Below are 110,914 nucleotides of genomic sequence, written 5' to 3' on the forward strand. Positions count from 1 at the left end.
CATGGTCGCCGTCTATGTCGCCAATACCAGGCGGGATCTGGTCGAGGCCGCCTATACGCTCGGCGCCTCGCATCGCGGTATCGTTCGGCGCGTGCTGCTGCCGGCCTCGGCGCCGGATATCGCCGAAACGCTGCGTCTCGTGCTTGGCTGGGCCTGGACCTATGTCATCGTTGCAGAGCTTATCGGCGCGTCGTCCGGCATCGGCTACATGATCATCAATTCGCAGGCGCTGATGGCCACCGGCCAGATCATCTTCGGCATCATCGTCATCGGCGTCATCGGCCTGATCTCGGACTTCGCCTTCAAGATGGCCAACCGCGTCCTGTTTGCCTGGAGGTTCGCATGAGCGCGCCGGAACTTGAGATCAAGGGCGTTTCGCGCGTCTTTCCCGGCCGCAAGGGCGGCGCGCCGATCGAGGCGCTTTCGCCCACGGACCTGACGCTGGAAAAGAACGATTTCGTCACCATTCTGGGCCCGTCCGGCTGCGGCAAGTCCACGCTCCTGCGCATCGTGGCCGGCCTCGACAGGCCGACCACCGGCGAGGTGCTGCTGGAGGGCAAGGCGATCAAGGGACCGGGCGCCGATCGCGGCATGGTCTTCCAGTCCTACACCCTGTTTCCCTGGCTGACGATCCGCGAGAATGTCGGTTTCGGCCTGCGCGAAAAGGGCGTTCGCGACAAGGAACTGCGCGAGACCGTTGACCACTATCTCGACCGGGTGGGCCTAACCGGCTTTGCCGATCACTGGCCCAAACAGCTTTCCGGCGGCATGCAGCAGCGCACGGCCATTGCCCGGGCGCTCGCCAATGACCCGAAGATCCTGCTTCTGGACGAGCCCTTCGGCGCGCTCGATAACCAGACGCGCGGGTTGATGCAGGAACTGCTGCTCGGCATCTGGGAGCGGGAAAAGAAGACGGTGATCTTCGTTACCCATGACATTGAGGAATCCGTGTTCATGGCCTCGCGCGTCGTCACCATGTCGGCCCGTCCCGGACGCATCTCGTCGATCACGCCGGTCGATTTCCCGCATCCGCGCGACTATCATCTGAAGGCCGATCCCGAGTTCGCCAAGCTTCGCATGAAGTTGACGGAGGAAATCCGCGCCGAGGTGGTTGCCGCCGTCAGCCGGGGTTGAAAAGGACGCCGATGGCTGACGAACGCGCGCGCGAAAGCGTTTCCCGGAAGATCGAGAAAAAGCCGCTGGCGCTGCACGCCCGCATCCAGCGCGATGTCGAGGACCGGATCGTTTCCGGTGAATGGCCGCCGGGCACGCGCATTCCCTTCGAGCACGAGCTGACCGCCGAATATGGCTGTTCGCGCATGACGGTGAACAAGGCGCTGTCGGAACTCGTCAAGAAGGGCCTGATCGAGCGCCGCCGCAAGTCCGGCTCCTATGTGCGCCAGCCGGAAGTGCTGTCTGCCGTTCTGGAAATCCACCAGCTTGAGCGAGAGGTGCGGGCGCTCGGGCTTGCCTATGCTTTCCGCATCCTGCAGTCGTGCCGACGCCTGGCGAGCGATGAAGACCGGCAGCGGCTGCGGCTCGACGGTCCGGCACATGTCCGGCATGTCAAAACCCTGCATATCGCCGGATCGCGCCCATTTTGTCTGGAAGACAGGCTCATCAATCTGGAAGAGGTGCCGCAGGCCGAAACGGCCGATTTTTCCGATGCGCCACCCGGCTCGTGGCTGCTTGAGCAGGTGCCGTGGAGCGCCGCCGAACACCGCATCAATGCATGCGCGGCCGCCCGCGCGGAGGCGGAGTTGCTCGACCTGAAGGAAGGCACGCCCTGCCTCGTCATCGCGCGGCGAACCTGGAATGCGGCCGGTTCGGTCACCCATGTCACACTGACCTATCCCGGAGACATGCACACACTGGTCGCCCAATTCGGCCCGTCCGCCCGCCTTTCATGAATGCCGGGGCAGGCAGATCAGGAAACAGGCGCCTGTTACCGTTGATCCGGCGGGCGAAAGCGCGATTGTGCCGCCATGCGCGGCGATGATATTGCGGGCGATGGCAAGTCCCATGCCGGTGCCCCCCTCGCTGCGGCGGGTAGTGAAGAAGGGGTCGAAAACCCTGTCCTGGTTACCCGGTGAGATACCGCTTCCATCGTCGGCAATCGTCACCTCGACAGTCTTGCCGCTTTCCTGAGCGGCAAGTGTCACGCAAGTTGCGCCATGATCTTCGGCATTGCGTAATAACTGGCTCAGGATGATCCTCATTCCGGAGGCCGCGAGCGGGATCGCCACATCGCCGCCTTCAATGGCGATGGCAAGGCCGGGGCGTTCGCGGATGAGTTCCGGTTCCAGCGCCCGCAGTCGAGTCAGACCCCGGTGTGAAGACGTCCGCGCCCTCGTCGCCTTTTGCAAGGCTTCCAGTTGTGTGCGTATCTGTTCGGCGGCGCCTTCGATTTGTGCGACCAGATGGCGGTCGCTGTCGCAAAGCCGGTCACTGTCCGCCAGCATTTCCGTGGCGGCGAAAATCGCGGTGACTGGAGACTTTACTTCGTGGGTCACATGATCGGCGTGACTGCGAATGGCGCTTTCATGTTCGCGCAGGGCCTCGGCCATCTCGACAATGCTGAGTGCCGTATCCTTCAATTCGTTGGTGCCGAAGCGGGATGGCAAAGCCGGGTGTTCTGCGCCAGGGTTGCGGGCGGCCGCAGCATAGCTTCTGAGCGCCAGAATGGGCCGCATCAGCAAACGCACCAATAGCCAGCCGAGAAAACCTGTCGCCAGCGCAATCAGGCTGCCGAGTAAGATCGCCGCCTCGCGAAAGCCGATAGCCGGCCCGAGATAGCGGAAGACAACAAGGCCGCAAAAGGACAGAAACAATGTGCCGGATAATGCGCCGCCGAGGACGAAGGCGAGCGAGGGTCGCCAGTGCGAACTCATTTCTCCGCCTTTCCCATTTTCAGACCGATACCATGAACGGTCTCAATGGCGTCGGGAAGACCGGCATCGGCCAGCTTGCGGCGCAGATTGCGCAAATGGCTGTCAAGCGTGCGGTCGGAAACCTGGCTGCCCGGCCCCCAGATTTCGTCCAACAGGCGGTTCTTTGCAAAAACCTGCGTCGGATTTTTGCAAAGGCTTGCGAGAATGGAAAATTCCATCGCGGTCAGCGCCAGCTCCGTGCCGCCTGCGCTGCAAAGACAGGCTGCCGGGTCGAGTGTGATTGCGCCATGAGAAAGCCGCCGCGTTGCGGTCCCTCCGCCGGTGCGTTTGAGAATCGCACGTGTCCGGGCCACCAGTTCGCGCGGACTGAAGGGTTTGGTGACATAGTCATCCGCACCAAGCTCCAGTCCGACAATCCTGTCGATTTCATCATCCCGCGCCGTCAGGAACAGGATGGGCACGTCGGATGCGGCGCGAATGCGGCGGCAGACCTCGAAACCGTCCATCTCCGGCAGCCCGATATCGAGTACGATGAGATCCGGTCTTTCGCGTGCCGCATGAACAAGCGCAATGCGGCCATCGGCGGCGGTAACGACCTCATAATCCGCACGTTCCAGCGCCAGTCTCACCAGGTCGCGCAGTCGCGGGTCGTCATCAACCAGCAGGATTTTCACGTTTTTCTCTTTCGTCTCTGGCTTCGACATAGCGGTCGGTGCGCCATTCACGCAGATTGAAGCTGCGCCAGTCAAGGGGCTGAGGGCAATGGTCGGCCTCATCATTGCCTGCCCGGTGCATGCAAAGCAGATGGTGGTTGATCAACTGGCGTTCGTCCATTCCGGGATGCGCTTGCAATGCACCGGCATAGCCCGGCAAGGCTGTGTAGGGAAGGGATCCGAGATAGCGTCCATCAAGAACAGTTACCTCCGGCCCCTCGGCTATTGCCAGATTGGCAGTCACGATGATCGCGCTGAAATTGACAAAGCAGCATGCATAAAGCGTGGCCGCTGCCAGAATGGTGCTGCGCTTGATAAGCCAGTGATTGGATCTGCCCTTGAAAATCTGCCAGAGCGCCAGCAGAAATCCGGCAATCACCAGCAGCATCCATATCCCTGCCGCCAGACGCAAGTGGGTCAGGCCACGCGCATGAACGTAAAGGTCGAGGCGCAGCAGGGCGGCACAGGCAATCAGGATGTTCTGGACGACCCAAAGCGTCAGCAATGGCCGGACCAAACGACTGGTTTGCAGAAAGGGCCGGGCGATGAGAATGAAACCGCTCGCCAGGACAGCGATAGCCAGGAGCGGGTAGGCTCCCTGATGGGCATAAGCTGAATAGGTCATGCCATAGGGCAGGGAAGCGCCACCGGAAAGAATGGCGAAATCGATGATTGTCTGGATGGCGACCAGTGCGTTGAGAACAAAAAGCGCGCGAACGACGGCCTCTTCATTGTAACCCGGTATCTTCAGGTGTCTGCGCCCGGTCTTTGCTTCGCAGGCGGTGGCAAGTGCCGGCCAGACAAGGCATGCGACCACAAGTCCCCAGAGCGTTCTGACGATCAGGGCCGTTTTGTCGATTTCGAGATGCCACAGCCTGTTGGCGAAGTTGAACAAAAGCGGGTTGGCAGCAAACAACAACAGCCCGAAAGCGAGCAAGCCGGCAGCCGACAGGGCCCATTTGCGAAAAAAAACGCTTATCGCACGGTCATCCGGCCCACCGGCTCCCCTGATGTCAAGTGCCCGGTTCCAGGTGAAAACGGCCTTTGTCAGATTTGCGATAGCGGAAAAGGGGAGGCGTTTCAGAAGGCTCAGTGTTGCCCGGGCGATGCTTTCGGATGTTGCCGGATGACCCAGGCGAAGCCAGGCAATGGATGAAAGCAGGCCGAAGAAAAGAAAGAGACGTGAGAGGAACTGGTCATATTCGATCAGCGGAAGGGCGGAAGCGGCAAGCAGAAGCGCCGGCGCAAACGGTTTTCGCGCCGGCTTGCGATAAAGACAGGCACAGGCGTAAATCGCGGCGGCCATCAGCAAGAGGGGAATGCTGCCGGCCCTGACACCGATAACAAGGAACTGCGCCAGCGCCACGATGGCCAGGAGCAAGACGCCCCTGCCGGACTGTTGTCTCCTGTGATGCGGCCCTTCGGTGGCCGGGGAGGCGTTGTCGGCCTGTCCAGACCCATTCTTCGCGGGTGGTGGGTTCGCCGCGGGCAATTGTGCAGCTTCGCTCAGCCACCAGCCGTCCTGCAAAATCGACTGCGGTACGCCATGGAATACGATCCTGGAAGGCATCTCTTGCTCCTTTCATTGCCGGAGCAAGGTGTGGCATGTGGCCTGCGTTCAGTGTGCATGATCCGTGCAGAAATCGTGCAGGCGGCAAGAAAAAAGACCGTCCGCTGAAGGCCGGCCTCATTCAACGGGTTGAGCCGAAGGGGATGCCCGGAGCGCCGCCGCCTTATTCCTTGTCCATCGTCGGCAGCACCGTCGCGACGATCGAGGCGTCGAGTTTTTCGTAGGCCGCAAGGTCGATCGTCTCATAGAGTTCGGCGCGGGTCTGCATGTCTTCCAGCATGGCCTTGGTCGAGCCGGTTTCCTTCAATGTCGAAAACAGCCGCTCCTGCGCCTTGTTGGCCACCCGCAGCGAGGACACCGGGAAGATCACCATCCGGTAGCCCATTTCCTCGAATTCGGACGCCGTCATATAGGGCGTGCGGCCGAACTCGGTCATGTTGGCGAGAAGCGGCACGCCCTCCATGCGGGCGGCGAATTCGCGGAACATGTCGACATTGGTCAGCGCTTCCGGGAAGATCGCGTCGGCGCCGGCTTCCATGAAGAGCTTGGCCCGCGCCACCGCGCCGTCGATCCCTTCGCTCGCCGCCGCATCGGTGCGGGCAATGATGTAGAGATTGCGGCGGGCCTTGGCGGCGGCGGCGATCTTGGCGGCCATGTCGTGCGGGTCGGCAAGCTTCTTGTCGTTCAGGTGGCCGCATTTCTTCGGCAGAAGCTGGTCCTCGATATGGACGCCCGCCGCCCCCGCATCCTCGAAGGTGCGGACCATGTGCATCACGTTCAGCGCCTCGCCATAGCCGGTGTCGCCGTCGACAAGCAGCGGCAGGCCGCTGGCCCGGGTGATCTGGCGGATGAAGAAGGCGACCTCGTCGACCGTGATCATCCCAAGGTCCGGAATGCCCATCGACGCCGTCATCGCCGCGCCCGAAAGATAAAGCGCGTCAAAGCCGGCCTTCTTCGCCTGGAGCGCTGCCATGCCGTTGTGAACGCCGGGCATGGTGACGATGCCGCCCGCCTCCACCTGGCGGCGGAGGCGCAGGCCTGCGGGTTCTTGCGGAAGGTCGGCGGAAATCAGATAGGGCATGGCGCTAATCCTGTCAGGCTCGCTCATTCATGGGCACAAAGGGCCGGTTGTCCGGGCCGGTGTAATTGGCGGCGGGTCGGATGATTTTGCCGTCCTCGCGCTGCTCGATGATATGGGCCGCCCAGCCGGCCATGCGGGCAATCACGAAGAGCGGCGTGAACATCGCCGTCGGCACGCCCATCATGTGATAGGAAACGGCCGAGAACCAGTCGAGATTGGGGAACATGCTGCGCGCATCCGCCATGGTGGCCTCGATCCGTTCGGCGATGTCGAACATCTTCATCGACCCGGCTTCCTCGGAGAGCGCGCGGGCGACCTCCTTGATCACCTTGTTGCGCGGATCGGAAACGGTATAAACCGGGTGCCCGAAGCCGATGATCACCTGTTTCTGCGCCACCCGTTCGCGGATATCGGCATCGGCCTCCTCCGGCGTGTCGTAACGCTTCTGGATCTCGAAGGCGAACTCGTTCGCGCCGCCGTGTTTCGGCCCGCGCAAGGCCCCGATCGCGCCGCAGACGGCGGAATAGAAGTCCGTGCCGGTGCCGGTGATCGAGCGGGCGGTGAAGGTCGAGGCGTTGAACTCGTGCTCGGCATAGAGAATGAGCGAGGTGTGCATCGCCCGCACATGGCTCTCGCTCGGCGCCTTGCCGTGGAGAAGATGCAGAAAGTGCCCGCCGATCGAGGCGTCATCGGTCTCGACATCGATCCGCCGGCCATTATGGGAGAAGTGATACCAGTAGAGCAGCATCGAGCCGAGCGAGGCCATCAGCCGGTCGGCGATGTCGCGCGCCCCCGCCTTGTTGTGGTCCGCAGCCTCCGGCAGCACGCAGCCGAGCACGGAAGCGCCGGTGCGCATCACGTCCATCGGGTGGGTGGCGGCCGGCAAAAGCTCCAGCGCGCCGCGCACGGCGGACGGCAGGCCGCGAAGGGCGGAAAGCTTGGCCTTGTAGGCGGCAAGCGTGGCGGCGCTCGGCAATGCGCCATAGATCAGAAGATAGGCGATTTCCTCAAACTCGCAGGTGTCGGCGATATCGAGAATGTCATAGCCGCGGTAGTGCAGGTCGTTGCCGCTCTGGCCGACGGAACAAAGCGCCGTATTGCCGGCGACGACGCCGGAAAGCGCCACGGATTTCTTCGGTTTCCTTGCTTCAGTCATGATCTCTCCTCCCGATCATGCGCCGCGCGGCGCCGGCCCTCCTCAAGGCCGGCCCTGCGGCTCTGTTCTCATCTCCAGTCGAAAATGCCCGTCCTTGCCGGCGCGCCGAGCTTGTCGGGCGACACGACGAAATTCAGCCCGGAAAGCTCCTCCGGGGCAAGCGAGGTCAGCCGTTCGACGGTGGCGAGGAAACGGTCCTGTTCGCCGGCCGACACCACGCCATGGGCCAGCATGCGGAATTTCTTCACATAATCGGGCCGCGAAAACGGTCGGCTTCCGAGCGGGTTGGCATCGGCGATGGCCAACTGGTCCTCGATGATCCGTCCGCCTTCCATGGTGACGATCACATGGCCGCCGAAGGCTTTTTCCGCAGGATCATGGCTGTGATAGCGTCGCGTCCATTCCGGGTTCTCGGCCGTGGTGATCTTGTGCCACAGCGCAACGGTTTCCGGGCGTTTGGCTCGTTCCGGCGCATAGGAGCGCTCGTGGTGCCAGCCGCCATCCTCAAGCGCCACGGCGAAGATGTACATGATCGAATGGTCGAGCGTCTCGCGGCTTGCATTCGGGTCCATCTTCTGCGGGTCGTTGGCGCCGGTGCCGATCACATAGTGGGTGTGGTGGCTGGTTTCGATCAGGATCGACTTGACCTTGGAAAGATCGCCGATCGCGGGGCCCATGCGGCGGGCAAGGTCGATCAGCGCCTGGCTCTGGTATTCGGCCGAATGCTCCTTGGTATAGGTATCCATGATGGCGCGTTTTGCTTCGCCCTTTTCCGGCAGCGGCACGGTGTATTCGGCGCCGGGGCCGGAGAGAAGATAGGCGATGAAGCCGTCCTCGCCCTCCCAGGCCGGAGAGGGCGCGCCTTCGCCGCGCATCACCCGGTCAACGGCCTCGACCGCCATCTTGCCGGCAAAGGCCGGCGCATAGGCTTTCCAGCTCGAGATCTCGCCCTTGCGCGACTGGCGCGTCGTGGTCGTGACATGCAGCGCCTGCTGCACGGCCTGGTAGATGGTCTCGGTATCGAGCCCGAGCGCGGTGCCGATGCCGGCAGCCGCCGCCGGGCCGAGATGGGCGATATGGTCGATCTTGTGCTCATGCAGGCAGATGCCGCGGACGAGATCGACCTGGATTTCATAGCCGGTGGCAATACCGCGCGCGAGCGCCTCGCCGGAAAGTCCGCAATGCTGGGCGACGGCCAGGATCGGCGGAATATTGTCGCCGGGGTGCGAATAGTCCGCCGCAAGGAAGGTGTCGTGATAGTCAAGCTCGCGCACGGCGACGCCATTGGCCCAGGCGGCCCATTCCGGGGAAAAGCGCTTGTCGGCGGCAAGGCCGAAGATCGTCGCGCCGGGGGTAAACGGATGGGCGGTTGCCTGCGCGCGGGCGCTGACGGCTGGCCTGCGGGCAATGGAGGCGGCGGCCACGGCGGCATTGTCGATGATCCGGTTGCCGATCATCTCCACCACGTCATCGTCAAGCGCCACCGGGTCTGCCGCGACTTCGGCGATCTTCCAGGCAAGCTGGTCTTCGCGTTTGAGGTTTTCAGATGATGTGTGGGTGCGCACAGTGTGGTTGTGCATGACGTCTCCTCCCGCTTCAATGCCAACGCCGTTTTCGACTGTTTGGCGCCGATTGTCCATCGGCGGCAATGCAGCCATTAGTCTTAGGCAATTTGGCGGCTGAAGGCAAAACGGCCCGCGCGCGGCGGGCCGTCGATCATCAGGCGATGCGGGCCGATCAGTCCGCGGCGACGGTGCGCTGCTCGATCTCCTCGAGCGTGACGCCCTTGGTCTCCGGCGCGACCGCGATGGCGTAGAAAATGCCGATCACGCAGAAACCCGTGAAGATCGCGAAGGTCCCGACAATGCCGATGCCCGCCAGAAGCTCGGGGAAGAGCAGGGCGACGATGAAGTTGAAGAACCAGTTGGCGATCGATGCGAGCGCCATGCCGCGCGGGCGCAGTCTGAGCGGGAACAGTTCCGACATGTAGAGCCAGGGCAACGGACCGAGGCTGACGGCGAAAAAGGCGATGAAGGCGAAAATCCCGATCATGGCCAGATAGGGCGTCGCGGCGATATCCATCATGGTCGCGACGGTTACCAGCGCCATCGAGGCGGCAGTGCCGAAAAAGCCCATGATCAGCAGTTTGCGCCGGCCCATGGATTCCACCAGATACATGGCAACGACCGTCAGCGCCACATTGACGACGCCGATGCCGACGGTCGCCAGAAGATCGGTCGTGGTGCCGGAAAAGCCCGCATTCTTGAAGATTTCAGGAGCGTAATAGATGATCGCGTTGATGCCGGAAAGCTGCTGCAGCACGAACACGATCATGGCAAAGCTCGTGACCGGCAGGATGCCTTTCTTCAGGAAGGTGCTCCAGGCGGGCGCTGCTTCCTCGTCCTTCGCGCTTTCCTTGATCTCGGCGATGATCTGGTCGACCTCGGCATCGGAACTCTCCGGCTGCAGCTTGACGATGATGTCGCGCGCCTTGTCGGCGTTCGAATTCAGCGTCAGCCAGCGCGGCGTTTCCGGCGACAGAAGGATGCCGACAAGGGCGATGATCGACGGGAATACGCCGACGCCGATCATCCAGCGCCAGTCGCCCGAACCGCCGAAGGCCGCGTCCGACATATAGGAAATCATGATGCCGATGGTGATCATCAGCTGGAAGGCCGAGACGATCGTGCCGCGGATGCGCGCCGGCGCCACTTCCGCCAGAAACATCGGCGCGGTCATGGCCGAGGCGCCGATGCCGACGCCGATCAGAAGGCGGGCGAGCGTCAGCACATACTGGTTGAAGGCGAAAGCCGAAATCAGCGAGCCGACGAGAAAGATCACCGCGCCGAGGATCAGCATCGGCTTTCGTCCGTAGCGGTCGGTGGTGACCATGGCGAGCAGGGTGCCCGCCACCGCGCCGAGCGGCACGGCCGAGGTGATCACGCCCTCCATGAAGGCCGTGACGGTGAAATCCTGTTTGATGAACGGCAAAGCGCCGGAGATCACGCCCTGGTCGAAACCGAAGAGCATGCCGAAAAGCGCCGCCACGATGACGATGGCGATAAGCATAGGTTTCCTCCGCATTATAAGGCGAAGCCGGCTTGCCGGCACGCCGGTCAGTTTTTTCTGGTTCCTGACCCTTAGTCTTTTTTTGTGAATGCCAGCTGAAAATTTCGCCTGCAGCCAAGCATACAGACAACTTGAAGATGAGAATCAACCGTCTTGTCAACTCAATTCGCTTCTTTGGCGGGCCGCTCCGGTGTCTTCGGCTGCGTTCGGGCCTTGACCGTGCCGCCCGACGCGGGCATAGATATGCCCATCCGAGGGGTGCGATCTTCGTCAGAAGATGCTGAGATGGCTTTCGCCGAACCCTTGAACCTGATCCGGGTCATACCGGCGTAGGAACGGAGTTTGGTGTTGAGCGATACGCCCATAAAATCAGCCTGTTTTATTACGTCCGCTGCCCGGCCGCGCCGGGGAGAGGAATGTTGAGGCAGAGCCTTTCCGCATTTTTCAAATTCATTCTGGTCGTTTTCGCGCTCGTCGTGCTCTGGCAGGCGGTCGTCAGCGTCTTCCATCTGCCGCGCTACATCCTGCCGGCCCCGCTTTCCGTGGCCACAAGGCTGTGGACCGGTCATGCCTATCTTCTGTCAGAGGCGCTGGTCACGCTGCGCGAGATCATTGCGGGCTTTGCCGCCGGCGCGCTGTTCGGCGCGGGCTCGGCCTTCCTGCTCGCCGGCTTTCCGCGCTTCGGGCGTCTCGTCTGGCCCGCCCTCATCGTGCTGCAATCCTTTCCCGTTTTCGTCATCGCGCCCATGCTGGTGCTCTGGTTCGGTTTCGGCATCACCTCGAAGATCGTGATGACGATGATCATCGTGTTCTTTCCGGTCGCCTCCAATTTCGCCGACGGGCTGTCGCGCACCGACGGCGCCATCGTCAAGGCGGCGCATCTCGATGGCGCCGGACACTGGCAGCTTCTCGTTCTGATCCGGCTGCCGCTTGCCATGCCCCAGCTTTTCTCGGGCCTGAGGATCGCAGCACCCCTTGCCCCCCTCGGCGCCGTCGTCGGCGAATGGGTGGGGGCTGCCGGCGGTCTCGGCTTCGTCATGGTGCAGGCCAATGCCCGCATGCAGAGCGACACGGTGTTTGCCGCCATGTTCATCCTGGCGCTGGAGGCCGTTCTTTTTCGCAAGGCGGTGGATCTTGCCGCCCCCTTCTTCACCCGCTGGTCGCCGCATCAATGAGTGACCGGACTGATCTCCCAAGGAGGATAAAATGCTCAGAAAACTCGCCCTCATCGCCGCCCTGGCGCTTCTGCCCGGTCTTGCCGCCGCCAATGACAAGCTCAGCGTCATCCTCGAATGGTATGTGAACCCGGATCATGCGCCGATGGTGATTGCCGAGGCGAACGGTTATTTCGCCGACGAAGGGTTGGACGTGGACCTCGTGCCGCCTGCTGATCCGTCCATGGTGCCGCGCATGGTGGCGTCCGGCCGGTCCGATATCGGCGTGCACTATCAGCCGAACCTCTATCTCGACCACGCCGCCGGCATCGACATCAAGCGCTTCGGCACGCTGGTCTCCACGCCGCTCAATACGCTGACGGTGATGGCCGATGGTCCGGTGCAGTCGCTTGGCGATCTCAAGGGCCGGAAGATCGGCTTTTCGGTCGCCGGCATCGAGGAGGCGGTCGTCTCCGCCATGCTTTCGAGCACCGGGCTCACGCGCGACGACATCACGCTGGTCAATGTCAATTTCGCGCTCACCCAGTCGCTGCTGTCGGGCCAGGTCGACGCCACGATCGGCGCGTTCCGCAATTTCGAGCTGACCCAGATGGCCATCGAGGGCGAGGAAGGCCGCGCCTTCTATCCCGAAGAAAACGGCGTTCCGGTCTATGACGAACTGATCTACGTGACCCGCAGCGAACTTCTCGGCGATGACCGCCTGCCGCGCTTTCTCGATGCGGTCGAGCGGGCGACGATCTTCATCACCAACCATCCGCAAGAGGCCTGGGCCTTATTTGCCAAAGCCTATCCCGATCTCGACGACGAACTGAACCGCAAGGCCTTCGCCGATACCATCGCCCGCTTTGCCAAGAGCCCGGCCGCTTTCGATGCCGGTCGCTACCGGCGTTTCGGCGCCTTCATGGCCGAAAACGGGCTGATCGATGCGGCGCCCGACGTTTCGGAAATCTCGGTTTCGCTTCAGGGCGAATAGGGCCCGTCGGCCTCAAATCGCCACAAAAGCATATTAGAAGGTTTCAAACACCGGAAGGCGGCCCGATGGCCGTCTTTCGCGTTTCGGTCTTTTGTCGCGTTTGAACCACGGGCGGCCTTTTTGCGCCCCCGAGGAAGACCGATCTCGATCATGCGCTTGTCAGCCTTAAGGAGATCGGACCATGAAACTAGCCGGCCTGGTGCTGGTGGTGATCGGCCTTGCCACCCTGACCATCCGTTTCAGCCTCTACCATTATCGCGATGTCGCGGGCGATATCGAGGGCAGTCTCCTGACCCCGCTCGCCCATCTCGCCCTTCTGGTCGGCGCCCTGCTTCTGGCGCTGCACCTGGTGCTGCGCTTCGTCCGGCATGTGATCTGGCACGATTGAGAGCGATGTCGGCAGAGGGCGGTGGCCCTCAGCGCATCGGCCCGAAAATTGGAATCGGTTTTCGGAAAGCACGATGCGCAGATTCAATAAGCTAGAGCGTCCTTTGTGCATCCGAATGGATGCACGGCGCTCTAGCCGGCAATCTTTGAGAAATCGGCGACGGTCCCGGTCGCCTCGCGGATCATTGCCAGCAGCGCCAGGCGGTTTGCCCGCACAGCCTCGTCCTCGGCATTGACCAGCACATCCTCGAAGAAGGCGTCGACCGGCGCGCGCAGCGCCGAAAGCGCCTCCATGGCGGCAAAATAGTCTTCCCGCTTCGAGGCCTCGCGCGCCTTCTTCGCGGCGGAGAGGATGGCGTCGTGGAGCGCCTTTTCGGCGTCGGTTTCAAACAGCGCCGGATCGACCTTGTCGGCAACCAGCGTCTTCTTCTTCTCTTCCGCCGCCAGCAGCTGTCCGGCGCGCTTTTCGCCCGAAAGAAGGTTCTTGCCGTCCTCGGAATCGAGGAACTTCGTCAGCGCCTCCACCCGGCGGGCAACGACTTCCAGATCATCCGAATCCGCCGACAGCACCGCGTCGATCAGATCGTGGCGCGCGCCCATGTCGCGCAGATAGACCTTGAAGCGGTCGTGGAAGAAGGAGAGCAGGTCGCGATCATCGAAGACCGACAGCAGCGGCAGGCGCACGCCGCGCTCCAGAATGATGCGGATCACGCCAAGGGCGGCGCGGCGGAGCGCATAGGGGTCGCCCGAGCCGGTCGGCTTCTCGTCGATCGACCAGAAGCCCGTCAGCGTATCGAGCTTGTCGGCAAGCGCCACCGTCAGCGAGACCTTGTTGCGCGGCACGACATCGGAGGGGCCGAGCGGCTTGTAGTGCTCCTCGATCGCCGCCGCCACGTCTTCGCTCTCGCCCTGCAGAAGCGCATATTTGCGGCCCATGGCACCCTGAAGCTCGGGGAATTCGCCGACGGCCTCGGTGCGAAGATCCGCCTTTGCAAGCACTACGGCGCGGTCGACCTCGGCCGCATCGGCGCCAACGATCGGGGCCAGATCTCCTGCCAGTTTGCGGATGCGGTCGACGCGGGCGCCCTGGCTGCCGAGCTTGGCATGAAACGTCACGTTCAGCGCATCGAGCTTGGCCATGCGCTGGTCGAGCGGCTTTTTCAGGTCGAGGCAGAACTGCGCCGCCGATTTCTCGAGCGTCGCAAGGTCCGGCAGGTCGCGCTGGTCCATATGCCAGAAATGCAGCGCGTCGGAGAGGCGTGCGCGCACGACCTTGCCATTGCCGTAGCAGATTTCCTTGCCGCCATCGCTTGCCGCGATATTGGCGATCAGGATGAACTTGTTGGTGAGGCTTTCCTCGCCGTGCTTCCTCACCACGAAGCATTTCTGGTTGGTCTTGATCGTCAGGCGGATGATCTCGTCGGGAATTTCGAGGAAGGCTTCCTCGAATTCGCCGAGCAGGACCTGCGGATATTCGACAAGACCGGCCACTTCGTCCAGAAGCCCCTCGTCCTCGACCACGTCGAGCCCGTTGGCAAAGGCGAGATTGGCGGCGTCATCGCGGATGATGTCCTTGCGCCGGTCGGCATCGAGAATGACGCAGGCCTTTTCCAGGCCTGCCGCATAATCGGCGAAACGCCTGACCTCGAAGGGGTCCGGCGCGTGGAAACGGTGACCATAGGTGACATTCGATGCGACAATGCCATCGATCTCGAAATCGATGACCCTGGTTTCCTCGATTTCCGTGCCGAAGGTGCAGACGATCGACTGCAGTGGCCTGACCCAGCGCAGTGCGCCCGGCTCGGAAGAGGCCGCGCCCCAGCGCATCGATTTCGGCCATGCGAAGTTGCGGATGATGCCGGGCATCACGTCGCGGATGATCTCTTCGGCATCGCGGCCGGGCTTTTCGATGACGGCGACGTAGAAATCGCCCTTCTTCGGGTCCGACTGGATCTTCGCCTGGGAAATATCGTCAAGGCCCGCGCCGCGCAGGAAGCCCGCGACCGACTTTTCCGGCGAACCGACGCGCGGGCCCTTGCGCTCCTCGCGCACATCGGCCGAGCGCGCCGTCAGCCCGTGAATGTCGAGCGCCAGCCGGCGCGGCGTGAAATACTCGCGCGCGCCCTCATAGGTCAGACCCGCATCCACCAGCGCATCGGTGACGCGCTTCTTCAGTTCGCCTGCCGCCTGGCGCTGCATGCGGGCGGGGATTTCCTCGGAACGGAGTTCAAGCAAAAGGTCGGGCATGGGACAGCTTCTATCGTGGTCTGAATGTCGGTGACGGCGTGTTAGCAAGCCCGGCGGCAAAAGTCATCCGGGAATAGAGGTTTTGGAAGGCCCGACGGCATGGAAGCGTCGCCGCGCCACGCAATTGTCTGATTTTCGGCTTCATCATGCGGCATGAACAGGAAAATCGCAGTTCCATTGTCCGCGCTCGCCCTTATGGCGCTTGCCGCCGCGCCCGCCCAGGCGGAAACGTTGCTGCCGCAGGGGCACTACAAGACGGCCTGCCTGCCGATCGGCAAGAATGACCGCCATGGCCTCATTGCCGAAGTCACGATAGAGGGGTCGGTTCTGTCAGCCACCGCGCAATCCTATGCGCATGCTGACTGCGACATCCCGACCGTGAAGGCCGAGTATCGCGGCGTTATCGAGGAGGCCCGCCGCCAGGAGAACCATATCGACTTTGTCCAGCGCACCGGTCCCTTCCTTTACACATTGCTGCTGCCGGAAGTGACGACCTACTACAACGCCAATATCGGCTCCGCCGGCTGCGATCTCGGCGACTGGGAAACCGGCGTGTCGCGTGATGTTTCCGGGAAAACCTGCGCGCCCTACACCTTTCCGGAGGTCGGTTCCAGATTGAAGGACCGGCTCTGGATCAAGGGCGACCGGATATCCTTCGGTCATCTTCCGCTCAGCTGGCAGAACGATGCCGATGGCGGCTTTCCCGAGACGTCGTCTCCGATCAGCTTCGTCAGGGTCGAGGACTGAGCCGCCTACCAGCCGCCGCCGCCGCCGCCACCGCCACCGCCGCCCGAGAAACCGCCGCCGCCGGAGAAACCGGAGGACGAGGTGTTCTGTGTCGGCATGGAGGACGACATGGTTGACGCCATGGAGGAGGAGAAGCTGCCGATCTGGTCGGACAGGTTCTGGTGGCGGAAATCGCCGTAATACCAGTAGGGCGAATAATAGCTTGCCGTGCCTGCCGCGATTGCCGCCGTCAGCCATGTGTCAAAAGTCTTCGACCATGGCTTTTCAACGCCGAGCGCCACCGCATAGGGCAGCAGCGTCTCGAAGTGCTGCGGCGACATTTCCGGCGCGCCCTTGATATTCATGCGGCCCGCCTCGGCAAGGGTCAGATATTGTTTCAACCCGGCGATCTCGTCCATCTTCTCTCGTCCCGAAGGCGTCGGCGCGCCCATCAGGAAGAAGAACAGGAGGTTCATCAGCACGATGCCGCCGACGGAGGCGATCACCGCCCAGTCCTCGGCGTAAAGATGCGAGCTTGCGAGCGTCATCAGCATGCCGCCGAGCGCGTGGACGGCGAAGAAGCCGAATATGCCGATGCCGATCAGGAGGCCGACGGCCGAGCCGAAACTGCGGCCGCGACGGCGAAAACTGCGGGCAAAGGAGGCCGCGAAGATGCCGATGACGACCGACATGAATACCGAAACGAACAGCACCGGCACGACATCGTTGGAGATGTAGCCGAAGGCGAGAAGGGCGATGACGGACAGGATCGAAAGCGCTATGCCGCCGATCGTGTAGCCGATATTGGTGACGAAATAATCGCCGCGATGCTCACGGGTGATGGCGGAGGTAAAGGCGCTTGCCATGGAAGCGACTGACTTGCCATGAGCCTTGTCGACAATGAAGACGCCGCCGGCATCATCGACGGCCTTCAGCAGCGCCTTCTGGCCGGGCGGCAAAGCGGCATCGAAAGGCTTGTCGGTGCGCTTCAGCGTCATGCCCTTCTTCGGCTCGTCGATGATCAGGAAGCCCTTGACCGCGAGGTCGATCGCCGTCGCCGCGATCGCGTCAAACCGGCTGGAGCCGAAGCCCTGGTTTTCGACATAGGAAACGAGCGCGGGCGACAGGCCTTCCGGCGGGTCCCAGCGCGGCACGACGATGCCGGCCGGCGGATCGCGCCCGACCGCCCTCCACGACAGAAGGTAATAGGCAAAAACAAGCAAAAGACCGGCAAAGCCGATGAAATAATTGCGGTAATCGCTCAGGAACCAGGAGGCGCTCTCGGTCCCGCTCGGCGCGTCGATCGCCCCCTTGGGCACGGCGACGACGACGGAAAGGCCTTCCTGCGGACCAAGCGGTTCCGTTGTTTCGAAGGTGATAACATTGCCATCGGTCGAGACGGTGGCGTTCTTGTCGCGCGAGCCGTAGGCGCCGGTGTAAAACGTCGTGTCCGTCGGGGTCACGCCGTCGGGCAGCGTGATCACGGCCGTCGCCTTCTCGATCGGGAAGGCCCAGAAATTGCCGGTGGCGTTCCAGTAGATCTCGTCATGATCATCGAAATAGCGCACCTGCCGGTCGGTCTCATAGGTGAGCTGATAGGTGTGATTGCCGGGCGAAACCGTGGCATCGGCCGACCCCAGATAGATGCGGATGCCGCCCGATATGCTCTTCGTATGGTGGTCTACCGGCTTGCCGTCGAGGGTCGCGGATTTCAGGTCAAAGGTCACCTCGCCGGAACGGCCATCGTCATTGCGGAAGGTCAGCGGAAAATCGCGATAAATGCCGCGCCGGATCTGATCGCCCTCCGCATGGACGGCGATCGTCTCGGTGACGTCATAGAGGCCGGATTTTTCCACCGTGACGTCGGAGGTGAAGCTGTTGATGACTTCGGCTGCCTGGACGGGGGTGACGGCAAGAAGGAGCATTGCGAGAAGAACGGCGGTGCCACGCGCCCGCCGATCTCCCCCCTTGAGGGGGAGATGTCGCGAACGCGACAGAGGGGGGTGAACCCTCTCAATCGGACTCAGAGTGCGCGGCTTTCGCTGCACCCCTCTCTGCCCCTGTCGGGGCATCTCCCCCTCAAGGGGGGAGATTGAAGGGCGTACCGCTGCGAAGTTCGCGCGAGCCCACGAGACCCACCGCATGGTCAGCGTCCGCAAATCTGACATCGTCGGTTTTGCTGTCACCATGACGGCCTCCTCAGTCTTCGTATTCGACGCCAAGCGAAGCAAGCGCGTCCCAGTATCCCGGATAGGTCTTGCCGACGCAAAGGGGATCGAGAATGGTGATGCCGGAGACCTTCAGACCCGCAAGCGCAAAGCACATGGCGATGCGATGATCGGCAAAGGTGTCGATCTCGGCGGGCAGATGCTGACCGGCAAGGGCGGGATCGGCATGGACGATGAGGTCATCGCCATCTTCCTCCGCCAGTCCCTCGCGGATCGCGTTCAGTCCCAGCGACAGCGCCCGGGTGCGGTCGCACTCCTTGACGCGCAGGTTTTCGATGCCGGTAAAGCGTACGGGCGAATTGTTGAAGGCGGCGAGCACGGCAAGCGTCGGCACGGCGTCCTGCATCTGGCTGCCGTCGATCTCCGCCGGCATGTGCGGGAAGGAGGCGATCACGCCATAGGCCTTGGCATCGGGCTGGGTGAAACTTTCCGCCGGCGTGCCGATGTCGATCGCTCCGCCGGTGAGCTTTTCCGCCGCCCAGAGATAGGTTGCGGCCGATGCGTCCGGCTCAACGTGGAAATCCGCCGCGCGGTAGCCGGTCGGCAGAACCTTCCAGGTCGCCTCGTCCACCTGTTCGACCTTGGCGCCGAAGGCGACCATGGCATCCAGCGTCAGGCCGATATAGCCGCGCGCGCCGATCTCCTTTCCAGTCAGCGCGATCGTCACCGGCTCTGTCGTGCCCTCGGGCGCAAGCGGAGCCGCCATCAAGAGGGCTGAGACATACTGGCTGGAGAGGCCGGCGTCGATCTCGACCCGGCCCGTGCCGAAATGGCCCTGCCCCTCGATCGTCACCGGCGGGCAGCCGGTCGGCGCTTCCGCCTTGATGCCGAGGCTCTGGAGCGCGATCACCAGGGGGGCGATCGGGCGCTTGTGCATGTGTTCGTCGCCGTCGACGATCACGATGCCCTCGACGGCTGCGGCCGCTGCCGTCAGAAACCGCGTCGCCGTGCCGGCATTGCCGAGAAAGAGCGGACCGGAGGGCGCTTCCAGCCGTCCCGTTCCGGTCACGACGAAGCTCGTCTCGTCGGGCTCGTCCACGGCAACGCCCATGGCGCGCAGCGCATTGGCCATGTAGCGCGTGTCGTCGCTCTTCAGCGCGCCCGTCAGCCGGCTGGTGCCGCGGGCAAGGCCTGCGAGCAGCAGCGCGCGGTTGGTGATCGACTTGGATCCGGGCGGGCTGACCTTGCCGGAAAGGGCATGGCCGGGCGGAATGACAGTGAGCCTGTCCTTGTTCATGCGTAAGACTTTCATTCGGAGCGCGTCCAGGAAAAGTGGATGCCGGTTTTCCGTCCGGACGTGCGTAAAACAAACCAGAGCGCGTCCAGGAAAAGTGGATGCCGGTTTTTTGTCCGGACGCGCGAAAAAATTCAGAACGAGACGTTGGGAACCGCCCGGTCGGCGGGCTCGTCGATCTCGAAATAGTCGCGCTTTTCAAAGCCGAACTGGCCGGCGACGATATTGCTCGGGAAGCTCTCGACCTTGACGTTCAGCTCGCGCGTCGCGCCGTTATAATAGCGCCGCGCCATCTGGATTTCGCTTTCGGTCTTTTCGAGTGAGGCCTGCAGATCGGCGAAGTTCTGGTTGGCCTTCAGATCCGGATAGGCTTCCGAGAGCGCGAAGAGGCGACCGAGCGCCTGCGTCAGCTCGCCCTCGGCCTGGGCGCGGCCGGTAACATCATTGGCGGCGATCGACTGCGCCTTGTTGCGCTTCTCGACAACCTCTTCCAGCGTGCCACGCTCGTGGCTCGCATAGCCCTTCACGGTTTCGACCAGGTTCGGGATGAGATCGGCGCGGCGTTTGAGCTGCACGTCGATGCCGGACCAGGCCTCTTCGGCCGTCTGGCGCGCGCGCACCAGCGCGTTGTAGAGCGAAATCACGAAGCCCGCGATCGCTCCGATGATCACGATCAGGACGATAAGGGTTGTCAGCATGCGCGCCTCCCAAGCTCAGCGACGGGGCGCGGTCAAGAACGCCCCTCGATCAGATCAGGCCGCTTCCGGCTGGAACCCGCCTGCTTCCGTCAGAAGATAGGCTTCTCCGCAGGCTTTGGCCAGAGTGCGAACCCTCAGGATATAGCTCTGGCGCTCGGTGACCGAGATCACGCCGCGCGCATCGAGAAGATTGAAGAGATGCGAGGCCTTGATGCACTGGTCATAGGCCGGGAAGACGCATTTGTGCAGGCTTGCCGCTTCGCCGGGCGCGCCGGCTGCAAGCAGCGCACGGCATTCTGCCTCGGCGTCGAGAAAGTGGCGGTGCAGCATCTCGGTATTGGCATATTCGAAATTGTGGCGCGAATATTCCTGCTCGGTCTGCAGGAAGACATCGCCATAGGTGACCTTCTCGTCGCCCTCGCGGCCGTTGAAGTTGAGGTCGTAGACGTTGTCGACGCCCTGCACATACATGGCAAGCCGCTCAAGGCCATAGGTCAGTTCGCCGGCAACCGGCGCGCATTCGATGCCGCAGACCTGCTGAAAATACGTGAACTGCGAGACCTCCATGCCGTCGCACCAGCATTCCCAGCCAAGGCCCCAGGAGCCCGTCGTCGGGTTTTCCCAATCGTCCTCGACAAAGCGGATATCGTGCAGCAGCGGATCAAGGCCGATCGCCTTCAGCGAGCCGAGATAAAGCTCCTGCAGGTCCGGCGGCGAGGGCTTCAGAAGCACCTGATACTGGTAATAATGCTGCAGACGGTTCGGGTTTTCGCCGTAGCGACCGTCGGCGGGCCGGCGTGAAGGCTGCACATAGGCCACGTTCCAGCGCTTCGGTCCGAGCGCCCTGAGCGTCGTCGAGGGATGCAGCGTACCGGCGCCCACTTCCATGTCATAGGGCTGGAGAATGGCGCAGCCCTTGTCGGCCCAATAGGCCTGCAGCGTCAGGATCAGGCCCTGGAAGGAACGCTTCGGGTGCATATGCGGCTTTATTTCGGACATCTCGGACATGGCATTCGGTCTCTCTGGAAGAATGACCGGTGAAGTGCCACTAAAGCGGCGAGGGGTCAAGTGGCGGAAGGCCGGGCGGCCGAGCCGAGAAGGAAAGGAAGGGGCGGCGGCATGATGTCGCCGCCCCTTTTCAGCTTCGCCTATTCCGCAGCAGGCGAAAGCGGGCGGAACTCGTCCTTGGTCGGCGTCATCAGGCTCACCACCCAGATGGCGATGAAGGCGACGATGAAGCCCGGGATGATCTCGTAGACGCCGGGTCCGCCGAGGAAGCTCGAGCCCCAGCCGAGCGAAATCCAGATGATGACCGTCAGCGCGCCGGCGACGAGGCCGGCAACCGCGCCTGCGCCCGACATGCCGCGCCATGTCAGCGACAGGATGATCAGCGGGCCGAAGGCCGCGCCGAAACCGGCCCAGGCATTGGAGACGAGGCCGAGAACCTTCGAATCCGGATCCCAGCCGATGATTGCGGCGACGATGGCGACGACCAGCACGAAGAAGCGGCCGATATTGACCATTTCCCGCTCGCTGGCATGGCGGCGCAGGAACAGGCGGTAGAAGTCTTCCGTCAGCGAGGACGATGCGACGAGAAGCTGGCTCGAGATCGTGCTCATGATCGCCGCCAGAAGCGCCGCCAGCAGGAAGCCGGTGACCAGCGGAATGAAGAGCTGGTTGGCCAGGACGATGAAGATGGTCTCGGGGTCGGCGATGTCGATATTGTTGCCGACCACATAGGAGCGGCCGAAGATGCCGAGCCCGACGGCGCCGGCCAGCGAGATGATCATCCAGGCCATGCCGATATTGCGGGCCTTCGGCACGTCTTCCACCGAGCGCACGGCCATGAAGCGGACGATGATGTGCGGCTGACCGAAATAGCCGAGCCCCCAGGCAACGGCGGACAGGAAGCCGACCACCGTCAGCCCGTGGAACATCGACAGGAAGTTCGGATCGACGCTCAGCATCCGCGCTTCCGATACGCCGACGCCGCCGGCCTTGTAGACGACGACGAGCGGCATGATCACGAGCGCCAGCATCATGATGCAGCCCTGGACGAAGTCGGTCAGGCTGACGGCGAGAAAGCCGCCGATCAGCGTGTAGACCAGTACAATGCCCATCGTCAGGATGATGCCGGTCTGGTAGGCGGAGAGGCTGCCGATGTGAATGAGGTCAGGGAAAGCAGTGTCGAACAGCTTGCCGCCGGCGACAAGGCCCGAACCGGTATAGACTGCGAAGAACACAACGATGACGATCGCCGACACGCTTCGAAGCGCCATCGCCTTGCTCGGAAAGCGTTTCGACAGGAATTCCGGAATGGTCAGGCTGTTGTCATAGCGCTCGGTTTGTTCGCGCAGGCGCGGAGCGACGATGATCCAGTTGAGGAAGGCGCCGATGACAAGGCCGATGCCGATCCAGCTCTGCGTCAGGCCGGATACGAAGAGCGCGCCGGGAAGCCCCATCAGGAGCCAGCCGCTCATGTCGGATGCGCCGGCGGAAAGTGCGGCGACAGCCGGCGAAAGCTGTCGTCCGCCGAGCATGTATTCTTCGGAATTGGACGTGGATTTGCGCCAGGCATAAATGCCGATGGCGATCATCAGAACGAAATAGAGTGTCAGGCTGACAGTGACGCCGAAGCTCATGGCAGGTTCCCTTTCTGGAGGACTGAACCGATCCGGTTCCTCGAGAGGAAATCGCGAGAGCCTTCGGCTGCCGCGCCTTCCGTTTTTCCGGGGAGTCGCCTGTCCGGAGAGCCCACGCGCCAAGGATATGGCAAGGAAGGTTTACCCCGGCAGAATCGGCGCATTGCGCAACTCCGCGTGAACGGTTCGCAGCTTGTCGGCGATTGGATTTTGCCGTTCACGAGCAAAGTGTAACACTTTGATGAAAGTGGCGGCAAGTCGGTTGAAAAATGTCAATTTTGCGGCGGAGGGCGGCGGTGATCCTCCGATGCCTGCGAGGCGTTGAGGACTGACAGCGCCCGCTTCAGGGCGCCTCGGTCTTCTTCACGTAGTATTCGCCGGTCACCGGATCCTTCACCAGCGTGCCTGTGGCGCCGTTCTTCTGCTCGGCACGCTTCTGCTCGCCGCGCGCCGTGACGGCTTCCGCGTCGTTGATGAACTTGCGGTAGAGCATGTAGCCGCCGCCCGCAATGGCGGCGAGAACCATAAACCGTCCCATGGCGGCCTCCTCACAAACCGTAGCGCGCCCATAATGCGCGTTCTTCGGCCGTTTCGGCAAGTCCCGAAGCAAGGCCTGCGCCGATTTCCGGGGCGGAAAGGCCGATGCCGGCAACTCCCGGCTTGGCGCGGCCGAGAAGATTGGTCGGCGTCGAGACGAGCTTCATCTCCGCCTTGTCGCCGTAACGCGCCTTCAGCGTCGCACGCATCTCGCCGATGCCGTCGACGAGGCCGAGTTCGGCGCCCCTGATGCCGCTCCAGAACAGGCCGGAGAAGAGGTCCGGATCATCGGCGAGTTTGTTGCCGCGCCGTTCCTTCACCATCTGGATGAAGACCTGGTGGATTTCGCCCTGCAGGTCCTTGAGAAAGGCGATGTCCTTTCCTTTTTCAGGCTGGAAGGGGTCGAGCATCACCTTGTTCTCGCCGGCGGTATAGACGCGCCGCTCCACACCGATCTTCTCGATCAGGCCGGTAAAGCCGAAGCCGCCGGAGACGACGCCGATGGAGCCGACGATCGAGGTCGGGTCGACGAAGATCTCGTCGCCGGCAAGCGCGATCATGTAGCCGCCGGAAGCGGCGACATCCTCGACGAAGATCAGCACCTTCTTGTTCTTTTCCTCCGCTAGCGCGCGGATGCGGCTGAAAATCAGGCGCGACTGCACGGGAGAGCCGCCGGGCGAATTGAGCGAGATGGCGACGCAGGGGCTTGCCTTCAACGAAAACGCCTTGTCGAGCGCGGCCGAGACGGAGGCGAGGTTGAGGCTGCGCCGGCCGGGGGAGCCGCCGGCCATGATCGCGCCGGAAAGCCGCACCACCGGAATGATCGTCTTGTCCTTGCGGAACCGCTTGGGGATCAACCCGGAAACCAGCTTCTTCATCCTGTCCTCGCCTCGCAAAAATCGTTTCAACGCATGTATGCGCAGCCGCGACAAAGACAAGGGCGAGGCCTAAAGATTCGCGCGTCGCGTCACGCTGTTGCGCGGATAGGATGCGCGGCCGTTGTTGAGGTCATCGACGAGCGGCAGGAAGGCGTGGCTGTCGCTTGCGTGCATGACGAGGGCAGGGCGCAGCGAGAGCCTGGCGCGCGATCCCTTGACGGCGGAGACGAGAATGCGGAACGCTTCCTCGTCCTTCCGCGCATGAACCGGCGTGATCTCGATCCCGCCGAAGCGCTTGCCGCATGCCGCGATGATCTCGGCGATCGACTGCGGCCTTGCAATCAGCGAGAGCACGCCGCCGGGCTTCAAAATGGCGCCGGCGGTGCGGATCCAGTGTTCGAAAAGACCGTCCGTCATGGCATGGGCGACGCCCTTCAGCGCATCGGGCGTGCGTCGATCCGCCGTCCAGTTGAACGGAGGGTTCATGATCACATGGTCGAACGTGTCATCGGTGAGGCCGGCGGCGTTGCGGGCCGCCCCCTTCAGCGTCACATCGGCTTCATGCACAAAAACGCGACCCGAGAACGCGGCATTTTCGGCAAGCGCAAGCGTTTCCCGGGCATATTCCGTCATCTCGGGGGAGAACTCGAAAAGACCGATCTCGGCCTCGGGCAGGCGCGCCGCCACGGCAAGGCCCGCCGCGCCGGCGCCGGCGCCGAGATCCGCCACCTTTACAGGGCCCGAGGCGTCCACCATGGATGCCAGAAGCATGGCATCCATGCCGGCCCGGTGGCCTCGGCCTTTCGGCTGGACGAGGTGAAAGCGGCCGCGGTGAAAGGCGTCGACCGTCTTTTCCGGCGTCGCGCTCATTGAGGCTTCAGCTCCTTGCCGAGCCCCGCCTCGGTCAGAATCGCGCGGGCTTCGGCCAGTTGGTCCTCCTCCACCATCAGCCGGCGCGGCAGCAGGCCGAGCGAGCCTTCCATGACGCTCATCGACCGGTCGGCCACGAAAAAGTGAATGCCGGCGTCCTTCAGAAGGCTCTCGGCGAGGCCCAGAACCACGGCATCATTGGTCCGCATCAGATTGGTCAGGCCCATGTCATACTCCCGAATTTCATTGAAAAGGAACAATTTGCCCCTTGTCGCTCCCGTCACCGCTCCCTATTGTCGGCTAACAGAATTCAACAGGAGCGTGCTGCTTTGGGCGCCGTTACATCGCTGGCAAAAGAGAACAAACCAACAGGCTCGGTCAAGCCCATCGTGGACCTGACCGCGGCGGACATGGAGCGTGTCAACAAGCTTATCCTGTCAAAGGCCGGCTCCGATGTCGAGATGATACCGGAAGTTGCCAATCATCTGATCTCCTCGGGCGGCAAGCGTCTGCGTCCCATGCTGACGCTGGCAACGGCGTCGATGTTCGGCTATCGCGGCGACTATCACGTCTATCTCGCCACCAGCGTCGAGTTCATGCACACCGCGACGCTGCTGCATGACGATGTCGTCGATGAAAGCGACATGCGGCGCGGCAAGTCTTCGGCGCGGATGATCTGGGGGAACCAGGCGAGCGTGCTCGTCGGCGACTTCCTGCTCGGCCAGGCCTTCCGCATGATGGTTGAGACCGGCTCGATGGAGGCGCTGAAAGTGCTTTCCAATGCCGCCGCCGTGATCGCCGAGGGCGAGGTGCTGCAGCTTTCCGTCGCCAAGAAGATGGAAACCACGGAAGCCGACTATATCGCCGTCATCAGCGGCAAGACGGCCGAACTCTTCGCTGCGGCAGCGGAAGTCGGCCCGATCATCGCCGGCGCGCCGGAGGCTGAGCGCAAGGCGCTGCGCGATTACGGCATGGCGCTTGGTCTTGCCTTTCAGCTTGTCGATGATGTGCTCGACTATGGCGGCTCCAGCGCTGATCTCGGCAAGAATGTCGGCGATGATTTCCGCGAGGGCAAGGTGACGATGCCGATCATTCTCGCCCATCAGCGCGGCAATGAGGATGAAAAGGCGTTCTGGCGCAAGGCGATCGAGGATGGCGAAAATGACGATGCCGCTCTCGAGAAGGCGCGCAGGCTGATCGCCAGGCACAACGCGCTTTCCGATTCGATCTCCCGGGCGCTTTCCTATGGCGAGGCCGCGCGCGCGGCGCTTGCGCCCCTGCCCATGTCCGCCGGCCGGCATGCGCTTGAAGAAGTGATCGACTACTGCATCGCCCGTATCAGTTGACGCCGGTTTCGGGCGCGCCCGTCTTTTCGACCGTATCGCCGATGAAAGGTACCGGATGACAAAAACGATCCCGATGAAACGGCTCTTGAGGACGGCAGCCTTCGCGACCGCGCTGATGCTGCCGCTTTCGGTTTCGGCCGAGACCGGTGGCAAGAGCGAGGCCGCGCTGGACGCGGCCATGGAAGCGGTGAGTGCTGAAAGCTTTGCCGGGGCGCTGCTTGCCGGCCAGACGGCTGCCTTCGACAACGACCTCGACCGGGCGATCGCCTATTTCCGCCGGGCGCTGCAATACCGGCCGGACGACGCGGGAACCAACAACCAGCTTTTTATCGCGCTGATCTTCAATGGCGATCTGCAAAGCGCCGAGGCCCAGGCCGCAAAAACGACCGACGAACCGCAGCTCGTGCCTCTTCGCGAGCTTTCGCTTGCGCTTTCCTCACTTTCCGAAGAGCGCTACGACGATGCCGTCACCCAGCTTGACGCCTTCGGCGGAAGCGCGCTCGACGAGCTCGTCTCGCAACTCCTGAAGGCGTGGGCGCTGACGGGCAAGGGCGATGCCGACGCGGCTCTTGCCGGGCTGGATGCGCTTTCCGGCCCGCCCTGGTACGACCTTTTCGTCAACTACAATGCCGGTGCGATCGCCGCCCTTTCCGGCGAGACGGCCAGGGCGAGGACCTATCTCAACGAGGCGCTCACGGACCGCGAAGGCGGCATGACCGCGCCCGACACCATGCTCGCGACGGTGATCGGACTGGCCTCGATCGAGCAGCAGGCCGGCAATACACGCAAGGCGCTGGACACTGTTTCCGTCGCGGAGACCTACGGCCTCAATGCCGCCGTGCTGGAACCGATCCGCGAGCGGATCGAGGCGGGGGCGCCGGTGATGGGCTTGCCGGAGACGGCCAGGGCTGGCGCGGCTGGCGTACTGTTCGAGGTTGCCGCCGCGCTCAATCAGGGAACGGCCGACGATATCGTCTCGCTTTATCTCGCGCTCGCCGAGGCGCTCAATCCCGGCTCGCCGGACGTGCTTTACCTGCGCGGCGTCGTTGAAGCGGCGAATGACCGGCCGGAACGCGCGCTCTCCTATTTTTCCCGCATTCCGGAAGATGCGACGCAGTATCGCCTTGCCGAGCTGCAGCAGGGGATTGCGCTGGCCGAACTCGACCGCAAGGACGAGGCGATCGAGATGCTCTACGCCATGGTCGAGGATGCGCCCGACGACCGGCGTGGCTATCTGGCGCTCGCCGGCGTCCTGTCCAGCGAAAAGCGGTTTGCGGAGATGGCCGAAGTGCTTGACCGTGCGGCAAACCGGATCGGCGCGGTCGCCGCGCCCGAGGACTGGAGCATCTTCTATCGTCGCGGCATCGCCTATGAACGGCTGAAGGAATGGGACAAGGCGGAGCCGAATTTCCTGCGCGCGCTTGAGCTTTATCCGGACCAGCCGCAAGTGCTGAACTACCTCGGCTATTCCTGGATCGACCAGGGCATGAACCTCGAGGAGGGTCTCGACCTGATCAATCAGGCCGTCGATCAGCGTCCCGATGACGGTTATATCGTTGATTCGCTCGGTTGGGCCTATTACAGGCTGGGCCGCTACGAGGACGCGCTGCGCGAACTGGAACGGGCGGTCGCGCTTGATACAGCCGATCCCACGATCAACGATCATCTGGGCGATGCGTACTGGCAGGTCGGCCGCAAGCTCGAGGCGATCTACCAGTGGAACAAGGCGCTTGCGGCGGAGCCGGAAGAGGAATTCATTCCCGAGATCAAGGCGAAGATCGCCCGCGGCCTGGCGGTGGACGCACAAGACGACGCCAACCCGCTGGCGCAATCGCCGGAGGGCGGCGGAGACAGCGTCCAGTGATGGACGCGCCGGATGGCGGCCCGGTCGTTGTCGAGCGCGCCGCCGCGAAAATCAACCTCGCGCTTCATGTAACCGGCCGGCGCGGAGATGGCTATCACCTGCTTGATTCGCTGGTGACCTTTGCCGATTTCGGCGACCGTCTGTCCTTCGCGCCGAGCCGGCGCGATGCGTTCACGCTTTCCGGCCGTTTTGCCGGTGACCTGCCGCATCATGACGATCCCGAGACCGGCAATCTTGTGCTCAAGGCGCGCAACCTGCTGCGGGACGCGGCCGGGCAGGCAGGCGGTGAGGTCGGCCCGGTCCATATTCACCTTGAAAAGAACCTGCCGCCGGCCTCCGGCATTGGCGGCGGCTCGGCCGATGCTGCTGCCGTGCTGAGGGGGCTTTCCCATCTCTTTGACACGAAGCTCGGGTGGCATACCCTTGCGCAGCTTGGTCTGTCGCTGGGCGCCGATGTGCCCATGTGCCTCGCCTCTCGCCCACTGATCGCCCGCGGCATTGGCGAGGTCATCCTGCCGGCGACCGGGTTTCCGCGCCTGTTTCTGGTTCTTGCAAACCCGCTTTTGCCGGTTGCCACGCCCGCCGTCTTCGCCGCGCTTGAAAACCGCCATAATGCGCCGCTTGCAATCGATGAGACCCTCCCGGTCCATCCACCGGACTGGCTCTTGCTTGTGCAGAAAAGCCGCAATGACCTGCAATTGCCCGCAAGCCGGATCGCGCCGGAAATCCATGGCGTGCTCGATGCCTTGACCTCTGCAGGCGCCTCGCTGTCGCGCATGTCGGGTTCGGGCGCGACGTGTTTCGGGCTGTTTGTCGATCTCGAAAGCGCGATTGCTGCGGCCGACCGGCTTTCGCATGCAAGGCCGGACTGGTTCGTGGCGGCAACCGCAACCCTTGCAGAAGGAGAAGACGATCATGTCTGAACGCCCCTTCATTCCCGTCCGCTTCGCTGTGCTGACCGTTTCCGATACCCGCACGCGCGAGGATGACCGCTCGGGCGACACGCTTGCCGAGCGGATCGCCAAGGCCGGCCATACGCTCGCCGATCGCCGCATCGTCGGCGCCGATCGCGCGGCGATCACCGCGATCGTCAAGGACTGGTGCTGGAACCATGCGGTCGACGTGGTGCTGACGACGGGCGGCACGGGCTTTACCGGACGAGATGTGACGCCCGACGCGATCGAGCCGATGTTCGAAAAGCGCATGGACGGTTTCTCGGCCGTCTTCCACCGGATCTCGTTCGAGAAGATCGGAACGTCCACCGTGCAGTCACGGGCAACGGCGGGGCTTTGCAACCAGACTTTCGTCTTCGTGCTGCCCGGCTCGCCGGGCGCTTGCCGCGACGCCTGGGACGGGATCCTGGAAAGGCAGTTCGACTACCGTCACATGCCCTGCAATTTCGTGGAAATCATGCCGCGCCTCGATGAACACCTGAAGCGCGGCTGAAGCCAGCCGTTCAGACCCTGACGGAGGCCCAGGCGGGAATGATCTCGCAGGAAAGCTTGCGCGTCATCTGCCGGCGGGCGAGCGCCAGGGGCGACTTGCCGCAGGCCTCCGCCTTTTCCACGGCGAGCGGCTTGGGCAAAAGCACGCCGACTTCGAGCGGGCAGCGTGGCTTGAACAGCACATGCCACAACGACCGGCGGTGCTGCCGCGAGCGGGAAAACCGCGCCGGCCGCGTCTCCAGTGCCATATATTCGAAGATGGCCTCCACCCAGCCGGATAGCGGGCGTGCGCCGGGCTCCAGAACGAGGATCCAGTCGCCGCGCGCCTGTCGCATCACGTCCGGCAGGTCCCAGGCGCGCAGATAACGGCATCCGGCCGCCTCGGCGACGCGCTCCGTTCCGTCGCCCGAACCGTGGTCGAGGACGATGACATCGCTGACAAGCCCCTCGATCGCGCCGACGACCAGCGTCGAAAGCGTGTGGGCGAGTTCCGCCTCGTGATTGTTGGTTTCGATTACGACGCTCAGCATGATGGGTACTTATTGCAAAAGTAAGGGCTTGTTGCAAAGGGGAACCATATATGTTCTTGTTTTGTTCTGGCGATTGCGATAAGTTTGCGCTGATGTGTTGCCGCCGGTCCATGTCTTTAGGGCCGAAACCGCCGAGGAGGTCTGATCATGGATGATGCCTTCATTACCGATTTTGCCGACAGTCCCGTGCCGGAGCGTCATCTCGAGCCGGTTGCGCGCGAGACGCGGCGGGGCCGTGCCGCGACCGCCAATCCCGATGGCCGCTTCGAGACGGTCTCGCGCGAACGCTTCGATGATGGCTGGGACCTTGACGATGATCTGCCTGCACTTGCAACGGATGTGCAGGTGGAAAAGGCGAAGACGATCATCACCCGCAACACCTCGCCGGATGTGCCCTTCGAACGTTCGATCAATCCCTATCGCGGCTGCGAGCACGGCTGCATCTATTGTTTCGCCCGTCCGAGCCATGGCTTCATGGGGCTCTCCTCCGGGCTCGATTTCGAGACGAAGCTGTTTGCCAAGCCGGATGCGGCCCGTCAGCTCGCCCGCGAACTGGCAAAGCCCGGCTACAGGGCCAAGACGATCGCGATCGGCACCAATACCGATCCCTATCAGCCGGTCGAGAGAACCTGGCGTATCATGAGGCAGGTGCTGGAGGTTCTGGCCGAGGCCAACCATCCTGTGTCGATCACCACCAAATCGGCGCTCGTGCTGCGCGATCTCGATATTCTGTCGGTCATGGCGGAAAAGCATCTCGTCAAGGTCGCGGTTTCGGTGACGACGCTTGACCGCAAGCTCGCTCGCGCCATGGAGCCGCGCGCGGCAACGCCGCCGCGCCGGCTCGAGACCATCCGTACGCTTTCGGAAAACGGAATCCCGGTCGGTATTTCGGTGGCGCCGGTCATTCCCGCGCTGACGGATCACGAGATCGAACGCATTCTCGACAGCGGCAAGGCTGCCGGCGCGCGCGAGGCGAGCTATATCCTCCTGCGCCTGCCCCTGGAGGTGGCGCCGCTCTTCAAGGACTGGCTGCTGGAGCACCATCCCGAGCGCTACCGCCATGTCATGAGCCTCATCCGCTCGATGCGCGGCGGCAAGGATTATGACGCCGAATTCGGCAAGCGGATGAAGGGCAGCGGTCCCTATGCCTGGCAGATCGCAAGGCGTTTCGAGCTTGCCGCCAAGCGGCTCGGCCTGGCCCGGCGGGGCAGTGCGCTCAGGGAGGACCTTTTCCAGCCGCCCGACGGGGCTGGCACACAGCTCAATCTGTTCTGATTGCGAGCTCATAGCGCGAGCGGCCGGTCTTTTCCGTCCGTTCGCGCGCCTTTCCGGCCGGCCTTCCCTGGGCTGAGGCCGAAGAAGTCTCCTTAGCCGCCGCAACCGGGCTTCCCGGAAGGAGACTTGCGGGAGATCGGCGGGTCGTGTCAAATGGCTTTATGTCGTTGCATGATCCAGCCGATTCTCCTGCCCTTTTCGACCTGCCGCCTGCCGGCCCCGATTTCGCGCTTGAACAAAGTGCGAAAGCCAGGGGGCTCTGGCCGGTCGCCGGGTGTGACGAGGCCGGGCGCGGTCCGCTTGCGGGACCCGTGGTCGCCGCGGCCGTGATCCTTGATCCCCACCGTATCCCCGACGGGCTGAACGATTCAAAGAAGCTTAGCGCAAAGAGGCGCGAGGACCTGTTCGAGAAGATCATGGCCGATGCCATCGTCTCCATCGCTTCCAGCGGACCGGCGCTGATCGACCGGATCAACATCCTTGCCGCAAGCCTGGATGCGATGCGGCGCGCGGTCTGCGGCCTTTCGCGCCCGCCTGCCCTCGTGCTCGCCGACGGCCGCGATCGTCCGCCGGGCATTGCCTGCGGCGCAGAGGCGGTCATCAAGGGAGACGGGCGGTCGCTTTCGATCGCCGCCGCTTCGATCATCGCCAAGGTAACCCGCGACCGGATGATGACGGCCGCTGGCGTTTTCTACCCGGATTATGGTTTCGACGTGCATGCCGGCTACGGAACGGCGCGGCACCTGACGGCGATCACGGAAGCTGGGCCGTGTCCCCTGCATCGCAGGAGTTTCCGGCCGATACGCGATTATGGGCGGATTGCCGGCGAGGCGGCACGGGATATCGTCGACGGCTGAGGTCTGATCCGGCGCGGCGACCCGAGGCAATGTGGTATGGCGTGAGAGGATCGCAGAAACCGCGTTCCAAAACACCTGAGGTCACAGAGAAAAACGGGAAATGATCGGGAAATTGGATGGTCGGAGTGGCAAGATTCGAACTTGCGACCCCCTCGTCCCGAACGAGGTGCGCTACCAGGCTGCGCTACACTCCGTGACCAGCGGCTGCTCTATAAAACAGCATGCCGTGTTCGGCAAGCGCCTGTCGAAACTTTTTTGATGGTTTTGTCACAAGCCTCCGTTAGCCTGCGCAAGGGCCAGCCGAAGGCGCCTGCCGAACTCTCGGGATCGGCCCGGTTCCAGAAGGAAAACGCGAACTTTATTCCAGATGGAACCATGCAGCGCGTTGCGCGTTGGTAATGGGTCATAGTATCTTGCGGGCGACAATTTTGTTTTAGTGCATTCGTCATGCCGTCGCGCTTGCGCTTATTTGCGTTCCGCCCGGCTTGCAGGATTTTTGAAATGTGTCGGCCGTTTTGTTCTGGCCGCAAATTGCGCCAAAAAAGGGATAGATTGTATCAATGAGTGTGAAATTCGGAACCAGCGGGCTGCGCGGACTCTCGGTGGATCTCCTGGGTGAACCATCCTCCCTCTATTCTGCGGCATTTTGCCGCCATCTGCTGGATACGGGGCAGGCGGAAAAGGGCGCTCCCATTCTTGTGGGCCAGGACTATCGCGAATCAAGTCCCGCCATAGCGGCGAGCTGCATGGGAGCGATTGCCGCCTCGGGTTTTACGCCGGTTGACTGCGGCGCTCTGCCAACCCCGGCGCTCGCCTTTTTCGGGCAGAAACGCAATGCCGCGTCGATCATGATCACCGGTTCGCATATTCCTGCCGATCGCAACGGCATCAAGTTCTACCGCGCCGATGGCGAAATCACCAAGGACGACGAGCAGGCGATTTCCGCCTGGGCGGAAAAGCTGAAGGGCACCGTCAGTACCGGCGATGCCGAAGGCGAGGACATGGCGAGCGAGGCGCTCGCGCTTTTTGGCGCGCGCTGCACATCCATTCTGCCCGAAGATGCGCTTTCGGGCATGAAGATCGGTGTTTACCAGCATTCCACCGTCGCCCGCGACCTGTTCATCGCCGTGCTCGAACATTACGGCGCCGATGTCGTGCCGCTCGGCTTTTCCGAAAACTTCATTCCGGTCGATACCGAAGCCGTTTCGCAAGATACCGTCGACCTGCTTGAGGGCTGGGCGAAGGAGCACGGCCTCGACGCGTTGGTCTCCGCCGATGGCGACGCCGACCGCCCGCTCGTCGCCGACGAGACCGGGACGCCGCTTCGCGGTGACCTGGTCGGGTTGATGACGGCGAACTTTCTCAAGGCGAAAGTCGTGGTCACGCCGGTAACGTCCAATTCCGGCATCGAGAAGAACGGCGACTTCGAAGTCGTGCGCACCCGCGTCGGCTCCCCCTTCGTCATCGCCGGCATGATGGAAGCGCTGTCCGAGGGCAATGACGGAGTCATGGGGTTTGAGGCCAATGGCGGACTGCTGACCGCTTCGCCCTTCCGCCCGGCCGATGACACGATCGCGGCGCTGCCGACGCGCGACTGCTTCCTGCCGATCCTGTCTGCGCTTTATCTCGCGGCCAAGGACAAGCGGGCGATGTCGAAACTGGCGAGCGCCTACAGCCTGCCGGTCGCAGATGCCGATCGCATCAAGGATTTTGCGCAAGAGCGCAGTGCAGCGCTCATGGCTTTCCTGCGCGAACGCGACGAGAACCTCTCGGCCTTTCTCGAGCCGGTCGGTACGGTTGCAGGCCGGAGCGATATCGACGGTCTGCGGGTGACGCTTGATGACGGACGCATCATCCATTTCCGTCCCTCGGGCAATGCGCCGGAAATGCGCTGCTATGTCGAGGCGGAAACGGCAGAAGCGGCGCGTGACCTGCTGAAGCAGGGCCTCTCCCTGATCGAGGGTTTCAAGGCCGACTGACCTGATCCCATTTTCACAAGTCATTTGAAGAAAAATCATTGGAGCAACAAGACTATGACCAGCAAGATCGTTCCCGTCATCATGGCCGGCGGCAAGGGCACGCGGCTCTGGCCGCTTTCGCGCGCCACCGCGCCGAAGCAGTTCATCCGGTTCCTCGGGCCGAAGACGCTTTACCAGAAGACGCTGGAGCGGGTCTCCGACAGTGATCGCTACGAGGCGCCGATCATCCTGACGAACGAGGATTTCCGCTTTCTCGCAGCCGAGCAGGCGCGCGAGATCGACATGGAACTGACGGGCATCATCCTGGAGCCGATCGCGCGCAATACGGCGCCCGCCGTGGCCGCCGCCGCCGCGCTGGTGCGCGCCAATTTCGGCGAGGATGCGATCATGCAGGTGTTCGCCTCCGACCATGAGATCGAGGCCGGACCGGACTATTTCGCCTGCATCGACACGGCCTTTGCCGCCGCCAAATCCGGCAAGCTCGTGACCTTCGGCATCGAGCCGACGGAACCGGCCACCGGCTATGGCTATATCGAGGCCGGCGAGGAGCTGCCCTCGGGCGCGCGCAAGGTCGCCCGGTTCATCGAAAAGCCGGAACTGGCCAAGGCCGAGGAAATGCTGGCCGCAGGCAACTACACCTGGAACTCCGGCATCTTCATGTTCCCGATCTCCGTTCTGGTGCGTGAACTTGAGGCCTATGCGCCGGAGGTGATGCAATATGCCGAGCAGGCCGTTCTGAAGGATGAAAGCGACCTCGAACTCGACTTCATCCGGCTCGACAAGGACGCGTTTGAAAAATGCCCGGACATTTCCATCGACTATGCGGTGATGGAAAAGACCGATGCCGCCGCCGTGGTCCCTTCGGCCTTCTCCTGGTCCGATCTCGGCTCGTGGGATGCGGTCTGGAAGGATGGCGACCAGGACGCCGACGGCAACGTGATCGCCGCCGACGCGACGCTGGTCGACACGACGAATTCGCTGGTCATCTCGCGCGACCTGCATGTCGCCATGCAGGGCCTTGACGGCATGGCCGTGATCGCCTCGGAAGACGCCGTTTATGTCGGCAAGCTTTCCGACAGCCAGAATGTCGGCAATATCGTAAAAATGCTTAAGGCGCAGAAGGAAACCAAGGCGCTTGCCGAGGAGCATCCGACTTCCTATCGTCCGTGGGGCGGCTATACCTCGATCATCAAGGGTGAGCGTTTCCAGGCCAAGCGCATCTTCGTCAAGCCCGGCAAGAAGCTGTCCTTGCAGAAGCACCACCACCGCGCCGAACACTGGATCGTGGTCAAGGGCACGGCCGAGGTGACGGTCGACGAGGATGTGAGGATGCTGACGGAAAACCAGTCGGTCTATATCCCGCTCGGCGCCGTGCACCGGCTTTCCAACCCCGGCAAGATCACGCTGGAACTGATCGAGGTCCAGACCGGTTCCTATCTCGGCGAGGACGACATCATCCGTATCGTCGACGATTTCGGTCGCGGCTGATCCGTCCGGCAAAGAAGATACAGGGCCCGCTCCGGCTGATGTTGGGGCGGGCTTTCTTGCGTCAGAACGGATGAATGTCGAGAAATCGTCCATGATAAAATCCATCCGCGCAAATATAAATGTCTAAGAAGGCATGTGACGCAACGTTGTCGCGGGCGCTCTTGACCATGCCGCCCGACCCGCTATATCGTTGCGTCACAACGCCTCAAACCGGGCGCAACACTTCCCATTCAGCTTCGAAGGGCACGGGCAAGATGATTGAAACCCCTTATCTTCTATTTCTCGGCGATGCGCCCGATGCGCTGGCCGCCAAGGTCGCTCAGGGCATCAAGGACTGGCGGCCGGAATATGCCATAGGCCAGCTCCGTCTCGAGGGTTGCAAGGCTGACATGAAGCTGCCGGACCTCACCATTGCCGAGGCGGTGGAAAAGGGCGTGAAGACGCTGGTTATCGGCGTTGCCAATCGCGGCGGAGTGATCTCGCCGGCCTGGAAGGCGGTGCTGATCGAAGCGCTCGAAGCCGGCCTCGACCTAGCCTCCGGACTGCACAACCTGCTGCGCAACGAGCCAGACCTTGCCGCAAAGGCGAAGGAACTTGGCCGCACGCTGCATGACGTCCGCATTCCCGCCGTGCAATATCCGATCGCAAACGGCAAGAAGCGCACCGGCAAGCGCATGCTCGCCGTCGGCACGGATTGCTCCGTCGGCAAGATGTACACCGCGCTCTGCGTTGAAAAGGCGATGCGGGAAAAGGGCCTGAAGGCCACATTCCGCGCCACCGGCCAGACCGGCATCCTGATCACCGGCGAAGGCGTGCCGCTCGATGCGGTGATCGCCGATTTCATGGCCGGATCGGTCGAATATCTGACGCCGGACAATGACGCCGACCACTGGGACCTGATCGAAGGGCAGGGCAGCCTGTTCCACGCGTCCTATTCCGGCGTTACCATGGCGCTCGTCCATGGCGGCCAGCCGGATGCGCTGGTGCTCTGCCATGAGCCCAACCGTCCGCATATGCGCGGCCTGCCCGACTACCAGCTGCCGAGCCTCGAGACGCTGCAGGACCTCGCCCTGCAGGTCGCCCGCATCGTCAATCCGGATTGCAAGGTTGTCGGCATTTCCGTCAACACTTCGGCCATGTCGGATGAGGAAGCGCTCGCCTATTGCCGTGAGACCGAGGCGCGCATGGGCCTGCCGACGGTCGACCCCTTCCGCCACGGGGCGGAGCGGCTCGCAGACGCGCTTGCCGCGCTATGACCGGCATTACGGTCACCGCGCGCGAAGACGTCTTTCCCGTCGCCGGCAGCTTCACCATCTCGCGCGGCTCGCGCACGGAAATCCGCGTCGTCACCGTCACGCTTTCGGATGGCGAACATAGCGGGCGCGGCGAATCCGTGCCCTATGCCCGCTATGGCGAAACGGTCGATGGCGTGATCGCCGATATTCTGGCGCTTGAGGGCGAGATTGCCGGCGGGCTCGACAGGATCGCGCTGCAGCAGCGGATGAAGCCCGGCGCGGCGCGCAACGCGCTCGACTGCGCCTTCTGGGATCTCGAGGCCAAGCGCGCCGGCAAGCCGGTCTGGCAGCTTGCAGGGCTTTCAAAGCCCGGACCGCTCGTCACCGCCTACACGATCTCGCTCGGAACGCCGGAGACGATGCAGGCGCAGGCGGCCAGGAACGCCCATCGTCCTCTGCTCAAGGTCAAGCTCGGAACGGATGACGACCGCGGCCGCATCGAGGCGGTGCGCGCCGGCGCGCCGGACGCAACGATCATCGTCGATGCCAATGAAGGCTGGACGGTGGAGGCCTATCAGAAGCTTGCGCCCGAGCTTGTACGCCTCGGCGTGGCGCTGGTGGAACAGCCGCTGCCGGCTGGCGATGACGCGGCCCTCGCCGAGATCGACCGTCCGCTGCCGGTCTGCGCCGATGAAAGCTGCCATGCGCGCCCCTCGCTTGAAAGCCTCAAGGGCAAGTATGACGCCATCAACATCAAGATCGACAAGACCGGCGGGCTGACGGAGGCGCTCCTGTTGAAGAAGGAAGCGATGGCGGCCGGCTTTCAGATCATGACCGGCTGCATGCTCGGCACCTCGCTCGCCATGGCGCCCGCCATGCTGGTCGCGGAAGGCGCCCCCTTCGTCGATCTCGACGGCCCGCTTCTTCTGGCAAAGGACCGCGACAATGCGATCGCCTTCGAAGGCTCGGTCATGCACCCGGCCGATCCGGCGCTGTGGGGGTAGGCCCCTGCCTCAACTTCGCGTCCAGGAGGGAAACGGATCGGTGAGGCCTTCGAAATCGCGGTCGTTGAAGACAGGGCCCGCTTCGATCAGGCAATCGTCAAGCGCCTTTCGGATCGCCGCCTGGTCCATCCCCGCGCCGATGAAGACGATTTCCTGACGCCGGTCGCCATAGGTTTCGTCCCAGCAATCATCGATCATCTGCCGTAGCTCCGGCGCATTCGGCCAGCGGTTTCTCGGCACGGCGGCCCACCAGCGCCCCAGCGGGCCAGAGCGCACGATCGCGCCGGCAAGCGAGAATTCGCCGGCGAAATCCGGCCGCGTCGCCAGCCAGAAATGACCCTTGGCGCGGATCAGACCAGGGTAGTTCATCCGCGTGAAAGCATCGAATTTCAGTGGATCGAATGGCGCGCGCGCCCGGTAGACGAAGCTCGAAATGCCGTATTCCTCGGTCTCCGGCACATGGTCGGCAAAGCCGTAGAGTTCCTTGGCCCAGAGCGGATGCTGGCTCGCCTTGTCCTCGCTGAAAAGGCCGGTATCGAGCAACGCGTCAAGATCGACACGGCTGAAATCGGTTTCGATGATCTTCGCGTCGGCATTGAGTGCGCGGACGACCTTGACGACGTTTTCACGCTCCTCGGGCGTCACGTCGGAAACCTTGTTGACGACGACGACATCGGCGAATTCGATCTGCTCGACATGAAGATCGACCAGCGTGCGTTCATCGCCATTGCCCGCCACCTCGCCGCGATCCTTCAGGAATTCATGGCCGCCATACTCCCTGAGCAGGTTCACCGCATCGACGACCGTCACCATGGTATCGAGCCGGGCGAGGTCGGAAAGGCTCTCGCCGCGCTCGTCGCGCCATGAAAAGGTCGCAGCCACCGGCAGCGGTTCGGCGATGCCGGTTCCTTCGATGAGGAGATAGTCGAAGCGTCTTTCCTCAGAAAGCCGGCGCACTTCCGTCAGAAGATCGTCTCGCAACGTGCAGCAGATGCACCCATTCGTCATCTCGACCATGGTTTCCTCGGTCCGCGACAGATCGGCGCCACCCTCGCGCACGAGATCGGCGTCGATGTTCACCTCGCTCATGTCGTTGACGATCACCGCGACCCGCCGTCCTTCGCGATTGTTGAGAATATGGTTGAGAAGAGTCGTCTTGCCGGCGCCGAGAAAGCCCGAAAGCACGGTGACGGGAAGACGGGTGTCATTGGTTTGGAGCATGGGTCAAAGTCCTTGCGGTGCGCGAGAATGCCAATCGGACAGTCGTCGTTCGGCTGATAAATGTTATAACGTAACGTAGTAACCAAAAGCCTGACTGGCGTCAACTCGTGGCGGCAGGACAGAATGAGACAGACCTTCCAGGTGTGGTTCGGACCTCGTTGTGGATCCTTCGGTCGAATCCGAGGCGTTACCGCATAGCCCCCAAATCTTCTCGCCCCGGAGGGGAGAGATGTCGCGACAGCGACAGTGAGGGGGGAGTCTATCCACTCGGACGCTCTCACGTTTGGCAATGCCGCATCATCCTCACTGCCCCTGTCGCGGCATCCCTCCCGCAGGCGGGAGAGAGTATTGGGAACAAGCCGCGAGGCCATATACGGTCGCCCTGCGGTCGAGAGTGGGGATGCTGCAGAATAAGGGCGAGGATTTTTCAGCGAGCCATGGCAGGCGATTCCCGCTAAACGCGGACAGGCGGCGGAGGCGTTCGGTCGCGCCGGCTCATCGCATCCGCTGAAAACTCATCGAGATATGGGCGCGGCGCATGTGGCCGACGGCGTCGCGGTTGCCGCTTTCGAGCGCGGTCAGGATATCGGCGGTTTCGCGGCAGTAGATCTCGGCCTCGTTTTCAAGGTCGATATCGGAGGCGGTGATCGCCTGCAGCCAGATGCGGGCAGTGCGGAAATAGAGCCGTTCGCTTGCTTCCCTCAGCGCCATATTCTCCGTCAGCTCAAGCAATTGCAGCAGCATGTCGCGGTCGAGCACGGCAAAGTCACGGGGTGACGGATTGCGCCGCAGCGCCTCGGCGCGGGCATGCATCACCCTGAAGGCGTCGATCAGGTCCAGCGTCAGCTCCGCCGGATCAAGGCTCGTCGTCAGCACGATCAGTTCCATGCGCAGGCGGTAGACCTGTGCCAGTTCATCGAGGTCGACATCGGTGACGATGGTGCCGACGCCGTGGACCGACTGCAGCAGGCCTTCATCTTCGAGCCGCGCCAGTACGCGCCGGAGCGGCGTGCGCGACATGCCGAATTCTTCCGCCAGCGCCGTCTCAGACAGCTTCTCGCCGGGCGGATAGTCGAGCATGCAGATGCGCTCGCGGATGATGTCGTGGATCTGCTCCAGCCGGTCGCGACCGGTCGGCGCCTCGATGACGTCCTCCTCGCTCATGCCCAGCGCTCCGCGAGGCGGTCGAGCATGGCAAGGCATTGCGAAAGCTGCTCGGCGCTGATGAACTCATCCGGCTTGTGCGCCTGATCGATCGAGCCCGGCCCGCAGACCACGACGTCCATGCCGATCTCCTGAAAGAAGCCGGCTTCCGTGCCGAAGGGCACGACGTCCGCCCGGTTCTCGCCGGTGAGCGCAAAGGCGAGATCGCGGGCGCTGTTGGCGTCTTTGGGAAAGAGCGCGGCCGCCTCGCCGATTACCTCCGTCTCTATTCCCGCTTCCGGCGTGTGGCGGCGCATCTCGGGCAGGAGTTTCGTGCGGCAGTATTCGGCGATCTCCTGCTTCACATAGCCAAGGTCCTCGGCCACCACCGGTCGCGTTTCCCATTTCAGCACCGCGCGCGGGGCAATCACGTTGTGCGACATGCCGCCCTCCAGCCCGCCGACATTGAGCGTGGCATAGGGCGGTTCGTAGCGCGAGCCGACGGGCGCGCGGGCGATCAGCCCGTCGCGCAGTTCCAGCAGGCGGGAGATGTAGCGCGCGGCATATTCCACGGCGTTGACCCCGGCATCCGGCGCGGAGGAGTGGCCGGAGCGGCCTGTAAAGGTCACGGTATATTCGCAGCACCCCTTGTGGCCCTCGATCACTCGCATCAGCGTCGGCTCGCCGACGATGGCAAGACCCGGGCGGATGTCGCGGTCCTTCAGATGTTCGACCAGGTTTTTCGCGCCGATGCAGCCGACCTCCTCGTCATGGGTGAAGGCGAAGTGGATCGGGCGCTTTTCCGCGACCGCCGCAAGCTGTTCGCGCCGGGCAAGGCAGCAGGCGATGAAGCCTTTCATGTCGCAGGTGCCGCGCCCGTAGAACCGACCGTCGCGTTCGGCCAGTTCAAACGGGTCGCTCATCCACATATGTTCATCGACCGGCACGACATCGGTGTGACCGGAGAGCATCAGGCCGCCTGCAACGTCCGGCCCGAGCGAGGCGAAGAGATTGGCCTTGGTGCCCGTCTCGTCGGTGAAGATCTCCACCCGCGCGCCGACATCGGCCAACCTGTCGGCGATATAGGCGATCACCGGCAGGTTGCTTGTCGACGAGACCGAGGGGAAGGCGATGAGATCGGCCAGAATGTCGCGGCAGGCGGCAAGTTCGGACATTTGGACCCTCAGCCTTTCACGAACAGCTTGCGTTCGATATTGCAGAGCGCCTCAGCCGGGCCGTTCTCCTTGATCAGGATGGTCTCGGTGATTTCCAGCCCCCAGTCGTCCATCCACAGGCCGGGCATGAAATGCAGCGTCATGCCCGGCTTCAGAAGCGTGTCGTCGCTGGTGCGGATGGAGACCGTGTGCTCGCCCCAGTCCGGCGGATAGGCAAGGCCGGTGGCATAGCCGCAGCGGTTCGGCCGCTCGATGCCGACCTTCCAGAGTTCCCGTTCCATGGCGGCGGCGATATCGCCGGCGCGGTTTCCGGCCTTCGCTGCCTCGATGCCGGCGTTGAGCCCGGCAACGGCGGCATCGGCGGCCCGCTTCATGTGGTCCGGCGGCGTGCCGAAGAAGACGGTGCGCGACAGCGGCGCATGGTAACGGCGATAGCAGCCAGCCTGCTCGATGAAGGTTGCCTCGCCCATGCGGAATTCATCGCTGTTCCAGGTAAGGTGCGGGGCCGATGCATCGGCGCCCGATGGCAGGAGCGGCATGATGGCGGGGTAGTCGCCCCAGGCGTCATCAACGCCGTCGATCGCCGCCTTCATCAGTTCGCCGACGAAACGGTTCTTCTTCATGCCCGGCTCGGCGATCTCCATCGCATGCGACATCACCTTGTCGGAAATCTTCGCCGCCTTGCGCATGAAGGCGATCTCCTCGTCCGACTTGACCACGCGCTGCCAGTCGACAAGGCCGGAAGCGTCAATGATCGTCGCGTCGGGGAGACCGGCGACGAGCGCCTTGTGACCGGCCGCGGAATAGTAATAGGCGGTCATCTCCACGCCGATGCGGTTTCCGCCATGGCCGAGTTCCCGGATCTTGTCGGCAAGGTCATCCATCGGGTGGCAGTCGGCGGCCTGCACATAACGATCGGCGTAGTAGATGATGTGGTCCTCATCGATATAGGAGGTGCGGCGCGCGCCGTTGGCATCCATCAGCCTGCCCCACCAGAACGGCATGCCTGTGGGGGTCACAAGAACGGCCTGGTCGACATAAAAGGACCAGCCGTCATAGCCGGTCAGCCAGTTCATGCCGGCAGGGGCTGTGACGACCAGCACATCGAGCCCCGCGGCGTCCATGGCCTTGCGGGTCAGCGCCAGGCGGCGGTCATATTCGGATCTGGAAAAAGGCAGCGCTGGCATGGTTCCCTCATATTATTTGTGCACAACAGACGCAGGAGATCGGAAATAAGCGTAAAAAGAAACGAAAATCGACAAATTTAAACCCGCTTCCGGGTTGACTTTCATGCCTTGTCGCCGTGTTGTATACAACACGTTTTCCGTGTCCGGTGCAATAGGTTTCAAACGTCAAAAACACCCGGACGATGCAGTTCTTCAAACACCCGCACCGCGAGGATAATGATGCTCACAAACGACCAGCTCGACCGTTTCGACCGCGAGAATTTCTTTCATCCCTCGACCCATCTTGCCCAGCATGCGCGCGGCGAAAGCGCCAGCCGCATCGTCAAGACGGGCAAGGGCGTGTTCATCGAGGACCGCGACGGGAAGAAGCTTCTGGACGCCTTCGGCGGGCTTTACTGCGTCAATGTCGGCTATGGGCAGGAAAGCATCATCGAGGCGATCGCCGAGCAGGCGAAAGAGCTTGCCTATTACCATGCCTATGCCGGCCACGGCACGGAAGCGGCGATCAATCTGGCCAAGATGGTGATCGACCGCGCGCCGGAGCACATGTCCAAGGTCTATTTCGGCCTGTCGGGATCGGATGCCAACGAGACCAATATCAAGCTCGTCTGGTACTACAACAACATCCTCGGCCGTCCGGAGAAGAAGAAGATCATTTCCCGCTGGCGCGGCTATCACGGCTCGGGGCTGATGACCGGCTCGCTGACCGGCCTTCCCGGCTTCCAGCGGAAATTCGATCTGCCGCTGGAACGCGTGTTCCACACGGAAGCGCCCTATTATTACCGCCGCAAGGATCTCGCCATGAGCGAGTCCGATTTCGTCGCCTATTGCGTGGCCGAACTCGAACACCGGATCGAGCGTGAGGGCGCCGATACGATCGCCGCCTTCATCGGCGAGCCGGTTCTGGGGACGGGCGGTCTCGTGCCCCCGCCCGAAGGCTATTGGGAAGCGATTTCCGCCGTTCTGGAAAAGCACGACATCCTGCTGATCGCCGATGAGGTCGTCACCGGCTTCGGCCGTCTCGGCACCATGTTCGGCTCGGCGCATTTCGGCCTGAAGCCCGACCTGATCACCATCGCCAAGGGGTTGACCTCCGCCTATGCGCCGCTGTCCGGCTCCATCGTCTCGGAGAAGATGTGGAAGGTTCTGGAACAGGGCACGGACGAAAACGGTCCGATCGGCCATGGCTGGACCTACTCCGCCCACCCGATCGGGGCGGCCGCCGGCGTTGCCAATCTGAAGCTGATCGACGAACTGGGTCTCGTCAAGAACGCCGGCGAGACCGGCGCCTATTTCCGCGCCGCGATGAAGGACGCGCTCGGCGACCATGTCCATGTCGGCGATGTGCGCGGTGAGGGCATGCTGCTGGCCGTCGAATTCGTCAAGGATCGCGAAAGCCGCACCTTCTTCGATCCGGAGGAAAAGATCGGCTACAAGCTCGCCGCCGCGCTCCTGTCGGAAGGCGTGATTGCCCGCGCCATGCCGGAAGGCGACATTCTGGGTTACGCCCCGCCGCTCTGCCTGACGCGCGAGGAAGCCGACCAGATCGTTGCCGCAACGAAGAAGGCGGTGACGACGGTTCTCGGCTGAGGGAAAGGCCTGTCGTTCTGGCAGTTATTGAGATCGGCAAAAGCCCGGCAAAAGCGAAACCAGGGACACAGTCAGTCGAAGTAGGGCAGACGAACATCGGGCAGGGAACCGATCTCCCCCTTGAGGGGGAGATGCCCCGACAGGGGCAGAGGGGGTGAAGTGCCCGCAACTGAACACGGTGCAAGAGGCCAGGTTCATTACCCCCCTCTGTCACGTTCGCGACATCTCCCCCTCAAGGGGGGAGATTGTTGGGGGGCGGGAGCGATCGCCTGAGAGCGCTGCTCTTGCCCGAAGATACGCCGGAACAGACCGGCTGGCCCGATCTCTGCGACAACGGCAGAGAAGCCGGTGTCCCCGAGGTTAACGCATCCTCACTCACGCGTTCACGCTCTCTCAACCCTCATGGATCGGATTTTGATAACCATTCATCCGGGTTGGATTTTCTTAACCCTGCTTGTTAAGGCGGCTGGTAAGAACCTCGCCTATGATGGCCCTCAGACGGACGGAAAAGTCCGCAGCAAGAAAAGCCGGATACCGGCGACAGAGCCAAAGGGTGATCAGATGACGAATTCGCAGGTCAAGAGGGGGAATGAGGAACCGGTTCTGAGGATAGATCCGGCGCACTTCCCGCAGAAATTCTCCTATGTCGCCAAGGGCTCCGAGGCTCGCATCGGCGTCAAGCTCGACAGCCGGGGCGCCGTTGTTCGCCGCAACCTGCCCTCAAGCAACCTTCCCTTTTCCATCGCGCTTCCGGGCCGGGCCTTCAAGGGCGTTGCCGCCCGCGCCGTTGCCCATGCCGATGGCGGCATCACGGTGACGCTGGAACTGCACCACGCCGATCCGGAACTCTGCATTCCGCTGCTTGTCGCCCATGATCTGAGCGAAATTGTGGCCGACTGGCAGGACTGGGCGCTGCTTTATGATATTCCGATGATGATGGTTGAGGCCGACGGCATTGCCCGTCCGGTGGATTTCAAGCCGCACCAGGCCGTTGCCGCCAATGATGATGCCGCAGGTCCCGCCCGCCGCGCTGCCGCCCGCAGCATCAAGCGCCTGGCCATGCGGCTCAGCGATTGCCCGATCGGCGTGAAGATGACGGTCAAGGGTCGCGCGGTCGCTGCCTGAGCCGCGGCTCAGCCGATGAAGATCGCGGCCACAAGGCCGAGAAAGACGACCAGCCCGACGCGGCTGTTGAACTTGAACAGTTTGAGGCACTGCGCGCCGTCATCGATATCGAGCACGGCGATCTGGTAGAACAGCATGGCGCCTGCCGCCAGAAGGCCGGCGAACGCGGCCCAGCCGAGGCCGGCGACAAGATAGGCGACGACAAGCAGGGCCAGCATGGCGCCGTAGAAGAGGACGAGCCACGGCTTCGTCCTTTCCCCGAAGAGCCGCGCGGTGGAGCGCACGCCGATGAGCGCGTCATCCTCCTTGTCCTGATGGGCATAGATCGTGTCGTAGCCGATGGTCCAGACGATCGCGGCGAGATAGACCAGCGCGGCCGGCAGTGACAGCGAGCCGAATACCGCGGCCCAGCCGACAAGCCCGCCCCAGGAAAAGGCCAACCCCAGGAACAGTTGCGGCCAGTCGGTGAACCGCTTGGCAAACGGGTAGATCGCCACGAAGGCGAGCGACGCGAAGCCGAGCAGAACCGTGAACAGGTTGAACGACAACAGCACGGCAAGCCCGGTCAGCGCCTGTAACAGGATGAAGATCTTCGCCTGACGCCGGGTGACGCGGCCAGAGGGCAGGGGGCGGGAGCGCGTGCGCGCCACCTGATTGTCGATGTCATGGTCTACGAGATCATTATAGGTGCAGCCGGCCCCGCGCATGGCAACGGCGCCGATGAAGAACAGCAGGAGATGGGCGACGAACTGCCCCGGCCGAAAGGCGTTGGCTTCGGCCGTCACAGCCGCCGCCATTGCCGCCGACCAGAAACAGGGCCACATCAGCAACTGCCAGCCGATCGGCCGGTCCCAGCGGGCAAGCTGGGCATAGGGCCAGAGCCAGCGGGGCAGGAGGCTGTAGACGAAATTGTCCGACGGAGCGTCGAAAACGCGGCCGTTATCTTCAGTTGTCGTGCCCATAAATCCTCGGTGCATCAAAGCGTCTGATCTGCCGTCCGGTCAGCCGCCGACCTGAAGCCTAGATGCCCGAAGAAGGCAGGCTTCAGTCGAATTCGACCGGCTCAAGGGGCGCTCTGGTCGCTTCCGCGGCCTTCAGCTTCTCCTCGGCCTCGAACATATAACGGCGGTTGTTCGGCGTGGCAAACTGGCTCTTGGAGAGCTGCATCTGGAAGACGAACATCTTGTCCCATTCAAACGCCATTTCCGAACCGGCGAGATAGAATTCCCACATGCGGAAGAACTGCTCGTCATAGAGCTTGATCGCCTCTTCCTTGCGGGCGACGAAGCGTTCGCGCCAGGCGCGGAGCGTATAGGCATAATGCATCTGCAGGATTTCGACGTCGCGCACCAGCAGGCCGGATTTCTCCACCGCCGGCAGCACTTCCGCCACCGAGGGGATATAGCCTCCGGGGAAGATGTATTTCTCGATGAAGGGATTGGTGTGACCATGGCCGGCGACATCGCGGCCGATCGAGTGCAGAACCATCACGCCGTCATCGTCGAGAAGCTCGAAACACTTGTCGAAGAAGTTCCTGTAGCGGCCGATCCCCACATGTTCGAACATGCCGACGGAGACGATCCGGTCGAAGGGCTTGGCCTTCATGGTGCGGTAGTCCTGAAGCTTGAAGCGAACCCTGTCGGAAAGCCCGCGCTTTGCCGCTCGGGTTTCGGAAATGTCATGCTGTTCATGGGAGAGCGTGATGCCGGTGCAGTCGACGCCGGCCATTTCGGCCAGATACATGCTGAGGCCGCCCCAGCCGGAACCGATCTCGAGCACGCGCTGGCCTTCGCTCAATCTTAGTTTTGCGGCGATATGGCGCTTCTTGGCGAGCTGGGCCTCGTCCAGCGAGATATCCGGCGGATCGAAATAGGCACAGGAATATTGCCAGTCCTCATCCAGAAACAGGCTGAAGAGCGGCGGCGTCAGATCATAGTGGTGGGAGACATTCTTGCGGTTCTTGTTGATCGGCAGGCGGGTGTTGATCTGCGCCAGACCGATGCGCCAGAAAACCCTCGCCGCCATCAAGGGGCTGAAGACGATATCGAGCGTGTTGCGCCGGACGAGGGAGAGAAAATCGTAGATATCGCCCTCTTCCATCAGGAAGCGACCCTGCATGTACATCTCGCCGAGAGTGAGCGCCGGGTCCTTGGCGATGAGGTCCTGTGCCTGCCTGTCGGTGAAGCGAATGGCCACGGGATCGCCTGTGCCATCCCCGAAAGTGGTAACCTCCCCCGTCTCCGTCTTGACCCTGAGTGTTCCGGTTTTGATGATCTTCTCGATCAGGTCGAACAGCGGTGAAGCCATCTCAATCCCCTGAATGTCTGCTAATGTCACATATTATTAAGCGTACAATATTCGTTTTGATACAAGAAACAAGGCGCTTCGGCCATCTCCCGCGCCTTGGCTTTCGGGCATGAATTCAAGGACCTGCAAGAGATGCAATTTTTGATTGCGACATGCAATCCTGTCTGAAAGGGTAGAAGCGAAACATGGGGACAGTATCTGATTCGGGCGCTGGGGGGCGTGAACGATGACATTTGGCGGACGCCTGAAGGCGGTCATGGGCGGATCGCTGGGTCTGCTCTTCTCAAACATCGTGGTCGCGCTGAGGATCGCCTGGCCCTGGGTGCTGCTGGCGTTTCTTGTCAGCCTTTTTGCGCCGGGTGAGCCGCAGCAGTTCGAGCTCGAGACGGTCAATGCGTCACAGGCTGTCCTGTTCGTCGTCGGCTTTGTTGCCATGGCGGCGGTCTACGCGATCGCCTTTGCCTCCGTCGCCGTTGCCTGGCATCGGCATGGCCTGCTTGGCGAGATGCCGAAGCCATTTCCGATCCGCTTCACCCGACGAGAGCTGCGCTTCCTCGGGCAGGGCATTCTTGTCGGCCTGGTGATGTTTCTTATTGCCCTGCCGGTTGGGCTGGCCTTCGGTATATTGACGGCCCTTCTTTCTCATGCCGGCGGAATCGGTGTCGCTGTGCTCGCGATTGCCGGAATCGTTGGCTATTTCACCATCATTTCGGTGGCCATGCGCTATTCGCTCATCCTGCCGGCAACGGCGATCGACCAGAATTTCGGCCTTGGCGGCGCATTCTGGCGCGGCGAGGGCTTCGGCCTTCCCATGGCGATCACCAATATCGTGATCGCGCTTCTTGTGGCGCTGCTGGCGCTGGCTCTGCAGTTCGGCGTGGCCGCGCTGGCCTCGCTCTACCTGACGGTGGCGCCGGCGGCTCTGGCGCCGACGGTCGGCGCCTTCGTTACGGTCGTTGCCACGTTCTTCGACACGGCGACCTCGTTCTTCACCATCGTCGCCGGTCTCGCCGTCGTTACCGCCGGCTACCGGTTGGGCTGTGAAAGCCGGGGTTACGACATATACGGCAATCGGCTCGACACCGACTGAGTGCTACTTCCGGCGCATGGCATCGGCCAGCGCCGCGCCGAAGGCGCCCTGGCTTGGCCGGTCTTCCCGCCTGCTGTCGCGCTTGTTGTCACGCTGGGGCTTGCGGTCGCCGCCGCGCGGTCCCCGGGCAGCGGGCGCGCCGTCATCCTTCTTCATCGACAGGCCGATGCGCTTGCGTTTCACATCGACATCGACGACACGCACCTTCACCACATCGCCGGCCTTGACCACTTCATGCGGATCCTTGACGAAACGGTCGGCAAGCTGGGAGACGTGGACGAGCCCGTCCTGATGCACGCCGATGTCGACGAAGGCGCCGAAGGCCGCGACGTTCGTCACCGTGCCTTCCAGCACCATGCCGGGCTTCAGGTCCGAAATCTCGTCAATGCCATCGGCAAAGCTTGCGGTCTTGAACTCCGGGCGCGGGTCGCGGCCGGGCTTTTCCAGCTCCGCCAGAATGTCGCGCACCGTCGGAAGGCCGAAACGTTCGTCGACGAAGGCGCGCGGATCGACGGACTTCAGCGCCGCGCTGTCGCCCATCAGCGTTCTTAGATCGCGGCCGCAGGCGGCGACGATCTTCTTGGCAACGTCATAGGCTTCCGGATGCACGGCGGAGGCATCGAGCGGCTCCTTGCCGTCGCGGATACGCAAAAAGCCGGCGCATTGCTCGAAGGCGCGCGGACCGAGGCGTGCGACCTTCAGCAGTTCCTTACGGCTCTGGAACGCGCCATTGGCGTCGCGATGGACCACGATCGCCTCGGCAATCGCGGGGCCAAGACCGGAGACGCGGGCGAGAAGCGGAGCGGAGGCCGTGTTGAGATCAACGCCGACGCCGTTCACCGCGTCTTCGACCACGGCGTCGAGCGATCGCGACAGCTTGATCTGGTCGACATCGTGCTGATACTGGCCGACGCCGATCGACTTCGGCTCGATCTTCACCAGTTCTGCAAGCGGGTCCTGCAGGCGCCGCGCAATCGACACCGCGCCGCGCAGAGAGACATCGAGGCCCGGAAACTCCTTCGCCGCCGTTTCGGAAGCCGAATAGACCGAGGCACCGGCCTCCGAGACGATGACCTTGACCGGTTTCGGCTCGGGGATCTCCTTCAGCAGATCGGTGACGAGCTTTTCCGTCTCGCGACTTGCCGTGCCGTTGCCGATGGCGATCAGCGACACCTTGTGGCGGGCAATCAGCGCCTTCAGCACGGCCATTGCGCCCTGGACGTCATTGCGCGGCTGGAAAGGGTAGATGGTGGCGGTATCCAGAAGCTTGCCGGTGCCGTCAACGGCGGCCACCTTGACGCCGGTGCGGATGCCCGGATCAAGGCCGAGCGTGACGCGGGAGCCGGCGGGGGCTGCCAGCAGCAGGTCCTTGAGGTTGCGGGCAAACACATGGATCGCCTCGTCCTCGGCCCGCTCGCGCATCTCGCGCATCAGGTCGAGCGAGAGCGAGGTGGAAAGCTTCACCCGCCAGCACCAGCCGGCAACCTGCATCAGGAACTCATCCGCCTTGCCTCTGCTGCCGATATCGAAGAAGCGGGCAATCATCTGCTGGGCGGGCTTGACCGGCGAGGGGTTGTCGCTGTCGGCCTCGATCGCGACCGTCAGCACCTCCTCGTTCCAGCCGCGCAGCATGGCAAGCACGCGGTGGCCCGGCGCGGTGGCGAATTTTTCCGCGTGCTCGAAATAGTCGGCGAATTTCGCGCCGGCCTCTTGCCTGCCGTCGACCACTTTGGCGTAGAGCATCGCATTGTCGCGCATATATTGGCGTAGACGGCCGACGAGTTCGGCATTCTCGGCAAACTGTTCGGAGAGAATGTCGCGGGCGCCGTCAAGGGCGGCACGGGTGTCGGCAACATTCTCATTGAGATAGGCGGTGGCGAGCTTTTCCGGATCGGCGGAACGATCTTCGAAGATCGCGTCTGCCAGCGGCTGCAGCCCGTTCTCGCGCGCGATCATCGCCCGTGTGCGGCGCTTGGGCTTGTAGGGCAGATAGAGGTCCTCAAGCTCGGATTTTGTCGTGACGGCGGCGATCTTGTCCGCCAGCTCATCCGTCATCTTGCCTTGGCCTGCGATCGATTCCGTGATCGTCGTCCGCCGCGCCTCGAGTTCGCGCAGATAGGTCACCCGCTCCGACAATTGCCTCAGCTGCGTATCGTCCAGTCCGCCGGTCGCCTCCTTGCGGTAGCGCGCCACGAAGGGCACGGTCGCGCCGCCGTCCAAGAGTTCGAGCGCCGCGTTCACCTGGTCGGGCCGGGCCTTGATTTCATTGGCGACGATGCGGGCAATTTTGGTGTCACTCATGGGGCAGGTCTGTCCGGTTCATTGTCTCTGGCCGCGGAAGGTAGCGATGCGAGCGCCAATGACAACCAAAATTCATGTCGGAACCATGGCCATCCCCATGGATGTGCGCCGGGCTTGCAAGGAAAAGGCCGAGCCGCTTGCGCTGGCCCGGCCCTTGATCATCAGCCGAAGTGATAGGGGCGGAAATAATCCGGCGTCAGCGCCGTCGTCACCTCCTGTACCATCGCCCCGCGACTTGCGGCGTAGATGTCTCGCAAGCCGGTAACCTGGAAGCCGAGGCGTTGCTGCACCTTCAGCGAAGCGCCGTTTTCGGCAAAGGCGCCGGAATGAAGCGTGACCGCGCCTTTTTCGGCAAAGAAGCGGCCGAGAAGGGCGGAGGCCGCCTCGCTCATGAAGCCACGGCCCCAGTAGTAGCGGCTGAGCCAGTAGCCGAGGTGATAGCCGCCCTGCCTGAGTTCGATGGTGACGACGCCGATCAGCACCCTGTCTGCCGGCTGGGTGATGGCGAAGCACCATTCCCGGTCCCCGCTGTCATGCAGCGCATCCAGCCAGTCTTCCGCGTCATCGGCGGTAAACGGGTAGGGCGGCCGCGCGAGCATGCCGGTGACGGCGAAATCGGAGAGTGCGGCGGCAATGGCCTCCGCATCCCCCTGTTTCAGCGCCCTGAGGCTTAGCCTTTCGGTGTCGATGGTCGCGCTCTTCTGTCGCTCTTCAAGGGCAAGGCTCATCTCTGGCCTCCCCAGCTCTTCAGCGACATCCAGTTGCGGCGCTCCAGCCGGTACCATTCGACCGCGACCGATCCGCCGATGGCGAGCGAGCGGACCATGCCGGGCCCCTGGAACTGGAAGCCGCACTTGTGCAGCACCCGCCGCGAGCGCGGGTTGACGACCCGGCAACGCGCGTCAATGTGGTCGACCTCGTTCCTCGTGCGGAAGACCATGTCGATCAGAACCTGGGCGGCTTCCGTGGTGTAGCCCTTGCCCCAATAAGGTTCGCCCAGCCAGTAGCCGATCTCGACGACGCTTTCGTCATCGGGCGTGTTCTCGATGCCGCAGCAACCGATGAATTCGCCGTTTTCCGCTTTCGTGATGGCATAGACGCAATTGCCGATCGCGCCCTCTTTGGTTCGCTCCACGAACTTGGCGGCATCGTCGGTCGTATAGGGATGCGGCATGCGCGACACCATGGTCGCGATCTTGTCGTTGTTGGCGAGATGGGCAATGGCGTCAATGTCATCTTCGTGCGGGGCGCGCAGAACGAGCCTTTGCGACAGAAGAACGGGGCAATCCCGCCTTTGCAAATCCGGCCTTAGCCGTTCCCGGGATAGCCGTGACTGGCTTTCCCTGTGTAGATCCCTTTGCATTTTCTCAGTCCTTTCCTGGGTTTGAAACGAAAGAAGGGAAGATGGTGGCGTCCCATCTTCCCTTCTTTTTCAAATTCCAGGTCCGGTAACCTGATATTCAAAAGCCGGGTCGATGTGACGCCGGCTTTAAATTGAGCGGTCCGGCTTATTCCGCTGCTTCTGCCTGTTTCGGCGCCACGGACACGTACATGCGGCCGTTGGCGCGCGCACGGAACGTCACATTGCCTTCAATCTTGGCAAAAATCGTGTGGTCCTTGCCCATGCCGACATTGTCGCCGGGATGCCACTTGGTGCCGCGCTGGCGAATGATGATGTTGCCCGGAACGACGTTCTCGCCGCCGAACTTCTTCACGCCAAGGCGCTTGGACTCAGAATCGCGACCGTTGCGCGACGAACCGCCAGCTTTTTTATGTGCCATTGGAGTTCTCCTTTAAACCTTCGAAACTTCTGCTTTCAGATCAACCGGCGACGATGTCGGTGATCTTGACGACCGTGACGTGCTGGCGATGACCGCGCGAACGCTTGGAGTTCTGACGACGACGCTTCTTGAACGCGATAACCTTGCGGTTACGGGTCTGCTCGACAACTTCCGCCTTGACGACTGCGCCCTTGACGAAGGGTGCGCCGATCTTGGCATCGGCGCCTTCGCCGACAACGAGAACGTCAGAGAACTCGACCGTGGAGCCTGCTTCGGCATCGAGCTTTTCGATGCGCAGCGTGTCCTCGGCGTTGACGCGGTACTGCTTACCGCCGGTCTTGATGACTGCGAACATTTTTTATCCTTTCATGTTCTAAGTCCGGCTCTGCCCCCTAAAGGCGGGAACGGCCGTCTTTTTGTCAGCCTGGTTAAAGCAGGGAGTTCCAAAGAAAAAATCTTGTCAAACCCGGTCTGCCGGTGAAGTCTCCCTTGCGGGAGAACTAGGCGCATGTCGCAAGACATACGCATCCGGCAGGGTGCTTACGATGACGGAGCCGCAAAGTCAATAAATCGCGGCAAAAAAGCTTGATCAACGCTCTTGCAAGACCGGCTTTTGCCAGCTAAGAGACACCCCGCGCCAAGAGCGCAGACCACATGGTTCCTGGAGAGGTGGCAGAGTGGTCGAATGCACCGCACTCGAAATGCGGCATACGGGCAACCGTATCGGGGGTTCGAATCCCCCCCTCTCCGCCAGTTTATTCTTTTATAATCAACGTATTGAATTTATCTTTCGTCCGTATGTAGCGTGACGCGCGGTTCCGGAATTTTGACAACAAGTTCCGGAATTTTAGAATCTTGGGGGCTCCATCGTCCCCCGCTCCTCCGTGCCCGGACAGTCAGCTTTCGCTTGACCAAGCATCGCAGAATCAGCTGTAGCGTGACGCGCGGTTTTGCAATTTTGACAGCTGGTTTTGCAGCAATCGATTTTTCGACCTCTGCTATTTGAGCCGATAGACGCCTGGCCCGCAATATTCGGCTATTCCGGTTAGCTCGAACAGACCACCTATTGTAGTGAAGTTACAGGTGCCCTCTTTCATGCAAGCGGGCATGCAGGAGCTAAACCAAGCCCGATTGAACTCTCCAGTCGTAACGAGATTCTCGTAAGCTCGATGAAGTTCGCTGACCGTGACACCTTTCTGGTGCTTTTTTTCTGGGCACGAGTGGTTCGGCATCGAATAGATGAGGGCTCTCTCACCACGTCTGGTACCCCAATGGCTGATCTTGGTGCTGTTTAGAGATCGAGGTTTTGGGATAGCCGTGTCGACCGCAAGGCTCTCAATAGAAGCGATTAGTTTCGCAAAGCCATCCATCTCGCTTACCAGCCCCCAAATGCCCCAATCTGGATGCACTGAATTCTCCAGCCAACCCTGAATGAGCAGAACCTAGTCGAGCCATTATTCATCGTCGGATAACGCATCCTTCCCATGATAGCCGACTATTCTATACGCGGCGATTTTTTGCCGAGCAGTCACCACTTCAACATCGACATAGTAGACCATTTTTAGCAAATTTTGATCATCAGAGATGATCGCTGACTTTATTTCCGTCTGGTCATCACCGAATAAAACCGACTTTGGTTTGTCGCTAATTTCCTCGATTATTGCCTTATCTGGGCTTCGGGAACCGTCGACCCTTGCTGCGGATCGGTCAAATGTTTTCCATATGAGCGCAACATTTTTGAAACGCTCTATGGACGGAACTTCGAGCTCTTCCTTTTTATCAACAGCTCGGCGCATCACTCTTTTAGATCGACCCTCATCAACCTCCAGGGCGAAGACAGCGTCCCCGGCGATATTGTAGACATTGAATGTCTGGCTCCCACCAGCCTCTGCAGTGGGCTTGACGATATTTATCGCGTCATTGCAATCCTGAACGGTGATTTCCACGTCGGACTGATCGTCTGCGTCATCGGCACTATCAAAAAGGTTCAGGAGCGCCTTAAGGGATTGTCCGAATGATGCAACCGCGCCAGTGGCATCGCCTACACTAATAGCAGCAATGGCCCCTATTCCAGCTGCGCTGGCGTCGTATATATCGGGAATTAGGGAGATGTCGATCGAGCCCGGTTTTATGCTCGACACAAAAAGACGAGCGTGCTCTCCCCGTTTCAGGCTAAATTCGTTGGTAGCGAATATTTTGTATCGCCTTCCAATAGCCTCAAGAGAGACAAGCATATTTGCCAACTCGATCGGCTCGTCCGGCTCGATATGGATATTCAAGGCAGGCGGCATTGGTTGGGCTTTTAATTCGATTGGCTCTATCATTTTTTCCCCCGAGTTCTTCCCAAAGATTGTTTGCAAGAGCCAGTGGCTTTCGCAATACCAAACAGACAAACTTCGCTTTTTTTTGTGAAGACTTTTGAGCGACTAGAACTTAGGCATGTAAAGACTTTGCTGGCGATATGATGACCTCCTTCACGTCCTTGCCATTGCCCTCCGAGATCGAATAGGTGCAGTCGACCTCCTCGATGTCGAACTGTGAGAAGGTTTCGAAGACGCCTTGAACGGCGTTTAAGGACAGGATGAAGGTGCCTTGAAGGCCGCTTAGGACCTTCGCCATCGCCTCGAAATCCGCCCGGCCGAAGACGCCTGCACCATAATCGCCCTCGTTTCCCCAATAGGGCGGATCGAGATAGAACAGCATGCCCGGCCGGTCATAGCGGCGGATGAAGTCTTGCCAGGGCAGGCATTCGATGACGACGCCGGAAAGGCGCTCGTGGATGTCCTCCAGCGTCGAGGCGAGCTTGACCAGGTTGAAGCGCGCGCCGGTGGTCTTGCTGACGCCGAAATTGCGGCCAGCCACCTTACCGCCGAAGGCGAGGCGCTGGAGGTAGAGGAAGCGGGCGGCGCGTTCGAGATCGGTCAGGGTCGTCGGGTCGGTCTTCATCAGCCGCTCGAATTCCCGCCTTCCGGAGATCTGGAAGCGGAGCGTGTCCATGAACTGCGGAAAATGCCGCTGCAGGATGCGGAAGAAATTGGCGACATCGCCGCTGATATCGTTGATCACCTCCGTCCTCGGCTGGCGATCGCGGCGCAGGAACACGCCGCCCATGCCGACGAAGGGCTCGGCATAGCCGTCATGGGGAACCGCGTTGATCTTGCGGATCACGGTCTTCGACAGGATGCGCTTGCCGCCGATATAACCGGCTGCGGGAACGGCCGGGGCAACCGGGCGCTGATTTACCATTTCAAATATCTCACGACTCAGCCACAAAGCCCGTGCCCTTCGGGGTGCGGGTGTGGCGGTTATCGTTTTCGTGCTGCCCGGCGGGTTCTGTCGCCAAACTTGACCCCGCCGCGCCAGAGCCGTGAGGCCCTGGCCACCTGCCTGCGTCCTGTCTTTGCTCAGGCAAACCTTTCGGCCGGCGTTGCTGGCTCCGGCGCGACCGCGAAGTCAACGAGCGCCGCCGGAAGCGCCGCGCCATCGGCCATGCGGAGATTGACGTGGAAGCCCTCGACGGCGTCCATCAACGGATAGTCAAAGCCCTCGCCATCGGTCGCGGTCTCGCCGGTCGGCGCATAGACCAGACCGTCGCAAGCCGCTCCGACGGGTTTGAGCGCCAGAAGCCCCTCCGGCAGGCCGGCGTCGAGATAGCCGATTTCGCCGACGGGAATTGTCACGCCGATGGTCTCAAGCACCGACAATGCCTCGGCGTGATCTGCGAATTTCAGGAAATGGTCATGCATAGGACACCGCCTTTGCCGCAAGGTCTTCGTCCGTCATCCGGAACGGCCAGATGATCAACTGATCGTACCAGCCGGGGGCGAAATTGCCGGTCTGATCACGCCCGAGAAACACATTGCCGGTGAATGCCGGTTGATGCGCGTCTTCTGCCGAGATGCCCGCAGCCGAAATCCGACGCCCCGAACCATCCCAGGCCACGCCGAGCCCGAGATCGGCCTGATCGTCAACCCCGGAGGGAATTGACAAGACAGGCCCCGCGCCATCCCACTGGGAGGGCTTCTTGCTCGTGTCCAGCCCCATTATCGTGTGGCTCGTGCCCATCCACCGACGGGTAAAGCTCGTTGCGAAGGGCTGGAAGGCTTGCGCCACGATACTGACCGCATCGCGCTGCGCCAGCTCGGCGACCGCATCGGTCAACCGTGCGCTGTCGGCCGGACGCGTCACGGCGCTGCCGGCCGTTGGGATATAGGAGGAGGGAAACGAACCGGCCTCGACCTGCGCATTGGCGACGCTGCCCGTAACCGTGGCGGTCAACGTCCCCGCAGTCGCGGCAAAGGTCAGCGATACCCGATCCGATGCCCCCGTGCCCACAAGCGCTCCAGAATAAGCCCCGGACAGAGTGACCGTCCCCGTGCCTTGGAAACTCAGCGTGTATGTTGCGGCCGAGACCGTGACGGATTGCGTCGACAGAGCCGGAGAATTGAGAATGAGGTTCGTCGCCGGGCCCTCAAGCAGCAATTGCCGCCGCCCGTTGGTGTAGTCGAAGCGCGGCACGTTCGCCGCCGCCGTATGGATCAAGCCGTCTGCGCCGACATAGGTCGCAGCGCCCGGCCGGGTGAAGGTGATCATGTCGGCAAAGCTCTTAGCCTGCATAGCTGTCCCCCGAAAAATCGAAAATGGCGGCGGGCTGCCGCACGGTCTTTCCGGCGTCTGACGCCGCATAGGCCGGCAGCTCCCACCAGCCGTCCGTGAGCGCATAGCGGTTACCGGCAAAATCCATGACGGCGGCCGCGCCGAGCGTCAGCTCCGTGCCGGCGTCCTCCGCCTGAAAGGGCGCAGCCGCCCACCAGTTTCCGTCGCGCGCTCGCGCGGCTGAAGGAAAGGGCCAGAAACCCGACCAGGAAGGCGGCAGCGAGCGCATCAGCGCGCCCTCCGATCGGCTTCAAGCGTAGCGGCCACGCTTGTGGCGGAACGCGCCCAGACCTTTTCTTCGGCAAGCGGCTCGAAAGCCGCGCCGGGAAAGGCCGTCCTGCGGAGCGTGAAATAATGCTCCGTCGAAGCGGCGGGCGCGTCAGCGCCGACGAAGATATGAGCGGGACTTTCATCGCGCAGCTGGATCAGGATAGCGGCCACGTCAGCCCCGTCGGCGATTTCCGTCCATGTCTGCGAAAGGGGTGGCGTTGCGAACGTGGTCATCGGCAAGTCTCCTTATGCATATTGGCCGCCTGTCACTGTTGTTCCGGCCGTTGAGCCTGGATAGTAGGTGCTGCCGGAGCCGTTGGTGTTGATCACGCCGTTGAGCGATGCGGCGTAGCGTGGACCTGTCGCGTTGCCAGCGGCTGCGAAAGCGGAATAGAGAGCGTTGATGGAGCCGTTTGTCGCCACCGCGAAGGCGCCGAAGCCGAGCGAGGTCGCCACGAATTCGACACTTGGCAGGCTTGCCGCCGAGCGGATCGATCCGCCGTCCGCCGCGTAGAGATGACCGATGCTTGCGCCGCCGGCGATCGAGTGGGAGCCAGAGAGGAAGATCGCACCGCCCGCGCCGCAGGCAATATGGGCACCACCCGAAACGCCGCTATGATGCATCGATCCTATTTCGACCGTCGCGGCGACGACGGATATGGCGCTCTGCCCTGCGGAGGGCTGCGGGGCAAAACCGGCGACCGCATATCCACCATGAGATATGGAGATCCCTGGGTTGCCACCGCTGGCCACGACAGAAACTTGCGACGGAGCAGCAAGGTTGCCCTCAATCGAGATCTTGCCGCCAGTCACAGACCGGCTTGACGCAAAGTGCGGATACGACCCGTCGGCCACAGATATCGTGATATCATGGCCGTTCAGATTGACCGCGCTGGCGACGTCGAGCGCGCGCTGGATCGTAGCGAAAGCAGATCCGGCGGCAAGCCCTGTATCGGTATCGCTACCCGTTGCGGAATTCACGTAGTAGGTCCGGTCTTCGCCGAGGAAGGATTGGGCGACGGGTGCATAGAATTTCGCTCCGTCATAGACAAAATCGACGATACCTGTCAGTTCGCCACCCGTCAGATCCAACCCAAAGCGATTGACAATAGCCTTCGCTCCGTGGCCGTTGACGTTCAATGTGGCCGAGCCTGTGTTCGGCGCTGCTATCAAAGCCCGAACCAACAATCCGGCTCGCAGCGCCGTTGGCGCGGGTGATAGCGAAACGGTCAGCGCATTAACAGTGCCAGAAGCTTCGGCGTAGCTCAGCCGAGCGCCCTGGATCGCCTGGGCGAGCTGGGTGAAATCGCCGGCCGCGGGAACCAGTCCCGCCCTGGTGATGACATTCAGGATTTCCTCCTGCACGCCGTTCAGCCACTCGGCCGTGACAACGGTGCCCTCCTGGCTACCCGCACCGGTGGAAACCACCTGGTCCTGGAAGCCGCGCTTTCCGCCGCCGAGGTCGGCGACTGCTGTGCCTGTAATCCTGTCCATTCAAGGTCTCCTATGCCGCATAGCGGTTGTTCGCGAAGTCCATTATTGCTGCCGGCCACCATCGCTCGCCGTCATAGGCAGACGTTGCCTGGTAGCGGGTCGCATCCCACCAGCCCCGCACGGGATATTCAAAAACAAGACGGGTGTGCGCCGGCTTGATGAGCTGGAAATAGGCCTCCGCCGAACCGTTGATCTGGAAGCTTGCCAGCGACTGGCCGGCGCGGCCCTGGCCGGCGCGAAACGGAATCACCTCAACAGCGGGCATCGAGATCAGCCAGGTGAACTGCTCGCCATCGGCAATGAGCGGCTGACCCGCCCGAAGCACGCCGGCGCGCGACGGCCAGAACTCGGTGATCGTGATGTCGAGGCCGAGATCGTCGCCGATCTTCAGGAAATAGGGGATGGACTGCCCGCCCTTGGCCGTCCAGCGCTGATGGGCAAGCTTGCGGCGATCGTCGATGCCGGCGAGCAGCAAATCGCGCTTTGCCGGGTCCGGCCCGAGCACCCGTTCGAAGTCAGCCAGATAGTCGTCGGCCGTGCGCGGGTCGACCTCGTCCATCAGTCGGGCCGCCGCCTGTTCGGCGATCAGGATTTCGCTGGCGATCGCCCGGTCGATCGCGTCCATCACGCCGCCCTCGGCCGGGCGGGCAAAGCCGAATGGCCAGTGGCTACGCATCGATCGGGCGATATCGATAAGCCGCCTCATGCTTTTTTCCTGTTCGCGCGTTGCGAACGGAAAAGTCTGCAACTTTTCCTGCCCGCGCTCATGCCGCACCTGCCCAGGTAATCACGCCAGCGACCGGGAACTGATAGGCGCCAAGCGTGTAGGTCTCGGCCGGCACGATCAGGTCATGGGCGTATTCGCCGTTGGCGGCCGAGATTTCCTCGACCAGTCTTGAGCGTTCGATCGTTGCGCCGATCGGTGTTTCATTGCCGACGTCATCATCGCCGCCAAGCGTGTTGATGAAGCGTTGAAACGCCTCCTCGATGGCCGCGCGCACCAAAGGCGTGTCCGGTCGCGGGCGCACGGTAATGGGCACCTCCGTGATCTCGGCCGCATGGACGCTGACATAAGCGGTGACCGGGCGGAGGCCTTCCGCCGTCAACGGCCTGCCAAGGTGTAAAAGCATGGCCGTGCGTTCATCCTCGGTCGGAGCGCGGCCATTGCCGTCAGCGTCCTTGATCGCCACGACAACGCCGAGCGAACCACGGCCGATGACGTCGGGGATAGTCTTGACCGCTTTCACTGCGAACGCGTCATCGAGCCAGTCGCGGTAGTCATAGCCGGCCCCGCCCTGAGGCGGCTTGCGGATATGGGCGATGGTCGCGGCCTGCAACTCGGCAACGGACATTTCATCCGCTCCGCCCGAAAAGGCGGTGGTGATGGTGATCGCGTCGATCTCCGGCCACGGATCGACCGTGGTCAGTTTGATGCCGGCTTCGTAATTGCTGCCCGGCCCCACCGCCGTCGCCGTTGCCGAGGCGATGACAGTCCCGCCCGCGCCGATCGTCGCTTCGGCATCGAGCGCGAACATCAGTCCCTCGGAAGACGACAATTGCAGCGCGGCCGGAAGCACGGTGCCCGGATCTCCGGTGATCGTCACCGAGCCGATAGCGAAGGTCGCATCGCGCTGTTTGACCCCGAAGATCGAGGCATGACGCAGCACGAATTCGTCCTCGGCCGTGTCGACGAAATATTGCCGGCCCCACCATGCGATGTGGCCGTGAACGGATCTGAGCTCCAGCGCCACCGCACGCAATATCCAGGCAAGCAGGCCGCGCGAGGAGCGCACCGAAAACGAAATGGCCTTGGCGGTGTAGCGAATGCCCTTGGCATCGAGCACGGCGGCCAGACCGGTTTCCAGCGTCGTCGCCATGCGCGCGGCGATCGTCTTGGCGCTGTCGATCGGCCGGCTCATCGGTCGACCCTCTTGGAAACCGTGATCGCCTCGCCGGCAACCGAGCATCGAAGCCGCAGCATGTTGCGGGCATGCCACCAGGCCTCGACCTCAGCGGCCTCGCCGGTCATGTCCTCGGCCCAGAACAGGCTTTCGCTGGCGAAATACTCCGTCAGCAGACGGGTCTCCTCTGTCCGCTTGTTGCGCGACAGCAGCCAGAGCCTCGAGCCGGCGAAACGCCCGTCGATATCCAGCGCATCGCCGGGGCTGCCGCGCCGCTCGAGCAGAGAGGAGGGGGCGGCATCCCATTGCGTCCGCCCGTCCGGCAATTCATCGCCATCGAGCGCACGGGCATCGAAGCCGATCGACAGCAGCATGGGCGTCGCTGGCGTCACGTCGATCACGAGATCGCCGTCGTCTCCGATCGCGAGATCGCAGGCGCGGGCATCTGCATCGAGAATGAGGGCGGCATCGCAAAACATGCCCGCGAAAATGCCACGCGCGCGCGTATTCCGGTCATGCCTGCCTTTGGGGGTATGTCAGTCCATGTTGGGGCTTGGCGGAGGACCGCCCGCATGGTTGTGGCCGTTATAGCGGTCGCGCATTTCCTGCATCGAGCCGTTCTTGTCGGTCACATTGCCGGTCGCTTCGATGTCGCCGGTCACCTTGACGATCTGGGCGGTGATGAACACGCCTGCGTCGGTCTGGATCGTGATTTGCGCGCCGGTCTTGATATCGAGCGTGCCGTCGGCCTGCAAGATCATCCGATCGCCGCTCTTGTTGTAGCAGCCGACCTCGCCTTCCTTCAGCCCGCCCATGCGCGCCGATGGATTGGCGACGGGCAGAACGACCAGATCGCCCTCATCGCCGCCGACCGCCAGCACGATCGCCAGCGCGCCGTCCTCGGGCACGTGGGCCGCGAAGCCATAGGGCTGCATGATCTCGACATTGTCACGCCAGACGCCATCGGCGACCTCGACCGAGGCGGTCTGCATCGCGCCGTCATCCCTGACGTTCTTGAGCACGGCCCTACGGATCATCCCGCGATTGGTGTCGGTCATCTGGTCCTCCTGGCGCCGCTCACAATGGCTCCGCTGTCGTATCCAGCGCCTTCTTCGGTTTGGCGACCTTGTTCTTGCGCTGTTTCCTCTTCGGATCGCCCTCCTGGAACGCGTCCGGAGAGGTCACGGCGAGACTGGTGATCGCGCCGTCATCATTGTTCTGGATGAAGGTCACCTTCGAGATCAGCATGTCGCGCGCGATGTCGTTGAAGGCGTCGGAGACCGGCACGATCGTGTTCGGCCGCCAGAGCGCGCCGTCGACGGAATGCCCCTTCATGACATAGGTGATCTCCTCGGCCGCTCCGCGCGCCGTGTTGCGCCGCCATTCCGCCTCGGCGCGGGCTGCATCATGATCGGCCTTGGTGCGGGCCAGATAGACCTTCGGTCGGTAGCGGCCGATTTCCTCATCCTCCGCCACGCCCGTCGCCGCCGTGCCGGCGCGCTCGGCGCTGGTGGCAGCGCCGTCGCCCGCCGCCCGATCGGCGGGCGGAAGCGGCTCGGCCGTCACGTCGAGCTTCGCCTGGCCGCGCGCCTTGCCGGCCCGTTCCGACGTGCCGCGCACCACGGTTTTCGAATAGCGGCCCTCATCGCTCTCGTCGATCGAGGCCTTCAGAACATTCCCCGGCAGCGAGATCCTGCCTGCCGCCTTCTGCTCGCCGGTTCGGGTGATCACGACATTGCCGACGCCGTCAGACAGGACGCGCGCCTGGCGCTGCCGCGCGCCTTTCTCGATCGCAACGAACGGACTTTCGTCGAGGTCGATCGAATAGCGCGCGAACGGCGCGCCGGTGTCGATCTCGTTGCGGACGCCAAGACCGTAGGGCTTGATGATGCGGCTGACCGCGTCTTCCAGCTTCACATTGTGCATTTCGGCCGGCGTGTCATCGATGAGCGCCGTGCAGTCGACCAGGTCGCCGAGCTTGCAGCGGCCTTCCACGGTGATGTCGGCGAACTGGCTCTCGATATTGGAGGAGCGCTTTTCGATATGACCGTTCAGAACGACCGTGCCGTCGACCTTGATCGAGACCTTCGTGCCGCGCTTCAGCCGCTTGTTCTTCGCGCCATGGACATGGGCGAGCGTTGCCGCCGATGCCGCGTGATCATGGCAGTAGAGCGAGAAATGGGCTGCGAACTCCTTCATGTCGAGCGCCACTTCCGCGCCCGTCCAGCCGTCGAACCGCGCGCCGTCGATCGTGACCTCAATCATTGTCTCAACACCTTCACCTCGCCGGCCGGTAACCGGGCCGGATGGCGCGGACGGTTGCGCGAAACGATATCGAGCCAGACCGCTTCAAGCCCGGCCGGATCGTCGCCGGCGACATGGGCGGCGACCAGCCAGGCGTCGGTAGGGCTGGCGAGCTCCACGGCCAGCGTTTCCGGCAATTGCCCTATGATCTCGTTGAGCGCGGCCGACGTCTCCGCCTTCAGCGTTTCAAGCCCGGAAACCAACCCGTCGGCCTCGCCCTCATAGCGGCCGGATGACAGGCTCCCGGCAGCCGCGATTAGCCGGTCGGCCGCCGACAGCGTGAGCGAACGCGTTGACAGCGCGCGTTCCGCGCTGGCGAAAGGGGTATAGGGGATTTGCGCGACGGCCTGCGCCAGGCAATGCGCCGCGGCGCACGCCAGAAGAGCGCGATCGGGATCCGACGGCGCATCGTCGATCGCCGCCGACACCGCGTCCGACAGGGCCGCACCAAGCGACGTCAGCGCCTCGGGCCTTGCGTTGTTCTCCGGTTCGGCCCCGGCCGCCGCTGCCACGAATGGCGCGTCGGAGGCCTCGCCGAATCGTCCGCTCAACTGGACGAGCGCGCCGTCAAAGCTCTCCGGCGTCGTGGGTGCCATCGATCGGGCTGTCTGGTTGAGGCGCGGCAGGAACCGGCCGGAACCTGCGACCGGCTGCAACTGGCCGACGGCTGCGCGCACAATGCCGGCGCTACGGCCGACCGCACGCGTCCGGGCGGCCGAGATCGCGCGCGTCGAGACGACCGAGGACAGTGCCGAAGCGGCCAGGCCAACCAGGGCCACGGCCGAAAGCACCCCTGAAAGCCCGTTTGAAAGGCTCGTAAAGCCCGTTTGAACCCGACGAAACTTCGCGGAAAACCGGACGGCGCGCAGCTCCCGCGAGGCGACCGAGATCGTGGCCGGCTCGGCAAGGATCACCTGCATCGGCCCGCGCCATGGATGGATAAGCATGGCAGGCCCCGGCCGCTCGAACGCGGCCTCAAGGGCAAGCGCCTGCGCCTGGTAAAAGTCGCCGATGATCACGCCATTGAGCGTGATCTCTCCGGCATTGCGCCCGAAATCGTCATAGGCCGCGTCGTCGATGCCTGGAAACAGATATTCGACCAGACGTCTTCCGGCCGTGGTCGACGTATCCGGCACGTCAAAGGCGATGCCCCGATAAAAGCCCTGCACCAATCCCGGAAGCCTCGCCATCAGGGCATTCCCACAGAATTGCCGCCTTGAAGCGTGAAGTTTCCGCCCTTCGACTGTGAGGATGTCGACACTACGTTCGTGCCAGGCGCGCTTTCCACTACGATCTTGCCGCTCATTTCCGCCGAATTATTGTTCGCCGGTTGCTGCGGCAGCTGCTGGCTCTGCATCCCGCCAGTGCCGCCCATCCACTTCGGACGGTCCTCCCAGCTCGGCCAGCTGATCAGCGAAGAGATGTTGATGTTGCCGATCGCAGCGAGAATGCGGCTGCCAATGTTGCTGAACCAGGTAATCAACTCATCGATCTTGCCCTTGACGGCATCGACCATGGCCTGCGCCGCCTTTGCACCAGCATCGCGGAAACCAGCTTCCATCTCGTCGGAATAGTCCTTCATGGTGAAGGCCGACTTGATGCTGCCCCAGAGATCGAGACTGGAGAACCAGCCGGTGAGCCAGCTCCACCAGCCCTCGACGACGGCCCGCGCATCCGCCAGTTGGGCGCGGACGGCCGGAACGTCGATGCCGAAGGCAGCGCCAAGGTCGATCAGCTGGCTATCGACCCAGCCAGCGAAGTCGGTCAGCGCGCCCATCACATCGGCGATGGCATCCCACATCACCGAGGACCAGCCGGCGATGAAATTCGAGATCGGCTCCCAATAGCGCCAGACGGCGAAGGCCACCCCGGCGACGGCGGCGATCAGCGCCCAGACCGGAGCCGTGACGGCCGCCGCCGCGCCGCCGATCGCCGCAAGGCCGCTTGCCAGCCAGCTGATGCCCGGAATCGCAAACAGCATCCCGCGTAGCCCCACGGCCAGCCGCCCCAGCCACGACAGCTTCACGCCGCTCATGGTGGCGAGCGCCGTCTGCAGCGCGATCGTGCCGGCAGCGGCGCGGTAGAGATATGTCCCGAGCGTCCACGCTCCGCGCGAGGCCATCAGGAACGGCGAGGCAAGCAGCTGCAGCCCTGCAATCACGGCAGGCAGAACGAAGCCCACGACCCCGAGCGCTCCGCCGAGCAGCACAGCCGCGCCGGCGAAGACTAGAGCCTTATCCACCGCGCCGTCGGTCTCATCGTTCCAGGCGCGCAGCTGAGCCAACCCGGCCTTCAGATGTTGGTTGATCTTCGGCAGCCATTCGCCAAAGGCCATCCCGACCTCGCGAACGCCCTGCGTTCCGATCTCGCGGAACGTGATGAGCTGGCGGTTATGCCCCTCTATCTGGGTGTCGAAGTCGGCGGCGATTACCGAGCCGTCGGCGGTCGCCATCTTGTCGCGGATCGCCTTGTACTCATCGACATTGGCCATGAACGGAATCAGGAAATCCATGACCTGCTGGTCCTGGAAAAGTTCCCCGAGCGCGCCAGCGCCGGCGATCTGGGCGAGCTGCTCGCGGACGGCGTCGAGCGCCTCAGCGCCTTCAAGCCCGTTGGCCTTGGCCGTTTCCATCATATCGGCAATCTGATTTTCAGAAATGCCGGTGAGCTTTGTCACCTTCTGTAGGACCGCCTCGATCGGATTGATGCCTTTCGTGGCGGCATCCTGCATCACCGCCTGGATATCGACGCCCATCTCGGCGAAGTTCTTGACCGTCGCCGGCGCGAGGATCTTCGACAGGAAGTTCTTGAGGTTGTTCGCGGCCTCGGCCGGATCAGCCGTGCCCTTGCGCGCGATCTGCAGAGCCGCCCCAAGGAAGCCAACGGCCTCCTGTCCTTTGACGCCGAACTTTGCCACCTGGCTTGTAAGTGACGGGAAATAGCGCGCCATATCCTTCAGTTCGAAAGCCCCTAGCTTGCCAGAGGTCACCAGCATCGCCAGAACTCGTTCGATCTCGTTGGCGGGTACACCCAGTGTGAGCATGGACGCCGTGGCAACTGCGGCGATATCGTCCGTTGCCGCGTTGGCTGCCGTGGAAACCCTGGCGATATCATCGATCGCGCCGTCGATCAGCGCACCATCGAGACCGGCTGCGTACATGTTGGCGACGGCGGATGAGATTCCTTCCGAAGTCTGCCCCGTGGCAAGCGCAAGGTCTTCGAACCGCGATTTCTGGTCTTCGGTAAATTTGAATGCGGCCGCACCGGTGAGTTCGGCCGTGCCCGCCATGTCCAGCAGCGTTTGCTGAAACTCTGCCGCCTCCGAGATCGGTGCTATGAAGGAGATGCCGGCGATCGCCGCGCCGACGATGCCGATGCGACTGGCGAGCGAGGTAAAGCCTCGTACCGCGCCGGACAGCCGGCGCAGCGGGCCGCTCATCAGGTCGCGCAGGCGAACAAGAACGTCGAGCGCCATCTGTCCGGCAGCCATGTCAGTTCTCCTTCATCGCCTTGCGCGCCGTCATGATCGCATTCCACCAGAACCGCAGTTCCCGATCGTCCATATTCAGGATTTCGGCCGCGCTGAAGCTGCTCGTTTCAGCAAGGAAGCCGATCAGGACGTCCGCGTTTTCCGGCCACTGGTCAAAAAATGGTTCAGCACCCGGCCGCCATTGGCAATGTCGCTTGCGTCCATCTTGTCCCAGACCGCGTTCATCACAGCCTGGTTGAGGCGGCATGAGCGCGCGAAGGTGACGATGTTCTGCATGTTGTCCGGCGCTTCACCGATCACACGGGTGTCGGCCCCGTTGAGACGATGGAAGGTCAGGCTCTTGAACACCTTCTCCTTGATCTTGCCCGAGGCGCGGACCTTGATGCGCACAGTGTCGTAGAGCGGCAGCGTGATCGTGCCGTCGTCGTTGCGGATGGCATGCGACGGAAGCTTGTCGAGCGGGTCGGTGGCGTCCTCGTCGACGATTTCATCGTCGGCCGCTATCGCATCGCCGAAGACGGCAACATCCTCAACCTCGGTTTCGTCAACGATGGCGTCGTCGCCATCAAGGTCAATTGCGATTTCAGCTTTGGTGCGCGCGCTCATCCGATGATCTCCTGTGCTTCGCCAGCGGCCCATTTCAATTCGATCTTGCCGCCTTCGCCGCCAGTGGCTTCCGGCTTGTCGTCGACGAGAAAGGCATCCTCGAAGACGTAAGTCTGGCCGGTGTCGCACACGACCTGAAGCTCGCCTTCCTCGTGATCCAGAAGGCTCACCAGCGACTGACCCTTTTCGAGATTGGTGGTTGCCGTCACCTCGGAGCCCTGGAACTCCTGGGCGCGGGCAACGCCGCGACCATAGGTGACGGCGTTGTTCTTGATCCCGCCAAGGCGGAGCTTCGCGCCCTTTTCGACGGGGATCGTCCGGCCTTTCCAGACGATATCGACAATGCCAAGCGTCTGCATCGCGGGGTCTCCTTAAACGAGGAATTCGAGGCTGGAGGCAAACACCATCTGGTTGCCGACGATCTGGACGATCTGGCGCGCATTGGTGCGGTTGCGGTCGGTTTCATCGCGCTCGAAGGTCGACGCCTCGATCGTCGCCTCGGCGTTTTCGATCCAGACCAGGCCGGCATAGCGCTGGCAGCGCGCCGCCCAGGTGCCCTTGATCCGGCCCGGCGATACCACGGCCGAGCCCGCCGCCCTGTCGCCATCGGCGCGGCGCGGCTGGAACTGCTTGCCGTCGTCGATCAGCTTGGCGCGCGGATAGAGCGAATTGAAATAGGCCGACCAGTCATAGCGGATCCGCGACATGGTGGCCGGCACCATGATGTCCATCCAGGCATCGTCGAGAACATTGAGCGCGGTCTTCTTGTAGGTGGTCACCATGCGGTTGATCACGGTCGAGCCGTCATCAAGGTGAAGATAGGTCGAGATCCCGTGCTGGAGCAGGAGATTGCGCTCCTCCTGGGTAAACTGGTCCTCGCTGTCAGGCGCTTCCACGCCGGTCACCACAAGGCTCTTGAGCTGCCGGGCCGGGTCGTTCGACAGATGGAAGGCGGCAAGCGCGCAGTCGGCGGCCGCATGCGCCCAGGACGATGTCGGCGAACGCGACAGGCAGGAAAGCGAGAGATAGGCGCAATTGGTCAGATCGCCGAGCGCCACCGCCTGGGCATAGGTTGCCCGCTTGCCGGTAAAGCCATGGCAGTCGAGCCTGGCGGTCGCCACATAGCGCGTCTTCAGCCATTCGGCGAAGAGTTGCACATTGGTGTTATCCGACCAGGGATGCACGAGCTTGGTGAACCAGCTGTTCTCGATCAGGTCGAGCACGTCCGTGAGGTCCGGATTGCCCGAGCCGCCCGCCATATCGGCAATCGCGATCGTCAGGCCATCGGGCACCGGCTGGGCGGCCGCGTCGACGCGCAGGTCGATGTCGTTGCCGATCTCGCCGCCATTCTTCGCCGTCACGGTGACGACGCCGGCGGCGGCCGTTGCGGTCACAACGATATCGGGGTCGCCGCTGATGGCGGCCGCAAGCTTTGTGGCAAGGTCGGCGACGGCATCGGTGGCAAGCGCCGTCATGCGCACCTGTCGGCCCGCGATCTTGAACCGCAGCACGGTCGACTGGGATGCCGCACCCGTGAACGTGATCGTGCCGGTGGCCTTGACCGCGTCGCCGGCATCCTCAAGCGCCGTCACATAGAGCGGCGTCGTCTTGTTGACCTTGCGGAAGGCGGCGACCTGCTCGGCGCCGATCGAGCCACGGCCGAACCAGGCAATCGCCTCGTCGCCGCGCGTGATCTGGCGGGTCTGGCCGGGTTCGAGCGTGCCGGCGGCAAGCTTGTGGCCGGCGACCAGAACCTTTTCCGGCCAGGCGTAGACGCCCTTCTGGCTGTAATTCGGCTTGACCTCGATAAAGACCGCGGGGTCGTACCAGGTCATCGGGATTTCATCAAAGGTCATCGATCAGTCCTTTTCAGGGGTGGTGGTCTTGGTCGCGGCCGGGCGTCTGGCCTCGACCAGGTCGCCATCCTTCAGGCGGCGGCGCACAAACAGCGTGTTGTTGACGGCAAGGCCTTCGGCCGTGACGACATCGCCATTCGGCAGAGGCACAGACGTCAGACCCGCGCCGGGTTTCACGAATTTCAAATCGGCCATCTGTCAGGCTCCCGTGATTTCGTCTTGAGGGGTGATGTCGTCGCTTGTCGCAAGCGCCCAGGTGACGCCGAGCGCATCGAAATCGTCGGCGGTTTCAAGCGCGAGCTCGGCTGTCGAGGCGACGAAGGAAAAGCTGAAATCCAGCTGGGCAAGCGCGATATTGTCGTCGGCAAAGCCATCGGCAACGATCGGGTTCGCGCCCGTCACAGTGATGACGCCGGCGTCGTCGAAGCTCACGCCGTTCAAGACCACGGCGGCGACGTCGGTCATGGCGTCGAGGCCGAGGCCGCGCATATCGCCTTTGAACCGCGCTTCAAGGCCCGAGGACGCCGCGTAGACCAGAAACAGCCGCCATTGCATCGTACCCGACAACAGCCGGGCATCATTGCCGGTTTTCATGCCCATCCAGGCGAGACCGAGAAACGGCGTCAGACGCGAAACGCGGTTGAATTCCCTCAGCGACATGGCCATCGGGACGCGCTCGAAGGCGAAGACCTTCTCCGGGAAGGCAATCCGCAACCGCTCTTCGATCAGCGGCGACTGGCGGGCGATGATGGAAAGGGCGGGGTTGATGGCCATCATGCCCCCCGCAGCGTGTCATAGGTGAAGTCGCGCGGCCGGTCGGAATAGCGCGGTCCGGAGCCGACGCTCGAGCCGGTCGCGCCCTCAGCCAACGGCGCGTCGAGATGGACGCGGCGCGAGGAGACCTCGCGCAGCCACTTCAGCACATCGTCGCGGCCCTTGGTCATCTCGTCGGAGGGCGTCACATGCTCGCCCTGGGCGAGCTCATAGCGCGCCAGAATGCAGGTGGCGCGCACTAGATCGGCGGGCGGTGCGGCAACGGGCAGCGCGTAATAGCCGCGCAGATAGCCCTCGATCTCGCCGGTCGCGTCGGCAAGCGCGCGCTCGACCTTCGCCGCGTCGACGGTCTCGGCCGTGCGGTCCTCCGGATTGGAGAGCCGGATCAGATGCGTCTCGCCGAAGCGGGCAATCATGTCGTTGACGGTGGCGTACATCGCGCTTGCTTCTCGTGTCAGTGGGCGGGCGGCGGGCTTTGCCCCTACCTTCCAAGGTTCCCCAACGGGTGCTGACGGCCTTGCGAGCCGGACCAGACCGCCCTTCGGTTATTTCTTGGGCGTCGTTTTCGCGGCCTTCTCAGCCGTTTCCTTCTGCGCCTGGTTTGCGGCTTCGAGATCCGCGACCTGCTTCTTCAGGCCTTCGATCTCGGTTTGGCGGGCGGCAAGGTCGGTGCGCAGCGTGTCATTGTCCGCGAGCGCTTCCTTCAGCTCGTTGCGGGCTGCCTCAAGCGATGCGTTGCTGTCCTTCAGCTCGCCCTTCGCCTTTTCGAGCGCGTCGGCATTTGCCTTCGCTTCGTCCTTGGCCGCCGCCAGTGCGACCATCGTGGTCGCTGCCGGCGCTTCGCCGTCGATCACCTCAAAGGCGGGATCGGCGCGGAAGGCGTCCAGCTCGGTTTTGCTGAACTTCGTCGCGGGATAGGTGGCGGACGCCGGATGCTTGATGCCGGCGCGGCGCATGCCGGGGTTGCGGCAGATAATGGTGATCTTGCTTGCCATAGAGGTTCTCCTTCGAGGGCTTTACGGAAGCCGCTGACGCTAGCGGTTTGCGCAAGGCCCTGCGCGGGCTGCCCCGCGCCGGGTTGTCTGCGTCAGGCGAGGTAGGGGACCACCTCGACCTTGGCGGTGTTGCGCCAGATATTGGTCGCGCCGGCATCGTTGCGCTCGGCTTCGAGAATGGCGCGGGCAATACCCTCAAGCGCCGGCGGCACGATCAGTTTGGTGGGCCGCAGGTTGATGACGCTGCCGTCGCGCTTGCGGATTGTCTGCATGGCGACGCGGGCGGCCGCGAAACTTTCGGGCGTCAGAGCAGCCTTCGACTTGTGCGCCGTCTGCCACATGCCGTAGCCGGCATTGCAGCGGCCGGAGGTCCCCCAGATGAACTCGTCGTTGAAGAAGACGTTGGCGTCCTTCTCGTCCTGATAGGCGACGAAGTTGAAGGCGCGGCGCTTCTGGAAGACGAGCGGTTTGACGACCTGCGTATCGTCGACCAGATACCAGGCCGGGCCGGCACCTGCGGTGAAGTTCGACACCGACGTCTCTTCGCCTTCCTCGTCGAAGCCCGGATGATCGGTGTCGAAGAAATACTGGCCGTCATAGCAAAGCGCGATCTCGCCGTTCTTGAACAACGGCCAGACGAGATGGTCGGGAAACTCTGCGGCATGCTGGCCGATCTGCTGGGCAACCGGCATATAGATGCCGATCTGGTCGTCCTCGATGGCAGGGCGCGGGATCGAGACGGTTTCCTCGAAGGTGCGGTTGCGGATCACATAGGTCTGCGCGCCGAGGCGCACGACATTCCGCTCGCCGATCCATTCGCGAATGCCCGGCAATTCGTCGAGGCGCGGATACTCGTTCTGTGCGGTGGTCGAATTCACCTCCATCGCGACCATTGCATATTGCGAGGCCGTGGAGGCGAAGCGGGCGTTGAACGCGGTCGAAAGACCGGTGTAAACGCCGCGAAGAGTAGAGGCATTGATATCCATTTGAGTGTCCTTTCAGGCCGCCTTCAAAGGGCTTTCAGCCAGACGCCGGAGGCATCAACGATGCCGACCGTTCCGGCCTGAAGCTCGCCGGAACCATTGGTCAGTTGATAGGTGTCGTCGTCGGCGACATAGACCGGATCGCCGATGTTCGAGGCGTCAGCGCCGGCGAGGGTGATGCGCAACATCTCCTTCGAGACATCGACGCGGGTCGCGCCGTCGCCGCCGAGCGAATTGTCGGCCCTCTCGCGCGCCCAGCCGACGACAGCGACGGCATCGGCATGGTCCGGTTTGACGGCAAGGCCGGCAGCAGTAAGCGCCACCTGGGTGCCGCCATAGATCAGCGTTGCGGCCTTGACCGGGAAAGAGGCCAGAAGGCCGTTGCGCGTGACGCGCTCGATATCGTTGCTCGCGGCCATTTACTCGGCCTCCTGTTCGCGCTGTTTCTTGAAGGCTTCCTTGTCCACGCCCATCAGCGCCATGACCTTCTCGTCCTCGGCGCTGATTTCGGTGGTTCCGGCCTCGGGCGGCTTGCGCTTGCCAAGCCCGCCGCCATGGATGGACGGCATCAGCTTCAGCTCGGCCTCGACGCCTTCCGCGTCCTTCTGGTGGCGGGCGATGTAATGATCGCGCAAAGCCGGGACCAGCTTGCCGCCGGTGATGGCCGCATCAATCACGGTCTCGGCCTTTTCCCTGGCGTGATCGGATTGCAGGGTGGTGATCTGAGAATTGAGCGAGGTGACGGTCGCGCTCAGGCTGGAGACCTGTTTGCGCAGTTCGTCCTCGCCGCCGGTCGCTTCGAGACGGCTCTGCAGCGCCGTGACAACGGCATCCTCGTCGCCTTCGGCTTCGGCGATCTTGCCGACGCGCTTGATCAGCGCCTCGTATTTGCCGCTGGCCGTGTGAGCTGCCTTGACGGCCGCAAGCGCATCCGTCTCGGTCGCGGTTTCGGGAAGGCCAAGCGCCTCTCGAAGCTCTTCAAGCATCGCATTATCCTCTTTCGCGTTGAGGGATTTCAGGAAGGTGAGGTTCGGATCATTGGTCAGCGCCACGCGCTCGACGGAGCCGATCCGGTAGGGCTTCGTTCGGGTATGCATAAACACCGGCGAGATGAAGCCATAGGCCCGGTCATCCATCAGCGCCTTGCCGGCAGCGGTCCATTCGACGCGGCCGTAAAGCCCGTCGGCCCGCGCCTCCAATGCGACGATCCAGCCGCGCGCCGGGGCGGGATGCCCGGCCTTGCCAGCAAGATCGGTGGAATGGTTTTCGTCGACGGCAAGCTTGCGGCCGGCCGCATTGAACGCGGCGACCAGGGCGGGAAGATCAGGGGCGGCATAGGGACCGCGTCCGTCGACGCCGGAGAATTCCGTTGCCGGCAGAAGCTGCAGCCATTCCGGCGCGCCGGAGGCGTTCAATGCAATCGAATGTGTGGCGAGCGCGTTTTTCATGCTCCGAGTGCTAACACCGGCGCACGGGTCTGGTTCATGCCCTCATCGGGAGGCGTCAGGTCAGCGGGAGCGGGAGAAGCGGACGATGAAACTCTCGATGGTCGTCCGGATCATCGTTTGGTCCTCATCGGAGATACCAAGGAACGGCCGCGCGGGCAAGACGACGCGATCGGCAACGATCAGCCGGCCGCCGATGCGGAAATAGAGATGCGAGGCATTGCGCGGCACGATCTCCGCGCCCTCCTGGTGCGGCCGCGCATAGATGACATTGGTGCCGATCTGGGCGTAGTCCTGTCCGGCGAAGTGGGTGATGCTGTCGCGAAGCCTCCCGCTCTCGGTCAGGATACGGGAGTTGCGCTTGTCGGCCGCATACTCGGCGCCGACCGCCTGCCAGGGCTCGCCCTCCGGATCGGTCTGGGTGATGAAGCGCTGCACGGTGGAGCCGACCAGGCCGACGCCGATGACGTTCATCATCGGCTGGGTGTTGCGGGTCAAGAGCATCAGCCCGCCGATGCCCTTCAACAGGCCCTTGTCGCGGATCTCCGCGGTGATCGACACGCCGGCCATGATTTGCCTTTCCGGCCCCGAGGGCCTATATTTTTGTCAGGACGCGCCGAGCAGGAAGCGCCCGCTTCAGCGGGATTGGGATAAGGCGACTTCTGGCCCCCCGGCGCGTTCTCTTCATTTCAGCTTCTTCATCTTGCGCGCCGTCGTCCGTCTGAGCGACGTCAGGTAGATTTCCTCGCGGCCTTCCTTCTTCACGATCTTGAGGCCGGCGTGATAGTTCGCGTCCTCATGCTCGCCGACATAGGCCCAACGGCCGTTCCTGTCCTGGGCGAGCCGGCCGTTCTTCCTCAGCCAGTTCGGCAGCACCGCATAGGCATCGGGCGATATCCGGTCGTGGTGGCCGTGGCTTTTGATCGTGTCGGCCGACAGCCGGACCTCGGTCCCCGGCTTGACGCCCAGCTTCTCCGCATCCGCCTTGCCGGCCTTCGCCACCGGCTGCCATGTGCCGTCCGGCCATTTGCCGCGCTGAACCGCCCGCACAAATTTGGCGACCTGCGTTTCATCGGCCGTCACCGCTTTCGGGCCAGGCGCGGTGCGATCAAGCCAGGCCGCGCCCGGATTGTAGTCGAAGCTGGGATCGACGCCGCGCGGCTGATCGGTTCCAAGCTGGTCGAGGTTCGGCGATGGCGAATATCCCGTGGTCTCGATCGCCGCGAAGCTGACCGGCGTGACGAAACAGCCGCAGCCGAAACCGTTCGGCGGATAGATCGATTGCCAGATCGGATCGTCAGCCGCCCAGGTATTGCCGTCCCAGGCAAGATGATCCTTGCGGGGATGCTTCGCGCCGGAGTGATTGTAGCGCCAGCCGGGAAACGCCTCGCGGATCTCCGGCGCATTGAGCTGGGCATAGCGGCCAGCCGCATAGGCCGTTCTCAGATTGGTCTCGAAGATCACCCGCGTTCGCCAGCCGCGCTCGCCCTTGTAGGACCAGCCATGCGACTTCACGATCTGGTCGAAGTCCTGGCGGAAGTCTTCGAGCGTCGTACCATCCTTCAAGGCCCGCTCGATCGCACCTTGAAAGTCCTTCACAAGCGCCTCGGACTGCGCGCCCGCGACCATGAACATTTTCGAGTGCGCGGCATCGAAGATATCGCGCCAGCTCTTGGTCGCGATCGCCACCTTCTGGCGGAAGAACGCGATGGCCTCGTCGAAGGGTAGTTCAAGCGGATCGGCAGCAGCTGCCATAAGCGCCGGTCGGAAGCGGGACAGGATCGTTTTCAAAGGCCTTTCAAAGCCCCTGGGCGCGTTTTCCGGCAAAAGACGGTTGACGATGCGTCCCGAACCGTCCTCGCGCGTCTGTGGGCCGCTATTTCCGTTCATCGTCCAGACCGTCCAGCAGCGCCGCCTGGCCGGCCAGATGCGACACCATCATGGCCGACGCCATCGCCTTCGCCAGTTCCTCGTCCTTCAGGTCGAGCTTCGCCAGACGTTGGGCCGCATCCTCAAGGCTGGTTGCCTGGTTGAGCGCCGTCCGGATGGTATCGATCTGGCCGTCGAGAATGGCGGCCGCTTCCGCCTCGAGGCGATCGGTCAGATGCTCGACGTCGTCGCGGTCGGGTTTGCGGGCATGCGCCGAAGTTTCGAACAGCCGGTCAACCGCCTGGCGCGCAGTCATCTTTAAGGGAGCCGCTTCCGGCCGTCCCCCGACAGTCTCCTCGTCGCCTTCCGGCGCGGGTGCGCCGAGCCGGGACCGCACGAAATTGGCGGGCAGCTTCAGCCCGTTGCGGGCGAAGATATCGAAGGCGTTCGCGAACTCGCCAAGCGGCACTTCATCCGGACGGCCGATCGACAACGTCGGATAGTGATCCTGCGGCCCGAACTTGAAGGCGATCATGTTGCGCACGAGCTGCAGGTTGAGCGTCGTTGAAAGATCGAGCGCGTCCGAGCGCTCGATGTCTTCCTGCACTTCGCGGTGTTCCTGGCTGACCGCATGGCCGCCCGAGATCGCGTCCGTCGTCGTCGTCTGGCCAAGCACGAGCTTGGAGACCTGCCGGTCGTACCAGTCGACGCGCTTTTCGAACATGTCGGTGGAGGCCGACTTCGAGCCGACCTCCTGAAACGCGATCTCCATGGATCGCGGAATGATCGCTGCGCAGTCGCCGGCGATCTGGCTGACCGCCTTCCAGAGGATGTCCTTTTGCTCTTCGGTGGCATTGCTGTCGTATTTGCCGACACGGATCGGCTGACCGTAGTTCTGACAGAAGATCGCCCAGTCCTTAAGCGTGAAGTTTTTGAACATCCAGCCCCAGGCGGCGACGCGGGCGATCCCGGATTTGACCGTCAGCCCGGACTTTGCCTTGGAGCGATGGATGATGAACTTCGCAGGATCGAGATCGACAAGCCCGGCCGCCTCGCGCAGCATCAGGGTTTCGCCGTCGTCGCGGTCGAAATCGAAGAAGGTTGGCGGTCGCCAGATCAGCTTGCCCGGCGTCCAGCTGCCGACCGAGGTCTTCCATTCGATCTCCATGACCGAAAAACCCTTGCCGATCGCGTCGAGCATGTCGAACAGGCTGGAGCGCAATACGCCGTCGTCGATCCAGCTCTGCAGGTATTCCGCATGTTTCTTGTGGTCGGCGGCATCGGATGCGGCATTGACGGTGATCGGCAGCTGCGCGACCGAACGCTTGCGGGTGGCAAGCACGGCCAGATAATGCGGGTCGCGCTCCTCCATGTTTTCGGCAAGCTCGAAATAGGCCAACGGATCTCCGTTTGCCGCCGCGCGCAGGATCCGCGCCAGCCTCTGCGGCGTCAGTCCGTCGGCCTGGTCGTTGCCATAGGGGTCGCGCACCGTGCCCGTCTTGCCCGTCGCCACATGCTCGGTGAGCTGCCTGCCGTTGATCACGCGGTTCAGAAAATCTCTCAAAGCCATCTCTAAAGCCTCCCGCGCAAACCGGAATGAAAGGACCGCCCGCCGTCATCGTCGGCGTCGGCCGAGGGAAACAGTGGTCGCGCTGAGGGACGCGAGGCAGAGCGATAGCCGTATTCGGCCCGCTCGCCGCTGGCCGCCTCGATCGCGAGTGCCAGCCCCCAAAAGCGGTCGGCGTGGCCGTCCGGCGTCCGTTCCGCCGTGAAGCGGATATTGCCGGCCGCCGACACCTGTTTCGTCACCGATCGCAGATCAGACCGAACATGCTTGTCGTAGGGGATGCGAAGCCTGCGGTCCTCCATCTGAGAGCGGACGGGATAGGCCAGCGCCTCCTTGACATGCGAGGTGAAGGTCACGGCTTCGACGGCATATTCGCCGAACCTGTCCTGAGCGTCGTCGGCCCAGCCGATGCCGAGACCCGTTGCATCAAAGCATGATCGCCCGCAGCGCTCGATCCACGGCCAGATGACCGCCTCCTGCGCCGACTTGCTCATGTTCTTCAGGGTCTCGACATGGCGCGTGTAGAGCACATCGCCAAGCTTTTCCAAGACCCAAAGCACGGTCAGGTCATGCTTTCGTCCGATATCGACGCCGGCGTACAACGTGCCGCCTTCACACTGCGTCCAGTCGGTGTGCGTTGGATATTCGCATGCTGCTATCAGATCGTATTCGAGGAAAGCCGCGTCGTCGTCGGCCGGCTGACACATGTATTCCTGCAGGAAGCTTTCCTCGTCGGCCGCGCCGGACCTGACCCAGTCGAAATAGTCGGCCTCGGTCATCTCCTGGCGCTCGTCATCGAGCGGAAGGGATTGCTGCAGCTTGTAGAGAAACCCGTCCTTCAGCGCATCCTCAAGCGTGACGGTGTGAAGGCTGATGCCTTTCGGATTTCCGCTTTCATTGATTTCGCGGACGAGCTGGTTGAAGAAATTGTGCGAGCCGCGATGGGTCGAGATGACTTCGAGCTGGCCGCCCCAGGTGATGCCCGGATAGGCAATCGACCACAGCTTGCGCGGATCCGGGTGAAGGGCGAACTCGTCGAGCACGCGGCCGCCGCGTTTGCCCGCCTGGGCATCGGCATTCGAACTCATGGAATAGATTGAGCGTTCCGAAAGGAACTTGAGGACGCGCGCCGTGTGCTTCTTTTCGAGGTCGATGACCTGCTCGCCCATGTCGCGAGCGGCAAGGTCGAGGATCCGCGCCCAAAGCTTGCAGTCCTCGATAAAGAGGATCGCCTGCATCTCGTCGCGCGACGACACCCACTGATCGTGCCGCGCGGTCTCGACGGCGGTGCGCGAAACCGTGGCATAGGCCGTCGACCAGGACAGCCCGATCTGGCGCCCTTTTTCCATCAGCTTCAGCCGCGACTTGTCGCCGATCCAGCGCGCCTGGTAGGGCAGGAAAATTGCACTCGGGTTCTCGGGTATGATCTGCGCGCGCCCCATCAGATCGCTCCCAGCTGGCGATTGATCTCCGAAAGCACGTCTTCCGAAATGCCTGCCTTGCGCGCGACTTTGGTCGCTTCTCCGACTGCCTTTTCAAGCTTGGCCTTTGCTTCAGCCTCGGCCTTGCGGCGCAGCTCGGCCGAGCCGTTCTGCGCGGCGATGATATCCTTGTAGGCGCGGGCCAGCTCCATCGCGTTCTTCGGGTTCAGACCGTCGCCGTCGAGCAGATCGTCGATCAGGGTCTTGAGGAATTCGCCCAGGACAACGTCATCCTTGGCGATCCTGTCCGGTGTGAGCTTGTCGGCGATCCCGGCATAGACGTGGCGACGTTCCTCAAGCTGCATGGCGCGCTTGGCCAGCCGCGCCGAACGCCGATAGAAGGCCGACTTTGAAACCGGGTCGATCCCCTTGACGGCGAGGCGGTCGTTGAACTCGAAAAGAATGTCGGCGGTCGATCGGCGGCGCTCATTGAGCTGACCGACAGCCCAGATCACATCGTCCTGCGCCTCATCCGGCAACAGGTCGAGACTGTTGAGGCGGCCACGTCCTTTCTGAGACATGAGTTAAACCCCCGGTGACGGCCGGTCGATGCCTTCGATGACGGAACGCCGCTCGACATGATCAAGCCCCGCGCGGGTGATGGACGCGATGAGCACCGTTCCGGCCTCGATCACGGTGACGGCCCCCAGCTCCTCCAGCTTCCGGATTTGCGTACGGACATAGTCGCGGCTGCGGTTGTGACCGAAGGTGCGCAACAAGGTTGTCAGCAGCGTTTCGTTCAGCGTGCCGTCGGTTTCCATGGCAAGGCCGCGCAGAATAATCAGCCGTGCATCGCGCGCGGAAAATTCCTCGAAACTCATGCGCCTTCACCCCGCTTTCTCAGATAGTTGTCGATACGATCGACGGTCATCGAAATGCGCCCAACCGCCTGTCCGGTGGACTGCACCGTCCCTTCCAGTCCCTTCAGCGAGAGGGCGAGCTGATTGAGCTCGTCCTTACCGGGGAGCTGCTTGATTTCGCTTTCGACGCGAAGCGTACGGCGGTCGAGCTTGGCCAACTCGCTCTCAAGCGTTTCCAGCTTCGCACTGTTACCTTTCGCTCGGGCGGTCAGCACCGAATGCACAAACGAGCCGATCGAGATCAATAGCGATAGCGCGGTCAGCAAGGGCAACATGGTTCCGACTTCAATCACCATGATCCGCCTCCATGCTTTCCGGCGCGGCGTCGACCGCGTTGACGGCGGCAGCGCGGCGGCTTTCGCAGGTCTTGAGGTTCACGCGATCAGCGCCCCAGAGCGACACCACCTGGGCCTCGCTTAGGCCGCCCTCATCGGGCAGTTTCTCGGGCGCGGCGCATGGCTTGCGGGCCTCATCCGGCAGCACCGGCTTGATCAGTTCGGTTATCACCACAGGCTCGTCAGTAGGGGAGGATGCGCACGCGCTCAGGGCTAAGGCCGCAAGCACCGCCGCCAGGCAAAGCCGCATTCGCTTTCTCCATTTGCTCGATTTCAATTTGGGCCGCATTCTCGGCCGCCCGGATTTGCTGACCGGCAAGGATGACGGCGCGATACTGGGCGGCAACGGCTTCCTGCTTGGCGGCATTCGCCTCGGCGATCTTGCCTTTCCAGAACGAATCCCGCTCGGCCTTGACCGAGGCAACGCGATCATCGATCAGGTCAGAGACCTTGCCAACCGCCATGCACGCCGAGATGCCGCCGACTGCTATTAGAAGCGCCGCGAGGAGCCACGGCGCTGTCTTCTTCGTGAAAAAGGCGGCAAGTAACGCTTGCATCACGAGCCTCCCGGTCGGTCCGGGGGGGACTTCGCAATGGTGCGCATATCCAGCGATCCAAATCCCCGGTGGATGCCGAGCAAAGCAAGGATCACACCCACCATTGTCGGAATGACAGTGGTGATGAGCGTCATCGTGCCATTTGGCGTCTGAACAGCAGCGACCACGATCACGAAAATCACCAGCCAGGCGCAGCCGAGCGATGCGCCGATGTAGAGCTTAGAAGATTTGTATTGCGGCTTGCGGATCATCCTCACACCTCAGGCCGCCAGCGCCAGATACGGCGCCTTGCCGGAAAGCGCTCTGTCCATCTCGTCGCGCGTCTGCGGGCCGACGACGCCATCGGCGACGATGCCGCGCAGCTTCTGGAACCAGATGGTGACGATCTCGATCGTGTGGTCGAATGTGTCGGTCGGCTGGACGGGCCATTTGTGATCGATCATGTGACGATAGCGACCGAGCTGATCGACCCAGGCGGCGACGGCCGGACCATGATCGCCGCGCTGGAGCATCTCGTCGGCCGGCGTCCAGGCAACGCTGTTATCGGGGAAAAGATAGCCGTATTCAGCGCGCGCATCGAAACAGGGGCACGCCTTCCCTTTGTCATAGTCGTTGTGTCCGCTGATCTTCCGGATATTGAATCGGTCGCGAAGATCGACGATCTCGGCGATCAGCGCTTCCTTCTGTTCGGATGTACGCGTGTCCGCGGCATGTTTCATGTCGACGCTCATCCCGCCCACATAGACAACGCCAATGGTGCCGGTGTTGTGACCCTTCACATGCGCACCGATCTGCTCGATCGGCCGCCCGGCTTCGCGCAGCCCGTTCAGATGCACAATGCGGTGATAACCGACGCCCGAGAAACCACGCGCCAGATGCCACGTGTTGATCTCGGCGACACTCACCGGCCGACCAGCCGGCGTCGCTGTGCAATGAATACAGATTTCGTTGATCGGTCGCATTACATTTTCGCCCCGTCTCACAGTGGTCATTTCGACTTCGAGAAGTGAGGGCAAGCTAGGCGCTAAGGCGTCGCCGTGGTCATACCTCCAGTTGGAGGCTTGACCTAAAACAGGTCCATTTGACGGCTAGGTTTCTTGGGCTTGGGCGCGCGCGGCGATGACTTCAAAAGCTTGTACACGCCGCTTTCGCTCATGCCAAGACGCCGCGCAATGTCCGCCTGGGAGAGACCTTGCAGGCGGTATTGGTCAGCCCGCCACCGCCGTGCCAGCGGCACCTTGATGTACTCGCCGGCGTAGGCATTGGAAAGCCGCGTGAGGATCTCCGCGCCAAGGCCTTCCTTGTCGTTGGATCGCTCGGGCTCGTGCGGCACATAGAAGCGGATGCCGCCGACGCGCTCGACAATCTTCAGGAAATCGGCATCGCCCAGCATCGCGCGCAGCTCCGCTTCCATGTCGCGCCGATCATCCTGGAATTCATCATCGAACATGATGGCCTCCAGCTTTGATTTCGCACTGGATCATCTCGGTCGTCACGATCGCCAGCTCATAGGCCAGCCCGGCGCGTCTGCGGCTTTGCGGCGGCAGAGCGTGAAGACGCTTCAAGAGCGCGTCACGGCGCTCCTGAAGCCTCCTCAGGTTCTCCCGGTTCTCGGTGACGGAAAAAAGCGGCAGGTCGGAAGCGCTCATAGCAGTTCCTTCCGCTTCGGCCATGCCGGCCATTCGCGCTTCAGGCAGGTCACGACGCGGTCGCCTTCCAGGACGAACTTGACGCCGTCATCGATGACCGCGCTTGCGCCATAGCGAACGCCCTCCCGGCAGGCGTCGCGGATAATCTCGCGCAGCGCCTCGACATCCACGCCGTGCCGGCGCTCGATATAGCGCAGCACGGCGTGATCACTGACAAGGGCGATCTCAAAGCCGGTGGTCGGCATAGGGGAAGACGGCTTCATGACAAAAGCCTTTCAATGTCTTTGGCCAAACTGGAAAGCGAGATGTGCCATGTCACGCTCATGTCCTCATCGAGCGAATAGGTCATGGCGTCACCGCCGTCGCTGCGATCTACAGGCACGTCAGCGTCCTCAAATGCTTTGACCAGCGCCTCCTCGATGAGCCTGACGCGGCGAAGCCTTTCTCTGACGTCATCCATCACGCACCAGCCTTTCGGGCGCGGATGCGCTTGCCAAGCTCGTTGGAGATCAGCCGCCAGTCGGCAGGCTTCAGCAATCCGAGCGGTGTCGACAACCTCTCAATTCCAGCGATTTTCAGAGCTTCCGCTGCAAAGCCTTTCGTGTCCGGATAGAGCTCGGCCTCCGGCTCAAGCTTGCGCCATTGCGCCCAGCAGACCTTGGCAATGTCGGACTGAAGCCACTCTTGCCCCTGCGAGTTTCCGTAACTCACGCGGCCTTCACGCTTTATCCAGGACTTGAGCGCTTCGATAGCCTTCGAGGCATCCCCGCCGTCCGTGAGGAAACGCGTGTGGTCGATGCCCGTCTGGCGCTTCACGAAGGCGAGCAGCGCCGCGTCGTCGCGGTTGTCGACGATGCCGAGGTTCCAGGCGGCAATCCAGAGTGCCTGAAGCTTGGGCGCAAACTTACCGGTGAGCTTCTTGCGGCCGTCCGGACGGTGCTCGGAAGCCTTTGACGAAAAGCCTTCATTTCGAAAGACGGTCAGAACCTTTTGTCGCTCGGGCTCGGACATATCCCGAGCAGAACTCTTTCCGGTGATATGCGCGAGCTTGGCGCGATAGGTTTCGTCATCGAGACCAAGCTGCTTCTTGGCAACATGCATCGCCGCGATTGACTTGCTCATGCCGCTCTCCTTGCTTCCTGGACAATGTGGTTGGAGGCAACGACTGACGGCGAAGGGCACGGATGGGTGCAGGCAAAAAAGCCGTCAATGCGCTCGAAAACCGCGCCGCAGAGGTATGAACGGGCATGGCGGTTCGTCTCGGCCGAGCCGACAGCGCCGCTTTCCCATCTGCCGCAAACGGGGCAGCGCTGGAAGCGTTCGGTGGCGAAATAGACTGCTATCGCATTCATGCCGCACCTGCCTTTCCGGCAATGGCTTTCGGTCCACTGGAAGCGTTGACGCCGTGGGCAAGGTTCACGTTGTTGCCGGCGAGATAGCCGAGGGTTGCGATGTTGCCGTTTTTAACCGCACCGGGGCGCTGGCGGACAGCGACCGTATCGGGATAGCGTTCGGCCAGCGCGCGTTCAGCATCGCTCATCGCGTCTTCTGACACGGTGTCCGCGAAGAGCGCGCTAAGCCGGACACCGAGGCGCACAACCATGCCGGCCGTGAAATCATAGACGGCCTGACGTTTGGTTTTCTGTTTGCGCAGCCGGGTGTAGTTCGGGGTCTTTTTGAACTCGCGAACGGCGCGGTCGATCGCACGGTCGAGAACGACGAACAGGTAGGTGGCGATCTCCGGACCGGGCGCGCGACCGACAAAGGTTCTGTGATCGCCGTCGATATCACCCACAAGCGTTGCTGTGTTGGTCAACCGGGCCAAATCGCGCCAGAGGCGATCGCGGATCGAGGCACCGTGGGTTTTGGCCTTCACCGAATCCTGACTGATTTCGATATCGAGTTCCGACAGGTCGTATTCCCGCATCAGGCTCGCGGCCTTTTCAGCCGCCGCTATGGCTTCCTGTTCGGTGCAGCCCCGATCGGTCGTCTTCTGGCGAAGCGCGGCGATACGGCGTTTGATGCTCTCGCTCATACCGTGCCCGCCTTTCCAACGTCCGCATGCTCCAACCGGACATGCATCTTGAGGCCCTTTTCGCCGCGGAGTTTTTTGCCGCAGTGCGGGCATTCATGCGCAGCGCCGGAGCGCGACTTCTTGTGTTTTGACGTGACGTTGGCAGCCATCATCAATCTCCGGGAAAGTGAGGAATTTGCTTGAGCGGCGGTGAGAGCGCGAGCGGCGGCTCGGCTTCGTCACGTGACGGCTTCCGTTTGGGCGGATGTTTCTGGTCCGCTTCGATGCGGCCCAGTTCATCAAGCATAAAGCCGAGTGCGCCTGGTTCGCCTACTTCGACCTCGATGCGAACCACGGATTTGCGACCCGTGGTCGTCGCGCCGTATTTTTTCAGCCGTGCGTGCTCGCCGAGATAGATCATTGCCATCACGCACCTGCCTTTCCAGGCATGTGAATTGCCGCCAATTCCTTGGGGAACGCCCATTCGTGCCAACGCTGAAAGGCGGACATGGCCTCTTCATCGGTGCTGGCTTCGGGAACACCGGGAACAAGCAGCGTATCGCTGTCATAGCCGTGACGCGCCTTTGTCTCGACTTTGGCCTTCAGGTCATCGCCACCGGTCGCGAAAACCAGCATGCCGGTCGGGATATCGTCAACGCAATCGGCGAATTCGATAACGCCGCAGCGGTCGCAATAGGCATATACACCCATCACACACCTGCCTTTCCGGTTTCCAGCTCGGCGGGCTCGATGACGAAGTCCTCGCCCAGGGATGAAATCGAAACACCGGAAATCATCCGAGCCTTTTCAGGGTCGGCCAGCATGGCTTCCTTGTTGATCTCTGTGGTCTCACGCAGGAAACTTGAAAAGCCGAGCTTACGGCAAGTCTCGATGACCGCCTCGACACCACGCACGGTGACGCGTGGCGGTTTCAGGCGCCAGTTGATACGACCTGTGCCGAACTCGTGGTACTTGACCTTACCGTTCGCAGTCAGCGCGTTGCGGTTGGCCTCGCACCATGTCTGGACGCCGCGCTCATGCTCCTCAAGTTCGGCGCGCAAATCCGCTGTATCGCTGTCGAATTGCTCGCCAGCCTTTTGTACGATCCGGTCGGCCTTGGCCTTATGCGCGGCAATGTCGCGGCGCAGAGCGCCGATCCGGCCAATGGCCCTGACCGCTTCCTCACGGTCTTGCGGAACGCGGGCAATTGCCGCCGCCTTGGTCTTTTTGCGAGTGGATTTCATGCCGCATCGCCTCCGTTGTTGTCGTGGTCGGAAAAAATAGTCATTTGCGGGCGGGCTTCGCGCCCGCCTCCCTGAAGGGCGTTCTCCGCCTCAAGTTCTTCTGTGAGCGCGACGCAGGTGTTGAGCCGCAGCATCATGCCTTCGAGTTCATTGACGGTCGGGCGTTTTTGTCTGCGGATGAACAGCCGCATCTCGTCGCGAACCGAAGAAAGATAGGTGGATGCCTGTATGTTCATGACCGCCTGCCTCCCTTGAAATCCGGCCGGACAACCTTGCCTTCCGGATCCGCGATGATCTGTTCGAATTTCAGCAAGGCTTCCTGCTCCAGCGCATCGCCTTCTTTGCAGCGCGCTTCCCAGCGCCGATGGACATCAAGTTCGAGCTCCATGTTCCTGGCGAGTTTCGCCAGGGTGTGCAGCAGATGTGCGAACCGCGCCGTCTCGCCGGGCGATAGATTGGCCCCCGTACCCCTGCAGCGATCGAAAGCCATGGCGTGAGTTTTCAGCGTGTCGCTGACGGACGTGTCGATTGAGGAGATCATCATTGCAGGTCTCCCAGGTCGCGGTTCTTCCAGGCGGCTTTCAGGTGGTCGAGCGCCAGCGGCTGGCCTTCACCCATCGCGTACATGCGCGCCAGCTTGACCGTGCGGTCGATCTGACGAAGCGCGCCGGGTTTGAGGCCGAGGCCTAGCAAAAACTTGATGCAATCGCCGTCCTCGACGCCGAGGGCGTTCACGAACAGCCGGATATCATCCGCTCGGTTGCCCTCGCGTCGAAGGCGCTTGTCAAAGCGTGACAGCACCTGCGCGCGTGACGCTACTGACCGACCTTGCTGGCGCACAAAGGAGGCCGCCGTGTCTTCATTGCCGACCAGGGCGACGCCGCAATTATTGTTGTCAACGAAGTGACGCAGCTGGTTGATGCTTTCGGCTTCAAGGTTCTGTGCCTCGTCGATGATCAGCAAGGTGCCATCGCCGACGCGCTGAAGCTTTCGGCCGATGGCGCGGACGAGACGGGCCGGGTTGTGCTCGGAAACATCGAGCGCCTCGGCCAGTTCGACCAGCATGCCATGCACCTTCTTTGTCGAAGGGCTGATCGTCGCCATGTAGGCATGCGGCCGGGTAGCGCAGTAATGGCGGCAGGCTGTGGTCTTGCCGACGCCTGCATCGAGCGTGACGGCGACAAGGGCCGGCGTCATCTGCGCCCACATCAGTGTTTGCAGGACCTCGGTTGCGACCTTCGTCTTGACGAAACCTGGGCTCTCCGGAATGGCTGCGGCCATGTCGGCCGCTTCCTCGACGTTTGTGAGCCACTGACTGATCATCGTGTTGTAGGGCGCGAGAACGCCGGTATACTTGCCAGACAGCCACTGTGAGAAGGTGCCTTCGGCAACTCCGCTGCGGCGGGCCACCTCAGCCTTTGACCAGCCATTGGCAGTGGCCGTCTCGGCTGTTCTGGCAACGAGGCTGCGCCATTCGTCGACATCGCCGGCAGGATGCTTTTCAAGGAAAGCTGTGGTCGGCTGGCTGAGAACCCAGCCGGTATTTGCATTGTGCTTTTTGGTCACTATAATTGGCTCCGTGTTGCCCCATTGCGGGGCGTTTTGCTTTGGGCGGGAGGCTTTCTCCCGCCCTTTTTCGTTTCGGAACCGAACGCATTACTTATCGGTCATTTCGCCGGTTCAACCGGTCTTGCTCTTGCCGCCTTGCGGAAATTGGATCACACCTTCGCCGTCGATGACCTTGCCGAGCGCGCGTGAGAACGCGTCCTCGAAACGATCTTCGTCGTAGTCATCTTCCGGGCCATGCTCGATCTTCGGGGCGAGGTTGCCCGTGGCGATCCGGGTGATGGTCGGCCGGACCTTTTCGGGCTTTGGCGCTGGGCTGGCCTTGCTGCCCTTGTCCAGAATGGCGGCCAGTTCCTCGGCGGCGAACTGGCGTTCCAGATCGGCCTTCTGCTTCGTCGTCTTCTGATACTCGGAGAGCTTGCGCGCGTGGCGGCGGGCTTCTTCCTGACTGTCGAAACGGACGGCACCGACCGCCTCGGCATCGCAGATATATCGGCCTTTCGGCTCGTACACTTTGACCGGCTTTTTCAGGTTGTCCGGGTCGAAGCGGACCATCAGCTTCTTGCCGATCCATTGATTGAGTTCGAGCGCCCAATAGCGAGACCCCATGAAATGGATGGACCCGTCCGGCTGGCGGGCTTTCAGCCCCGTCGCCGACAATAGCCAGATCGTGCGTTGCGCTTCCGTGGCCTGTCGAACGATGGTTGACGGCGCGGCCATGCTTTCGGCAAAGACCTGATCGAAGCTTTTGCCCTTGGCGGTTTCGGTGCGGCGGCCGATGCGAGCATTGTGCTCGGCGACAATCTCCGCGACATGAGCCTGCAGCGTGTCGAGCGGAACGGCGCTCTGCATGTAGTTTTCCGGCTTGGCGTCGACCGTGTTGCCGGTATAGCAACCCGACATCGCGGGATGCTTGCTCACTTCCTCTGCCAGGTCACGCCATGCCCGTTCGATCGGCTTGGCCTGACCGTGGTATGGCGTCACGAAACGCGGTTCGATGCCCAGCGTGACCAACAGCCCCGCAACCTCGTCGGCATCGATCTTGTAGCGGTAGCGCGTCTTGGCTCCGCCCGAGATCATCTTGCTCGCGAAGGCCCGGCCGTTGTCGAGATAGATGCGCTCAGGAATGCCGAAGTCTTCGACCATGTCGCCAAAGCACGCACGGATGGCATCCCACGTTTCGGCCTCGGCCAGTCGCCACGAAAGCACCTTTCGGGAATAGAGGTCCTGTGTGCCGATCAGATACATACGCGTCGGCTTTTCCGACCAGGGAACGCGCACGAACAGATCCAGCTTGTGCCCGTCGGAATTGACAGCTTCCATCGCGTGAAGGTGGGCGACGGAACGCTCTTGCGCGGGAAACATGCGTTTGGCCTTCTCGCGGCCTTCGCGGCTCATGACCTGCACGGCCTTTGGCACTTCGCGCTCCAGGCGACGGCGCAGCGAACGCTCACCTGGGATCGGAGACCAGCCTTCAGATTTTGCAGCCTTCACCATCCGACGATAACAAGGTGAGAACTTCGGCCCTTCGGGGCGCAGGTAGTCGGACTTGAAGAAGGCCCACGCTTCAGGGTGGCAGGGCGCTATCTCCTTCTCGACACCATTGGTCGCTGGCGAGAAGGACGGGGCAAGCGCAGCAAGCCAGTCCTGTTTCGGATGGTCTTTGACCATCGCCCACCATTCATAATAGGCGCTCTTGCTCGTGCCGGTATGCGCCGTGGCCGCCTCTATGGCTTTCTTCTTCGGCAGCCCGGCTTCCACCATCGCTTCGACGCGCTGGATGATGACCAGCCGCTTCTCGCAGAGTTTTTTGTGCTCGCTTGAAAGGGCTTCAAACCGCCTCCAAAGCAGCTTCGAGGCCTCCGTTTTCTCGGCGACCGGGTCGGCCGTCATGAACGCAAGCTTAGCACGGGCGGAAGCTGGCAACAGTGAGTAGTGGTATTCGTAACCGCCGCGTGCTTCCTGTTTAACTCTGGCCTTTTCAGTGCCCCGCGCTGGTTTAAGCATGTCGCTAATACGGTCGCGGGACAAAGGTAGACCCGGCAGTTTCGCCGCTGCCAACTCAGCCGCTGTAAACCATTCCCGCTTCATGGCTTTCCCTCCTGCTTGGCCATGGCGCGGCGGATATCCGGAGCATGAATTTCCATCCACTTGAGCGTTCGGAGTGCTGCTTCCAGGTGTTCTTTTTGGAGGGCACGTTGAGCGGGTGACAGCGAAAGCGACCGGCCGTGCAGCAAGGCGTCCAGCGCGGCGACCTGACTTCTCAGAGATACCCCTTGTTTTGCCGTGGCCATCAGCGGGACCTCCGGATTGTCACCGGCTTGGAGCGGAGCGCTTTCAACTGCCCTTCGATCTCCTTGCGCTCCTGCTGGAGCCGGGCGATTTCGGCCAGTCTCGCCTCATCGCCCTGAAGCAGGAGGAGCCCATCTTCCGAGACGATCACGTCCCAAAGCCACAGTGCGCCGGTGGCGCGAACAAAGGCCTTAAAGCGGGGCAAGCTGATATCGTGACCTTGCTTGCTCTCGGCGGTGTAGGCGTCAATCGTGGCTTTGGAGATCGAGGGCAGGCCGAGGTAATGCGCCATGCGGGCCGCGATCGTCGGCCGATCAAACGGGGCCTCACGGATCGCCCGCGCCATCTCCCGTTTCAGCCGGGCGCGAAAGCGGTCAAGGTCGATTTGCTCGACCGCATCGCGCGTCGGAAAGACCGGCTCGGCAAAGAAATCCATTTGTGATGGGTCGCGTTTCGTCGACATCATGCAGCCTCCTGAAAACTGGAAAGGCCAATTTCCTCTAGGAACTGATTTCGGGTTGCCTGGCTGGCCTGCCCCCAGGCTTTGCGCAACGCGGCAAGCGCTTCCGTTTCCGGGTCGCGTCCGGGCTTTTCGGGTTTTGGGGGCTTGGTCAAAGCCAGGACGCTTTGCGGATCGCCGCTCTCTTTGAGCGCCGCAGCGGCCTTTACCTGCATATCCGGTGTCAGCTTTGCGAACTTCAGCAAGAGGGCTTGATTGGTCTCGGCCTCAGTTCCGCGAACGGCCTGACGCAACGTCGGGTGCAGGTTCTGGCCTATTCGGTTTACCAGCTTGTAGGTTTCAGCCCCGAAACCAAGGCGGTTTTGCACCTGCTTCGACAGTTCGCGCCCATTGGCAAAAACAGGGTAATCGTTACCCTGTTTTTCAGGGCGACCGCCTTTCGGGTTGATCTTCCCGTTCTTCTCTTCCCAGAGTTCGCGGTATTTCATCACGAAGATGGCGCGATCGAGCGGGTTCAACTCGTTGCGATAGAGGTTTTCGGAGATCTCAAGAAGTTGGGCCTCGACTTTATCGGCGGCAACGACAATCGCGTCGATCTCAGTCCAGCCGAGCAGCTTGGCGGCAGACAGTCGATAGCCGCCTGCAATAAGGGTGAGAGGCGTTTTGCCCTTGTTCGTCGCGGGCGTTCGCCGAACCATGATCGGACTGATTTGTCCACGTTCTTCGAAGGAAGCGGCGATGGCCTCGACATAGCCCTGATCTATCGGGCGGAGCCGTTCTCCGACGTGGATTTGTGAAACGGTGGCGCGCAGAAAGTCAGCCATTTATGCCGCCTCCCGTGCCTGCTCAAAGGCATGGCCGTAAAGTGCCAGCGCCCGAAGCCCCATCTTGTGATACGCGCGGTCGAAAACCGGGCACTCCCGCCGCAGGCCGACCTTCCACATGGTTAACCTGATGCGCCCGTTACTGCGGTCGGTCAGCTTTGCAATTCGCCGTGCCGGGACATCGAAATAGTCGCGCATCATGGTAAGTGCACATTGCCGCGCCAGCGCCGCGTCCAGCATGTCATGCGGCGGCTCGATGATGTCGCGCAGAGCGATGTGGCTGAAGTGCCGAGCCGCTGCGCTGTAGCAGCATGTCAGCATCAGCTTTTGCCGGTCTTCGGAAGAATAAATGTTCATTGGTTGATTGTCCCCTTCAGCGCCTGCCTGCGATCCAGAACAGCCCGGCTGTCGCCAAACAAAGCGCGCAATACCCGGCCATCCCGATCCAGATCGCAGTCATGACAGCGCTCTTCCGGTCTCAATTGTCGTGTCGAATTTGGATGCTCGTTTCGTCGGTGACGGCGGCATGGCGGCCCGGCAAACTCTCCGCACACTACCGAGATGGAGAGAAAAGATGACGGACAGTGAAACACACATGGACACCATGCGGGCCTTAGCTGAAGCGCGGGTCTCACAGCGTTTATTATTGGAATTGACTGAAGTTCTGTTACTGCGCGGCGTCATCAAGGACGGCGACATTTCCGGCGCATTGCTGCGCATGGAATACAAGGTCCGGCAGGATATGGAGCTCGAAGACAACGCCGATCCCATCATGACCGCCTCCATGGAATTCGAAAGCGAAGCCATGATTTCAGAGTGGGAGGGTCGTCTTGTCCTGAAGCCTTCCCTTCACACTCTGCGCCAAAAGCAGAGCGAATGGATGATGAAAGGAATGCCAGATAGATCGCCGCTGGACGCAGAAAACGTAGCCGCTCTTTACGACGTTGTTGATGAAGACGATTGAACAGTTCGCGCCTGCGCTCCGCGGTTTCGCGGGCATGGGTATTGTCCATAAAGGAGACAGGCTTGCACTCGGCCCTCAGCCGCTTGTATTCGGGATCGTCAAAGATCGGATCGCGCGCCATGTTATGCCGCCTCCATCGATGTGCGGCGGCCATAGCGATAGTTCTCGGCCGGCTGCGGAGACTTGCGCCGGCCATTGCCGTGATAACGTGTCCTCCACAGCAGATGTGGCCTGGTCTTTAGGGCTGCGGCGATCGCGCGTTCTCCAGCCCTGTGCGGTTCGTAAAGGGTGTTTCCGGCCGTTCCGGTCGGTAGATGATAGGCTGTGTCGATCTGGGTCAGCGTTAGCTTCGCGCGGATCAACATGCCCTTGATCTTGGCGACTTCATCCAGGCGACGCTGCTCGCCCTGAAGTCTCTTGCCGGTGGAGGTCTCAGCATGCATAAAATCGTGCTCCAGATTGAAGGCCGTGCAGGGCCTTCTTTTTGGGTGGTGAAATCTGCGAACACAGAAAGGATTAACGACAATATGTCGTTTTGTAAACGTACAAATTGTCTTTTTTGTTGATGGCTCGACCTGAAAAGCCGAAAACCGCGTTAGGTCAAAGACTTATCGACGCGCGAAAAGCGTCGAAGTTTCCTTCGCGTGAGGACTTGGCAACCTTTTTTGACGTAAAGAAAGATACTCTCGCCACTTACGAGCGAGGCATTCGGGACATCCCGAACGGTCTTTTGGCGCGCTACTATTCTGATCTCGGTGTCAACTTGTCTTGGCTAATGACGGGTGATGGTCCGATGTTCGATGATCCGACAAAGGCGCCGCCACCCGTGCTGCATCCCGAGTTAATGCAGGGGCTCGTCGAGTTGGTTGTACGTGTTCACAAGGAATTCGGCATTACTCTTCCCGGAGAGAGAAAAACAGCCGAAGCTACTGTGCTCTATAACCGGCTGTTACAGCAGGGACTGGATACCGCAAGTGAGAAAGGGAGGGACTTGCTGCTTCCCTTCGTTGAGCAACTCCTCAGGGAGCGTTTACAAAAAGCGAAGGACGAACCCGGTACCGGCAAACGCGAGGTTTCATGATCGTACGCTAAAGCGCATCCGCTGCCCTTTTCACAGGGCACGGAAGTACGCTCTGATCAGGGCCGATCAGCAAAGCTGTCGTGTTGTTGAGGGAAGGCGGCCTCTAGCCGCCATCGAAAGAAGTTATTGGCGAAGGGACTAAATGGAACCGTGGAACAAACATGGCAGGCACTCACTTACAATCAACGTACTTGTCAACGCTATCAGCCACGTTCGATGGTTGCAACGAAGCCATTCTTTTCAGCAGTGATCGTTGCTAGAACGAATGCTGGATCGAATTAATTTCAGTAGTCCGAGAGGGGAACATGAAACATCTGCTTCTGACCACCTGTGCCGTCGCACTTTTTGCTACACCGAGCTTCGCGGAACCAACATGCGTTGCAATCGGAGACATTGGCACGCTGAGCGGCGATATCGGCAACGGGATCGTAAATAACCTTTCACTTTCAGCCGGCGATTTATACGGTCAAGAGTCTGTCCCTACTGCCATTCTTTCTTATTCTGTCGCGAATAGGAACTCAGGCCCGGTTTACGTCTCGGTCGATGTAATTTTCCTTGATAGCGATGATTTTTTGATTGCTGCTGTGTCTGCGGTATCGTCATCCGCGATTAGGCCTGGCATGACCGAAGCGCTTTCAGGTCGAACTATTTTATCAAAGCCAGACTTCGATAGAATCGATGAAGTGTGTGTGCATATCGCCGGAATTGCTGATGCGGGAGATTGAGGCTAGTGGGATGATCAAATCGCTGCACTTATCGATCTCAACCTCTGTCTCCTTCCTATCAAGCTTCTGAAATAAAAGCTCTTTTTTTGAGATCGACACTTCGGCGATCTCAAAATTGGATTTCGACCAGAAATCAGTCGCCACAAAACTCAATGTCGCGAATAGCCTAAAACCCTTCGAACCTTATTTTTCAAAGAGTTGAAGGCCTCTAAAAGGCTATCGACTCTATTTCAAAGGAGTTTTTGAGGCTTAGCGCTGCAGTTGCCTCTAACAGCCGTTTTCGCTACCTTCCAGCCAGGCCGTCTGACAAAATGGGTGGAAAGCACCTTTCTGTTAAGCCGCCCGAAATCCCTTATGTTTCAGTCCTTTCCCATGAATTCCCGCCTATTCCCACCTATTCCCGGAAATTCCAGAACCTTGTGTCAAACAACACCGTAGCCCGGTTTCGATACAGTGTGTTGATGCCTGATAGGGCTTGGAAGCGCCACGACCGGGGCACAGGCCATCCAAGATCAAACGATAGGCGGGATCGCAAATGCTACTTTTCGCTTATGGTTGGGATCGGCGCTTTATGATCTGAGTGTGCTTGAGATCGAAACGTGATGGCGCGCGCAGCGATGCGTGTATCACGATAGGGGGTAGGGATTGGAGGCAACGGAAATTGACAGGCGTGTCGACCACTTTTTCACAACGATGGAAACCGTTGCCTCAGCGGCGACGGCTTTGGGACGCAGGCTTGCCTATGAACTAGGATCGGATCTCAACCTACTCAATTATATGCGCACAGACGAGTTGGGTCTCTCCCACATGATTGCCGATCTGCTTGATCCCAATGGAGTTCATGGGCAAGGCAGTGCGTTTCTGGAGCTGTTTCTGAGGCTATGTGACTTCAACGCCGCCGAGGTGGCTGACGACTTATCGAATATACGAGTCCTGCGGGAAAAACGGGTATCGGAAGGACAGATTGATATCGTTCTTCAGTCGCGAATGGTGGATTTTCTGATTATCGAGAATAAACCCTATGCGTCCGAGCAACCCGATCAGATGGAGCGTTACGCCTCTTATATTAAGCGCGCTCATGTGCGCGAGGGTGGGCATCTGGTCTATCTTTCTGGTCGTGGGACCGAATCGCACACCATGAATGCTTCTACACAGGAGGAATTTGCCGGGCGATATGCAACAATCTGCTACACGAGCCAAGGCGACCGACCGAGTCTTTCATCCTGGCTTCGCTCCTGCGAAGCGCGAGCAAAAGCGCCGAAAGTGCGTGTCTATCTGTCTGACTTCGCTGACTGGGTTGAGCAGAATTTCGCCGATTTATCAGAGGAGATATCGAATGCATAGGTCTGAGTTTGAGGCCGTGAAGTCTGCTGTCAGCGCGCGGTTGCTGGCGAGTGCTCAAAAAGAGGATTGGTCAGAGCTAGAGTTGGCGGCTGCTGTTTCCGAGGTATGGGTTGAAATACTCGACCTTGAGATCAACGCTTTTCTCCAACGGCTAACCAAGAGGATTGCCGCTGTGGACGGCGGAATTTCAGTGTCCAACGACGCGGCCAGAAAAGCGACGCGTTGGGCCGGAGCTTCCTGGAAGCGTCAAGACTGGCAAGGTGAACTCTCGGTCAGAATTGAGTTCGGTGATCCGAATTACTATCGCGTGGCGGCTGGAATTCGTGCCTATTGTGGACCGGATGAGCAGCGTAAGCCTATCGACTCGACTTTATGGGGTATGCTCAAGCACGTTAACGTCGAAGAACTCAATTTGCTTCGCAATCGTGAAGAATCGCGGCCTTGGTGGCCGTTTTTTTCGAGGTTTGTTGGCGTCGGTGATCTGAAGACACCGGCCGGGTTGGCATATATGAGAGGTGGTGCTCTGGTGGAAGGGCGACTTCTGGAAGAGGTTCTGGCCGAAGATTTGCTTCAGCTTGTTAGGTTCGTGGACACAGTGCTTGAAGAAGCTCGAAGTTCGTCGCCGGGATAATCCTTGGCTCCCCATCACCGGCATCCTAAGCGTGATCTCAGGTTCATAACCGGAGATCACAATGGCAACCATACGCAAGCTCAGAGGGCGCTGGCAGGCACAGGTGCGCCGTCGTGGGCTGAAACTGCGTAAGTGCCATCGACAATGACATTCCAATATGAAGCAGGCAAAACTCCTGATCTCCTTTGGCAGCAGCTAAGTTCCATTCTGTTTCAGTTGTTGCTAACCTGCAGTTAACCCCTGGATTGTAGTCAATATGCTATTGGCTTCTCGGGGGCGTCATGACTGTCATTGCATATCAACTTGTTATCGTGTTCACGCTGATCGGAGTTCGTCTGCTTCGTTCAAAATTATTTTTGGCCGCAGCCTGGGGTTGGACGGCCTTTTCTGTCATCAATCTTTTCTATCCACCATTGTTGTTCCTGCAGTTGGCTGTCGTTTGGGGAACGTATTTCCTACTGAGGCCCAGACATCAATTTACCTCGCCCTCATTGCTCGGCCCCAGCCAACCGCGAGAGCTTGTGTCAGATACCACGCACGCGAATTTGCAAGCGGGCAAACAGGATTTGGAAGAGGAGGCGCGCGCGGATGAGGGCTTCGTCGGAAACCTCAATTCACTTAATCGCGAACTTGAAAATATCCTCGAGGCAACCAGACTCTCAAACCGGAAGCTAAATATCTGTTCTCCGATCAAAGTGCAGACGAGGGTAATCGAAACAAAGTTTAACCTTGCAGACTTGCCTACAGATCCAAAGGCCAAGAAACGCGCACTGTCTCCGGACATACTCGAGGAACTTAGGTCGCGAATGGCGCGTCAAGCTGAGGCGGAACGCAATGAAAATCCTGAGGACGACAAGTCTACCGGTAGTTTGCTCAAAATCAACCGCGACCGCCGCGAAGCGCTCTCTCAGGCTGATGCGTATGACGCGGAGACGAAGCGGGCACTCACAGACGCATTCTATGCCGAAGTCGAAAACCAAGCCAAAAGTTTCAGGGAAATGGCGAGAAGGCTAGAAGCTGATCAGGATCTTTTGTCCCGATTCGCTGACTTGATGGCCTCCACAAAGGGCGGTGCCGAGCTGTTTCTTTCCATCGTGGCCAGTATTAAGAAACCGAAGGCTCTAGAATCGGACATCACAGCCGCTCAAGATAAAATGTTAAGCGATACTTTAACTAGAGCAATTCTGGAAGATGTTAATGCATATCTGAAAGGACCTGAAAGTAAAGAGTCTATCGCTGATAGCTCCGGACTACCGCCGCCGGTAATGCAAGAAGAAGGCCCCGCTTTCATCGAAGAGCCCTTTTCGCATGATCTGCGCCACCCCTTCGACACCTTTCTCGAGGGTGACGATCGCGAACACAACCATGCCGATTTCTGGATCGGGCGTGAACGAGAGGATATTGAGGAAACCGCTCTGGAGCTGGACATCCCGTTTCTCGTGCATTTCACGCGGTGCGCGAATTTGCCCTCTATCATGAAATACGGATTGATCCCGGTGTCGACTGGCCGCCAATCGAGGATACGCCAGGAGGTGAATGACCATAACCGCTGGGACAGACACCGCAACGCAACGTCCCTTTCTATTGGTTTTCCCAATTACCAGATGTTCTATAAATATCGCCAGCTCAACCCGGATATCGATTGGGCTATCTTGTTGCTGAGACCCAGAATTTTGTGGCAGAGGGACTGTGCATTCTGCCGACACAATGCTGCTGATCGCCGTATTCGCAATTCAGATATCGGCGATCTCAAGAGTGCTGCCGCATTCAGGGGGATGTTCAATGAGGACGATACGCTCTCGGCTCGCTCGGTCGAACGCCTTGAGCGCTACGATCCGACTGACCCACAGGCAGAAGTGCTTGTCTTCGGTGCTATACCGCCGCGAGAGATAACCGGAGTGGTGTTCGAAAGTGATGAAACCGCGCAGCGCCACAGTCAGGCTATTGGCAAAAAGGAGCGGATCGTTTCTAGACGCCAGTCCTTCTTCTCTGTCAAAGGTGGTAACCTGTTTGAATCACGCAGGTTCGCTCGAAAACACGGAAAATAACAATGGCCGCACGACCAATTTTCATTCCGGTGACTGACGGCAAAGTCTATGTAAAAACCCAGTTCGTCACCTTCAAATGGTTTGCGGGGATGTCCGCAGCCCAGAAAAAAAAGTCAGTCGCTTCACTGCACGAAGCCAGCCTGCAATCGGTTGGGGTCAATTCGGTGTTGGAAATATCGAGCAAATCCGAAGAGAGCCTCGGCATCGCGCTCAGCGCGTTCAATTTGAAGTTAAATCACCCGCAAACTGGGAACCCACTGCCTCTCGAATGCGCATTTCAGGGCAGCAAGGTTTTTGAAGAGGGCGGCCCCTATACGGATCTGTTCAATATGTCGCCGCGCGAAGCCAAGCGGGACCCGCGCTTGCAGTCTTCTGGTCGATTGGTGGCTTTTCGTTTCGACGGTGAAGACTGGCCACTGGAGCCACAGACTGGCTTTTACGATTGGCTTTATATCAATGCTCTTATTCGCCAGCCTCAATTGGCTGAACGTTTGTTGGACTATTCGGCCTTCACGGATATCGAGTTCAACCCCGACAAATCGATCAACTGCCAAGCCTATTCGGCGGCACTTTATGTATCGCTTTCGCTTCGCGGATTGCTTCGGCGGGCGGCCACAGACAAAAAGGCGTTCCTTGCTGTTCTTGATCAGGTCTTGGTATCGAATGCACGGCAAGACGATAGTGCGCAGGGCAGCCTGTTCTAAACGTTCCCCAAGACATGCGCTAATAACCGTGCCGGGATAATCCTTGGCTCCCCACCACCGGCATCCTACGCGTGATCCCAGGTAAACAGTCCGGAGATCACGATAGCGACGATACGCAAGCTCAGAGGACGTTGGCAGGCACAGGTGCGCCGTCACTGCTGCCTTTGACTATAATGCGTCAGACTTCCGCTAAACAAGCAATGTAAGCGCGACCAGGATCAGCACCGCGAAGCCGGTGAAGAAGGCGAGAGCCCAGTTGCCGAAGCGGTTTCTCAAAGGGGTGGGCTGATAGCACCGTGAGCAAATTTTGCGACCAAAGCGCAGGTGATGACTACAGTATTTGCAGTGATAGATTCGCATGCTTTTTGTCCACGGCACAGCCGTCCTTTCGTTGGGAGGTGTTTGAAGATTGGTTTTAACTGGCTTTCACAGAAGAAACCGAGGAGACTTTTCCAGGAAGTCTGCCACTCTCTCGCAGGGCATCGGTCGCCCGAAAAAATAGCCCTGGGCGAATCGACAGCCCATCTTTTTCAGGGCGACGGCCTGTTCTTCCGTTTCCACACCCTCAACCGTGACATCCAACCCAAACCCGCGTCCAATGGTCAGGATCGCTTCGACGATCGCCTTGTTGCCGTTGTCTTTCTGGAGTTCCCCGACGAAGCTCTTGTCGATCTTGATGTTATCGATCTGAAACTTGCCCAGGTGGGCCAGCGACGCGTGGCCGGTGCCGAAATCGTCGAGCGCTACGCGTATCCCGGCCTCGCGCAAGGTCCTGATCTTGCGGATGGAGGCAGCTTCATTGCGACCCAGCAGGACATCCTCGGTCACCTCGATCTCGATCTGGTCTGCCGGCACATCGTAATAGCGAAGCGCATTGATGGCCCCCTCGGCAATTTTAGGATGGCCGAATGCAACATTCGAGAGATTGAACGCGATGACGCCAATATCGAAACCCTGGCTGCCGAGGAAACGGACGTCACGCAATACTCTTTTGAACAAATAGCTGGTCAATCGAAGACTGAGTCTTTGATCTTCAAAGCATGCCCAGAAAGCCGCCGGCGCAAGTATGCCTCGGGAAGGGTGATGCCAGCGCGCGAGAACCTCGAAGCCGATAACCTGCCCGGTCGTGAGGTCGATCTTGGGCTGATAAAACGGCATCACCGCGCCGTATCGCAGCGCCGTTTCCATCTCTTCGATGACGCGCGAACGGTCCCTGATAATCTGGCCCATGCTATCTTTGTATAGCCTGACCTGGTTTCGCCCGTGCTTCTTGGCTTCGAAGAGGGCTATATCGGCGGCCTTCATCAGGTCCTTGCGGGCTTGCGCATGTTGCGGGTAGACGGCCAGTCCAACGCAGGACTTAATCCCCAGGGCATGTCCGTCATGGTTGATCTGCCGGCTTGTGATCCGTGCAATTTTTTTGGCAAGTTCCAGGCCGTTGGCCTGATCATATCCGTATGCCGCGACAGCGAACTCATCACCGCTCAGTCGTGCCGGCGTGACGGTCGGCCCCGCCAGTTTCCTGAGCCGTTCCGCGATTTCCTGCAGGAAAGCGTCTCCGGCATCATGACCGAACGTGTCATTGATGTCCTTGAAGAAGTTGAAATCGATAATGCAGACGCTCACGCTTTTCTCGTCCCGCGCGGCCTTTTCGATCATGTTGTCGAGGTGTTCGCCGAACGAGAGGCGATTGGGCAGTCCGGTCAACATGTCGCTGTGAGCGAGCTGGTATATCCGGGCTTTGTCGTTCTTGTGTTCGGTAATGTCGAAACTGATGCCGACAAGGCGATATCTGGAAACCTTCTGGACCCGTGTTGCCAGCCAGATTTCATCGCCTTCCGGCGTTATGCACCGGAACTCGACCTCTTCAGGCGCGGCTGACCGTCCGAGATTCTCGCGAATATGCCGGTCGTCCGGATGTATTCTCAGCAACACTTCGGCCAGCGGGCCGGACCCCACGCCGATGAAATCTTCGGAATTTTCCGAGCGCGTGACGTAACCTGTTCTGAGGTCCTGTTCCCAGGCCACCATTCTCCCGGCTTGAAGAGCAAGCTTCAGCCAATGCTGACGATTGGCGCTGTGTGTCCAACGAACAGATTCTGTCGGTAAGGCCTTGTCTTTGTTCACGATAGAAGCCTCCCCAACTGAAACATGAACGGAATTTTAAAACGATTCGTAGTGTATGAGGATTGGTAAGCGCAAGCGAAAACTGCATCGGTAAGATGTCATGCAAGAGCAATGTTTAAGGCCACCGCCTTACATGTTTTCGGGCATCGGCAAAACAGAGCCCACCGAGACTGCGCTTTGTCGTGCTCCCTGTGACCGCCTCGTCTTGTGCCGGGATAATCCTTGGCTCCCCACCACCGGCATCCTACGCGTTATCTCAAATGAATAGCCAGGAGATCACGATGGCGACAATACGCAAGCTCAGAGGACGCTGGCAGGCACAGGTGCGCCGTCGCGGTTTGAAGCCACGCTGCAAGTCTTTCGACAGCAAGGCAGAGGCCGAGAAGTGGGCGCGTGATCTGGAGGCGCAGGTCGACAGGTTCGGTGCTGCACCGGATACGCGCCTTCTTGAAGTGACAACGCTCGGCAATCTGCTTGAGCGCTATCAGCGTGAAGTGTCGCCAACCAAGCGCGGTGCCGTGCAAGAAATCCAGCGCATCGATGTGCTGCGCCGCCATGACCTCGCCTACCGGACGCTCATAGGGCTGTCGCAGCAGGATATCGCCTCGTTCCGTGATGAGCGGCTTGCGAGCGTCGCGCCATCCACTGTCGTGCGGGAGCTGGCGATCGTCAGCCATGTTATTGAGGTCGCCATCCGCGACTGGGGCTACCCGCTGAGCCGCAACGTGGTGAAGCTGGTGCGTCGTCCAGTGATCCGCAACGAACGCAGCCGACGGCTGAAGCGGGATGAAGAGCAGCGACTGCTGGCTGGCTGCGATGCCGGTCAGATCCCATTCTTCAAGACGCTGATCATTGTCGCCATCGAGACCGGGATGCGCCGTGGCGAACTGCTGGGGCTTCAGTGGGACGACATTTCGCATAATCGCCGGGTGATCACGCTGCACATGACCAAGAACGGCTCCGGACGCGAGGTGTCTCTGTCGCAACGCGCCTTCGACGCGCTCACGACCTGGAAGGCGGAATGTCCCGTAGATCAGTCTGCCGTGTTTCCCACGACGCCCGGCGCACTGGAACAAGCTTGGCGTCGGCTTCTGAAGCGCACAGGTATCGACGGGCTGCGGTTCCATGATCTCCGCCACGAGGGCGTCAGCCGGTTGTTCGAGCGTGGATTGAACATGATCGAGGTATCGAGCATTTCCGGTCACAAAGAGCTTCGCATGCTCAAGCGCTACACCCATCTGAGCGCCGACGACTTGGTCAGCCGTCTCGGGTGACGGCGAAGAGAGAGCAAGCTTTACATGCGCGGCCGAATAAGCGCTCCTGTGTCAAGGTTCGGCCAGAAACAGCGCCCAATAGTTGTGTTCGGACGGGCTCATGTAAACGTGCATGCCACTAAATAGCATACCTAAGGTAGAATACCTTAACACAAGCTTTCCATTATCTTTACATATTCAGCCGAAAACGCGTTTTTTTGCTCTCGATGTAAAGCTTCGCCTGCATTTTTGGGTTGTGTTGACCTGGGTGCGTCGCGAACTTCCCGGACGATGAGCTTCATGTTGGTGGAACTCGGTTTTATTCCGTAGATTGATCTATGTTAGCGCAAAGGGTGACGCCTCAAGTCCTTTTGCGCCAAAGGCGGAAATGTTTTCACGTCGAGATTTGGAAAGCATTGCTGTGGTCAATCAGCAAACCATCGCCTTTGTATTCTGCAAGCCGGAGGATGCTGCGGAGCTTCGTAAGCGGTGCGTTGCGAATAGCTCCAGAGAACGCCGACGCTTCGGTTCTGGCGCGCCGACCTTCTGTTGTCTCTTGCTCGGTGCCGAGAACCCTCCTCAATGGAATAGATTGATCTATCGTTAGCGACACTCCGGCGAATATCGAAGTCCTAGAGATTTTCAAGCGTGCTGATGGGGATGGTTTCATTCCCGGCAAGAGACGCAGCTTCAATCCTCCTATATCAGGAAATCGGCACAGGCGCTCGTTGGCTGGAGACGCTGCTGCTGCAGGACAAACACACGAAGCTTTTCGTGGTGCTTACCAGCGTGCAACCTCATGCGAGCCACGTAGACGCGTCCCGGCTGAGAGAGAGCCGGAATATAATCATCCGGCCTAGAAGGCGGGGCTATGACCAAAAGTTTTCTGGCGGGTCTCTGAGAGATACTCACGAGGTGTGGTGGGGAAGGGGTTTTACGCCGAGCCTACCGTTCTGAGAGCTTGATACAGGTGCTATCTGGCTTGTTTCGCAGGCCCTAAAACGCGTGCACAGACAGGCAACCTTGAGCGACCACCGAAAATGTATCGGGAGTTCCGCGGTGGTTATGGGAGCACTAATCACAATCGACAGCGTCATCAATTTCGTTCAAATACAGATGCACTCGCCTTCGGCTCCCTGCGCGGCCCTTCGGGCCTTACCGTCTCGCTCCGCGAGCCGTCCATGTTCTCTCTGTATCTATTGATACTAAAGTCAAATCCTATAAAAAGCAAAATCAAACTGTGGAAATAGGACTTTTCCCCCACCACGACAGCAGCATACAAGAACCAACGAAATAACGGTTGGGAGCTGCGTTCGCGGCGGGGATTTCTGCGTATAACAGGTGGTGAAGAGTTCCGGCTAGTTAGGCCCGCTAGGTGGCTTCCATTTACCTAGCAGCACTCCGATATCCTGCCCTTGCGGGCAAAGCGGTTATGATCCGAAGATCAATCGCCACGCTCGACTTTCCTTCAATCAGAACGTGGCCGGACGTTGTGGGTGACACATTGCGTCCGTCTTTTACGGCATCCATTTTCACGGTGGTCCGTGCGGCGATAACCTGGCCAGAGCGTCCAGCGGCTAGCCGGGGAGCTGTTGGCCCGATCTTCCGATCGTCTCTGGCTGACTGATGGTGCCGGTCTGAGTCCCGGTGTCACCCTTTCGCTTATTGCCAGTATGCTGCTCTTGGACCTAACAACGTTCCGAGAGGGGCCGCGAAAAGATTGACAGGATAGGAAAATAAACCTATAACTAGTCCATCGTCTTCCCACGGCGATTTTGCATTCCCCGGCGTCTAAACAGCGCCGGGGTTTGCATATCTGTTATAGCAGAGAATCAAGGTAAGTTGAAGTTTACTTTTTGTGGGCGGTCGAAGTTTCTTGTCTCAGCAATCGAGAGAGCGTGCGCGGATGGACCTGGTATTCACCCGCCACCTCGGCGATGGTTCGGTTGGCCGCAACTGCTGCTCGGGCCTCTCTCAGCTGATCGGCGCTCAGCGCGGGCCTTCTGCCGATGCGGCTGCCTCTGGCGCGGGCGGCGTCCATCCCTGCCTTCGTGCGCTCGCTCACCAGTGACCGCTCGAACTCAGCCATGGACGCAAGCAGGTGGAAGAGCAGTCGTCCGCCGGACGTGCTGGTGTCGATGCTCTCGCTCAGGGACCGGAATTCGACGCCGCGCTCATCCAGGTCTCGCACAAGCCGGATTAATTCGAACAGCGAGCGCCCGAGGCGATCCAGCCGCCACACGGTCAGCCGGTCGCCGGGTCGCAGCCTCTTCAGCAACTTGGTCAGTCCCGGGCGAGCGAAATCAGCACCAGAGACACCCTGGTCGGTGAATACCGTTCGGCATCCGGCCGTTGCCAGGGCCGTCCGCTGCAGATCGAGATTCTGCTCTGTCGTGCTGACCCGCGCATATCCGAAATCGCTCATCGCCACCCTCAAGACCTTCTGCGGAAAACTAGTTGTGCGGCGTCGATTTTACCCGGTAAGGGATTGATTTATAGGAACCTTTTTGTGCGCTTGTGGATTATCTGTGAGCCGAGAAAGCCGATTGAAGGAATTCAACAGGTTAGCGAGGCGGCGATTGAAGCGCGACCTTGATCGCAAAACGGTTCCCTTTTGTGCGCTCTTACGCAACGGAACTCACCGCATGAAATCGCTATATTCGATCGTCTTCAGCCTTTGCCTTGCAACGCCTGCCATCGCCAATGATCAACTCAACAGTGACGTGAAGAGGATGGCTGGTTTTGCCGGCGATCTCAGAGTGCTCTCAGAAAATTGCGGGGTCTTCGTTGACCCGCTGAACGGCGTGCATATCGCCGAAGCGCTTATCTCCGTGCCCAACATCGACATGGAAGCGGTCCTGGCATTGATTGACGACGAATATGAGAAGTCAGCCCACTACACCGGTTCCGTCTGCTACCCTGAAGATGGCGAGCGGATCGAGCAGTTGAAACGTCTCTACAGTTCCGAACTGAACGCTTTGAAACAGTCAGTGGCCCGGGGCGACTATGAGTGAACCGGCAGGCTTCAGACGGAGCTGTTTGCCACCAGCCACTTTTCGAGCTTGGCCAACAAGTCGGGTTGCAGCTGCGTGTTGCGCTGAAGAGCCATGCCCAAGGAGGCGTTGAGCTTTGAAAAGCCCATCTCGAACATCACGTCGCCCATTTTGAGGTGACGTTTCGCCATGATTTCTTTGATCCGCTTGATAGCCTCTGCGGTGAGGTGTCGGTCGCTGGTTGCCAGGGTGCGACTGCCGGGCACTTTCTTCGTGGGCGCGGCGCGCGCCACCAGCGCGCCTTCAGCGATCAACCAGTTCAGGAATTCGCGTTTTTCGACGCCGCTGGCCTTGGTCCACGCATTCTTCAATTCGTGAAGCCGTGTCCTTGTCTGCTTGATGCCTGCGGCGACCGAGGCCTCAGTCACCGTGCGATATTTGCCTGCCTTGAAATCGCTATAGATAGCCGGAAATTCGCGTTTCAGGCGTTCCTCGTAATATGCGCCGTTGCGCACCTGCTTTTTCGCCATGCCATAATCCGATGAATGGTTCGCGCCAAATCGCTCAGGTGAGTCACAGGCGCGTTTGGCATGGTGGTTGCTGTAATGCAACGCTCAGCGCTGCCGTGCCAGCCAGCGTGCTTCTGTGAGTCAATGGTGACGCTTTGGGCGCACAGCGCGAGCACCGTTCCTCAGTCCGTCTTATCGGGGACGATCTTTTCCCAGCCCAGCATGTGCTCGTTCGTATCGAGCCATGCCTTGCGTTCTTTCCAGTCGGGCAGGATGCGGCCGACGAGGTCCCAGAATTCCGATTCGTGGTTACGGTGCTTAAGGTGGCACATTTCGTGAACGACGGCGTATTCGAGAACCGGTTTTGGCGCGTAGATGAGGTGCCAGTTAAGATTGATCTGCCTGTCTTGCCCGCAGCTGCCCCACATGTGTTTCTGGTCTTTGATGACGATGCCGCGCGGCTTCAGGCCATGACGATCGCCGTGACGACGCGCGAACTCATGGGCATCATCACGGATGCGCCGTCTCAGCCACAGCCGCAGGGCGCTTTCGATGAGACTGTCGGCTGACGCTGGAGCAAGATCGCGCGGCGTCTGGATGCGGAAGCCGTTGCGGAAGCTGATTTCAACGAGCGCGCCATCGAACGGCTCGACGTGAAGTTTTGTCATGCGCCCGCGATAAGGCACCTTGGCTCCGGTCACGAACTGATAGACGCGGGGTTGCGCCCTGGCGCGCACCTCCATGTGCTGCAAGGTTTCGATGATCCAGCCACGGCGGCGCTCCAGCACCGCGTTGATCTGTGCATCGGTGGCACTCTCGGGAACGAGCAACTCGAAAGCTTGCGGCGTGACGCTCAGATTTGCCTTGCTGGCTCGGGCAGAGCGCCGCACCGTATATTCTATCTCGCGCTCGCCGATGCGGAAAACCGGCATCTCAGCGTCCCGCGAAATGCTTGAGCGCGTAGGTCTCGACCTCATCAGGCACTTCGCGGAATTTCGAAAGTCCGGCCTCATGGGCCATGAGACGCACTTGCTGGCGGAGATTCTTGCGCAGACCGTCTTTTTCCCACCAGCCGGCGGGTGCGGAAGCGGGGTCGGTATAGAGCTCTTCGAGCCTGACGGCGAGTTGCGCACCCTTCGAGCCCGCCTCGAAGCCATTGAGGATATGCAAAATGCCGTAGGCATCGGCGGATAGACCGGTGTCCACATGCGCCTCGTCCTCGTCGGCAATCTCCTTTGCCATTTCTTCTGCGGCCTTCAGCTTGTCGGCCCAGCTTAGCTGCGCATTGTCCAGTTTCTGCAGCAACTGACGAAGACGCTCGGAGAACTTGCCATATTGATGAGGATTGTCATCGATCCGCTCGGTGACGGTCTTGCGCAGCTCCGTGGTCTTGCGGATGGCCGCCGTCATCAGCTCCTCGTCCGTCTTGTCAGCCGGATCGAACTCCTCCCAGAACTCCGGATCGGTAATGTAGCGCAGCTTGACGGTGACGCTAAGACCGGTCGCCTCCAGGTGCTGCTCCAGCATCTCGCGGATTTTCTCGCTGTAGTTCATCTGGTCGAAGGCCTGGCGTTTTTCGAAGTGCTGGGTGCCATAGCGCAGGAAATTGGCGATCCACTTCAGGTCGGAGGTAAATTCCAGAACGCTCGGGTCCGGGCTCAGCGTCTCATAAAGCGCGATGAAGCTGCGCGCCTTGGCCTTGAAGTCGAACCACTTGTCCTCACTGCCGAGGAGTTTCACGAAGGCATCATATTCCGCCTTCAATCCGTCCTGGTCGTTCGCCTTGCGCTTCAGGGGCTTCATCAGCGCGGCGACAGCCGCATGCGCGGCCCGCAGCTGGTTGCGAAGATCGTCCAGGTCGCGCATGGCGTTCTTCACGTCATCGGCGCGGTAGGAGGACAGAGCGGCCTCCAGATGACCGGAAACACCGATATAGTCGACAATCAGCCCGTTGCGTTTCCTCGCGTCGGAGACGCGGTTGGTGCGGGCGATGGCCTGCAGCAGACCATGCTCCTTCAGCGGCTTGTCGAGATACATCACGCTTTCAATGGGGCAATCGAAGCCGGTCAGAAGCTTGTCGCAAACGATCAGAAACTGCGGGTCCTCGCCCTTGCGACCGAAGGCCTTCTTCGTCAGCTTCTCGGCCTCGGCATCCAGATAATGCGCTTTGAGCGCGGTGCGGATCGCCTGCTTATGGGCATCCTCACTCGGCTTGCCGTCTTCCTGATTGATCGAGTAGACGCAAGCCGCCATGGCATCGGCCCGGGTCTGTGCTTCCGCAATTTCCAAGCCCTCGGCCTGAAGATCCTCAGCGATGACCTTCGTCAGCGCTTGCTTGTAGAGGATCACCGCCTCGCGATCGATAGCGACGATCTGCGCCTTGAACCCGTCCGGACGGGCGTATTGCTTGAAATGCGTCCAGATATCATAGGCGATCAGCTCGATCCGGCGTGGGTGTTTGACCAGATCCTCGATCTGCACGCCGCGCGTCTTAATCTCGTTCAGCTTGTCGTCATCCAGTTCGGCAAACCAGGTGTCGAACAGGATATCGATCTTCGCCTCGTCGATATGCCAGTCGGTCTTGCGGCCGGTATAGTAGATCGGCACGGTCGCGCCATCGGCCACGGCGTCGTCGATGCCGTATTTGTCGAGATAGCCTTCGCCCGGCACGCCAAAATTCTCGTAGGTGTTCTTGTCGTCCTTCTTCACCGGCGTGCCGGTAAAGCCGAAGAAGCGTGCGTTGGGGAGCGTCGCGCGCAGATAAGCGCCGAGATCCTTCTCCTGGGTGCGGTGGGCCTCATCCACCATCACGATCCAGTTTTCCGAATTGGCGATCGCCTGCTTCGAGCCCTGGAACTTGAACATGGTGGAGAGCGCGGTGTGTCCGTCCTTGCCGCTGCGGATCAGCGCGTGCAAATCCTTGATGCTTTCGATTGCCGTCGGGTTCGGCAGGCCGCAGGCAACAAAGGTGCCGCTGATCTGGCTGTGCAGGTCGACGCGATCGGTCAACACCAGAATGTTCGGATTGGTGAGCGCCTCGGATTGGATCGTCCTGTGCGTCTTCAGCTTCAGCGCGGCAAACACCATGGTCAGCGATTTGCCGCTGCCCTGGGTGTGCCAGATCAGCCCCTGCCGATGCTTGCCCTCAATGACGCGGTCAACGATGCGGTTGACGGCGCGGAACTGCTGGTAGCGGCAGATTTTCTTGATCGTCCCGGTCTCGGTCTTTTCGAACACGACATAATGGGCGATCAGGTCCAGCAGGCGGCGCGGCTCCAGCAGGCACCAGAGACCCTTGGCAAGCGGATCGGGAAAATCGGCGTCCGTCTTCGGCCACGGATCGCGCCATGCGCCGAAATATTTCGAGCCGGAGCCGGTCGCGCCGTAGAGCACCAGCGCCCCGTCGGTGACGATGTTGAAGACATTGGAGAAGAACAGGCGCGGAATGTCCCGCTCATATTGCCTGATCTGCTCGAAGGCCTCGCCGGTCTTGTCCTTCACATTCAGCGGACTTTTCGCCTCGATCACGACCAGCGGAATGCCGTTCACATAGACCACGACATCAGGCTTGCGCGTGTTCTCCGCCTTCACCCTGAGCTGATGCGTCACGGAAAACCGGTTGTTGTCGGGGGCGAGAAAATCGATCACCCGCAGCGTCTGCCGCGTCACCTGGCCGGTCACCTTGCGGGCATAATCGCCGCGCAACACCTTCAGCCAGGCCTCATTGTCGCTGATCGCCGCAAGCTCGCCATAGGCGGCCTCGGCAGACGCCCGGTCGATCCCGTTGATGCGCATCAGCGCCTCGATCAGGTGCGGGCGAAACAGAACCTGGTTGTCGCCCTCGCGCAAGGTGGCGTGCTCTGTCGGTGCCACAAAGCCATAGCCCATGTCCTGGAGATGTTCGATTGTGGGGCGCTCGGCAAAATGCCATTCGGGGCCGTGGCTCATAAGTGCTTACTCCGCAGCCACGGGCAGAGCATCGGTGACGCGCTTGCGGCCGGTGAGGAGGTCGGACATGAGGGCGGATTTGATTTCAATAAGCTTCGAAAGATGCAGATCAGAAGCTGTGTTTTCGAAACCCTTCAAAATTTCCACAATCGCTCTCTGTTCGTCGAGTTTTGGAAGCGCTAGCACCTGCGCATAGATCGCAGTTTGGCTTACGAGCGGTTGGCCTCCTCCGCCTCTGATATTCATCAGAGGCACAAGTGAAAACGCGAAGTGAACATAATCCCGATCCACTTCTGCGAGAAATTCTTTCGTATAAAGAGCGTTATCCGTAATCCACGCCTTGCCCAAACTCCTGTAAGCCGAGCCGCAATATTCCCCTACGCGCCCGATCACGATTAAATCGTCGTCCACTAGACACTCTGAAGTGTAACCAGCTACCCCGTTCCCGCCATATGCGGGATAGGGGGAGGTATCGCTTTGTTCAGGAGAAAGGCTCTTTACTGATTTAAGCTTTCCGCTTGTAAGCTTGAAGATTTCACCGAATTTGGCAACCGCCCACCCCTCCGGAATCTCCCCGATCTCCGTCTGCTTGAAGCGCGTGTGGCCGATGCCTTTGGTGAGCAGGCGTTCCAGCATGCCCTGCTTGACCTTCCTGGTCTGCTCGATCACCGCCCGCGTTGCCGCAATAGCCTCATCGACGCTGGACAGGATTTCGGCGATGCGGCGCTGTTCGTGGAGAGGGGGAACAAAGACTTCCTCTTTGGCGGTTTTGTCGCGATTAAGTCCTGGGACGCCTGTCGCTTCGTTAAGGCGCTCCAGGGAGGCAAATTTCAGCAGATAGGTTAGCCACCGCCAATTGCTATTTTCTCTCTGCGCCACGAAGTAAGTTGTATCGATAGGCCAGAAGCCGCTCTCGACATAAAAGACGCCTCCAAGTGAGCCCTTACGGGAAATCACAATGCTCGGCCCGGCAGCAGCTGCTTTATCGTGATATCCGACAATACCGCTTGACCCGAAGACCGGAACATCGCCTTCCCTACGCTCCGCAGCAGCAAGGGCTTTTCCATATTCAAGTTGAATGAGGTCTCCGAGTTTAGACCGCCGCCACCCCTCCGGCACCTCACGCGACATAACCAAGCTCCCGCAGAAAGCCCATCATCCGGGCTTCCGCTGCATCCCGCTCGGTCTGAAGTTCGACCAGCTTTTCCACTTCCGCCGCGACATCGACCTCTTCTGCCTCCTCGGTCAGATGAACATAGCGGCTGATATTGAGGTTGAAGTCGTTCGCTTCGATCTCGCCCGTCGGCACCACCCGCGCCAGCCGCTCGGCATCGGCAAAATCACCATAGGCCTTCGCCAGCGCGGCGACATTTTCCTCCGACAGGTGGTTCTGCGCCTTGCCTTCGACGAACTGCGCAGCGCCGTTGATGATCAGGATCTTGCCCTTGCGCTCGACCGGTTTGGTCTTTCGCAGGATCAGGATGCAGGCCGGAATGCCCGCGCCGTAAAACAGGTTGGGTGCAAGGCCGATCACGGCCTCGATCAGATCATCCTTGATCAGCCCCTTGCGGATCCTGCCTTCTGCGCCGCCGCGAAACAGCACGCCATGCGGCAGCACCACGCCGCAGACGCCGTCTTCCTTCAGGCTCGCCACCATATGCTGCACGAAGGCCAGATCGCCGTAGGATTTCGGCGGGCAGCCATAGCGGTCGCGGCCATAGGCATCGCCCTTCGACCAGACATCGTGACCCCAGTTTTTCAGTGAGAAGGGCGGATTGGCCAGCACCCGGTCAAAGGTGCGTATGGCCTTCACGCTGTCGCCCGTCAGATGTTTCGGCTCCAGCAGCGTATCGCCGCGCGCCACCTGGGCGTCGTCGATATCATGCAGGAACAAGTTCATCTGGCAGATGGCCCAGGTGTTGAGGTTGCGCTCCTGGCCGAACAGCGACAGGCTTTTCGGGTTCTTGCCCTGCCGCTCCAGATGGTGCACGGCTTCCAGCAGCATGCCGCCCGAGCCGCAGGTGGGGTCATAGATCGACATGCCTTCTTCCGGCTCAAGGCATTCGACGATCAGCCG

At 61.2% G+C, this 110,914-nt stretch carries 119 protein-coding genes, 2 tRNA genes and 1 riboswitch (2 of these 122 cut by a window edge); of the genes, 30 read left to right on the forward strand and 91 right to left on the reverse strand.

Annotated elements, in window-relative coordinates; all coding sequences use genetic code 11:
* The 3 genes in view from GGR30_RS13760 to hutC are tightly spaced (at most 11 nt apart) and all read left to right on the forward strand, a layout consistent with a single transcriptional unit that may run on beyond the window.
* A protein-coding gene (locus tag GGR30_RS13760) for an ABC transporter permease (RefSeq protein WP_183487238.1) crosses the window boundary here: on the forward strand, positions 1–346 show its end. Its footprint begins 428 nt before the window's first position; only the last 346 of its 774 coding nucleotides appear in the window; the start codon falls outside the window, past its left edge; it ends in the stop codon at positions 344–346.
* Positions 343–1,134, forward strand: coding sequence for an ABC transporter ATP-binding protein (locus GGR30_RS13765; protein WP_183487240.1), 792 nt, complete (start codon positions 343–345; stop codon positions 1,132–1,134). The genes GGR30_RS13760 and GGR30_RS13765 overlap by 4 nt, the downstream gene beginning before the upstream one ends.
* Before the next feature lie 11 nt (positions 1,135–1,145).
* A complete protein-coding gene (gene hutC / locus GGR30_RS13770; protein WP_183487242.1) occupies positions 1,146–1,910 on the forward strand; it encodes a histidine utilization transcriptional repressor HutC in 765 nt (254 codons plus the stop codon).
* On the opposite strand, the gene GGR30_RS13775 is transcribed toward hutC, so the two are convergent.
* From GGR30_RS13775 to GGR30_RS13805, 7 genes are all read right to left on the reverse strand, one after another.
* Positions 1,905–2,891 carry a sensor histidine kinase gene (locus GGR30_RS13775; protein WP_183487244.1) on the reverse strand — a complete coding sequence of 329 codons (987 nt, stop codon included), beginning with the start codon at positions 2,889–2,891 and terminating at the stop codon, positions 1,905–1,907. The two genes, hutC and GGR30_RS13775, sit on opposite strands and share 6 nt — an antisense overlap.
* Positions 2,888–3,565 carry a response regulator gene (locus GGR30_RS13780; protein WP_183487246.1) on the reverse strand — a complete coding sequence of 226 codons (678 nt, stop codon included), beginning with the start codon at positions 3,563–3,565 and terminating at the stop codon, positions 2,888–2,890. Before GGR30_RS13780 ends, GGR30_RS13775 begins: the two co-directional genes overlap by 4 nt.
* Entirely contained in the window at positions 3,546–5,174 is a 1,629-nt protein-coding gene (locus GGR30_RS13785) for a DUF4153 domain-containing protein (protein WP_183487248.1), read from the reverse strand. The genes GGR30_RS13780 and GGR30_RS13785 overlap by 20 nt, the downstream gene beginning before the upstream one ends.
* A 163-nt stretch (positions 5,175–5,337) precedes the next feature.
* Positions 5,338–6,255 (reverse strand): methylisocitrate lyase, encoded by a 918-nt coding sequence (gene prpB / locus GGR30_RS13790; protein WP_183487250.1) that lies wholly within the window; start codon positions 6,253–6,255, stop codon positions 5,338–5,340.
* Between the two features lie 13 nt (positions 6,256–6,268).
* Complete coding sequence (gene prpC, locus GGR30_RS13795; protein WP_183487252.1) at positions 6,269–7,411, reverse strand: bifunctional 2-methylcitrate synthase/citrate synthase; 1,143 nt, start codon at positions 7,409–7,411, stop codon at positions 6,269–6,271.
* A 68-nt stretch (positions 7,412–7,479) separates the two neighbouring features.
* Entirely contained in the window at positions 7,480–8,991 is a 1,512-nt protein-coding gene (locus tag GGR30_RS13800; RefSeq protein WP_183487255.1) for an MmgE/PrpD family protein, read from the reverse strand.
* Between the two features lie 157 nt (positions 8,992–9,148).
* Positions 9,149–10,522: a sugar porter family MFS transporter gene (locus tag GGR30_RS13805; RefSeq protein ID WP_343066503.1), complete on the reverse strand. Its 1,374-nt coding sequence runs from the start codon at positions 10,520–10,522 to the stop codon at positions 9,149–9,151.
* A gap of 202 nt (positions 10,523–10,724) precedes the next feature.
* A riboswitch (TPP riboswitch) is annotated at positions 10,725–10,833 on the forward strand.
* A gap of 63 nt (positions 10,834–10,896) precedes the next feature.
* Between GGR30_RS13805 and GGR30_RS13810 the strand changes: the two genes are divergently transcribed.
* From GGR30_RS13810 to GGR30_RS13820, 3 genes are all read left to right on the forward strand, one after another.
* Positions 10,897–11,655: an ABC transporter permease gene (locus GGR30_RS13810; RefSeq protein ID WP_183487259.1), complete on the forward strand. Its 759-nt coding sequence runs from the start codon at positions 10,897–10,899 to the stop codon at positions 11,653–11,655.
* 31 nt (positions 11,656–11,686) lie between these two features.
* Positions 11,687–12,628 carry an ABC transporter substrate-binding protein gene (locus GGR30_RS13815; RefSeq protein WP_183487261.1) on the forward strand — a complete coding sequence of 314 codons (942 nt, stop codon included), beginning with the start codon at positions 11,687–11,689 and terminating at the stop codon, positions 12,626–12,628.
* 181 nt (positions 12,629–12,809) lie between these two features.
* Positions 12,810–13,016: a hypothetical protein gene (locus tag GGR30_RS13820; RefSeq protein WP_183487263.1), complete on the forward strand. Its 207-nt coding sequence runs from the start codon at positions 12,810–12,812 to the stop codon at positions 13,014–13,016.
* A 131-nt stretch (positions 13,017–13,147) separates the two neighbouring features.
* Here the strand turns inward: GGR30_RS13820 and glyS are convergent, their stop codons facing one another.
* Positions 13,148–15,262 (reverse strand): glycine--tRNA ligase subunit beta, encoded by a 2,115-nt coding sequence (gene glyS / locus GGR30_RS13825; RefSeq protein WP_183487265.1) that lies wholly within the window; start codon positions 15,260–15,262, stop codon positions 13,148–13,150.
* Positions 15,263–15,439: 177 nt separating this feature from the next.
* Here glyS and GGR30_RS13830 point away from each other — a divergent pair, with 177 nt between their 5' ends.
* Positions 15,440–16,009, forward strand: coding sequence for a hypothetical protein (locus tag GGR30_RS13830; protein WP_183487267.1), 570 nt, complete (start codon positions 15,440–15,442; stop codon positions 16,007–16,009).
* Positions 16,010–16,014: 5 nt separating this feature from the next.
* Here GGR30_RS13830 and GGR30_RS13835 read toward each other — a convergent pair whose 3' ends face one another.
* From GGR30_RS13835 to GGR30_RS13875, 9 genes are all read right to left on the reverse strand, one after another.
* A complete protein-coding gene (locus GGR30_RS13835; RefSeq protein ID WP_183487269.1) occupies positions 16,015–17,913 on the reverse strand; it encodes a DUF2207 domain-containing protein in 1,899 nt (632 codons plus the stop codon).
* A 274-nt stretch (positions 17,914–18,187) separates the two neighbouring features.
* Positions 18,188–19,453 carry a 3-phosphoshikimate 1-carboxyvinyltransferase gene (gene aroA / locus GGR30_RS13840; protein WP_183487271.1) on the reverse strand — a complete coding sequence of 422 codons (1,266 nt, stop codon included), beginning with the start codon at positions 19,451–19,453 and terminating at the stop codon, positions 18,188–18,190.
* A gap of 131 nt (positions 19,454–19,584) precedes the next feature.
* The gene (locus tag GGR30_RS13845; RefSeq protein WP_183487273.1) at positions 19,585–20,148 is read right to left on the reverse strand and encodes a LemA family protein; all 564 of its coding nucleotides are present in this window, start codon (positions 20,146–20,148) and stop codon (positions 19,585–19,587) included.
* Positions 20,149–20,202: 54 nt separating this feature from the next.
* A complete protein-coding gene (locus GGR30_RS13850; RefSeq protein ID WP_024708011.1) occupies positions 20,203–21,147 on the reverse strand; it encodes a glycine--tRNA ligase subunit alpha in 945 nt (314 codons plus the stop codon).
* 149 nt (positions 21,148–21,296) lie between these two features.
* A complete protein-coding gene (putP, locus tag GGR30_RS13855; protein WP_183487275.1) occupies positions 21,297–22,790 on the reverse strand; it encodes a sodium/proline symporter PutP in 1,494 nt (497 codons plus the stop codon).
* Between the two features lie 343 nt (positions 22,791–23,133).
* A complete protein-coding gene (locus GGR30_RS13860) occupies positions 23,134–23,328 on the reverse strand; it encodes a hypothetical protein (protein WP_183487277.1) in 195 nt (64 codons plus the stop codon).
* 10 nt (positions 23,329–23,338) lie between these two features.
* Complete coding sequence (locus GGR30_RS13865; protein WP_183487279.1) at positions 23,339–24,205, reverse strand: S49 family peptidase; 867 nt, start codon at positions 24,203–24,205, stop codon at positions 23,339–23,341.
* A gap of 69 nt (positions 24,206–24,274) precedes the next feature.
* Complete coding sequence (locus GGR30_RS13870) at positions 24,275–25,075, reverse strand: tRNA1(Val) (adenine(37)-N6)-methyltransferase (protein WP_183487281.1); 801 nt, start codon at positions 25,073–25,075, stop codon at positions 24,275–24,277.
* Positions 25,072–25,296, reverse strand: coding sequence for a putative signal transducing protein (locus tag GGR30_RS13875; protein WP_183487548.1), 225 nt, complete (start codon positions 25,294–25,296; stop codon positions 25,072–25,074). The genes GGR30_RS13870 and GGR30_RS13875 overlap by 4 nt, the downstream gene beginning before the upstream one ends.
* A gap of 108 nt (positions 25,297–25,404) precedes the next feature.
* On the opposite strand from GGR30_RS13875, the gene GGR30_RS13880 reads away from it, so the two are divergent.
* The 4 genes from GGR30_RS13880 to moaB are packed head-to-tail and all read left to right on the forward strand — an operon-like array spanning position 25,405 to position 29,731.
* Positions 25,405–26,421 carry a polyprenyl synthetase family protein gene (locus GGR30_RS13880; protein WP_246413880.1) on the forward strand — a complete coding sequence of 339 codons (1,017 nt, stop codon included), beginning with the start codon at positions 25,405–25,407 and terminating at the stop codon, positions 26,419–26,421.
* Positions 26,422–26,476: 55 nt separating this feature from the next.
* Positions 26,477–28,285, forward strand: coding sequence for a tetratricopeptide repeat protein (locus GGR30_RS13885; RefSeq protein WP_183487283.1), 1,809 nt, complete (start codon positions 26,477–26,479; stop codon positions 28,283–28,285).
* Positions 28,285–29,208, forward strand: a complete 924-nt coding sequence (locus GGR30_RS13890; RefSeq protein WP_183487550.1) for a 4-(cytidine 5'-diphospho)-2-C-methyl-D-erythritol kinase — start codon at positions 28,285–28,287, stop codon at positions 29,206–29,208. Before GGR30_RS13885 ends, GGR30_RS13890 begins: the two co-directional genes overlap by 1 nt.
* Positions 29,201–29,731, forward strand: a complete 531-nt coding sequence (gene moaB / locus GGR30_RS13895) for a molybdenum cofactor biosynthesis protein B (protein WP_183487285.1) — start codon at positions 29,201–29,203, stop codon at positions 29,729–29,731. Before GGR30_RS13890 ends, moaB begins: the two co-directional genes overlap by 8 nt.
* 10 nt (positions 29,732–29,741) lie before the next feature.
* Here the strand turns inward: moaB and GGR30_RS13900 are convergent, their stop codons facing one another.
* The gene (locus GGR30_RS13900; RefSeq protein WP_183487287.1) at positions 29,742–30,260 is read right to left on the reverse strand and encodes a glycosyltransferase family protein; all 519 of its coding nucleotides are present in this window, start codon (positions 30,258–30,260) and stop codon (positions 29,742–29,744) included.
* Positions 30,261–30,407: 147 nt separating this feature from the next.
* Here GGR30_RS13900 and GGR30_RS13905 point away from each other — a divergent pair, with 147 nt between their 5' ends.
* Positions 30,408–31,535, forward strand: coding sequence for a PA0069 family radical SAM protein (locus GGR30_RS13905; protein WP_183487289.1), 1,128 nt, complete (start codon positions 30,408–30,410; stop codon positions 31,533–31,535).
* Positions 31,536–31,696: 161 nt separating this feature from the next.
* Positions 31,697–32,392 (forward strand): ribonuclease HII, encoded by a 696-nt coding sequence (locus GGR30_RS13910; protein WP_183487552.1) that lies wholly within the window; start codon positions 31,697–31,699, stop codon positions 32,390–32,392.
* A 117-nt stretch (positions 32,393–32,509) separates the two neighbouring features.
* On the opposite strand, the gene GGR30_RS13915 is transcribed toward GGR30_RS13910, so the two are convergent.
* Positions 32,510–32,586 (reverse strand) — tRNA-Pro (locus GGR30_RS13915).
* 366 nt (positions 32,587–32,952) lie between these two features.
* On the opposite strand from GGR30_RS13915, the gene GGR30_RS13920 reads away from it, so the two are divergent.
* From GGR30_RS13920 to dgcA, 4 genes are all read left to right on the forward strand, one after another.
* Positions 32,953–34,371 carry a phosphomannomutase gene (locus GGR30_RS13920; protein WP_183487291.1) on the forward strand — a complete coding sequence of 473 codons (1,419 nt, stop codon included), beginning with the start codon at positions 32,953–32,955 and terminating at the stop codon, positions 34,369–34,371.
* A gap of 54 nt (positions 34,372–34,425) precedes the next feature.
* Complete coding sequence (locus GGR30_RS13925; RefSeq protein WP_183487293.1) at positions 34,426–35,859, forward strand: mannose-1-phosphate guanylyltransferase/mannose-6-phosphate isomerase; 1,434 nt, start codon at positions 34,426–34,428, stop codon at positions 35,857–35,859.
* 254 nt (positions 35,860–36,113) lie between these two features.
* Positions 36,114–37,115 (forward strand): N-acetyltransferase DgcN, encoded by a 1,002-nt coding sequence (dgcN, locus tag GGR30_RS13930; RefSeq protein WP_183487295.1) that lies wholly within the window; start codon positions 36,114–36,116, stop codon positions 37,113–37,115.
* Positions 37,112–38,098: an N-acetyl-D-Glu racemase DgcA gene (dgcA, locus tag GGR30_RS13935; protein ID WP_183487297.1), complete on the forward strand. Its 987-nt coding sequence runs from the start codon at positions 37,112–37,114 to the stop codon at positions 38,096–38,098. The genes dgcN and dgcA overlap by 4 nt, the downstream gene beginning before the upstream one ends.
* A gap of 9 nt (positions 38,099–38,107) precedes the next feature.
* On the opposite strand, the gene GGR30_RS13940 is transcribed toward dgcA, so the two are convergent.
* From GGR30_RS13940 to GGR30_RS13955, 4 genes are all read right to left on the reverse strand, one after another.
* Positions 38,108–39,319: a GTP-binding protein gene (locus GGR30_RS13940; protein ID WP_183487299.1), complete on the reverse strand. Its 1,212-nt coding sequence runs from the start codon at positions 39,317–39,319 to the stop codon at positions 38,108–38,110.
* Positions 39,320–39,814: 495 nt separating this feature from the next.
* Complete coding sequence (locus tag GGR30_RS13945) at positions 39,815–40,483, reverse strand: GntR family transcriptional regulator (protein WP_183487302.1); 669 nt, start codon at positions 40,481–40,483, stop codon at positions 39,815–39,817.
* Entirely contained in the window at positions 40,480–41,637 is a 1,158-nt protein-coding gene (gene argE / locus GGR30_RS13950; RefSeq protein ID WP_183487304.1) for an acetylornithine deacetylase, read from the reverse strand. The genes GGR30_RS13945 and argE overlap by 4 nt, the downstream gene beginning before the upstream one ends.
* 8 nt (positions 41,638–41,645) lie before the next feature.
* Complete coding sequence (locus tag GGR30_RS13955) at positions 41,646–42,824, reverse strand: M24 family metallopeptidase (RefSeq protein ID WP_183487306.1); 1,179 nt, start codon at positions 42,822–42,824, stop codon at positions 41,646–41,648.
* Between the two features lie 219 nt (positions 42,825–43,043).
* Between GGR30_RS13955 and GGR30_RS13960 the strand changes: the two genes are divergently transcribed.
* Positions 43,044–44,414 (forward strand): aspartate aminotransferase family protein, encoded by a 1,371-nt coding sequence (locus GGR30_RS13960; protein WP_183487554.1) that lies wholly within the window; start codon positions 43,044–43,046, stop codon positions 44,412–44,414.
* Positions 44,415–44,975: 561 nt separating this feature from the next.
* Positions 44,976–45,539 carry a DUF6101 family protein gene (locus GGR30_RS13965; protein WP_183487308.1) on the forward strand — a complete coding sequence of 188 codons (564 nt, stop codon included), beginning with the start codon at positions 44,976–44,978 and terminating at the stop codon, positions 45,537–45,539.
* An 8-nt stretch (positions 45,540–45,547) separates the two neighbouring features.
* Here GGR30_RS13965 and ubiA read toward each other — a convergent pair whose 3' ends face one another.
* Together ubiA and GGR30_RS13975 are read right to left on the reverse strand one after the other, a co-directional pair.
* Positions 45,548–46,501 carry a 4-hydroxybenzoate octaprenyltransferase gene (gene ubiA / locus GGR30_RS13970; RefSeq protein ID WP_183487310.1) on the reverse strand — a complete coding sequence of 318 codons (954 nt, stop codon included), beginning with the start codon at positions 46,499–46,501 and terminating at the stop codon, positions 45,548–45,550.
* An 82-nt stretch (positions 46,502–46,583) separates the two neighbouring features.
* Positions 46,584–47,846, reverse strand: a complete 1,263-nt coding sequence (locus GGR30_RS13975) for a cyclopropane fatty acid synthase (protein WP_183487312.1) — start codon at positions 47,844–47,846, stop codon at positions 46,584–46,586.
* A gap of 226 nt (positions 47,847–48,072) precedes the next feature.
* On the opposite strand from GGR30_RS13975, the gene GGR30_RS13980 reads away from it, so the two are divergent.
* Positions 48,073–48,936, forward strand: coding sequence for a hypothetical protein (locus GGR30_RS13980; protein WP_183487314.1), 864 nt, complete (start codon positions 48,073–48,075; stop codon positions 48,934–48,936).
* Positions 48,937–48,939: 3 nt separating this feature from the next.
* Here the strand turns inward: GGR30_RS13980 and GGR30_RS13985 are convergent, their stop codons facing one another.
* From GGR30_RS13985 to rplU, 5 genes are all read right to left on the reverse strand, one after another.
* Positions 48,940–51,237: a Tex family protein gene (locus GGR30_RS13985; protein ID WP_183487316.1), complete on the reverse strand. Its 2,298-nt coding sequence runs from the start codon at positions 51,235–51,237 to the stop codon at positions 48,940–48,942.
* 161 nt (positions 51,238–51,398) lie between these two features.
* Entirely contained in the window at positions 51,399–51,965 is a 567-nt protein-coding gene (locus tag GGR30_RS13990) for a GNAT family N-acetyltransferase (RefSeq protein ID WP_183487318.1), read from the reverse strand.
* Complete coding sequence (locus tag GGR30_RS13995) at positions 51,962–52,600, reverse strand: GNAT family N-acetyltransferase (protein ID WP_183487320.1); 639 nt, start codon at positions 52,598–52,600, stop codon at positions 51,962–51,964. The genes GGR30_RS13990 and GGR30_RS13995 overlap by 4 nt, the downstream gene beginning before the upstream one ends.
* Positions 52,601–52,745: 145 nt before the next feature.
* Positions 52,746–53,018: a 50S ribosomal protein L27 gene (rpmA, locus tag GGR30_RS14000; RefSeq protein ID WP_138746465.1), complete on the reverse strand. Its 273-nt coding sequence runs from the start codon at positions 53,016–53,018 to the stop codon at positions 52,746–52,748.
* Between the two features lie 40 nt (positions 53,019–53,058).
* The gene (rplU, locus tag GGR30_RS14005; RefSeq protein WP_138746464.1) at positions 53,059–53,373 is read right to left on the reverse strand and encodes a 50S ribosomal protein L21; all 315 of its coding nucleotides are present in this window, start codon (positions 53,371–53,373) and stop codon (positions 53,059–53,061) included.
* 308 nt (positions 53,374–53,681) lie between these two features.
* Between rplU and GGR30_RS14010 the strand changes: the two genes are divergently transcribed.
* Positions 53,682–53,771, forward strand: a tRNA-Ser gene (locus GGR30_RS14010).
* 701 nt (positions 53,772–54,472) lie between these two features.
* Here GGR30_RS14010 and GGR30_RS14015 read toward each other — a convergent pair.
* The 53 genes from GGR30_RS14015 to GGR30_RS14275 form a co-directional block, all read right to left on the reverse strand.
* Positions 54,473–55,342 carry a hypothetical protein gene (locus GGR30_RS14015; protein ID WP_183487323.1) on the reverse strand — a complete coding sequence of 290 codons (870 nt, stop codon included), beginning with the start codon at positions 55,340–55,342 and terminating at the stop codon, positions 54,473–54,475.
* Positions 55,343–55,451: 109 nt separating this feature from the next.
* A complete protein-coding gene (locus GGR30_RS14020; protein WP_183487325.1) occupies positions 55,452–56,264 on the reverse strand; it encodes a DNA adenine methylase in 813 nt (270 codons plus the stop codon).
* Between the two features lie 158 nt (positions 56,265–56,422).
* Entirely contained in the window at positions 56,423–56,764 is a 342-nt protein-coding gene (locus GGR30_RS14025) for a hypothetical protein (protein WP_183487327.1), read from the reverse strand.
* On the reverse strand, positions 56,757–57,635 hold the full coding sequence (locus tag GGR30_RS14030) for a hypothetical protein (protein ID WP_183487329.1): 879 nt from the start codon (positions 57,633–57,635) through the stop codon (positions 56,757–56,759). Before GGR30_RS14030 ends, GGR30_RS14025 begins: the two co-directional genes overlap by 8 nt.
* Positions 57,625–57,903, reverse strand: coding sequence for a hypothetical protein (locus tag GGR30_RS14035; RefSeq protein ID WP_183487331.1), 279 nt, complete (start codon positions 57,901–57,903; stop codon positions 57,625–57,627). The genes GGR30_RS14030 and GGR30_RS14035 overlap by 11 nt, the downstream gene beginning before the upstream one ends.
* Positions 57,903–58,178, reverse strand: coding sequence for a hypothetical protein (locus GGR30_RS14040; RefSeq protein ID WP_183487333.1), 276 nt, complete (start codon positions 58,176–58,178; stop codon positions 57,903–57,905). The genes GGR30_RS14035 and GGR30_RS14040 overlap by 1 nt, the downstream gene beginning before the upstream one ends.
* 12 nt (positions 58,179–58,190) lie before the next feature.
* Positions 58,191–59,438, reverse strand: a complete 1,248-nt coding sequence (locus GGR30_RS14045; RefSeq protein ID WP_183487335.1) for a hypothetical protein — start codon at positions 59,436–59,438, stop codon at positions 58,191–58,193.
* A 10-nt stretch (positions 59,439–59,448) separates the two neighbouring features.
* Positions 59,449–60,144 (reverse strand): putative phage tail protein, encoded by a 696-nt coding sequence (locus tag GGR30_RS14050; protein ID WP_183487337.1) that lies wholly within the window; start codon positions 60,142–60,144, stop codon positions 59,449–59,451.
* 58 nt (positions 60,145–60,202) lie between these two features.
* Positions 60,203–61,357: a baseplate J/gp47 family protein gene (locus tag GGR30_RS14055; RefSeq protein ID WP_183487339.1), complete on the reverse strand. Its 1,155-nt coding sequence runs from the start codon at positions 61,355–61,357 to the stop codon at positions 60,203–60,205.
* Entirely contained in the window at positions 61,354–61,818 is a 465-nt protein-coding gene (locus GGR30_RS14060) for a phage GP46 family protein (protein ID WP_183487340.1), read from the reverse strand. The genes GGR30_RS14055 and GGR30_RS14060 overlap by 4 nt, the downstream gene beginning before the upstream one ends.
* Positions 61,819–61,875: 57 nt before the next feature.
* Positions 61,876–62,397 carry a phage baseplate assembly protein V gene (locus GGR30_RS14065; protein WP_183487341.1) on the reverse strand — a complete coding sequence of 174 codons (522 nt, stop codon included), beginning with the start codon at positions 62,395–62,397 and terminating at the stop codon, positions 61,876–61,878.
* Positions 62,398–62,416: 19 nt separating this feature from the next.
* Positions 62,417–63,604 (reverse strand): phage baseplate assembly protein, encoded by a 1,188-nt coding sequence (locus tag GGR30_RS14070; RefSeq protein ID WP_183487342.1) that lies wholly within the window; start codon positions 63,602–63,604, stop codon positions 62,417–62,419.
* On the reverse strand, positions 63,601–64,833 hold the full coding sequence (locus tag GGR30_RS14075; RefSeq protein ID WP_183487344.1) for a DNA circularization N-terminal domain-containing protein: 1,233 nt from the start codon (positions 64,831–64,833) through the stop codon (positions 63,601–63,603). The genes GGR30_RS14070 and GGR30_RS14075 overlap by 4 nt, the downstream gene beginning before the upstream one ends.
* Positions 64,833–67,133: a phage tail tape measure protein gene (locus tag GGR30_RS14080; protein ID WP_183487346.1), complete on the reverse strand. Its 2,301-nt coding sequence runs from the start codon at positions 67,131–67,133 to the stop codon at positions 64,833–64,835. Before GGR30_RS14080 ends, GGR30_RS14075 begins: the two co-directional genes overlap by 1 nt.
* A 123-nt stretch (positions 67,134–67,256) precedes the next feature.
* Positions 67,257–67,739 carry a hypothetical protein gene (locus GGR30_RS14085; RefSeq protein ID WP_183487348.1) on the reverse strand — a complete coding sequence of 161 codons (483 nt, stop codon included), beginning with the start codon at positions 67,737–67,739 and terminating at the stop codon, positions 67,257–67,259.
* Positions 67,736–68,098: a phage tail tube protein gene (locus tag GGR30_RS14090; RefSeq protein ID WP_183487350.1), complete on the reverse strand. Its 363-nt coding sequence runs from the start codon at positions 68,096–68,098 to the stop codon at positions 67,736–67,738. Before GGR30_RS14090 ends, GGR30_RS14085 begins: the two co-directional genes overlap by 4 nt.
* 12 nt (positions 68,099–68,110) lie before the next feature.
* A complete protein-coding gene (locus tag GGR30_RS14095) occupies positions 68,111–69,595 on the reverse strand; it encodes a phage tail sheath subtilisin-like domain-containing protein (protein ID WP_183487353.1) in 1,485 nt (494 codons plus the stop codon).
* A gap of 3 nt (positions 69,596–69,598) precedes the next feature.
* Positions 69,599–69,790 (reverse strand): DUF2635 domain-containing protein, encoded by a 192-nt coding sequence (locus GGR30_RS14100; protein ID WP_183487355.1) that lies wholly within the window; start codon positions 69,788–69,790, stop codon positions 69,599–69,601.
* 3 nt (positions 69,791–69,793) lie between these two features.
* Positions 69,794–70,369, reverse strand: coding sequence for a hypothetical protein (locus GGR30_RS14105; RefSeq protein WP_183487357.1), 576 nt, complete (start codon positions 70,367–70,369; stop codon positions 69,794–69,796).
* The gene (locus tag GGR30_RS14110; protein ID WP_183487359.1) at positions 70,369–70,806 is read right to left on the reverse strand and encodes a gp436 family protein; all 438 of its coding nucleotides are present in this window, start codon (positions 70,804–70,806) and stop codon (positions 70,369–70,371) included. The genes GGR30_RS14105 and GGR30_RS14110 overlap by 1 nt, the downstream gene beginning before the upstream one ends.
* A gap of 108 nt (positions 70,807–70,914) precedes the next feature.
* Positions 70,915–71,364: a hypothetical protein gene (locus tag GGR30_RS14115; protein WP_183487361.1), complete on the reverse strand. Its 450-nt coding sequence runs from the start codon at positions 71,362–71,364 to the stop codon at positions 70,915–70,917.
* A gap of 92 nt (positions 71,365–71,456) precedes the next feature.
* Positions 71,457–72,350 (reverse strand): Mu-like prophage major head subunit gpT family protein, encoded by an 894-nt coding sequence (locus GGR30_RS14120; protein ID WP_183487363.1) that lies wholly within the window; start codon positions 72,348–72,350, stop codon positions 71,457–71,459.
* A 23-nt stretch (positions 72,351–72,373) separates the two neighbouring features.
* The gene (locus tag GGR30_RS14125) at positions 72,374–72,766 is read right to left on the reverse strand and encodes a hypothetical protein (protein ID WP_183487365.1); all 393 of its coding nucleotides are present in this window, start codon (positions 72,764–72,766) and stop codon (positions 72,374–72,376) included.
* Positions 72,767–73,795 carry a phage protease gene (locus GGR30_RS14130; protein WP_183487367.1) on the reverse strand — a complete coding sequence of 343 codons (1,029 nt, stop codon included), beginning with the start codon at positions 73,793–73,795 and terminating at the stop codon, positions 72,767–72,769.
* 60 nt (positions 73,796–73,855) lie between these two features.
* Positions 73,856–74,362 (reverse strand): phage virion morphogenesis protein, encoded by a 507-nt coding sequence (locus GGR30_RS14135; protein WP_183487369.1) that lies wholly within the window; start codon positions 74,360–74,362, stop codon positions 73,856–73,858.
* A 114-nt stretch (positions 74,363–74,476) separates the two neighbouring features.
* Positions 74,477–75,682 carry a phage head morphogenesis protein gene (locus GGR30_RS14140; protein WP_246413882.1) on the reverse strand — a complete coding sequence of 402 codons (1,206 nt, stop codon included), beginning with the start codon at positions 75,680–75,682 and terminating at the stop codon, positions 74,477–74,479.
* Positions 75,669–77,231 (reverse strand): DUF935 domain-containing protein, encoded by a 1,563-nt coding sequence (locus GGR30_RS14145; protein ID WP_183487371.1) that lies wholly within the window; start codon positions 77,229–77,231, stop codon positions 75,669–75,671. The genes GGR30_RS14140 and GGR30_RS14145 overlap by 14 nt, the downstream gene beginning before the upstream one ends.
* A 2-nt stretch (positions 77,232–77,233) precedes the next feature.
* The gene (locus tag GGR30_RS14150) at positions 77,234–78,670 is read right to left on the reverse strand and encodes a phage terminase large subunit family protein (RefSeq protein ID WP_183487373.1); all 1,437 of its coding nucleotides are present in this window, start codon (positions 78,668–78,670) and stop codon (positions 77,234–77,236) included.
* The gene (locus tag GGR30_RS14155) at positions 78,670–79,230 is read right to left on the reverse strand and encodes a phage protein Gp27 family protein (RefSeq protein WP_183487375.1); all 561 of its coding nucleotides are present in this window, start codon (positions 79,228–79,230) and stop codon (positions 78,670–78,672) included. The genes GGR30_RS14150 and GGR30_RS14155 overlap by 1 nt, the downstream gene beginning before the upstream one ends.
* Positions 79,231–79,233: 3 nt before the next feature.
* Positions 79,234–79,530, reverse strand: coding sequence for a VpaChn25_0724 family phage protein (locus GGR30_RS14160; protein ID WP_183487377.1), 297 nt, complete (start codon positions 79,528–79,530; stop codon positions 79,234–79,236).
* Positions 79,527–79,865 carry a DUF2730 family protein gene (locus tag GGR30_RS14165; protein WP_183487379.1) on the reverse strand — a complete coding sequence of 113 codons (339 nt, stop codon included), beginning with the start codon at positions 79,863–79,865 and terminating at the stop codon, positions 79,527–79,529. Before GGR30_RS14165 ends, GGR30_RS14160 begins: the two co-directional genes overlap by 4 nt.
* On the reverse strand, positions 79,855–80,076 hold the full coding sequence (locus tag GGR30_RS14170) for a hypothetical protein (RefSeq protein ID WP_246413884.1): 222 nt from the start codon (positions 80,074–80,076) through the stop codon (positions 79,855–79,857). Before GGR30_RS14170 ends, GGR30_RS14165 begins: the two co-directional genes overlap by 11 nt.
* Positions 80,077–80,086: 10 nt before the next feature.
* Positions 80,087–80,368: a hypothetical protein gene (locus tag GGR30_RS14175; RefSeq protein ID WP_183487383.1), complete on the reverse strand. Its 282-nt coding sequence runs from the start codon at positions 80,366–80,368 to the stop codon at positions 80,087–80,089.
* Positions 80,369–80,460: 92 nt separating this feature from the next.
* Entirely contained in the window at positions 80,461–80,712 is a 252-nt protein-coding gene (locus GGR30_RS14180; protein WP_183487385.1) for an NAD(P)+ transhydrogenase beta chain, read from the reverse strand.
* Positions 80,713–80,721: 9 nt separating this feature from the next.
* Positions 80,722–81,453 carry an N-acetylmuramoyl-L-alanine amidase gene (locus GGR30_RS14185; protein WP_343066505.1) on the reverse strand — a complete coding sequence of 244 codons (732 nt, stop codon included), beginning with the start codon at positions 81,451–81,453 and terminating at the stop codon, positions 80,722–80,724.
* 74 nt (positions 81,454–81,527) lie between these two features.
* Positions 81,528–81,911, reverse strand: coding sequence for a sigma factor-like helix-turn-helix DNA-binding protein (locus tag GGR30_RS14190; protein ID WP_183487389.1), 384 nt, complete (start codon positions 81,909–81,911; stop codon positions 81,528–81,530).
* Complete coding sequence (locus tag GGR30_RS14195; protein WP_183487391.1) at positions 81,901–82,110, reverse strand: hypothetical protein; 210 nt, start codon at positions 82,108–82,110, stop codon at positions 81,901–81,903. The genes GGR30_RS14190 and GGR30_RS14195 overlap by 11 nt, the downstream gene beginning before the upstream one ends.
* A complete protein-coding gene (locus GGR30_RS14200) occupies positions 82,107–82,373 on the reverse strand; it encodes a hypothetical protein (RefSeq protein WP_246413887.1) in 267 nt (88 codons plus the stop codon). The genes GGR30_RS14195 and GGR30_RS14200 overlap by 4 nt, the downstream gene beginning before the upstream one ends.
* Positions 82,370–82,573, reverse strand: coding sequence for a hypothetical protein (locus GGR30_RS14205; protein ID WP_183487393.1), 204 nt, complete (start codon positions 82,571–82,573; stop codon positions 82,370–82,372). Before GGR30_RS14205 ends, GGR30_RS14200 begins: the two co-directional genes overlap by 4 nt.
* Complete coding sequence (locus GGR30_RS14210) at positions 82,570–83,232, reverse strand: gp16 family protein (RefSeq protein ID WP_183487396.1); 663 nt, start codon at positions 83,230–83,232, stop codon at positions 82,570–82,572. The genes GGR30_RS14205 and GGR30_RS14210 overlap by 4 nt, the downstream gene beginning before the upstream one ends.
* Positions 83,229–83,462 carry a hypothetical protein gene (locus GGR30_RS14215; protein WP_183487398.1) on the reverse strand — a complete coding sequence of 78 codons (234 nt, stop codon included), beginning with the start codon at positions 83,460–83,462 and terminating at the stop codon, positions 83,229–83,231. Before GGR30_RS14215 ends, GGR30_RS14210 begins: the two co-directional genes overlap by 4 nt.
* Positions 83,459–84,238: a DUF7168 domain-containing protein gene (locus GGR30_RS14220; RefSeq protein ID WP_210288055.1), complete on the reverse strand. Its 780-nt coding sequence runs from the start codon at positions 84,236–84,238 to the stop codon at positions 83,459–83,461. The genes GGR30_RS14215 and GGR30_RS14220 overlap by 4 nt, the downstream gene beginning before the upstream one ends.
* Positions 84,239–84,296: 58 nt before the next feature.
* Entirely contained in the window at positions 84,297–84,551 is a 255-nt protein-coding gene (locus GGR30_RS14225) for a hypothetical protein (RefSeq protein ID WP_183487400.1), read from the reverse strand.
* On the reverse strand, positions 84,551–84,835 hold the full coding sequence (locus GGR30_RS14230; protein ID WP_183487402.1) for a hypothetical protein: 285 nt from the start codon (positions 84,833–84,835) through the stop codon (positions 84,551–84,553). The genes GGR30_RS14225 and GGR30_RS14230 overlap by 1 nt, the downstream gene beginning before the upstream one ends.
* Complete coding sequence (locus GGR30_RS14235; protein WP_183487404.1) at positions 84,835–85,368, reverse strand: host-nuclease inhibitor Gam family protein; 534 nt, start codon at positions 85,366–85,368, stop codon at positions 84,835–84,837. Before GGR30_RS14235 ends, GGR30_RS14230 begins: the two co-directional genes overlap by 1 nt.
* Positions 85,365–85,604, reverse strand: coding sequence for a hypothetical protein (locus tag GGR30_RS14240; RefSeq protein ID WP_183487406.1), 240 nt, complete (start codon positions 85,602–85,604; stop codon positions 85,365–85,367). Before GGR30_RS14240 ends, GGR30_RS14235 begins: the two co-directional genes overlap by 4 nt.
* Positions 85,601–85,912 carry a hypothetical protein gene (locus GGR30_RS14245; RefSeq protein ID WP_183487408.1) on the reverse strand — a complete coding sequence of 104 codons (312 nt, stop codon included), beginning with the start codon at positions 85,910–85,912 and terminating at the stop codon, positions 85,601–85,603. The genes GGR30_RS14240 and GGR30_RS14245 overlap by 4 nt, the downstream gene beginning before the upstream one ends.
* Positions 85,909–86,934, reverse strand: coding sequence for an AAA family ATPase (locus GGR30_RS23680; RefSeq protein WP_183487410.1), 1,026 nt, complete (start codon positions 86,932–86,934; stop codon positions 85,909–85,911). Before GGR30_RS23680 ends, GGR30_RS14245 begins: the two co-directional genes overlap by 4 nt.
* Before the next feature lie 114 nt (positions 86,935–87,048).
* The gene (locus tag GGR30_RS14255; RefSeq protein WP_183487412.1) at positions 87,049–89,025 is read right to left on the reverse strand and encodes a transposase domain-containing protein; all 1,977 of its coding nucleotides are present in this window, start codon (positions 89,023–89,025) and stop codon (positions 87,049–87,051) included.
* Positions 89,022–89,228, reverse strand: coding sequence for a hypothetical protein (locus GGR30_RS14260; protein ID WP_183487414.1), 207 nt, complete (start codon positions 89,226–89,228; stop codon positions 89,022–89,024). The genes GGR30_RS14255 and GGR30_RS14260 overlap by 4 nt, the downstream gene beginning before the upstream one ends.
* Positions 89,228–89,692 (reverse strand): hypothetical protein, encoded by a 465-nt coding sequence (locus GGR30_RS14265; RefSeq protein ID WP_425488360.1) that lies wholly within the window; start codon positions 89,690–89,692, stop codon positions 89,228–89,230. The genes GGR30_RS14260 and GGR30_RS14265 overlap by 1 nt, the downstream gene beginning before the upstream one ends.
* The gene (locus GGR30_RS14270; protein ID WP_183487416.1) at positions 89,689–90,510 is read right to left on the reverse strand and encodes a ParB/RepB/Spo0J family partition protein; all 822 of its coding nucleotides are present in this window, start codon (positions 90,508–90,510) and stop codon (positions 89,689–89,691) included. Before GGR30_RS14270 ends, GGR30_RS14265 begins: the two co-directional genes overlap by 4 nt.
* Positions 90,511–90,867: a hypothetical protein gene (locus tag GGR30_RS14275; RefSeq protein ID WP_183487418.1), complete on the reverse strand. Its 357-nt coding sequence runs from the start codon at positions 90,865–90,867 to the stop codon at positions 90,511–90,513.
* 217 nt (positions 90,868–91,084) lie between these two features.
* Here GGR30_RS14275 and GGR30_RS14280 point away from each other — a divergent pair, with 217 nt between their 5' ends.
* A complete protein-coding gene (locus GGR30_RS14280; RefSeq protein ID WP_183487420.1) occupies positions 91,085–91,474 on the forward strand; it encodes a hypothetical protein in 390 nt (129 codons plus the stop codon).
* Positions 91,475–91,596: 122 nt separating this feature from the next.
* On the opposite strand, the gene GGR30_RS14285 is transcribed toward GGR30_RS14280, so the two are convergent.
* Positions 91,597–91,917 carry a helix-turn-helix domain-containing protein gene (locus GGR30_RS14285; protein ID WP_183487422.1) on the reverse strand — a complete coding sequence of 107 codons (321 nt, stop codon included), beginning with the start codon at positions 91,915–91,917 and terminating at the stop codon, positions 91,597–91,599.
* 107 nt (positions 91,918–92,024) lie between these two features.
* Between GGR30_RS14285 and GGR30_RS14290 the strand changes: the two genes are divergently transcribed.
* The 6 genes from GGR30_RS14290 (at position 92,025) to GGR30_RS14315 (ending at position 98,007) form a co-directional block, all read left to right on the forward strand.
* Entirely contained in the window at positions 92,025–92,555 is a 531-nt protein-coding gene (locus GGR30_RS14290; protein ID WP_183487424.1) for a helix-turn-helix domain-containing protein, read from the forward strand.
* Between the two features lie 305 nt (positions 92,556–92,860).
* A complete protein-coding gene (locus GGR30_RS14295) occupies positions 92,861–93,280 on the forward strand; it encodes a hypothetical protein (RefSeq protein ID WP_183487426.1) in 420 nt (139 codons plus the stop codon).
* A gap of 645 nt (positions 93,281–93,925) precedes the next feature.
* Entirely contained in the window at positions 93,926–94,624 is a 699-nt protein-coding gene (locus GGR30_RS14300) for a PDDEXK-like family protein (RefSeq protein ID WP_183487428.1), read from the forward strand.
* Positions 94,617–95,255 (forward strand): hypothetical protein, encoded by a 639-nt coding sequence (locus GGR30_RS14305; RefSeq protein ID WP_183487430.1) that lies wholly within the window; start codon positions 94,617–94,619, stop codon positions 95,253–95,255. Before GGR30_RS14300 ends, GGR30_RS14305 begins: the two co-directional genes overlap by 8 nt.
* A 281-nt stretch (positions 95,256–95,536) precedes the next feature.
* Positions 95,537–97,303: a DarT ssDNA thymidine ADP-ribosyltransferase family protein gene (locus GGR30_RS14310; RefSeq protein WP_183487432.1), complete on the forward strand. Its 1,767-nt coding sequence runs from the start codon at positions 95,537–95,539 to the stop codon at positions 97,301–97,303.
* Positions 97,304–97,305: 2 nt separating this feature from the next.
* The gene (locus GGR30_RS14315; RefSeq protein WP_183487434.1) at positions 97,306–98,007 is read left to right on the forward strand and encodes a DarT1-associated NADAR antitoxin family protein; all 702 of its coding nucleotides are present in this window, start codon (positions 97,306–97,308) and stop codon (positions 98,005–98,007) included.
* 426 nt (positions 98,008–98,433) lie between these two features.
* Here GGR30_RS14315 and GGR30_RS14320 read toward each other — a convergent pair whose 3' ends face one another.
* Positions 98,434–100,134 carry an EAL domain-containing protein gene (locus tag GGR30_RS14320; protein ID WP_183487436.1) on the reverse strand — a complete coding sequence of 567 codons (1,701 nt, stop codon included), beginning with the start codon at positions 100,132–100,134 and terminating at the stop codon, positions 98,434–98,436.
* Positions 100,135–100,415: 281 nt separating this feature from the next.
* On the opposite strand from GGR30_RS14320, the gene GGR30_RS14325 reads away from it, so the two are divergent.
* On the forward strand, positions 100,416–101,408 hold the full coding sequence (locus GGR30_RS14325) for a tyrosine-type recombinase/integrase (protein WP_183487439.1): 993 nt from the start codon (positions 100,416–100,418) through the stop codon (positions 101,406–101,408).
* A 1,828-nt stretch (positions 101,409–103,236) separates the two neighbouring features.
* Here GGR30_RS14325 and GGR30_RS14330 read toward each other — a convergent pair.
* Positions 103,237–103,812: a recombinase family protein gene (locus GGR30_RS14330; RefSeq protein ID WP_183487441.1), complete on the reverse strand. Its 576-nt coding sequence runs from the start codon at positions 103,810–103,812 to the stop codon at positions 103,237–103,239.
* A 121-nt stretch (positions 103,813–103,933) separates the two neighbouring features.
* On the opposite strand from GGR30_RS14330, the gene GGR30_RS14335 reads away from it, so the two are divergent.
* On the forward strand, positions 103,934–104,401 hold the full coding sequence (locus GGR30_RS14335) for a hypothetical protein (protein ID WP_183487443.1): 468 nt from the start codon (positions 103,934–103,936) through the stop codon (positions 104,399–104,401).
* A gap of 11 nt (positions 104,402–104,412) precedes the next feature.
* Here the strand turns inward: GGR30_RS14335 and GGR30_RS14340 are convergent, their stop codons facing one another.
* The 5 genes from GGR30_RS14340 to GGR30_RS14360 all read right to left on the reverse strand — a co-directional run.
* Positions 104,413–104,910 (reverse strand): hypothetical protein, encoded by a 498-nt coding sequence (locus GGR30_RS14340; protein ID WP_183487445.1) that lies wholly within the window; start codon positions 104,908–104,910, stop codon positions 104,413–104,415.
* Positions 104,911–105,071: 161 nt separating this feature from the next.
* Positions 105,072–105,821, reverse strand: coding sequence for a M48 family metallopeptidase (locus GGR30_RS14345; RefSeq protein ID WP_183487447.1), 750 nt, complete (start codon positions 105,819–105,821; stop codon positions 105,072–105,074).
* Between the two features lies 1 nt (position 105,822).
* Positions 105,823–108,837: a type I restriction endonuclease subunit R gene (locus GGR30_RS14350; RefSeq protein WP_183487449.1), complete on the reverse strand. Its 3,015-nt coding sequence runs from the start codon at positions 108,835–108,837 to the stop codon at positions 105,823–105,825.
* 6 nt (positions 108,838–108,843) lie between these two features.
* The gene (locus GGR30_RS14355) at positions 108,844–109,968 is read right to left on the reverse strand and encodes a restriction endonuclease subunit S (protein ID WP_183487451.1); all 1,125 of its coding nucleotides are present in this window, start codon (positions 109,966–109,968) and stop codon (positions 108,844–108,846) included.
* Positions 109,958–110,914: the 3' portion of an N-6 DNA methylase gene (locus GGR30_RS14360; RefSeq protein WP_183487454.1), read on the reverse strand. Its footprint extends 534 nt past the window's final position; 957 of the gene's 1,491 nt are visible here — the last part of the coding sequence; the start codon falls outside the window, past its right edge — the gene reads right to left on this strand; its stop codon occupies positions 109,958–109,960. Before GGR30_RS14360 ends, GGR30_RS14355 begins: the two co-directional genes overlap by 11 nt.

The sequence above is a fragment of the Martelella radicis genome (assembly GCF_014196625.1).
GTDB classification, from domain to species: domain Bacteria; phylum Pseudomonadota; class Alphaproteobacteria; order Rhizobiales; family Rhizobiaceae; genus Martelella; species Martelella radicis.

Bases quoted from the DNA above. Each gene is read 5' to 3' on its own strand.
- GGR30_RS13765 (WP_183487240.1), top strand. From the start codon at position 343: ATGAGCGCGCCGGAACTTGAGATCAAGGGCGTTTCGCGCGTCTTTCCC.
- hutC (WP_183487242.1), top strand. From the start codon at position 1,146: ATGGCTGACGAACGCGCGCGCGAAAGCGTTTCCCGGAAGATCGAGAAA.
- GGR30_RS13775 (WP_183487244.1), bottom strand. From the start codon at position 2,891: ATGAGTTCGCACTGGCGACCCTCGCTCGCCTTCGTCCTCGGCGGCGCA.
- GGR30_RS13785 (WP_183487248.1), bottom strand. From the start codon at position 5,174: ATGCCTTCCAGGATCGTATTCCATGGCGTACCGCAGTCGATTTTGCAG.
- prpB (WP_183487250.1), bottom strand. From the start codon at position 6,255: ATGCCCTATCTGATTTCCGCCGACCTTCCGCAAGAACCCGCAGGCCTG.
- prpC (WP_183487252.1), bottom strand. From the start codon at position 7,411: ATGACTGAAGCAAGGAAACCGAAGAAATCCGTGGCGCTTTCCGGCGTC.
- GGR30_RS13800 (WP_183487255.1), bottom strand. From the start codon at position 8,991: ATGCACAACCACACTGTGCGCACCCACACATCATCTGAAAACCTCAAA.
- GGR30_RS13810 (WP_183487259.1), top strand. From the start codon at position 10,897: ATGTTGAGGCAGAGCCTTTCCGCATTTTTCAAATTCATTCTGGTCGTT.
- GGR30_RS13815 (WP_183487261.1), top strand. From the start codon at position 11,687: ATGCTCAGAAAACTCGCCCTCATCGCCGCCCTGGCGCTTCTGCCCGGT.
- GGR30_RS13820 (WP_183487263.1), top strand. From the start codon at position 12,810: ATGAAACTAGCCGGCCTGGTGCTGGTGGTGATCGGCCTTGCCACCCTG.
- glyS (WP_183487265.1), bottom strand. From the start codon at position 15,262: ATGCCCGACCTTTTGCTTGAACTCCGTTCCGAGGAAATCCCCGCCCGC.
- GGR30_RS13835 (WP_183487269.1), bottom strand. From the start codon at position 17,913: ATGCTCCTTCTTGCCGTCACCCCCGTCCAGGCAGCCGAAGTCATCAAC.
- aroA (WP_183487271.1), bottom strand. From the start codon at position 19,453: ATGAACAAGGACAGGCTCACTGTCATTCCGCCCGGCCATGCCCTTTCC.
- GGR30_RS13845 (WP_183487273.1), bottom strand. From the start codon at position 20,148: ATGCTGACAACCCTTATCGTCCTGATCGTGATCATCGGAGCGATCGCG.
- GGR30_RS13850 (WP_024708011.1), bottom strand. From the start codon at position 21,147: ATGTCCGAAATAAAGCCGCATATGCACCCGAAGCGTTCCTTCCAGGGC.
- putP (WP_183487275.1), bottom strand. From the start codon at position 22,790: ATGAGCTTCGGCGTCACTGTCAGCCTGACACTCTATTTCGTTCTGATG.
- GGR30_RS13860 (WP_183487277.1), bottom strand. From the start codon at position 23,328: ATGGGACGGTTTATGGTTCTCGCCGCCATTGCGGGCGGCGGCTACATG.
- GGR30_RS13865 (WP_183487279.1), bottom strand. From the start codon at position 24,205: ATGAAGAAGCTGGTTTCCGGGTTGATCCCCAAGCGGTTCCGCAAGGAC.
- GGR30_RS13870 (WP_183487281.1), bottom strand. From the start codon at position 25,075: ATGAGCGCGACGCCGGAAAAGACGGTCGACGCCTTTCACCGCGGCCGC.
- GGR30_RS13885 (WP_183487283.1), top strand. From the start codon at position 26,477: ATGACAAAAACGATCCCGATGAAACGGCTCTTGAGGACGGCAGCCTTC.
- GGR30_RS13890 (WP_183487550.1), top strand. From the start codon at position 28,285: ATGGACGCGCCGGATGGCGGCCCGGTCGTTGTCGAGCGCGCCGCCGCG.
- moaB (WP_183487285.1), top strand. From the start codon at position 29,201: ATGTCTGAACGCCCCTTCATTCCCGTCCGCTTCGCTGTGCTGACCGTT.
- GGR30_RS13900 (WP_183487287.1), bottom strand. From the start codon at position 30,260: ATGCTGAGCGTCGTAATCGAAACCAACAATCACGAGGCGGAACTCGCC.
- GGR30_RS13905 (WP_183487289.1), top strand. From the start codon at position 30,408: ATGGATGATGCCTTCATTACCGATTTTGCCGACAGTCCCGTGCCGGAG.
- GGR30_RS13910 (WP_183487552.1), top strand. From the start codon at position 31,697: ATGTCGTTGCATGATCCAGCCGATTCTCCTGCCCTTTTCGACCTGCCG.
- GGR30_RS13920 (WP_183487291.1), top strand. From the start codon at position 32,953: ATGAGTGTGAAATTCGGAACCAGCGGGCTGCGCGGACTCTCGGTGGAT.
- GGR30_RS13925 (WP_183487293.1), top strand. From the start codon at position 34,426: ATGACCAGCAAGATCGTTCCCGTCATCATGGCCGGCGGCAAGGGCACG.
- dgcN (WP_183487295.1), top strand. From the start codon at position 36,114: ATGATTGAAACCCCTTATCTTCTATTTCTCGGCGATGCGCCCGATGCG.
- dgcA (WP_183487297.1), top strand. From the start codon at position 37,112: ATGACCGGCATTACGGTCACCGCGCGCGAAGACGTCTTTCCCGTCGCC.
- GGR30_RS13940 (WP_183487299.1), bottom strand. From the start codon at position 39,319: ATGCTCCAAACCAATGACACCCGTCTTCCCGTCACCGTGCTTTCGGGC.
- GGR30_RS13945 (WP_183487302.1), bottom strand. From the start codon at position 40,483: ATGAGCGAGGAGGACGTCATCGAGGCGCCGACCGGTCGCGACCGGCTG.
- argE (WP_183487304.1), bottom strand. From the start codon at position 41,637: ATGTCCGAACTTGCCGCCTGCCGCGACATTCTGGCCGATCTCATCGCC.
- GGR30_RS13955 (WP_183487306.1), bottom strand. From the start codon at position 42,824: ATGCCAGCGCTGCCTTTTTCCAGATCCGAATATGACCGCCGCCTGGCG.
- GGR30_RS13960 (WP_183487554.1), top strand. From the start codon at position 43,044: ATGCTCACAAACGACCAGCTCGACCGTTTCGACCGCGAGAATTTCTTT.
- GGR30_RS13965 (WP_183487308.1), top strand. From the start codon at position 44,976: ATGACGAATTCGCAGGTCAAGAGGGGGAATGAGGAACCGGTTCTGAGG.
- ubiA (WP_183487310.1), bottom strand. From the start codon at position 46,501: ATGGGCACGACAACTGAAGATAACGGCCGCGTTTTCGACGCTCCGTCG.
- GGR30_RS13975 (WP_183487312.1), bottom strand. From the start codon at position 47,846: ATGGCTTCACCGCTGTTCGACCTGATCGAGAAGATCATCAAAACCGGA.
- GGR30_RS13980 (WP_183487314.1), top strand. From the start codon at position 48,073: ATGACATTTGGCGGACGCCTGAAGGCGGTCATGGGCGGATCGCTGGGT.
- GGR30_RS13985 (WP_183487316.1), bottom strand. From the start codon at position 51,237: ATGAGTGACACCAAAATTGCCCGCATCGTCGCCAATGAAATCAAGGCC.
- GGR30_RS13990 (WP_183487318.1), bottom strand. From the start codon at position 51,965: ATGAGCCTTGCCCTTGAAGAGCGACAGAAGAGCGCGACCATCGACACC.
- GGR30_RS13995 (WP_183487320.1), bottom strand. From the start codon at position 52,600: ATGCAAAGGGATCTACACAGGGAAAGCCAGTCACGGCTATCCCGGGAA.
- rpmA (WP_138746465.1), bottom strand. From the start codon at position 53,018: ATGGCACATAAAAAAGCTGGCGGTTCGTCGCGCAACGGTCGCGATTCT.
- rplU (WP_138746464.1), bottom strand. From the start codon at position 53,373: ATGTTCGCAGTCATCAAGACCGGCGGTAAGCAGTACCGCGTCAACGCC.
- GGR30_RS14015 (WP_183487323.1), bottom strand. From the start codon at position 55,342: ATGATAGAGCCAATCGAATTAAAAGCCCAACCAATGCCGCCTGCCTTG.
- GGR30_RS14020 (WP_183487325.1), bottom strand. From the start codon at position 56,264: ATGGTAAATCAGCGCCCGGTTGCCCCGGCCGTTCCCGCAGCCGGTTAT.
- GGR30_RS14025 (WP_183487327.1), bottom strand. From the start codon at position 56,764: ATGCATGACCATTTCCTGAAATTCGCAGATCACGCCGAGGCATTGTCG.
- GGR30_RS14030 (WP_183487329.1), bottom strand. From the start codon at position 57,635: ATGCAGGCTAAGAGCTTTGCCGACATGATCACCTTCACCCGGCCGGGC.
- GGR30_RS14035 (WP_183487331.1), bottom strand. From the start codon at position 57,903: ATGCGCTCGCTGCCGCCTTCCTGGTCGGGTTTCTGGCCCTTTCCTTCA.
- GGR30_RS14040 (WP_183487333.1), bottom strand. From the start codon at position 58,178: ATGACCACGTTCGCAACGCCACCCCTTTCGCAGACATGGACGGAAATC.
- GGR30_RS14045 (WP_183487335.1), bottom strand. From the start codon at position 59,438: ATGGACAGGATTACAGGCACAGCAGTCGCCGACCTCGGCGGCGGAAAG.
- GGR30_RS14050 (WP_183487337.1), bottom strand. From the start codon at position 60,144: ATGAGGCGGCTTATCGATATCGCCCGATCGATGCGTAGCCACTGGCCA.
- GGR30_RS14055 (WP_183487339.1), bottom strand. From the start codon at position 61,357: ATGAGCCGGCCGATCGACAGCGCCAAGACGATCGCCGCGCGCATGGCG.
- GGR30_RS14060 (WP_183487340.1), bottom strand. From the start codon at position 61,818: ATGTTTTGCGATGCCGCCCTCATTCTCGATGCAGATGCCCGCGCCTGC.
- GGR30_RS14065 (WP_183487341.1), bottom strand. From the start codon at position 62,397: ATGACCGACACCAATCGCGGGATGATCCGTAGGGCCGTGCTCAAGAAC.
- GGR30_RS14070 (WP_183487342.1), bottom strand. From the start codon at position 63,604: ATGATTGAGGTCACGATCGACGGCGCGCGGTTCGACGGCTGGACGGGC.
- GGR30_RS14075 (WP_183487344.1), bottom strand. From the start codon at position 64,833: ATGGCGAGGCTTCCGGGATTGGTGCAGGGCTTTTATCGGGGCATCGCC.
- GGR30_RS14080 (WP_183487346.1), bottom strand. From the start codon at position 67,133: ATGGCTGCCGGACAGATGGCGCTCGACGTTCTTGTTCGCCTGCGCGAC.
- GGR30_RS14085 (WP_183487348.1), bottom strand. From the start codon at position 67,739: ATGAGCGCGCGCACCAAAGCTGAAATCGCAATTGACCTTGATGGCGAC.
- GGR30_RS14090 (WP_183487350.1), bottom strand. From the start codon at position 68,098: ATGCAGACGCTTGGCATTGTCGATATCGTCTGGAAAGGCCGGACGATC.
- GGR30_RS14095 (WP_183487353.1), bottom strand. From the start codon at position 69,595: ATGACCTTTGATGAAATCCCGATGACCTGGTACGACCCCGCGGTCTTT.
- GGR30_RS14100 (WP_183487355.1), bottom strand. From the start codon at position 69,790: ATGGCCGATTTGAAATTCGTGAAACCCGGCGCGGGTCTGACGTCTGTG.
- GGR30_RS14105 (WP_183487357.1), bottom strand. From the start codon at position 70,369: ATGGCCATCAACCCCGCCCTTTCCATCATCGCCCGCCAGTCGCCGCTG.
- GGR30_RS14110 (WP_183487359.1), bottom strand. From the start codon at position 70,806: ATGTACGCCACCGTCAACGACATGATTGCCCGCTTCGGCGAGACGCAT.
- GGR30_RS14115 (WP_183487361.1), bottom strand. From the start codon at position 71,364: ATGGCAAGCAAGATCACCATTATCTGCCGCAACCCCGGCATGCGCCGC.
- GGR30_RS14120 (WP_183487363.1), bottom strand. From the start codon at position 72,350: ATGGATATCAATGCCTCTACTCTTCGCGGCGTTTACACCGGTCTTTCG.
- GGR30_RS14125 (WP_183487365.1), bottom strand. From the start codon at position 72,766: ATGGCCGCGAGCAACGATATCGAGCGCGTCACGCGCAACGGCCTTCTG.
- GGR30_RS14130 (WP_183487367.1), bottom strand. From the start codon at position 73,795: ATGAAAAACGCGCTCGCCACACATTCGATTGCATTGAACGCCTCCGGC.
- GGR30_RS14135 (WP_183487369.1), bottom strand. From the start codon at position 74,362: ATGGCCGGCGTGTCGATCACCGCGGAGATCCGCGACAAGGGCCTGTTG.
- GGR30_RS14140 (WP_246413882.1), bottom strand. From the start codon at position 75,682: ATGAACGGAAATAGCGGCCCACAGACGCGCGAGGACGGTTCGGGACGC.
- GGR30_RS14145 (WP_183487371.1), bottom strand. From the start codon at position 77,231: ATGGCTTTGAGAGATTTTCTGAACCGCGTGATCAACGGCAGGCAGCTC.
- GGR30_RS14150 (WP_183487373.1), bottom strand. From the start codon at position 78,670: ATGGGGCGCGCGCAGATCATACCCGAGAACCCGAGTGCAATTTTCCTG.
- GGR30_RS14155 (WP_183487375.1), bottom strand. From the start codon at position 79,230: ATGTCTCAGAAAGGACGTGGCCGCCTCAACAGTCTCGACCTGTTGCCG.
- GGR30_RS14160 (WP_183487377.1), bottom strand. From the start codon at position 79,530: ATGAGTTTCGAGGAATTTTCCGCGCGCGATGCACGGCTGATTATTCTG.
- GGR30_RS14165 (WP_183487379.1), bottom strand. From the start codon at position 79,865: ATGGTGATTGAAGTCGGAACCATGTTGCCCTTGCTGACCGCGCTATCG.
- GGR30_RS14175 (WP_183487383.1), bottom strand. From the start codon at position 80,368: ATGGCGGTTGGCAAGGTCTCTGACCTGATCGATGATCGCGTTGCCTCG.
- GGR30_RS14180 (WP_183487385.1), bottom strand. From the start codon at position 80,712: ATGATCCGCAAGCCGCAATACAAATCTTCTAAGCTCTACATCGGCGCA.
- GGR30_RS14185 (WP_343066505.1), bottom strand. From the start codon at position 81,453: ATGACCACTGTGAGACGGGGCGAAAATGTAATGCGACCGATCAACGAA.
- GGR30_RS14190 (WP_183487389.1), bottom strand. From the start codon at position 81,911: ATGTTCGATGATGAATTCCAGGATGATCGGCGCGACATGGAAGCGGAG.
- GGR30_RS14195 (WP_183487391.1), bottom strand. From the start codon at position 82,110: ATGAGCGCTTCCGACCTGCCGCTTTTTTCCGTCACCGAGAACCGGGAG.
- GGR30_RS14200 (WP_246413887.1), bottom strand. From the start codon at position 82,373: ATGAAGCCGTCTTCCCCTATGCCGACCACCGGCTTTGAGATCGCCCTT.
- GGR30_RS14210 (WP_183487396.1), bottom strand. From the start codon at position 83,232: ATGAGCAAGTCAATCGCGGCGATGCATGTTGCCAAGAAGCAGCTTGGT.
- GGR30_RS14215 (WP_183487398.1), bottom strand. From the start codon at position 83,462: ATGAATGCGATAGCAGTCTATTTCGCCACCGAACGCTTCCAGCGCTGC.
- GGR30_RS14220 (WP_210288055.1), bottom strand. From the start codon at position 84,238: ATGCCCGCACTGCGGCAAAAAACTCCGCGGCGAAAAGGGCCTCAAGAT.
- GGR30_RS14225 (WP_183487400.1), bottom strand. From the start codon at position 84,551: ATGGCAATGATCTATCTCGGCGAGCACGCACGGCTGAAAAAATACGGC.
- GGR30_RS14230 (WP_183487402.1), bottom strand. From the start codon at position 84,835: ATGGGTGTATATGCCTATTGCGACCGCTGCGGCGTTATCGAATTCGCC.
- GGR30_RS14235 (WP_183487404.1), bottom strand. From the start codon at position 85,368: ATGAAATCCACTCGCAAAAAGACCAAGGCGGCGGCAATTGCCCGCGTT.
- GGR30_RS14240 (WP_183487406.1), bottom strand. From the start codon at position 85,604: ATGAACATACAGGCATCCACCTATCTTTCTTCGGTTCGCGACGAGATG.
- GGR30_RS14245 (WP_183487408.1), bottom strand. From the start codon at position 85,912: ATGATGATCTCCTCAATCGACACGTCCGTCAGCGACACGCTGAAAACT.
- GGR30_RS14255 (WP_183487412.1), bottom strand. From the start codon at position 89,025: ATGAAGCGGGAATGGTTTACAGCGGCTGAGTTGGCAGCGGCGAAACTG.
- GGR30_RS14260 (WP_183487414.1), bottom strand. From the start codon at position 89,228: ATGGCCACGGCAAAACAAGGGGTATCTCTGAGAAGTCAGGTCGCCGCG.
- GGR30_RS14265 (WP_425488360.1), bottom strand. From the start codon at position 89,692: ATGATGTCGACGAAACGCGACCCATCACAAATGGATTTCTTTGCCGAG.
- GGR30_RS14270 (WP_183487416.1), bottom strand. From the start codon at position 90,510: ATGGCTGACTTTCTGCGCGCCACCGTTTCACAAATCCACGTCGGAGAA.
- GGR30_RS14275 (WP_183487418.1), bottom strand. From the start codon at position 90,867: ATGAACATTTATTCTTCCGAAGACCGGCAAAAGCTGATGCTGACATGC.
- GGR30_RS14280 (WP_183487420.1), top strand. From the start codon at position 91,085: ATGACGGACAGTGAAACACACATGGACACCATGCGGGCCTTAGCTGAA.
- GGR30_RS14285 (WP_183487422.1), bottom strand. From the start codon at position 91,917: ATGCATGCTGAGACCTCCACCGGCAAGAGACTTCAGGGCGAGCAGCGT.
- GGR30_RS14295 (WP_183487426.1), top strand. From the start codon at position 92,861: ATGAAACATCTGCTTCTGACCACCTGTGCCGTCGCACTTTTTGCTACA.
- GGR30_RS14305 (WP_183487430.1), top strand. From the start codon at position 94,617: ATGCATAGGTCTGAGTTTGAGGCCGTGAAGTCTGCTGTCAGCGCGCGG.
- GGR30_RS14310 (WP_183487432.1), top strand. From the start codon at position 95,537: ATGACTGTCATTGCATATCAACTTGTTATCGTGTTCACGCTGATCGGA.
- GGR30_RS14315 (WP_183487434.1), top strand. From the start codon at position 97,306: ATGGCCGCACGACCAATTTTCATTCCGGTGACTGACGGCAAAGTCTAT.
- GGR30_RS14325 (WP_183487439.1), top strand. From the start codon at position 100,416: ATGGCGACAATACGCAAGCTCAGAGGACGCTGGCAGGCACAGGTGCGC.
- GGR30_RS14330 (WP_183487441.1), bottom strand. From the start codon at position 103,812: ATGAGCGATTTCGGATATGCGCGGGTCAGCACGACAGAGCAGAATCTC.
- GGR30_RS14340 (WP_183487445.1), bottom strand. From the start codon at position 104,910: ATGGCGAAAAAGCAGGTGCGCAACGGCGCATATTACGAGGAACGCCTG.
- GGR30_RS14345 (WP_183487447.1), bottom strand. From the start codon at position 105,821: ATGCCGGTTTTCCGCATCGGCGAGCGCGAGATAGAATATACGGTGCGG.
- GGR30_RS14350 (WP_183487449.1), bottom strand. From the start codon at position 108,837: ATGAGCCACGGCCCCGAATGGCATTTTGCCGAGCGCCCCACAATCGAA.
- GGR30_RS14355 (WP_183487451.1), bottom strand. From the start codon at position 109,968: ATGTCGCGTGAGGTGCCGGAGGGGTGGCGGCGGTCTAAACTCGGAGAC.